The organism is Zwartia vadi, assembly GCF_030410375.1.
Taxonomy (GTDB): Bacteria; Pseudomonadota; Gammaproteobacteria; order Burkholderiales; family Burkholderiaceae_B; genus Zwartia; species Zwartia vadi.
The window spans coordinates 115343-215846 of record NZ_JAUHHE010000005.1 but is presented as its reverse complement, the minus strand read 5'-3'; the positions used below and the strand labels follow the sequence as shown (position 1 = coordinate 215846).

The following is a 100504-nucleotide window of genomic DNA, read 5'->3' as shown; positions in this document are numbered from 1 at the left end:
TGGCTAATCCAGGCAGTCCTAGGATAGAATCGATGTGGGACATCGGTATGATCTCCATTAAAAAATGTTTCTTCGCAAAAACAAGTTTAATGAATACCGTTGTCCCCCGTTAATGATGTAGAGCCAAGAGTCGTAAAGCGAATATGCTCTACGACTCTTTTTATATGAAAATACGGGTTGTATAAAAAGAGCGTTTTAAGATTGCGTGCACAAAAACCTTGCACAGCGGATAAATCACCATATTGACCGCACGATCTCGGCAACCGTCATCTCCCCCCTGAGAAAGGCTTAATCTTTCAAAACAAGCTCCTTGGCCTTGGCCACTAGGCCCACTCAACGCCCAGCGTGCAAGCAAAGATAGTAGGCAGTCTCCCTTGCCAACGAGCATAATGCAACGAGTGTGATGAAGGGATTGGTAGGTTTAAGAAAGTAGATTCTGCTACGTTTCATCATGAAGCTTGCCTTAAACATTCCCAGACTCTTTGGTAAAACCGCTTTTTCGTCCATTGGAATAGATATGAACTACAAATCAATTCTTAAGACACTACCTGTTGTTTCGCTATGTAGCCTTTCTAATTTGGCATTGGCAGAAATACAGATTTTGAAGGCTGCAACCATTATTACGATGGACGAGAAAAATCCACGTGCTGAGGCCATTGCCTTTGATACCGTGACAAAAAAGATTACAGCTATTGGGTCGCTTCAGAATGTACGTGCCAGTGCACCAAATGCAGAAGTACAGGATTTAGGCTCTACCGTACTCATGCCTGGTTTTATTGATCCACACAATCACCCGATTTTGTCGGGAATTACGACACAAGCACCTGCCTATTGGATTGCACCATACGTTGGCGCGAAAACCTGGGCAGATGTCCAAGCAACCATTAAAAAAGCGGACGCAGAAGCTCCAGCCGGCAGACCTTTGGTATTCAATGGCCTGGACAGATTGTTGCAAGAGGCTCCTTTGCCAACACGGGACGTGCTGGATAAGTTATCGCCAAGCGGTCGTGCAATTATCGTGATTGATAATTCTGGGCATGCGGTTTACTTCAATACTGCAGTTGTCAAAATTTTAGGCTGGAAAGATGACAAGCCGCCTGCCAACCCAGTGGGCGGCAGCTATGGTCGATTTCAAGACGGCACATCCAATGGCGTTGCCAATGAATCGGCAGCTTTGATGGCAGTGATTGGTCCGATCCTTCCCAAAGCAATCCCTCACATTTTGCTCTCCAGTGCGCGGTGGTATGCGTATATGGCCTCAATGGGCATCACCTCGACATCCGAGCATACTTACAACACTGGCATGTATAAAGGTTACGAGGCATTAGCATCCGTCCCGGACAGCCCAATAAGAATGCATGTCTATCACATGGCAATTGAGCCGGATGCAGGCGCGAAAGTAACCTGGCCTAATCCCAGCATGGTCCGTAAAAATGGCGTCAAATTGTGGGCGGATGGAAGCCCATGGCTGGGAACAGTTGCACAGAGTTTTGGCTATTTAGATAACGCCAGGACCAAACAGGCGAATATTCTCTTGGGACCACTGTTCGAAAAGGGCATGAATTACACGCGCGGGCAACTCGACCAATTGCTAGATCAATACGCTCCTATGGGCTATCAGATGTCGTTTCATTGCAATGGCGACGTTGGATTTGATGTAGTGCTCGACGCATATGAGAATGCTTTAAATAAATACAATCTCATTGGAACCGATCACCGCTGGCGTGTTGAGCATTTAGGAGCGGCACGAGCAGATCAATTTCAGCGTGCAGAACGTCTTGGTGTCACTGTTTCAATGGCGCCATTTCAGTACATCTACTGGGGAGATCTTTTAGACGGCACCATGTTTGAGTCTAAATACGGTGCTCAATGGCAGCGCGTTGGTGATGCGATGAAAATGAAAACACGCACCACATTTCATAACGATGGAACGGTATCTCCTCCAGATACTTTAAGAAACATTCAGCACATGGTGACGCGTACCACTTCTTCGGGCAAGGTTCATGGTGCCAATCAGGCTGTATCCCTCGATGAGGCGCTTAAAGCCTCTACTATCAATGGCGCATATCAACTGAAACGCGATAAAGAAATTGGTTCGCTTGAAGTGGGTAAGTATGCTGATTTGGTAGAGCTATCGGCCGACATTACTGCCGTGAATCCAAACGAGATTGTCGAGAAAGTAAAAGTCCAAGGGACATGGCTGGGTGGTAAGAAGATTGATATTGCGAAATTTATTGAACAAATTACTGCGATTGATCCCACAGAGCACAAGGACTTGGCAAACTCAGCTATAAAGAATTTTCATCGCCATTGATTGATGTTTGACGAAATCTAATACCACCTTCGTGAACTGCACCCCAAAAGTTGGACACCAATCCAACTCTTGGGGTATGTTTCATGGACGATTACAAAACGGATAGCTCATATCCGTCTCGTTTCGCTGAATACCAAAGATTACTGATCAACAATGAAACCGTCAAAATGCGGACGCATTGAAATAGGTTTCACGAGAGGAGGTCTGATTTTATCGGCGTCCGGCAAAATATTCATGCCCAGACCGGGACCATTTGGAATATCCACAAAACCGTCTTTTGGCAGGGGCACCTTGTCGACCACATTACTGCCCAGATGAATCGGCAGCGATTCAAAAGTTCCAGACTCGAACCCTGTCGCGTATTCTTGAATAGCAAAGTTTGGAATGGCCGCGGCAAGCTGTAGACACGCGGCTAAACCGATTGGTGACAATGGATTGTGTGGAACCACCTGCACTTGGTGTGCCTCTGCGATCGCAGCGACCTTTTTCGCGCCTGTAATACCGCCGCAGAGGCACAAATCGACTCGCGCATATTCGACGCCACCTCTGGCCATCAGCATTTGAAACTCATAAATGTTGGAGAAACGCTCGCCAGTCGCAATCGGAACATGAATTTTTTCTGCGACACGAGCCATCGCATCATTACTCTCAGGACGAATAGGATCCTCGATAAACATCGGATGTGTATGTTCAATCCCTCGTGCGAAAACAATGGCTTCGGCTGGTGTCAAGCGCCGATGGATCTCCAGCAGTAAATCAACACGATCGCCTACCACTTCGCGCATGCGCTCAGTGTTCTCGATTGCGTCCCGCATTTTCTTAATGTGCGTTTTGAAGTAGACCTTATCGTTCCCCTCGTCCAAGAAAGGATTGAGGTGGCCAAAGGCGGTAAAGCCGGCATTCATTTTTACCTCACACTCTACCAACATCTTTTCGATCGTGCTCTCGTAGATATGACCGTAAATACGCGCTTTAGTCCGCGCAGCCCCGCCTAGCAATTCATAGATCGGCACATTTAAAGCCTTTCCTTTGATATCCCAAAGTGCCATATCAATGGCAGATATCGCGGCATTTTCTGCTAAACCTTGAAAATAGCTGAAGCGATGCATCACATTCCAGTGATGCTCGATCGGATAGGGATCCTTACCCTCTAGGTACTCGGCAAATCTCTTAATGCACGCCCCAGCAGCTTCGATATGCCCCCAAGTGCCTGCCTCGCCAAAGCCAGTAATCCCCTCGTCCGTCTCAACCCGGACGAACATGAACTGACCCACATGCCAAGGAACGACTTTAACGATCTTCATATGGATCCTCTTAAATTTGACTGATTATTGATCTTGAACCATAAATTTATACTTTTTTCTCAACAACCAGTTGGATTTCAACCATAAACCCGTAGTGGAGCTCGGAAACAGGTACCACTGCGCGAGCAGGTTTGTGGTCGCCGAAAATGTCTGCATAGATCGCGTTGAACTCTGGCCAGTTGGACACACCCACAATGTATGCTGTGCACTGGACCACGTCATTGAGCGTATTGTTTGTAGCTTTTAAAATATTTGAACAGTGTTTGAATGAGGCGCGAACCTGACGCTCAAAACTATCGACCTCCCCTTCCGCAGGCTTTCCAGGCAACACTCCAGAAACAAAGATCAAGCCTCCTGACTCGACGGCATGACTATAGTGACCAGCAGGTGCGGGAGTGTGAGGTGAGAGGATCAATTTCATTCTTATTCCTTTTTTAAAATCTTGGTAGCTTAACGAGTCACAAAATAAACAATAGTGGCAATGACTGCAATCGCAGCCAAAACAATCCACTTTCCTTTAAACGCAGAAGGCGCCTCAGCACCTGAGGAATCCGGCTGACCACCACCATCGGCAAGTAGAGTCACACGTTCTTTAAATTTTTCAAAAAACATATCTGCCATGCGTTTAGCCACGCCATCAATTAAACGTGCGCCAACCTGAGCAAGACGACCGCCGACCTGTGCCTGAACAGAATATCTTAATCTAGTCTGCTGACCCATAACTTCAAGGCTCACAACAGCATGTCCTTTACCAGACCCGGCTACTCCACCCGAACCTTCAAAACTGATTTTGTATGACTCAGGCGCATTAATCTCTGACAGCAACAGCTTACCAGCGAACTTAGACCTGATCGGACCGACAGCCACCTGCATGACAACCTTATACTGATTGTCTCCAACTGAATCAAACGATTCACACCCTGGCACGCACTCCCTCAGCACGCTGGGATCATTCAGTGCTTTCCAAACGCTCTCACGAGGCAGGGCGATGACTTGCTCACCAATTAACTCCACTTTTTAACTCCCTTGCTTTAGCTGTTGAGCACTGCGGATACGTTGACCTGCCAAACGGACCGCTTGAATAATCTCCGGGTAGGCAGCGCATCGGCACAAATTTCCCGATAAATAGTTTTTGATCTCCGCCTCAGATGGATCAGGATTTAAAGAGAGCAATTCTTTGCTCATCAATATAAATCCTGGCGTACAAAAACCGCATTGAAATGCTCCACTCTCAAGAAAAGCCTGCTGCACGGGATCAAGCTGTCCATTAGCGTCGAGACTTTCTATCGTGACAACATCGCAGCCGTCCAACGCTGCAGCCAGGGTCAAACAACCACTGACTGTTTGTCCATCCACCACAATCGTGCAGCAACCACAAAGTCCCTGGGCACAGCTCTCACGGGCACCATATAAAAAGAAATCCGAACGTAGCAACTCCAATGCGCTCAAATGACTGTGAGTTGTGACGTGAACAGGTTTTCCATTTAACTTAAAACTGATTTGTATCGTCGCCATAATCATCACTTGTCTGATTGAAAGAAGTTGCCGTTGACGTTTTGATGGATCGCTCGACAAATCTGCTCATATTTCATCGGTAAGGTGGTGAGTCTGACTCCAACAGCATCTTCAATAGCCTCCGCAATGGCAGAAGCCACACCGAAGGCGCTACTTTCACCCACACCTTTTGCGCCATAGGGTCCGTTGTGCTGAACGGAGTCCACTGCATGCGAAGTCATCACCAATGGAGCATCGTGAATGCCAGGAATTTTGTATTCAGAAAATGAGGCATTTCTCAATTGACCGATTTCGTCAAATACCATTTCCTCATAGAGGACTGCACCAAGCTGCATGATTGCTGCACCTGTTAATTGCGAAGCAACAACCTTTGGATTGAGAGGTGTACCGCAATCCACCACGTTTTCCATATGCAGAATTTTGAATTTTCCAGTATCCACATCAACTTCTACTTCGACACCTGTGGCACCTATCATCCAGTTAGGCGTAATGTTGGTAGACTGTCCTGTCGATTTGTCAGGCGAGATGTAATCAGGCACAAACGACCCAACCCCGACAATATTACCGGCCTGCATCCCATATTTTTTCAACAGCAGCTGCCTTGGGCTGAGCGTTTGATCCGCGGATACACCTAGAGACTCAGCCAGAACACGCAATTTTTCTACGACTTCTTTGGTAGCGAGTCTGACCGCATGTCCCATATGAAAAGTCGATCTCGAACCTAAGGTCGCCATGTCATAGGGCGTCACATCCGTATCCGGATGAATCACTCTCACATCTTTTGGCTCCAACCCAAGCTCTTCGGCCGCGATCATCGCAAGCAGCGTATCAGAACCCTGACCCATATCCACGGTGCTTGAATAGACGAAACAGCTCCCATCCGCGGCCAAACTAACCACAGCCATTGAAGTCGTCGGTGCGACGAGAGCCTTAAAACCGATACTGATTCCTCGACCTCTCTTGAGTTTTTCCGTACCTCGGTTAAAGGGTTGATCCCATTTCATGCGTGCGGCTGTTTCATCGAGGACCTGAAGCAGGGCCGCATCTTTCATGATAGTGCCAGTGGGATGGGCAACGCCTTCTTTCAAAAGATTCATTCGGCGAAACTGCACAGGATCAATCTTTAATGTCCGAGCGATAATGTCGGCCTGACTCTCGTAGGCCCAAACAAGCTGAGGAATACCAAAGCCTCTGAACGCTCCTGCCGGCGGTAAATTTGTATAGACCTGATAAGAGTCGATCGCCACATTCTCGATGTCATATGGTCCCGAGGACGTAAAGCCCGATTTTTGGGAAACGCGTGGACCGATATCTGCATAAGCGCCTCCGTTCCACCAAACCTCACATTTTCGACCAAGAATACGACCTTCCTTTGAAACGGCTGTCTTGATATTGAATGACGTAGCGTGTTTTGTGATCGTATAGAACTGCTCTTCCATGCTGATGGCGACGCGCACAGGTCGCTTGACAATCAAGGTAAGCGCAGCCGCTAAGGCCTCAAGCTTGATGTAGAGTTTGGCTCCAAAGCCTCCACCCAAAAAGGCGGTCTTTACCCTGACCCGATTTTCTTGCCATCCTAACAATCGAGCGATTTCAATCCGCACAAACGAAGGACTTTGTGTCGCTGAATGTATTGTCAGACCCGTATCGGTCAACTCGCCAACTGAGACCATCGGCTCTAACGGCGTATGCATCAATTGCTGTGTTTTAAAAGTATGCTCAAAAACATGCTCAGCTTTTTCAAACGCCTGCTCAACATCTCCGCAACGTAATTGAAAATCAAGCGCGATATTTGTATTGCGTTTGCCAGCTATGTGCTTGAGATCAGGGAAGGTTCCTGCAGGCTTAAGCTGCTCATGGACAACCACTTCCGATCGCGCGGCTTCGATTTCATCAAAAACAGCAGGTAACTCCTCGTATTCCACCTCAATCAAATGCAATGCTTCCTCGGCGATATGAATATCTTCAGCAAGCACGACCGCCACAGGCTCTCCAACATAATGGACCTTTCCGATCGCCAAGATTGGTTGATCATGGAATGCGGGACCATAATAGGGATCAGGAATAATCTTGCATATATCCTCAGCAGTAATCACTGCATAAACGCCCGGCAATTGCACTGCAACCGATGTATCAATTGAGATGATCTTTGCATGCGCAACGCTACTGCGCAGAATTTTTACCTGCAACATATTCGGTAGCGTTAAATTATGAATATATTCAACACGACCAGTGACTTTTGACTGTCCCTCAAGTCGATCTGTTCCGTGTGTAACATGCTTAAGATTAGTATTCTTATGCTCAGTGGTCTGCATGATCGCTCCCCGCACCTTGAACATTCATGGCAGCATGAATGACACGCCCGACGTACACGCTAATGAGATGTTTTTTGTAAGACGAAGATCCGTGCGTATCATCTGCAATATCCAAGCTGTGAGCCGCCTCAATACCTGCTTGTGCGAGCAACTGATCGTTGATTTTTTTACCTTTCAACATTTCCTCCGCGTGACTTAGGCGAGTCGGGCGATCTGTCGCTGCACCGACAATCAGACGTATTTGACTGATTGTGTCCCCTTGAGCCTTCAGACTCACGCCGATACCAAGAGCCGGCCAATCATGCGTCACGCGAGTGGTGACCTTCATATATGCAGAAAGCTGTTCCCCCATAGGAGGAATGATTATTTCTGAGATCAGTTCGTCAGTTTTCAGCACAGTCTCGTAATAGCCCGTGCACAGAGTGTCTACAGCGATTTCACGCGACCCCCGCGAACTGGTCGCAATCAGCCTGGCGTTCAGGACGCTTAATACGGGAGGAAGATCCATGTGAGGATCGCCATGAGCCAGATTGCCACCAATCGTTGCAACGTTTCTAACGCGTGGATTCGATAACGCCCGAAACGCTCTAGTCAGGATAGGCCAACCTTTTGCAACAACGGCCGAATGTTCCAGTTCTGTCAATCGCGTCAATGAGCCAATGACTAATTCGCCTGCAGCATTGACCTTGATTTCACGTTGTTTACCTGCGATCCGATGCAAACTGATCAGTTTTGTTGGCCGCATCACGCCGGCTTTCATCATTAACATGATCGCCGTACCACCACCCACAGGACGAACATTCGGATCATCCGGATCTAGCAAACCGACAGCTTGCTCAAAAGTCTGTGCAACCACATATTCAAATGGAGCCATGACAATTCTTTCCTTTAACGCGAGGCTTGAATGAGGTTTTCGATCGCCGAACAAATGATTTCGGGATTTTCCAGCGGGGTGAGATGTCGCGAGGCGGGAATGATTGTCAGGATTGATCCTTTTATCCCTTGGTGTAGCAGCTCTGCCATGGCGACCGGGGCCGCATAGTCCTCCTCGCCAACGACAATCTGTGTCGGGATATGCAGGCCAGACATTCCTGAGCGTCCGTCGAAATTTCCCATTGCTAGACAAGTCGCCGCATAAGCGTTGATGTCATTTTCAAGGAAAATTTCAATACACTGATCAACGATTTCAGTATGTTCGTTTCGGAATTTTTCACTAAACCACCTGGTTTTTTGAAACTCAACCAAGCTTTTCAAGCCATAATTGACGGCTTTATCCGCTCTCTCAGCCCAATCTTTAGGAGCACTCGGACCATACCAGGCCGTCGTGTCTATCAAACACAGTCCCGATGTCACATCAGGGAAACTCGTCGCATATTGCAATGCAATACAGCCCCCCATTGAGGCGCCACATACAATTATTTTTTTAAAACCCAGGTGATCAGTCAGTCTCTTGAGATCTTGCGCAAAGAGCGCGATTGAATATGGGCCCTCCGGCTTTGAGGACTGACCATGCCCACGCACATCTACCGCGATGACACTCACGTGCCCGGCAATATTTGGAGCGACAAGTTTCCAGAAACGGTGATCCATTGCCAGAGAATGCACAAGCAACACACAAATTTCAGTACTTGTCCCGCGATCAAAACGCTGATACTTTAGGGATGTATCTTTATCCAGCTGAAAGTTACTTAGCAATGGCTCAGTCATATTTACTATATTAAAAATTTGATGGATGAAAGTCGGATGTAGTTGGATATGTTCCTACAAGCAGATACGTCCCGCAAACGACAATCTTTGAGCCTGCCATGAGTAAATTTCATTCGCCTGACCAACTGACTTTTTGTGAATGAATCATCGATGCCCAAGCACTTTCCGACGCTCAATGCACTACGCGCTTTTGAAGCAACAGCCAGACATTTGAGTTTCACTCGCGCTGCGCACGAACTTCATCTGACTCAAACAGCGATCAGTCATCAGATCAAAGAACTTGAGCGTCTGCTGGGCGTACAGCTTTTTGAACGTCGTCAAAATACGATTACGATGACATCCGTAGGGTCCGACTATTTGGAAACAATTCGTCCGGCACTGGGCTTGATTGCGCGAGCCTCCGACCGTGTCTCTAACAAGGGAGCTAATACCCTTCATATCAATTGTTTGACGGCCTTTGCCGTTCAATGCCTATTACCTGCCTTACCTGAATTCTGTAGTTCGTATCCCGATATCGACATCCGACTGACACCTGTCAACGCAGCTGAAAAAGCAGTGCATTACGATTTTGATATCGGCATTTGGTATGGGATTAACACCACGCCAGAGCTTGATGTCTTTGAACTATCCAATGACATTGTTTTTCCAGTCTGTAGCCCATCCTATCTTGGGAACAGCAATCTCAGCCAGCCTAGCGACCTAAGTGAACATACAATCCTCAGGTCCTTGTCGCCCTTGATAGAGGATGACTGGCCAAGTTGGCTTAAGCACGCCAGCCCACAGAAAATTCCCTTTAAAAAGGAAATCTGTTTCGACGGACTGCTACTATCCATTGAGGCGGCAATCCACGGACTCGGCGTTTGCCTCGGACGTGATCAACTCGTTCAAAAAGAACTTGATGCCGGCAGACTTGTTGAGCCGTTCAATATACGCTTGCCATTGGATACGGGATACCATATCTCCTGTCGCAAAGAAAAAACCGAGATCACTAAAGTTAAAATCTTCAGAGAGTGGCTTCAGTCCAAGTTCGGTCCGTCTTGCTGATCAATCAGAAACACGAACCGAGCTTCAGGTCTTTTTTATTGGACAGTAACTTTGGCTTTTTCTACGACTTCTTTATATTTTTGTGCGTCTGATTTAATGCGTGCCGTAAAGTCGGCGGAAGACATCCCGCCAATTGTCGCGCCATTTTCAGCGAATCTCTTTTGAACATCGGGCGACTGCAAAGTTTCAACGACGGCCTTTTGCAATGTGCTCAAGACATCGTTAGGTAATCCCTTGGGAGCAAATAGACCCACCCAATTTGATGCGTTGACATTGGGCAAACCGGACTGTTTGGTTGTCTGCCAGCTTGGATCATATTGAGACTGACTCGAGGTTGTTAAACCCAGTACCTTGACACGACCGGACTTCACATGCGGCATGACTGCCGGTATTGCAACCACACCCAAGGGCACCTCGCCACTTGCTACCGCAGCGACCGCTGGTGAACCGCCTTTGTATGGAATATGCACAACATTGACCCCGCCATCCACCCACAACCACTCACCCGCCAAATGATTCACGCTCCCGTTTCCTGGTGAGGAAAAAGAGAGCTTCCCGGGATTTTGTTTTGCGTACGCCAACACTTCCTTAACTGAGTTGTATGGAGTGTTGCTATTGGCGACGAGCAGCATAGGTGTATCGCTCACCATCGTGATGGGCGTAAAGTCACGCTCAAGCTCATAAGGAACATTTGTAAATAAAGCAGGGTTACCTGCAAACTCTCCTGTGTGCGCCATCAACAGTGTGTAGCCATCCGGAGCACTCTTAGCGGCCGCACTCACAGCGATAAAGCCGTTACCGCCCGGGCGATTTTCCACTACAAAGTTCCAGCCCAAGCGCTCAGTCATTTTTTGAGTCAACAAACGCGCAGTGATATCCACTACGCCTCCAGGTGCAAATGGCACAAGCACTCTGATAGGTTTATTTGGATAGGCTTGGGCTTGAGCTTGCGCGCCAGCGCTAATTCCTAGCATTGATACTGCGCTCAAAACGGTTGTCGCGCAAATCTTTTTAAGTGTCGAACGCTTTGATTGTCTGGTTCGAGCTGTAGCGAGTGTCATGTCTGGTCCCTTGATTTTTATATATATTCTCCTATGGTGCTTAGGTTAGAGACACATCGCAAGCGATAATTGTTCATACCCTCCTCAAGAATGCTCATACCAACCAGACAAAGCAAAACTAAGTATTTAACTCATTCGGCAGATAATTAACCAATAGCCTACCTTTTACAAAAGGATAACGGCTAGTCGGATACATCGAAAATATCTCGAATAAATTGAATCTGAATATCATGACTGAATTGATTCATTTTTTTAAGAACCATCAAAGATAAATCGAAAATTTTGAGAATAAATAGTCCTCAAATTTTAAAAATTTAGACTGTTTTAGAAAGTGCGATCACCATTTCGAAATGCCAAGATAATATTTAGCTGGCATCGTAAGCCTCGGACACCGGTTACTATCGCTAAGGATTATTTTTTAGCCCAAAACCATTGAAGTGAACGCTAAAAAACAAGAGAACGAAAAATTGACAGATGAAAATATAGATGTACGATCAAACGCGGGGTTCATTGACCCTCTGACTGGCCTGGCGAGTCGCACTGGGCTTGAAAGTTATCTTCAAAATTTCGACTTCAACAAGGAGGATACGCCTCTTTGCATATTGACCGTTGAGCTTTCACGTTTCGGAAACGTAAATGACAGCATGGGTGCCGAGCTTGGCAATAAGATCATTATCACAATCGCTAAACGTTTACAAAAAATATTTCCGAATGCCGGACTCATTGCTCGAACTCACGGTGATCACTTCTGCCTTGCATTAGAAGGCACTGTTGATATCGGTCAGCAAATCGAATTACTTAATAACTTTACACAACGGCCACTTGCCTTACGCGGTGAGATCATTGTGTTGAGTGTTCGCGTCGGCGTTGCAGTGTTAGGGGCTCTCGTAGAATCTCCTTCGTTATTAATGCATGCCTCAGAGATTGCCCTGCATAAAGCGAAGCGCGAACAATTAAAGACTTATTTTTATGAGCGTGAACTAGAAAGCGAAGCTAAAGCGTCGTACCGTCTTGAGAATGATTTAAGAATCTCACTGGTAAACAATCATGTTGAATTGCACAAGGCAATTAACAACAATGAGTTTCGTATCATGTATCAACCAATCGTCGATACTGCGACCAACAAAGTACATGCACTGGAAGCCCTCATTCGCTGGCATCATCCAAAACGCGGGCTAATCTCGCCAATGCAATTTATTCCGATGGCAGAGAAAATTCAACTCATGGATGTAATTGGCAGCTGGATTTTGAGACGCGCTTGTTTAGATGCCATGTCTTTTTCATTGAATGCAGACGGCAGTCAACCCGGCGTCAGTATTAATCTCAGTGGGGCTCAGTTTCTAGAGACTGGCATACTGCTTAACAGTGTCGCAATCGCCCTTCAAGAGTCAGGCATCACGCCTAGACAAGTGAAATTGGAGATTACCGAGTCTAGCTCGTTGAGTGCGGAAAAAATCGCGATTATCGAAAGCTTGCGCTCGTTAGGATGCATGATAGCGCTAGATGATTTTGGTACAGGTTACTCTTCACTTACCCAACTTAATGTACTACCACTTGACTACATCAAGCTTGATCAATCTTTCATTACAGAGATTGGAGGAGATGAAGAGTCGCACAATCTTAGAAGTCAACGTATGACCAAGGCAGTGCTCTCGATTGCCAGTGCTCTTGAATTAAAGCCAATCATCGAGGGAGTAGAAACTGAATTTCAGCGAGCATTTCTTGAACTAAACGGAGCAAATTTAATGCAGGGTTACTTGTTTGCAAAGCCCTTGGCACTTGAAGATGCGAATAAATTTATCACGCAATTTAGCAAGAAGATGTCTGAAGGAGATCACCGTGTCTGATCTGTATAACTTAGCTTACATCAGCAAAAATACAATTAAAGGTACACCAGATGAAACCTTGGAACAAATTCGTAAAATCTTGGCTTCCGCTCACCGAAACAATCCTGAAAAGAACGTGACAGGTGCGTTACTTTATTCAGGCGGATATTTTTGCCAAGTTATTGAAGGCGAAGAACATGTCCTCGAAGAATTATTTGAAACGATTCAAATGGATCCGCGTCACGGCGACATTACCGTTCTTCACTTCGAACCAATTGAGTCGCGTGGATTTAGCGAATGGGCAATGGCACTGGCTGGTATTGAGGAAAATATGCGTTTCGATATAAAAGGTGTGCGCACATCAAAGGACGAATTACAAATGAAAGAGACGGGTCGCGATCTAGTCTCCGTGCTTGAAAAAATGGTTGCGCAACATCAGTCAGTACTGAATTCATCCACTAAGTGACTCTGCTGTTTACTGAGTCATTACGCCCCTTCAGCCTTTTTAAGCGCTGCGGCAGGATCAGCAGAAAGATCCGCTTTCAGGAAACCGGGCGACTCAGGAAGAGCCATCGTCAGCTGATTGGCATCCATGACTTGCAGCTTGAGATTCTTTGCGCGAATGCCCAGGATATGTCCACCGTGTCTATGATCACTTGACAACAAATGTAAGTGATAGCCTGGAATATTGAATGTACGCGCGTAAGTCGGTGACCAAAAACCGAGCAAAGTACCTTGGATATTTTGAAGCTTGAATTCAGCTTGATGACTGGTCGCCGTCACAAGATCAGTGCCTGGTGCGGATTTACATGCCACACGATAGTGAATGTCGTCAAAGACACCGTCAACACGAATTGCAGTAAACAGATTATCTGAGCGTCGCAATTCATCTATATGTGTACAAAGTTCTTCCCAACTACTGACTGAGTCAATCACCTTTGTTCGGTCCGCCTCAAACGCAGCACTCACCCAAAAAGGCGCAGAAGCTGTGTCTGCAGGCTCGCTGACAGAACCATCTCCCAAGGCCTGAAACACGTGCCCATCCAGCATCATGCCTTCACCATCGAGCATATCAAAAGTTCCGAGACCGAAATCTCCGTGACTTTTAATCGTGCCGACGTTTACGCACCCTTGATATACGCCCTGAACCAATGCTGCAGAGGTGGATATTTGGTAGAGGGTGTGATGTTCGATATCCAGAGATTTAGAAAGCGCGTCTTGCACTAGATGATCAATTGTTTCACCTGTTGCAAGACATCGCTCTTGGATAGCCTGATAAAGAGATTCTGAGAGGTTGACGTTGATCGTCTGGCTACCAGGTATATTGGCTTTAGGCATATTGGCTGATTAACCTTGTGAAATTTAGTTCACAAAACTTTGAATGACATTCTGCATCAAACGTTGGTTTTGACTATAGTCGACTGGTACGTGAATCAGCACAGGAACATCTGATTGAAAAGCTTCCTCGAAAATCTTAGGTAAATCGTCGGCGGATTTGACGCTGTAACCTTTACAGCCAAAAGATTCCGCAAACTTGACAACATCGTAGTGCCCAAGCTGAATACCTGCCGTTTCTCCGTAGTGTGCCTGCTCTTGGAAGGCCACCATATCAAACGAGCCGCTATCCCAAATGACGTGCACAAATTTTGCGCCTATCCGAACCGCTGTGGCAAGCTCCGTTGCGGTAAAAAGGAATCCCCCATCACCGGATGTCGTGAGAATACGATCGCCTGGATAAAGCAAACTCAATGCAATACCCCAGGGTATCGAAACTCCCAGTGTCTGTTGACCATTACTGACTAACACTTGGCGTGAAAAATCCGCTGCACAGTAACGATTTGTCCAAATGTAATTAGAACCCACATCAAGCGCAACGTGCGTGTTAGGCGTCATTTGCTTTTGTAACTCGTGCACAAGTCTCAGCGGCTGAACAGGGAACTTGTTCATTGTCTGACCTTCAGCGAGCGTATCCTGGATTTCCTTGACGGCTGCGCGAGCAGCATTGACAAAACCAGGATCGAGATCGATTTTCACTCCATTTGCCAACGCATTGAGTGACTCGCCGATGTCACCTATGAGTTCTGTCACAGGCAAAAACGCGTTGTCCTGTTGTGCCGGAATAACATCCACACTGATAACGGGACGCTTGACGTTTGTATTCCAGATCGACGGATCGTATTCAATCGGATCGTAACCGATGGTGATTACAGCATCTGCTTGATCAAGCAATTTGTCGGCTGGTTGATTGCGAAACAAGCCGATGCGTCCGCCATAAGTGGCCCCGCTTGCCTTTGCGACCCAGGCTCCTGCGCCTTGGAAGGTCGAAACATACGGAATCTGAGCATGTTTGAAAAAATTGATTAGTCCGTCAGCCGTATCGGGATGTGAAGCTTGCATACCCAAAATCACGATAGGCCGCTTGCTTGCGTTAAGAATACTCAACGCCTCGGAGATGGTTGATTGTGCCGCCGCACCCATGGGCAATGGCTTACCCCAAGAGGCTTGGACATCTCCGGGATAGTCTGCAAGACCAACATCTTTAGGCAAGGACAAAAATACAGCCCCTGGTCGGCCACTTTCAGCCACTCTAATTGCATTGCCAAGTACTTCACCCACTTGATCCGCAGAGAGGATCTCCTGTGAAAGCTTGGTAGCTGCTTTCATCAGACTGGTCGCGTCGAGCGATTGATGGGTTTTCTTTAAGCGCTCACTGACGGGGACTTCCCCACCAATTGCGAGCACGGGGTCGCCTTCACTGGTTGCGGTAGCCAGTCCGGTTGTCAGGTTGGTCACGCCTGGTCCGGATGTAGCGATACAAACACCGACCTTACCCGTTAAACGGCCAAATGCTGCGGCCATAAAGGCGGCATTCTGTTCATGCTGACACAGAATAAGTTGGATGTTGGAGTGTTTAAGCGCAACAAAAAGACTGTCGATCTTAGCGCCTGGTATGCCAAAAACGTGTGTCACGCCATGGTTTTCAAGCATGGTAACAATAGCGTTTGAACAGTTTTTTGTGTTGTTTGGCTCGATCATCTTTACGTCCAGTTGTTGTAAGTTAAAAATTTAATCAATTGAGTATGCAAAATTATTGAAGCTTGCTACAGCCGTTGGCCAAAGGCTTACCGGCAATGCGATCCCTTACCCATTCAAGGTACATTGGTGCAGACACACCGGGTGTAGTGAAGTGCGTTTGCTCTCCTGGCAGCTGAATTCTTGTCACGTTCGCGCCTATCGCGCACATTTGCTTTTGATAAATTTCATGCATGACAGGAGGCACAGTGGTATCTTTTGCACCCCAGTAAATCACGACGGGTGCGACAGGCTTGACTGGCTTCACACTCCCCTCAACAAATGCCTGGATCCATGCCAAGGTGTTGCTTGCCTGGGGCTTCAATAAAGATTTGTAATTTGCTCCATAGGCATAGTTAAACGCATCCGCCATAACATGGACACATTTATTGCTGGACAATTGATCCGCTACCTTTGCACCTTCGTCTGTCAATATATCTGTCAATTTGAGATGAGGAAATGCCGCCTGAGTACCCCAGAGACCCATCATAAAATGCGTGAACAAAAATACGTTGGGTACATTCGCCTCCGTAAACTCCTTCATGAGTTTATCCGCACCAGCCTGATCGATTTTTGATTTTGGAAGCACCGCAGCGAGATCTTCAGGCGCCAAAGCAACAAATCCAAGATACTCTAGATTGTCGGCTGCAGTGCCTTGCTGGACCAAATATTCTGGCAAACTTGCTGCTGCAATCGCAGCTCCACCACCCTGAGACCAACCATATAGAATCGTCTTCTTACCCGCACCGAGTTCAGCCATTGAGCTGGCCGCTCTTACGGAATTGATGACATCTCTTCCATTGGTTCCCGCAACTGCATACTGATGTTTACCACCACCGCCGAGACCTTGATAGTCGGTCGCGACAACAACGTAACCCTCGTTAATAAACTCTTGACCATTTGGAATGCCAAAATCAGTCCATGAATTTCCGCTCATTAGAAAATACTGATTCAGCGGACGCGTTGGATCAATAATTTGGGAAGGACCGCAATTCTGAGCTGAGCCTGTTGTGCCATGTGCCCATGCCAAAATCGGTCTTCCCTCTTTGGGTACGGGTCCAACTGGGGCGATCACCAGCCCTGTTGCAATAGTCTTTCGCCCCGCCACATCAGAGGATACATACGCAATCTTCCAAGCTTTAGCACCTTTGAGCGAGGTTTTAATTTCCTCTTTATGAATGACTTGTCCCAATTTTCCCTCAGGAGTCATTTGCATGACCGACTCATAAAAAGGCGGGACAGGAGGTTGTGCCTGGCTTGCCGAAGCAAACATCGCAGAGCAACTGATTGTCAGCAAAAGCGAGTAAATAGAAGTTTTCATAGCAAACACCTGGATTTAAACGTGTTGATCTCACCATGATAGCGATCGACCGCAACTGATTACTCTTGATCATAACTTTAGTGTACGTGAGCAAGCGAATTTTTCACAAAATTCACATGGAGAAATCAGAGTAAAAATTCTGATCGATTGCCAATCCAAGCTAAACGATCAAGCCTGGGGTATTGAGCAATAGTTCTTTGATCGCCGCGTGGTAATTAACATACCCTGTGCACCTGCAAATGTGATCACCCATATTGTCCAAGATCACTTTATTCAATTCCGATCTTTTTGCAGGATTTCTTTTTAGCTGGTCAAGCATGAGTGTGATTCCCATCAAGAATCCCGGTGCGCAGTATCCACATTGAAAAGAAAAATGTTTCAGCAAGGCTTGCTGTTGAGGTGAAAGTGAACCCTCAGCGGCTAAGCCTTCGACTGTGAGGATGCTGTATCCCTGTAGCGCAACCGCAGGCATGATGCAAGCCTGCAACCTTTGCAGATTCGTTTGCCCCGGGGGACTCGCAGCAACCGTACAGGCCTTGCATATCCCGATTCCACAGGACACTTTTGTACCTGTCAGACCGAGTTTCTCATGCAAAAAATCAGCCAGACTGATTTCAGCGGGGGCCTCTGCGTCGACCTCATTCCCGTTTACTTTTAAATGAATCTTGATTTGCTTCATTTTATTAGCGCTTTTTTAATATCAGAGGGTCTGATAGGCAAGGCGTTAAAACGATGTGCAGTAGCATCTGCCACGGCATTAACGATCGCGGCAGGTATGGGATTGAACACAACCTCAGACATCCCTCTTGGCGCTTCATCTGGAGATGCTTCAAGAATATTAAATTTAGCGACTCCGACTGCACAATCATGCGCCTTGGGTAATGGGTAGAGATTGAGGTTCCAATCGCCCGAACCGGCGGACTGATGATCGCGTGACAGTTCTTCCAAAAGCGTTTGACCAATCCCCATCGCGAAAGCACCCTGCATTTGGCCCTCAACTATCTGCCTCTGGATAACAGGACCGCAATCAAGATAGCAATCAGCGTCCACAACTTGAACTTTTCCAGTCGACCGGCTGACCTCGACTGCGACGATTGATGCATAGGTAGACATCTGGTTCGCATCACCCTTTAGGCTCTGAAGTGGTGAATAACGGACTTGTTTACGCGGAATTGCATCATATGTTGCTGAGCCGCGTCGCACAGATAATGCATCAATCTTTGCCCGAAAAGATTTGTCAGACAAGTTAAATACTGCTTCAGCCCAGTACTCCCGATAGTAGGCATGCACAAGCGCACCGGTTACAAAACCTTTTTTGGAAGCTGTCTCGGCCAACTGCTCAAAAGCAATATGACGACCATCCTTGTAACGCAAGCCCTGTTCATCAAAGGAAAAGTTTTGACCATCCATTTGAAGATCAGCGTGATCAAGATTGAGCAACAAGCCTGCTGCAGGCAATAATCCAAATTCAACAATTATTTTGGCCGCCTCTAGCGCAGCATGTCTGAGATGATAGGCAGAAGTGCTGGCGGCAGTCGAGATCGCAATCGAAGGCGTCCAGTAAGGATTTGAAGATAAAAGCGCTTGATCTTGTTCGTTTTTAGCAGGAGTACTGAATATTTTTAATGCATCGAAATAGTGCGTCACGCCAATTTGCACCTCTGCCGCGGCGCGTCCAAACAAAGACGCCAAAGATAGTGAAAGTGTGGTGGCTGAGCCATTGCCCATATCAACGCCTGGCGTGTAGAGCTTGATCAATCCGTCAGGAGAGATCTCAACTCCCGCCAGGCAGCCATTTTCATTTTTACCGAAAGTCTTGAATGCAGCGGCAAATCCTGTCCCATAAAGAATATCGTCGTTCGATTTTTTACTTTTGAATATCGCTCGATCACGCCAAAGACTTGATTGCGCAGCGGCATTCAAGACCTTGTGAGCATGTGTGGGAATCGCTAAACGAACACCTGTTTGAGTCAGGCCGTTTCCAGGTATGCAGTTTTTGAGTCTAAGTTCGATAGGATCCATTCCAAGAGATTGCGCCGTCTCATCAATCAGACACTCAAGCGCAAAAGAAGACTGAAATGAACCAAAACCTCTCATGGAACCAGCAGGTATAGAGGTGGAGGCATGAGCAACTGCAGCAATAACTGATCTGGGGAAATGATAGCCACCTGCAGCGTTTCTTGCGCCTACACTTTGCACCGCGAAGCTGTAGTTGTTTTGCCCACCTCCATCTAGGCGCATGTCAGAACGAAGAAATTGAAATGTACCGCTTGAGTCCACAGCAATTTCAATGTCGGTTTTGGCGGCATGTCTTTTCAAACCACCCTGAAACTGTTCAGCGCGGCTTTGCACGATACGATGAGTGACATCAGGTTCGGCCATCGCCGCAATCGCTAGATGTAAAGGAAAGTCAGAGCTGTCCTTTCCACCAAATCCTCCCCCTAAAAAGCAACAATGAATGAAGATATTTTTAATTGGAGGTGTACGAGCCGAAGAGAAAAATGCATCGATCGCTACCGCATCCTCATGAGGAGACTGCGTACCGAGCACAAGAGAGAGGGTTTGAGTCTGGCTGTCGTACCATGAGAGACCGTTTTCAGGTTCCAAGAACATCGGATCAACGGATTGGGTCACGTACGTTGCACGCCGTCTCAGCCAATCAGCGCGTTGTGACTCCTGTTGAATTTTATTTTTATACTCAGCGGAGAGTGCAAGATATCTCTCTTGCGCAAACGAATGTCCTGAAGCGTCATCTTCAGGGGCATTTTTCATAAAGGAAAACTCGGGTTCCTGGCTTTTGCCCTGATAGAAAACAAACTCACTCGTTCCATAATCAGGACGCGACCCGACCGTCGCAGCCTCTCCATATCGAATGTATTGTTTTAAAGCGGGAATCTTTGATTTGACGGCTAAAAAATCATCAGCATCCTTGAAGGATAGCAATGCCAAAGGCTGTCCATAATATGAAGGACAGCTTCCAGTTACCGCATAGAACTCCGGACTTAAAAAGGGAGGCGCGCCTTTGCAACCCCATTTCAATAAATCATCGCCTGTCACTAGGCTACATTCAATATCATCTTGTCTCAACCGAATCAGATCGAGACCAGCGTAAATCTTATCTACATGCGGCGCACGAAGAATGACTCCTCGTCTTTCAGTCAACGGCCAGCCAGGCAAATCTTTTGCGCGAAAATCAACGGCGTAGATCTTTCCACCCGTTGCTTTAATGGGACCTTCATAAAGCTGCTTGCCAGCGAGATCCTGACGCGCTAAGGATGCTTGACCCAAAGAGGGTGCAGAAAAAGCATCTCGTGTACCTAAGTAACGAATGAATATCGCAGCCATACCTGCGCGATAGGAGGTCTTGAGGAATTGTCTTCTGTTTAGGACGATCAAGAGTGTTCACTCCTGGCACAAAATATATGATTAAATCCTAACAAAAATCATTAAACGAAAACCGACAAATAACGACAAACACGAATTACATAGATCTAGCGTCGCGCATCCCGTGCTGTCGGCTTTCTCAAAACGACACCCCTCAATCAAGCGACGGAGCATACCCAAATGTCTGATTCGGCTTTTCCGCTGTTTCGACCCAGACACTTTTGACTTGCGTATATTCCTCTAACGCTTCTACTCCACTTGATCGTCCGTGCCCGCTCGCCTCATAGCCTCCAAAAGGTGAGGCTACATTAATGACCTTATACATATTGATCCAAAAAGTACCGGCTTTGACTTGCTCAGAAACGCGAAAAGCCCGACCTATGTCCTGAGTCCATACCGCGCCGGCCAAACCAAAGTCACTATCGTTCGCAATCCTGATGGCGTCTTGTTCTGTATCGAAGGGGATTGCCACAACGACAGGTCCGAATATTTCAGTTCGCGCCACAGTCATCTCATTGGACACATTTTTTAAAACAGTCGGACGAACGTAAAAGCCTGATTGATCTCTATCAATCGAAGACTGCTCGCCAACGATTTGCGCACCTTCTCGTACGCCGGTATCAATCATATCCATGATGTGCTGATACTGTTTCGCATTTTGGATGGGACCGATTTCTGTCTCCGCCATGGTTGGTTCACCCACCAGTATCTTGCGCGCACCCTCTGCCACCATTTTGACAAACTTATCGTAGACACTGCGCTGGACCAAGAGTCTTGAACCCGCCACACAGCTTTGACCCGCACTACCAAAAATCGCAGCCTGTGCACCGATACAAGCACGTTCTAAATCAGCATCCTCAAAAACGATATTGGCCGACTTGCCGCCGAGTTCCAATACGCAGGGTATCCCCCGCACTGCCGCAGCTGCGGCGATTTTTCCACCTGTTGCTGGAGAACCCACAAAAACAACTTTCTTAACAGCTTTCTGACTCAAGGCCGCCTGACCAATCGTATGGCCATGTCCAACCAGAATATTGATGACACCCTTTGGTAAACCAGCCTGCTCAGCCAACTTGGCTATGGCGAGCGAGCTCAAGGGTGTTAACTCCGAGGGCTTGAGCAAGACGGCATTGCCCATACATATCGCAGGCGCCACCTGCCATCCACAAGTAAACATGGGCGCATTCCAAGGTGTAATCTGTAGAACAACACCATAGGGCTCCCGACGCGTGTAATTTAGGTGACCACTAGGGACAGGTATCACGTTGCCGTATAGCTTATCAGTCCAACCTCCGTAATACTCAAACATCTCTGCGACGCGAAGCGCCTCTCCACGGCAATCGCGAATCGGCTTACCTGCCGAGATGGCTTCGAGCTGAGCAAGCGGCTCGATATTTGCCCTAATCGTGCGACCGACCTCCTGCATGATCCTGCCTCGCTCGGCGTGACTCAGCTTGCCCCAGATCTGTTGCCCTGAAATTGCCTCAGTACAAGCAATGTTGGCGACCTGCTCTGTGGCGTCTCTATATGTCAAATACACATCACCTGTCGCAGGATTGACCAGACTGATTTCCTCGCCCTTGCCTTCAATAAGCTCGCCACCCAGATACGAACCAACAATACCTTGCGAAAAAAACACCTGATAGGCTTGAAGTAATAGTTTTGATTGCTGTGCATTCATCATTAATTTCTAGTTCCGAGTTCGACGATTCTGTTGAAATCCTCATCATCCGCGATGGATTCTGCGCTGTTGGCCCACAATTCAGCAACCTTTGCGGACATCGGTAAATCCAAGGCGAGCGCTGCGATTAAGTCTTGTGAAAGCCGTACATCTTTTCGCATGAGCTTCATGGTAAAGCCTGAGTCAAACTTGCCGTTCATGATCCAGGTTGGATAGTTATGCTCAGTGACAAAGCTACGTCCGGAACCCGCATTGATCCCTTGGAGTAACTGCTCGGTCGGCACCCCCGCCTTGGCAGCCATACGCGTGACCTCTCCAGCAATCAGCAAATGCGCTGCGGCAAAAAGATTATTCGCAATTTTTGCGACATGACCTGCACCAATGTCACCGACGTGCACGCGCTTAGCAGTCATGGCGGCGAGTACAGGTTCGGCGCGCGTAAGATCCTTTGCGTCACCTCCAATCACCATCGCCATCGTTCCCGTGATTGCGCCTTTGGGACCACCACTCACAGGTGCATCCAGCATCTGCATGCCTAAAGCATTCAACTTTTTAGCGAGACGTCTTGTCGTTTCGGGGTGCGAAGTCGAGGTGTCGACCACTAACAATCCAGGTTTTGCATGCGCCAAGATGCCGCCTGGGCCACAAACAACCTCTTCGACAATAGCGGCTGTCGGTAGAGATAAAAGCACGATATCGCAGTCGGCAATCACCTCGCCAATCGTTTCACGGACTGAGATCCCCTCTCTGGATATGGTCTCGCGGATGGAAAGGGAAACGTCTGTTCCCACTACTGCAAAACCTTTGCGCTTGAGGGTCAAGGCCATTCCCCTTCCCATATTTCCCAGGCCTATCAAGCCAATCTGCTTAAACATTCAAAAGTCTCCAACTCAAAATGACAGATCCACACATTCAGGTTTTGATCGCAGCTGCATCAAAAACATAATTATGTTGCATTTAAATACGGATCGTTAATACCGACAAATAACGACATTGATTACTTGATACTGATTAAAGCAGTATTCCGCGCACTACACTCGTAGTAACAAATGCACAGCCTAATGGATATAAGCAAGCGATGACAACACTATTAAAGAACTTAACCACTGCGACAATCACTCTGGCAATCCTGTCGCCGTTGATTGCAACCGCAAATCCTGGCGGAGGACTCAACCCATTTCAAGGGTTTTATGGTCAGCTCTCTACGGGTTATGAGTCCAACTCTTTCACTAATACCAATCTGCGCTACACAAACGTCACCCCTATTGAGTACATCAGCAGCGGTACCAATATAGCTTCAAATCAGACAGCTTCAGGGATGCCGCTCATCATCGGCTTGGGGTACAACTTTCCAATGAATGAAAAGTGGGTGCTAGGAATTGGCGCGGACTATTCATTTTTATCGCAATCGACGGGCAAATTTTCGGCTCGAAACCCTAGCTTTGCCCAGTCCACCCCTGCAGTCGGTCAACAATTAAAAGCATCCAATAGATTCAATATTTTCTTAACGGCTGGCTATGCTCTGACGCAGCAGGATCTGCTTTACGCGAAAGCGGGTTATTCGAATCAAAACATTCAATTCACTCGCCCGGCGCAAGACTCCTCGACAGGTCTGAGTTCAAATGCCAATCAAAGCGGCTATATTTTGGGACTGGGCTACCGCAAAAAGATCGAAGGTGGACTCTATGCCTATGGTGAAGCCAACTATATGAAATACTCGAGCGCCTCTCTCAATGGCTCGCTCTATACCCCGAGTGGAAGCGATCTTGTCACCACCAATATCACTCAAAACCCCTCTGCAAGCACCGTCACGGTCCTAATTGGAATAGGATATAGGTTCTAAAAACTTCAGATTCAAAACAGAACACTATGCGCTCTGACCTTGAGATTGCCCAAGCCGCCCACAAAACACCCATCCTCGAGCTTGCGACCACCAAGGCAGAGATACCAGAAGATGCTCTGGAACCCTTTGGACGTTACAAAGCAAAACTCTCCCTAGACTATATTCGCTCGCTACAAGATCGCCCCAATGGCAAATTGATTTTGGTGACGGCTATCTCTCCCACTCCTGCCGGAGAGGGCAAAACAACAACGACGGTAGGGCTAGGTGATGCACTGAATCATATCGGTAAACGCGCCATGATCTGCCTGCGTGAGCCCTCTCTTGGACCCGTTTTCGGCATGAAGGGCGGTGCCGCTGGCGGTGGTATGGCTCAGGTTGTGCCGATGGAAGACATCAATCTGCATTTCACAGGGGATTTCAACGCGATTGCTCTGGCAAACAATCTGCTTGCCGCTCTGATCGACAATCACATTCATCACGGCAACAAACTGCAGTTTGATGTGCGTCGCATTACCTGGAGGCGGGTAGTCGACCTCAATGATCGCGCGTTGAGACAAATCGTTGTGGGTCTGGGCGGAACCGCGAATGGCTTTCCACGCGAAGATCACTTTGATATTGTTGTCGCCTCGGAGGTGATGGCGATTTTCTGTCTGGTCAACAGTCTCCATGATTTAAAGGAGCGTCTTGGTGAAATCGTTATCGGTCACTCTCTTTCTGGCAAACCCATCCGGGCCCGCGACTTGCATGCACAAGGTGCGATGGCTGCGCTTCTCAAAGAAGCGCTCGCGCCCAATATCGTACAAACGCTTGAAAATAACCTTGCCTTGGTACACGGCGGTCCTTTTGCCAATATCGCACATGGTTGCAATTCGGTTCTCGCGACGTCCACGGCACTTAAACTTGCCGACTATGTCGTCACAGAAGCAGGCTTTGGAGCAGATCTGGGCGCAGAAAAATTTCTTGACATCAAATGTCGAAAAGCAGGCCTCGCGCCCTCGGCAGTTGTATTGGTCGCAACGATCCGCGCCCTGAAATATCATGGTGGCGTCGAGGTCAAAGATGTCGGCACTGAAAATCTCGATGCGTTAAGCGCAGGCCTAGTCAATCTCGAACGTCATATCCACAATATTCGACATAATTTTGGCCTACCTTGCGTGGTCGCGATCAATCATCGCACCGAAGATACGCCCGCTGAAATCGCTTTACTCACCTCGACCGCCTCCGCGCTTGGTGTCGAAGTGGTCTTGGCAGAACACTGGGCCAAAGGCGGATCCGGTGCGTCAGACTTGGCTCATGCAGTTGTGAAGCTTTGTGATCAACCCAACCATTTCAAATTCTTGTACGAGGACGATGCTTCATTATTGGAAAAAGTTGGCACCATCGCCATTAAAACTTATGGCGCTGACGGTATCTCCTGTGACGCGAAAGTCAGAGCGCAATTCGCCCAACTCGAAGCCGATGGCTACGGACACTTGCCAGTTTGTATCGCGAAAACGCAATACTCCTTTTCCTCGGATGCCAAACTACGCGGCGCGCCTAATGGTCACACGCTGGCAATCCGGGAGGTCCGTCTGGCCGCTGGCGCGGGTTTTGTGGTGGTGGTGTGCGGTGACATTATGACGATGCCTGGTCTGCCCGTTGTGCCTGCGGCAAACGGTATCGACATCAACGAAAACGGAGAGATCACTGGACTGTCCTAAGGGTAAAGACTGCCCGAAGAGCGTGCAAGCTCGCGATAAACGTTCGGCAAATTCACCCCCCTTTCGCGCAGCACCGAGGAACGGATCGCCACATCAAAATCATTTGGTTTTTCTACTGGTGGTGGCCGCTCCAGACCGTTCTCGAGCCATTTCAGTGACATTTCCATTGCCCTGCGTCCAAAAACGGAACCCGGCATGGCAATGGCAAGCCCGCCACCATAACGCACATAACTCAAACGCACACCAATCGACAATGGGGCGGCGTTCGCCTGAGTCCACGCCACAATATCTTTTTCCGGCACATACTCGCCCCCACTCTCTTTTTTCAACAGATCAGTGGTTAAAACAATCAGGATATCGGCTTGACTCGCAGGTCCTTTGATAAAGGCCTGCCAGGCTCCAAAGTCGTCCACCAAGGATACAGGTCCCAGAGTGTGTGGTCCCCAGTCAGCGGTCTGAATAATCTTCATCTCGCTTTGACCCGTCACATCATTGATACCAATCACAGAGATCCTCAAAGAGTCTTGAGGTTTGAGTACTTTCAATATCTCAAGTATTGCCGCAGTCGGCATGTCCTCCATCACTCCGGTCGCCCGAGTCGCAGGCGAATATCCATAAGATTCGGGCGACTGCAACATAGAGGTAAACACGATCGGTGGCCGAGTACCAGCAGGGAGTTTGCTCGTCACCAGGCTATTAGTCTCATCATCAACCGAAATTAAAATGTCAGGCTTTTCCCTTTCAATCGCACGGCGAGCGGAAGCAACGGCCACATGCATCTGTTGCTCGGAATATTCATTATTCATATCCATGTAGTGATAGCTCACCGCAACGGGACGCCTATTATTCACAAGGCCTTGTTTGATCCCGGTCTCGACTCGTATGGACCAGTCTGCAGTCGGATTCAGAGGAAACAGCACCATGATCCTCGGTCTGTTCGTCGTAGAAAGAAACACCCATACGAAAAAGGCGAACACGGTTACTGCAACAAGTAAACGCAAGTGAATCTTTTTCATATCAGCGACATCCATGACCAGAACGGAATCGCAGCCAAGACACACAACACACGAGCCAGATTCATGATCATGTTGTGACGCATGAACTGGGCGTGGTCATAGTCTGCCACGGAATCTGAACTCCAGATGATTAGATAAATTGAGTTTTGATAGCGGAAAAACCAAATATCACTAAAGATCGCAGTCATGAACACGCATATCCAAGGACTGTACCCTTGAGAGAGGGTGACGGGCATCAAAATCACAAAACTGAGCAACATTCCGGCCGCCACAGGAAACGCCAGTCGTAAAACCAGTGTTGTCGTCAGCGTAGCCAGCGTATACAAAATAAAACTGCCATCCACAAACGAGTAAAACTCACTCATCACCTTGGCGAGTTGCTGATCAAGACCAAGATGCGCCATCGTTCGCATCATGCTGTCCATGCTCAACATGAAAAAAATCATGGGCCAATCCATCGATTTTTGAAAATCGGTTTTACTAAAAGCGCCCACAATGAGAAGCAACAAAATCGTCAGGCCGGCGATACTGGGTGTATTGACATGATGTAAACCACTGGTCAACGAACCGACAAAGAAAAAGACAAATGCCAAGCATGCGACACGCTCTTTTTGCGTCATCTTTCCAAGCGTACTTAAATGCTCTGCAATAATTTGTTTGGATAAGGTCTGTGCGTGATCGGCGGGAAACATGACGCGCATGGAGATGATGTGCATGATCAATAAAAATATCATCGGCACACTCGCCGCAACGATCCAGAACACGCCTAAATACTGGTTTTGCAGATGAAGGGGCAACATGCTCAGCGCAGCGATACTGGCTGACTTACTGTTTGAAAGCGCGGTTGAAAACAACATCGCGCCGCCATAGGTCGCCGCCATCAGCGAGGTAATCGTCAAGCCCCGTTTGGCTAGTTTTAGCGCCTCGCTGATTTCTTTAAATAAAGGCAATATCAATGTCACGCGACTATTGCCTGAGGGTGAAACGAAAGAAAGCAATAGTCCGCAACACACAAGTATGTTTTGTTGCCAAAATAAACGGTCAGGTACTTTCAACAAAAGATAAAGAACAAATCGACGCCCAAGACCTGAAGTCGTAATGACGGAGGCCAGGGCAAACACGCCCATCAGCGTGAGAAGACTCGGAGAGGCAAGGCCCGAAAGCGCAACAGGCGGTGGAGCAAGCCCGAAGAACAACGACGCAAACATCCCAAGCATGGGCGGGATGTAATCATCCAGTAAATTAAACAGCCACATCAAAATGACCACGGATAGTATGGCCAGGAATAAGGCGGCTTGAACAGTCAATCCATAAAAAACCCCCGTGAAATAAAGCACGGGGGGAACGATCAAAAGCGAGGACCATCCAACAAGCTCTCGGACAGATGCTTTTTCAGTGAAGTCCAAACTGGGCATATATTCTTGTTTTTTTACAAAGAAACGAAAAATAGGCTCTGGTCGCCGACGGGATCGATTCTCATCATATACGACCACCCCAGATCTTTCCATGGGAAACTCACCTCAGTCCGGCTAAACTCAGTTGCTCATCACACTTGAAACAACTCCCCATGCTCAGCTCTGTCAAATACATTTTGTCGCGAATACTCCTAAGCAGTATTTTGGTGACTGGTCTAGCCGTTTCAGTCACGGGCTGCTCCACCGCTCCGCCGGAGGGCCTCACCTCGGTGACACCTTTCGAAGTCAACCGCTACTTGGGTAAATGGTATGAAATTGCCCGTCTGGATCACTCGTTTGAACGCGGTTTGACTGACGTGAGCGCGACCTATTCTTTAAATTCAGACGGTAGCCTGAAGGTCATCAATCGCGGCTTCAATGTCAAAAAGGACGAATGGAAATCGGCGACAGGACGTGCCTTATTTACAGGAAGTACGAGTCAGGGTTCACTCAAGGTTTCGTTTTTCGGACCTTTCTATGGCGGCTACCATGTTCTTGCTCTGGACCAGAAGGATTATCAATGGGCACTTGTGGCGGGCCCTGATCGGGACTATCTCTGGATTTTGGCGCGCGATAAAACCCTGTCTCCCGCGATTCGCGAACAACTTGTCGAACAAGCGAAAAAAATGGGTTTTGCCACTGACAAACTGATCTGGGTCTCCCACACCAGAGTGGATAACACACCATCAAGGTAATACATTCATATGGATAGTTTCAAAAACGAAGTACGCGACCATGTCGTGGCAACCTACGAAACAGTCCGGGAAGAACTACATAGCTGGTTGCAATTCGCTCGAGAGGCCTGGTTACTCATCTTATTACTTCTTGCCGCAATCGCCGCAGTCATCTGGTTTGCCAAGCCCGCACCACCGAAACACGTTTTAATGGGAACGGGAACAGCTGGGGGATCCTACGAGGAACTCGCAAAAAAATATGTCGAGTATTTCAAAAAAAATGGCGTCACGCTTGAGCTTGTCCCCACACAAGGAGCCGAAGAAAACATTCAGCGGCTCAGAGACAAGGATGACGGTCTTCAAGCCGCGTTTATTCAGGGCGGGTTGCTGAAAAGCCGAAAAGAAGCGAAGGGACTTTTGTCGCTAGGTAGTATCGATTACGAACCTCTTTGGATTTTTTACAGAGGCTCAGTATTCCGTGATGATGTGACGCTTCACTTGGATGTTTTGAATAGACCCATTGCAATTGGCGCCCCCGGTAGCGGCACCTATATGCACGCATTGCAATTGCTGCAGCTCGATCACCTCAAGCTCACTGACAATTTCAAAACGATCTCTAACGAAGAAGCCGTTGAGGCGTTTAAAAAAGGGACCGTTGACACAGTCGTCATGGTGGATGGCTTCGAATCGAAAAACGTTCAAGCGATGATCAATAATCCTGACGCGCGTGTCTCTGGATTTAAACGCTCACAAGCCTTGGCGCGCTTGCTACCCTCTTATCACGTACTGACTATTCCAGAGGGTTCACTCAATTTTGAGCGTAACGAACCCTCCAAAACAATAGAGACCATCTCGCCAACGACTAACCTCATCATCGACCCCAACATGCATCCGGCGATTCAATTACTTTTTTTGCAAGCGGCTGAAAAAATCAATGGCGGCCGCTCTTTTTTTACAAAGTACGGTGAGTTTCCTGCGTACAAAGAATCGATCATCGAGGAAAGTGATGTCGCAAAAAGTTTTTATAAAAACGGTTCACCTCGGTTGATGGAATACATGCCTTTTTGGCTCGCCGAGTTCTTTAATCGAATGATCATCTTATTATTGCCTCTGGTCGCGTTCGCATACCCCATCATCAAGTCGATGCCCGTCTACCGACTCAGCCGTGCACGCGCGCGTATCAACGAGGTGTATGGCGCGCTCAAGTTGTTTGAGCAAGAACTTGAAACAAGCTACGATCCCGCGCAGCACGGCGAGTATCTCAAAAAGATTGACGAGCTCGATAAACGCGCGCTCAAGCTTAAAGTGCCACGCAGCATTGTGAGCGACTATTACACTTTACGCACGACTATCGATTTTGTCCGTAACTTGATCGAACGATCCTTCAGCAAGAGAGAGGCCTAGAGCGACTTGCGAGACAAGCCTTTAGGCAAGGGAAATGAGACATTCTCGTGCAAACCGTCCATTGTTCTAACGGAAACTGCTCCAAGTTCTTTGAGTCGATGAATGACCTGCTGAACGAGGAGCTCAGGCGCTGAGGCCCCCGCCGTGATACCGATCCGTTGACGTCCTTCGAGCCAGGCGGGGTCAATCGACTCGGGGCCATCGATCAAGTACGAAGCAATCCCCATTCTCTCTGCCACTTCACGCAAACGATTGGAGTTCGAGCTGTTTGCGCTCCCCACCACTAACACCAAATCAGAGGCAGGCGCGAGTATTTTCACTGCGTCCTGGCGATTTTGCGTGGCATAACAAATATCGCTTTTCTTGGGCTCCTGAATATTGGGGAAACGCGCACGTAAAGCCTGAGCAACTTCTGCCGCATCATCCACCGATAATGTTGTTTGCGTCACGAAGGCCAGTTTTTCGGGGTCCGTGACCTGTAAAGACAGCACATCAGCCGTAGTTTCAACGAGATACATGCCGCCACTGGATTGTCCAAGAGTTCCCTCGACTTCCGGATGCCCCTTGTGTCCGATCATCACAATCTCGCACCCTGCCGCGCGCATCCGCTCAACCTCGACGTGAACCTTGGTCACTAAGGGACAGGTCGCATCAAACACTTGCAGGCCGCGTTTTTCTGCTTCGGTGCGCACAGCTTTGGAGACGCCGTGCGCGGAGAACACCACGATACCCCCTTCAGGCGCCTCGTCGAGTTCTTCGATGAATACGGCACCTTTACGTCGGAGATCTTCGACAACGAAGCGATTATGGACAATTTCATGGCGAACGTAGATGGGCGCACCATGCAACTCAAGCGCACGTTCAACGATATCGATCGCCCGATCCACCCCAGCGCAAAAACCGCGCGGTTGTGCCAAGAGGATTTCAGCACCATTGGTTTGCATCACAGCACTCCAAGCAAATCGACATCCACCCGCAAGGTCAAGCCGGCAAGTGGATGGTTGAAGTCAAACAAGGCCGAGTCCTCACCGTACTCTTTGAGCACTCCTGAGTAGCGCCCACCGTTCGGTGCAGTGAACTCCACCATATCTCCCGGCTCAAACGTCGCGTCTTCCCCGGCATGTTGAAGCAACATGGCACGGGACACCCGTTGAATCAAATCAGGATTTCGATCACCGTAGGCTTGAGCAGGCTCCAGCGTATAGCTGAAACAGTCGCCCTCGGGATGACCCAGCAAAGGGACCTCCATGCTTGGAGACCACTGGCCACTGCCCAGCTGTAGTGTCGCGGGCCGTCCATCAAAGGTATCGATAAAGGTTGAACCCGCAGCGGGACCGTCCTCGATCACGATCCGATAATGGAGAGTAAGGTATGAGTCCGCACGGACAACTGGAGGAGTATTGGGGGCCTGATCAGTCAAAATCTGTCACCGTAGAGGGCTTTGTTAAACACCTATTTTAGAACCTTCCCGATGACACTGCGCGAACACCTCTCCCCCGATCAACGACCCCGCGAAAGATTGCTGCAACATGGTGCCAATAGTTTGACGAATGCTGAGCTGCTGGCATTGATTTTAGGCACGGGCACACGCGGGTTAAATGCCCTGAAACTCGCGGAACAGCTACTTGTACGGTTTGGCGGACTGCGTCCGCTCCTCAGCGCTGATAGTGAAAACCTTAGAACTGTTGTGGGATTAGGTAATGCCCGCATTTGCCAACTTAACGCAATTCAAACGCTGGCCCGCCGTGCGATGGAAGAGGAGCTCAAACGGGAATGCTCACTCCAACACCCCACTCAAGTCAAAGCCTACTGCGCAAATCTGTTGGGTCATGCCTCAATCGAGCGATGCGTGGCTCTATTTCTAGATAACCAGCACCGCTTGATTAGCACCAAGGAAATATCGCAAGGCACACTCACTGAGGCAACGATTTATCCACGCGAGCTCGTCAAGGCAGGCCTCGCGCAACATGCCGCAGCGGTCATCCTCGCGCACAACCACCCTTCAGGTGTAGCAAAACCCAGCAGAGCCGACATCCTGCTCACCCAAAGACTCAGACAATCGCTCGCCGTCGTCGATATTGAACTACTTGACCACCTTGTGGTGGCCGGGCATCAAGTGATCTCCATCGCCGAGTTGGGGCACATGTGAGCAATCAAACTCTTTCGAAAATCGCCGCAATCCCCTGACCGCCACCAATACACATCGTCACCAGAGCGTATCTTCCACCCGTACGATGCAATTCGTAAATAGCTTTGGTCGTCACGATGGCACCAGTCGCGCCAATGGGATGACCCAGCGAGATACCGCTGCCATTGGGGTTGAGCTTTTTTGAATCCAGCTTGAGCTCTTTGGCAACCGCACAAGCTTGCGCGGCGAATGCTTCATTGGCCTCGATTACGTCCATTTGATCGATCGTCAGACCTGCACGCTTCATCACTGCCTGCGTAGCGGGGACAGGACCGATACCCATGATCTTGGGGTCAACACCCGCGTGTGCGTAGGCCACCAGACGTGCCAGTGGCTTAGCACCGCTGGACTTGACGGCTTCGCCGCTCATCATGAGTACCGCCGCGGCACCGTCGTTAATACCGGACGCATTACCAGCCGTGACAGTCCCGTTTTCTTTAACAAAGACAGCACGCAGGGAAGAGAGGCCTTCGAGTGACACATCACGGCGCGGGTGCTCATCCACTTTGAACTCAACCTCGCCTTTGCGTGTTTTGATGACAACCGGCACGATCTGCTCATTAAAGCGTCCTTCGTCCTGAGCCTGGGCTGCACGGCGATGGGACTCGACAGCCAGCGCATCCTGATCTGCGCGGGAAATACCAAACTGCTTGGCCACCGCTTCTGCAGTGATACCCATGTGCGTGCGATCAAATGGATCCGTCAGCGCCCCCACCATCATATCGATAACGGTCGAATCACCCATTCGCGCGCCAAAGCGCTGCGTCTGAGAAAGGTAACCGCCGCGGCTCATCGACTCCGCGCCACCACCGATCGCCATCTCGGTATCACCCAGCAAAATCGACTGGGCGCTTGAGACGATCGCCTGCAACCCCGAACCGCACAAGCGATTGACGTTAAAGGCGGCGCATGTCTGAGGCAGCCCTGCATTCAAGGCAACCACACGCGACAAATACATGTCCCGAGCTTCTGTGTGAACAACATGTCCAAATGCAAGATGTCCGACTTGTTTACCATCCACGCCAGAGCGCTCGATCACGGCTTTGACAACTGTCGTACCCAAGTCAATCGGCGCGACATCTTTGAGACCTCCTCCAAAATCACCCACGGCGGTTCTGGCAGCTCCAGTTATAAATACTTCACGCATCGCGCGCTCCTTAGACATTGAAAGAAAAATGGCATTGCATCCTGCGTATAAAAAAGTAATATCAGGACTATCTGCATTAGCATAACCTGCTTAGACACTCACGAGACACCTATGAGCATCCCCTATTCGATTCTCGACCTGTCCCCCATTCCACAAGGGTTTACAGCGGCTGACGCCCTGCACAACTCTCGCGATTTGGCCCAGCATGCTGAAAAATGGGGCTACACGCGCTATTGGCTCGCTGAACACCACAATATGACAGGCAACGCCAGTTCCGCGACCGCTGTGGTCATCGCCTACGTGGCGGGTGGCACCAACCATATCCGCGTTGGCTCTGGAGGGATCATGCTACCCAATCACGCACCCCTGGTGATCGCAGAGCAATTTGGCACGCTGGCCTCGTTATTTCCTGGCCGGATTGATCTCGGACTGGGCCGAGCGCCTGGCACTGACCAGATGACCGCACGCGCGTTACGAAGAGACCTCTTGGGCAATTCGGATCAATTTCCTCAGGATGTTCAAGAGCTGCAACACTACTTCGACGACTTACAACCTGGCCAAGCCGTCAAAGCCATTCCCGGGGCGGGACTTCACGTACCCATCTGGATTTTAGGTTCCAGTCTCTACGGCGCCCAACTCGCTGCTCATTTTGGTCTGCCTTATGCCTTTGCTTCGCATTTTGCGCCAGACTATTTGCTCGATGCGATGCGTGCCTACAAAGGATTATTTAAGCCCTCTGCTCAACAAGCCAAACCACACGCCATGGTTGGGGTCAACGTGATTGCCGCAGAAACTGACGAGGAGGCTAAATACCTCTTTACCACCCACCAGCAACACGCTACACGCATGCGCCGAAATACCCGCGGACAATTACCCCCCCCGATCGATGATATTGAAACTTTTTGGACGCCCCACGAAAAAATCTCAGTCAATGAGCAACTCGCCTGTTCGGTGGTCGGCAGCCCAGAAACAGTCCGAAAAGGACTTGAACGTCTCGTCCATCAAACAGGCGCGAACGAGCTGATGATCACGGGTCAAATTTTTGACCATCAAGCACGTCTACGCTCTTTTGAGATCGCAGCGCAGGCAGTCAAAGGGATCGAAGTATCGTCCGCAATGGCGGCTTAAGTCTCAGCGCTTTGCGTAAATATAATCGCGCCGCCAGGGATAGGCTTGATCGGCGGGCTCGTCTAACTCGTCTGTTCGACCGGTAGGAGAATGCTGGGCCAGAACTTGATGCAGCGCCACCCAACCGCTTTCAAAACCCTTGGCACATCCTGCAAGATACATACGATAAGCCCTGAGCGCGCGTGCACCTTGTTCACCAGTTAAGACCTTCGCCGCTTCATCAAGCCTGGCCTCAAGCGCATCGCTCCAGGCCCAAAGTGTCCGCGCATAGTGTGGTCTGAGATTTTCTATATCAAGCGCTTCGAGTCCGCCCGCGCTGAGCTCGCTGATCACATCGCCAATGTGCACCAGCTCACCGCCTGGGAAAATATATTTTTCAATGAAATCACCCATGCCGTTACCGAGCTGATCATTATGCAATCCACCGGCAGTGATGCCGTGGTTCAAAATCAACCCGCCTGGGCGCAAAAGCTGACTCAGCCGCTCAAAGTAAGTTTTGAGCTGCGCGCGACCTACGTGCTCAAACATCCCAACTGATGCGATCTTGTCAAAGGGCTGTGATTGATCCAGCTTGCGATAGTCCAACAATTTGACGCGCACGCGCGCCCCCAAGCCTTTTTCTTCAATCAAGCGCGAAACATGCGCATGCTGATTACGAGACAGGGTAATGCCCGTCGCATCCACGCCATAGTGCTCAGCCGCCCAAAGCAACAGTCCACCCCAGCCAGCACCCACATCGAGAAAACGCTCGCCAGACGAGAGTCGGAGCTTGCGGCAGATCAAGTCAAGCTTGGCCTCTTGCGCTTGGGCCAAACTCATCGATGGCGTTTCATAATAAGCACACGAATAAACCCGTCGCGGATCGAGCCACAAACCATAAAAGTCATCCGACAGGTCATAATGAAACTCAATATGACGGGCATCCCGTTCAATGGAATGCCGCCAAACGGACATCACCCTTGAAATAACCCCTGTGAGCCAGCCCATCCGTGCAGCCTCAAGTGGTGAGCCGGGCAAAATCGAAGCTGCTGCCGCCATGATGTCTCGCATCGATCCACGCACATCGCACACACCTTCCACGTAATCTTGTCCAATCAAACCGACCTGGCCAGAAGCCAAATGTGCAAGAGCCTTGTTCTGCTTGGCAACAAGAGTCACCGGCGCATCACTTGGGCCAAGCCGGGTGCCATCAGGCAAAACAAGCCCCAAGCCAATCGGCAAACTTTCCAACTTTTTTTCAATCGATGCGATCAAAGGATTCACGTTTTGGCCTCATGAGTCAATTGGACTTTTTCAATGTATCTGATTTTTCCTGAGTAGAAAATACTCTGTTTTACTTAATATTTAACTGTTGTAACGCGCGCCACGCTCGCAGTGTCAACCGCATCCACACGCAATAGGACGGCATGATAAAGTCAGTCCATCGGCTCCAAAAGTTTTTTCAAAGGCATTCACACAACATGCGCTCCAGACTCGCCGCCATGGGATTGCCCGGCTGGCTCATTTTGATGGGTGCCTTGACTGCAATCGGTCCGCTATCGATTGACATGTACTTGCCAGCCTTTCCTGATATTGCCAGCGGGCTCGGCGCTCAAAGCAGCGAGGTGGAACGCACACTCGCCGCCTATTTGCTCGGGATGGCGGGCGCCCAACTGATTTATGGTCCTCTGGCAGATCGTTTTGGACGCAAGCCCCCTTTATATGGTGCGCTCGTCATCTATATTCTGGCCTCCGCCGGCTGCGCGCTTGCTCCAACTGTTGAGTTTCTGACTATCAGCCGCATTTTTCAGGCGCTGGGCGGTGCCGCGGGCATGGTGATCCCGCGTGCGGTCGTGCGAGACCACTACAACACACAAGAGGCTGCGCGTGCCTTATCGATGCTGATGCTCATCATGGGCATCGCCCCCATCCTCGCACCTGTTTTGGGCGCTCAGGTTCTGGCATGGGTGGGCTGGCGCGGTATTTTTGTCACAATCACCCTCTGCGGGATCGCATTGCTTTGGACCTTGTCCAAAGTCATGATCGAGAGCCTGCCTCCGGAAAATCGCACCCCCCTGAGCTGGGGAAATATTTTCAGGACTTACGAGGGGCTGATCCTACACAGAAGGTTCATGGCTTTTGCTCTGTCGGGAGGGCTGGCCTCGGCAACCTTGTTTGGATACATCGTTGGCTCCCCCAGGCTCTTTATTCAACATTATGGCGTCAGCCCGCAAACATACGGCCTCTTATTCGGTTTGAACGCTATGTGCCTGATCGCCGGCTCCCAAGTCAGCGCCAGACTCTTAAAAAAGCACAGTCCGAACGCAATCCTCCCCTGGGCGCTTGGAGGCATGATGGTGGCCGGACTGTTCTCTCTCCTGGCGGCAGTCACTAGCCTGGCCACGCTGGCCTCGATCATGGGTAGTTTGATGGTTTTCATGTTTTGCTATGGCTTTGTGGGCCCCAATACCGCCGCCCTGGCGCTTTCGGACCAAGGCCGTCAGCTTGGCTCGGCCTCTGCCTTGATGGGAACCTTGTCTATTTCTTGTGGCGCCCTGGCAGGCCTACTGATTAGCCTGCTGCAAATCCCCGGCCCCCTCCCCCTGGCATTTGTCATGGCTGGTTGTGCCTCCATGTCTTGTCTCGCAGGGGCAATGGCTAGGCGCGCCAGCCCCGGCGTTTGATTAAATGCTTGATTTCGTATTAGAATGTCAGACTTGATGTGAAAATCTGAACAAACATAATAGGTGTAGCCATGGCACGTGTATGCCAAGTGACTGGAAAAAAGCCCATGGTGGGCAATAACGTTTCTCACGCTAACAACAAAACCAAGCGTCGTTTTCTGCCTAACCTGCAGTCACGTCGTTTTTGGGTTGAAAGCGAAAACCGTTGGGTGCGCCTGCGCGTGTCCACTAACGCCCTGCGTACGATCGACAAAAATGGCATTGATGCCGTTCTGGCTGACCTCCGCGCACGCGGCGAAGTCGCCTAACTCGACACACTCGCCCATAGGAGCCCAACATGGCAAAAGGTACACGCGAAAAGATTAAGCTCGAGTCCAGCGCTGGAACGGGTCATTTCTATACAACGACAAAGAACAAGCGCAACATGCCCGAGAAAATGCTGATCAAGAAATTTGATCCAGTTGCTCGCAAGCACGTTGACTACAAAGAAACAAAACTCAAGTAAAGTTTGTTCAAAATCTGTGAGTCACTCACAGGACATCATCATAGACAGCCTCGCCTAGCGAGGCTGTTTGTTTTTGAACGTCTACCTTGCAACGCTTCGCCCTCAGTACGACCTATAATGTCAGACTGATTCGGCGCCTCAGCGCCCCCACCTTTTTTGGCTGTCGCAATGCAGGAACGCTACTTACCCACTGTTGTTGAAAATCTTGCCCACGCTAACTGGGATGCCCGAGATGCTTATCGCGTCACCGAAGGCGCGCTTAACGCGCAGGGACAACCCAAACCAAAGTTTTATGCATGTTCAATGTTGCCCTACCCAAGTGGCAAATTACACATGGGCCATGTCCGCAACTACACCATCAATGACATGATGGCGCGGCAGCTCCGCATGCGCGGCTATAACGTGCTGATGCCAATGGGCTGGGATGCCTTCGGCATGCCCGCTGAAAATGCAGCGATCAAGTCCAAGGTACCGCCAGCCAAGTGGACCTATGACAACATCGCCTATATGAAAAAACAAATGAAGGCGATGGGTTTGGCGATCGACTGGTCGCGCGAAATGTGCGCCTGCGATCCATCCTATTACAAATGGAACCAATGGCTCTTTCTCAAGATGCTCGACAAGGGCATCGCCTACCGCAAGACACAGGTTGTAAATTGGGATCCGGTTGACAATACAGTACTTGCCAATGAACAAGTGGTCGACGGACGCGGCTGGCGCTCAGGCGCACTCGTTGAAAAGCGTGAAATCCCTGGCTACTACCTGCGCATCACTGACTATGCCAGTGAACTGCTCGAACAAGTCCAACAGGGTTTATCTGGCTGGCCCGACCGTGTGCGCGCCATGCAGGAAAACTGGATCGGCAAGAGCGAGGGTGTTCGTTTCGCTTTCCCCCACGACATCAAAGATGCTTCTGGTCAGCTGATTCAGGACGGCTTGATGTATGTGTTCACCACGCGTGCGGATACGGTGATGGGCGTGACTTTTTGTGCTGTCGCCCCCGAGCATCCTATCGCCCAGCATGCAGCACTGAATAATCCTGCCCTCGCAGCCTTTATTGAGCGATGCAAACAAGGCGGCACCACTGAAGCCGAAATGGCGACGCGCGAAAAAGAGGGTTTAGAGACTGGACTATTTGTTCGTCACCCACTGACTGATCAAGCCATTCCTGTCTGGGTGGGCAATTACGTGCTCATGAGTTACGGAGATGGCGCGGTCATGGGCGTCCCGGCTCACGATGAGCGCGACTTCGCTTTTGCTAATAAGTATGGCATTCCGATCAAACAAGTTGTTCAAGTCGGTGACAAACCCTTTGACGACAAGGTTTGGCAAGAATCCTACGCAGACAAACAATCTGGCCACCTGATCCACTCAGGCAAGTACGATGGCTTAAAATTTTCGCAAGCGATTGACGCCATTGCCGGCGAGCTTGAGGCGCGCGGGTTAGGTCAACGTCAAACAACTTGGCGTCTGCGTGACTGGGGCATCTCCCGCCAGCGATACTGGGGGACACCGATCCCCATCATCCACTGCGACGATTGCGGGGCCGTACCCGTACCCGAAAAAGACCTGCCAGTGGTGCTGCCAGAAGACCTCATCCCTGACGGTAGCGGTAACCCACTGGCCAAACATGCTGCATTTTTAAAGTGCGTATGTCCGAGTTGCGGTAAGGATGCGCGACGCGAAACCGACACCATGGATACGTTTGTGGATTCGTCGTGGTATTTCATGCGTTACACCTCGCCTGGCAATGATCAGGCCATGGTTGACGCGCGCAACGACTACTGGATGCCGATGGATCAATACATCGGCGGGATCGAACATGCAGTCATGCACTTGTTGTATGCGCGCTTCTGGACCCGCGTGATGCGTGACCTGGGTCTGGTCAAATTCGACGAGCCCTTTACCAAACTCTTGTGCCAAGGCATGGTGCTCAACCACATTTACTCGGCCAAAAATGAAAAAGGCGGCATTGAGTATTTTTGGCCTGAAGAAGTTGAAAACACTTACGATGCAAAAGGCGCGATCATTGGTGCGCGACTCAAAAGCGACGGACGCGAAATCACCTACGGTGGTGTCGGCACAATGTCCAAGTCTAAAAATAACGGCGTAGACCCTCAGTCACTCATCGATACCCAAGGCGCGGACACTGCCCGTTTATTCGTCATGTTCACAAGCCCGCCCGAGCAAACGCTTGAATGGTCCGACTCGGGTGTAGAGGGCTCAAACCGCTTTTTACGTCGACTCTGGGCCTTAGGCTTTCAAAAGAAAGAACTGATCGCGGCGGGTTTGCAGGCTGCAGTTTCTGACTGGGCGTCTGCGCCCAAAGAAGTCAAACAACTGCGCTTCGACATCCATGCTCTCCTCAAACAAGCAGATTACGACTACCAGCGTATTCAGTACAACACAGTCGTCTCCGCTTGCATGAAAATGCTCAACGCAATCGATGATGCCAACCTAGGAGACTCCAGTTTTGCTCAGGCTGCCACCGCTGAAACAATTGGCATACTGCTCAGAGTACTCTACCCTGTGGTGCCACACATCACCTGGCAGCTTTGGGCGGAGCTTGGCTATGCGAAGCCTTATGGTGACTTGCTCGATGCGCCTTGGCCTGCTGTGGACGAGTCAGCTCTCATCACTGATGAGGTTGAACTGGTTCTGCAAGTCAATGGAAAACTACGCGGCAACCTAAGCGTCGCGCGTGAAGCAACGCGTGAGCAAATCGAACAACTCGCCGTTGCGCACGATGCTGTGGTGCGTAACCTCGAAGGTCGCCCACCCAAGCGGGTCATCGTAGTACCTGGCAAACTTGTCAACGTAGTCGGCTAACGGGAAAAACTCGATGATTCAGTCCTCAGCGCGTTTCTTAGTGATGTGGCGTTTCTTGCTTTTGGGGTTGATCGGCTTGTCAATGGCAGGCTGTGGCTTCAAAATGCAAGGCGTCACGCCAATGCCCTTTGACTCGCTGGCGATTACGATCCCCCAAAACTCACAGTTTGGTGCAGATGTGCGTCGGGCAATCAGAGCCGCCTCGCCCAACACTGTGATCATTGAGCCGAGCGACAGCATCCCTGTCGCGCCTGGTGACAAGGCGCGCGTCAATCCGAACACGGTCCCGCAAGCCCGTCTGGAGCAGGTCTCCGAAGTCCGTAACTCCCGGATTGTTTCCTTGAATGCGCAAGGCAAACCAGAGGAATTCGAACTCACTCTGGTCTATACCTTCCGTCTGGTCAATGCAAAAAATCAGATCGTTTTGCCGGACACCACACTATCGGCGGCGCGTTCAATGCCTTTCGATGAGCGCGTCGTTCAGGCCAAAGAAGGCGAAGCCGTCACCCTCTATCGAGACATGCAAAAAAGCCTGGTCGCGCGCATGATGCGACGCCTGACCGCTCCGGATATCAAGCAACGCTGGGATGAGTTGAACTCGGCCTCTCCTGCTCAGCAAGGAAACATCGAACAAGCCATGCCTGTTCAGGCCCCCACTATTGTCCCTGCACCTTGGCAAAATCCTTCACTCACACCCCTGCCAGTACCGGTTAACCCCGGCGGTTAAGCAGAACACCCCGTGGATGCACAACGCCTGATCAATGAACTTAGCCGACCAGGCGCAAACCTGGCGGCTTTGTTCGTGATGACGGGCGACGATCCATTACTCACAATTGAGGCAACGGATGCTTTGCGTGGGATTGCCCGGGCAGCGGGCTTTGTTGAACGCAACGCTTTTGTCATGGATGCGCGAAGTGATTGGAGCGCACTTGGCATGGCAAGCCAAAGCGGCTCGTTGTTTGGCGACAAACAACTCGTCGAAATATCCCTGCCAACAGGAAAACCGGGTAAAACGGGTGCAGAAGCGCTTATCTCCCTAGCCAAACGCTGTGCCGGCCAGTCCGCAGACGATGTACTGACGATCATCTCGCTTCCAAGGCTGGATAAAGCCTCTCGGGAAAGCAAGTGGGCAAGCGCCTTGCAATCGTCCGGGAAATTTATCGACATCCCAAGCGTGGAGCGTGCGCAGCTACCTCGCTGGATTGCAGAACGACTGGCTCGCCAATCACAAGAAACCGATCCCGAAACACTTCAATGGCTCGCTGACAAAGTAGAGGGCAATCTTCTGGCCGCGCATCAGGAAATTCTCAAGCTCGGTCTGCTCTTTGAGCCCGGTAAACTTGCCGCGAAAGACATTGAGCAATCCGTCATGAACGTCGCACGCTATGACGTGTTTGGCTTGCGAGATGCCATGCTTGCCGGGGATGTACCGCGCATGATTCGGATCATGGATGGTCTAAAAGCCGAAGGCGAAGCGTTGCCGCTCGTTCTTTGGGCTGTGGGAGAAGAAATCAGAACGCTTGCAAGGATTGCGCAAGCCGTAGAAGCAGGACAGGACTTGTCCGGCGTGCTACGCTCACAGCGAGTCTTTGGTTCGCGTGAACCGCTTGTGCGCAAGGCCCTTGCCCGCGTATCGCCTCGAAGCTGGCCCGCTGCCGTTCAACATGCGCACGAAGTTGACCGACTGATCAAAGGACTCCACGTTTCCGGACGCTTGCAGGATCCCTGGGAAGAAATGAACCGCCTCGCGATGCGTATCGCTTTTAAACCGACTTAATTCTATGACTAGTATTTTTGATTCAATCCAGCAAATCGGACGACAAGCCCGTCAAGCGTCTCGCCAGATGATGCGGGCCAGCAGTGCGCAAAAAAATCACGCACTGCGGGCGATGGCCGATGCCCTATCAGATCAACGCTCCACCCTTCAAGCCGCGAATCATCTTGACCTCGAGGCCGCGCGACAACGCGCGCTCGAACCCGCGCTCCTTGATCGGCTCACGCTCTCTGATCGCAGCATCGACATCATGATCGAAGGCTTGCGACAGATCGCGGCAATGCCCGATCCAGTCGGCGAACTGACCGCTACTAAAATTCGGCCCAATGGCATGCAGGTCGCACAAATGCGAGTAGCGCTTGGTGTCATCGGGATCATCTACGAATCAAGACCCAATGTCACGATTGATGCCGCAGCACTGTGCCTAAAGTCGGGCAATGCCGCGATTTTGCGAGGAGGCAGCGAGGCGCTGCATTCCAATCTAGCACTTGGCAAAATTGTGAGCATCGGCCTGAAGGCTGCGGGTTTGCCTGAGTTGGCGGTTCAGGTGATCGAGACCTCTGATCGCGCAGCGGTCGGTGCGCTTATCGCCATGACTGAGTATGTCGATGTCATCATCCCTCGAGGAGGCAAAAGCCTGATTAAACGTCTCGCCGAAGAGGCCCGGGTCCCCATGATCAAGCACCTCGACGGTAATTGTCACGTGTATGTGGACGAATTTGCGGATCTGAAAAAAGCCTCCGACATCGCCTTCAACGCCAAGACCTATCGTTATGGGGTCTGTGGAGCAATGGAAACCCTACTCGTGCATCAAGCGATCGCTCAGGACTTTTTACCAGCCTTCGCGCACCGACTGGTTGCGCATGGCGTTGAGCTCAGAGGTTGTGCACGTACGCAGGCCCTCGTTCCTGAGGCATCAGCCGCAACAGACGAAGACTGGGCCACCGAGTATCTGGGACCGATTCTGGCCATTCGCATTGTGGACTCGATGCCAGAGGCAATCGAGCACATTGAACGCTGGGGCTCTGGCCATACCGAAGCAATCGTCACCACGCACATCGCACATGCCCAGCAGTTTCAACGCGAGGTGGACTCAAGCTCGGTCTACGTTAATCTCCCCACCTGCTTTGCAGATGGCTTTGAATACGGACTGGGTGCGGAAATCGGCATTTCCACCAATCGACTCCATGCGCGAGGTCCTGTCGGACTCGAAGGACTCACAACACTCAAATGGGTGTTGCAAGGTGATGGTCAGACTCGGGGATCAAACACATCATGCTAATGCTCTGGGTTAAAACGCTTCATATTGTTCTGATCGCCTCATGGTTTGCGGGCTTGTTCTATTTGCCGCGTATTTTTGTCAACATGGCGCAACAGTCTGATCCTGCCGTGCTGAGCGTTTTGGATGGAATGGCAAAACGCCTCTACCGCTTCATGACGATTCTTGCTGTTCCTGCGGTCCTGCTAGGTATCTGGCTTTATTTAGGTTTTGGTATTGGTTTAGGGCCTGGCAATGGCTGGATGCATGCCAAACTCGTCCTCGTCTTGGCCGCGCTGGGCTACCACTACAGTTGCGGCGTGTTGCTGCGCAAATTCGAACAGGGCGCCAATCGGCGCTCTCACGTTTTTTATCGCTGGTTCAACGAATTACCTGTGCTGATCCTGACTGCAACGACAGCTCTCGTCGTCATCAAGCCTTTTTAATGAGAATTCATGTCTGAACAGGATCCCACTCGTAAAACTCTCACTATCAAAAAGCGTGGTGACACACCTGATGAGAGTTCAAGCGAACGACCGCGCGTACGAATTGGCGCACGCGCCCGTCGGGTTGCGCAACAAAAAATCACCAAAGACAAGACCGCCCGCTCCAACACAATGTTGCGCAGCGGTCCAAACGAGTTCAGGGCACCGGGCGAACGCGCACGGCCCCTGACCGATCGCTCACCGCGCAGCGCAGCGCCCAAGGCTTTGCCACAAGTCCAAAGCAATCGCGCACAGCGCGAATCAAGTACCCTGCAATCGAGCACCGTGCAAGCTAGCTTGCCTGCCACGATTGTGAGTCCGACCACGGAAATCTTTCATATTTTTGCACCCTGCCCGGTCGGTCTTGAAGAGGCGCTGAGTGCGGAGCTCAGCGCGTTGGGTTATGAGCAGGTACAAGCCACCCGGGCGGGTTGTCATTTTGTAGCCGACTGGTGGGGCGTCCAACGAGCCAATCTTTACTCGCGTCTGGCCACGCGCATATTAGTGCGGGTCGGACAGGCGCCTGTTCAGCAAGAAGACGATATTCTCGAGCTCGCGCAGAGTATTGGCTGGGAACGCTGGTTTGGCGCAGAACATACCTTGCGCGTGGATACTTCAGCAGTCAAGAGTCCGATGCAGAGCTTGCAATACTGCAATTTGCGCGCCAAGGACGGCATTTGTGATAGGCTGCGTGACCTTGAAGGGGCTCGTCCCTCAATAGACACTGTACGCCCTGATGCGCGCGTACATTTATTTCTCTCCCAAGATACAGCCACGATGTATCTCGATACATCGGGTGAATCGCTCTTTAAGCGCGGCTGGCGTCTCGATAAGGGCGATGCGCCGCTCAGAGAAAATTTGGCAGCAGGCCTATTGGCGCTTTCCGGTTGGGATCCTCAGGCAGCCTTGCTTGATCCCTTTTGTGGCAGTGGCACGATTTTGATCGAAGCCGCCTGGATCGCGTTGGGAGTCCCCCCCGGCATCAATCGCCCCTTTGGTTTCGAACGACTCCGAGACCATGAATCGAGGCCCTGGGAAGATCTCAAAGAGGATGCCCGCAGCCGAATTCTTCCAGAGCTCGAGGCGCCTCTTGTCGGCATTGATGCGAATCCCGAGGCCATCGACGCTGCGCAACGCAACGCCGAACGAGCCTGTTTGACAGAGGAAACCATTCAGTTCGAGATCGGTGACGCACGCGATGCCGTGGCCCCGGCACCCAACGGCTGGATCCTGACCAATCCACCCTATGGGGAGAGGCTAGACGAAGAAGACTTGGAGTTTTGGCGGGAGTGGTCGGCCAACCTGAAACGTGAATTTGCCGGCTGGCAAGTCAACATCATTACTTCGGATCTTGATCTACCTAAACATCTTCGACTAAAGGCCAATCGTCGCACACCGATCTTTAATGGTGCGTTGGACTGCCGTCTTTTTAACTTTGAGTTAGTTGAAAGCAGCTATCGAAACGTTGCAACAACGCAACAAAAAACGTAATCAGGTATTTTTCCAGGGGTTTTAAGGGTTTTCCCTTAAAAACATTTGCTTAGTTTCGGGTTTTCCCTAATAATAGGGTTATCCCTAACAAACACTGGAAAACATCATGACTTACAACACAACGACTCGCCTGACAGACACTCTTGAGCGTGAATTACTCGCTAAAGCCATGGAAGATCAGTTCCGCTTTCGCCCACTGCGCGCTGTGAGCAAATTTGTTCACGGAGTTGCATCGTTTGCTGCCTCGGCCCGTGCAAGCGGCAAACTGAGCGATATGGTCTAAATTAGACCTGAGGGTGCGCGGGATCACCCTCAAAAGTGCGGGATAATATTGTTTATGAAACCCCGCACTGCTCGAACCAAACAACCGCAAGCCGAGGCGCAACAGACTGTGTTGCCTCATGCCCAAGCTTCTGCGGTTGCACCACCGCGACTCAGAAGATTCGCCTCGATGATGTATGAGGGGGTCTTACTGTTCGCAGTTGTCTTTTTAGCTGGGTATCTCTTTGATACGCTTACCCAAAGTCGACACGCGCTCATGCTGCGTGGCGGCCGTCAGGTTTGGTTGTTTATCGCGATTGGCGTCTATTTTCTGATCTGCTGGCGCCGCAGCGGCCAAACCCTCCCCATGAAGGCTTGGCATATCAAGGTATCCTCCGCTCAAGGCGGTCGCGCTGAAACGTGGCGCCTGCTGCTGCGTTACATCTATATGTGGGTGCTGCCCCTGCTCGGTGCGGTTCTAGTCTGGCTGGCCGCGTCAGTCTCTGGCTGGAATGCCATGCTGATGTTGATTGTTGCCACCCCTTTTTTGGTGTTTATCCCCACATGGTTCAGGGCAGATCAACAATTTCTGCACGATATCTTGGCTGGAACACGTTTAATGAACGTTCAACCCAACAAACAGCCTAGTAAAAACCCTTAGTTTCGTCTTCTCCCTGCACGCCGGTGTTGCGTCAAATGCTCCGGTAAGCCATGCTAGCGAGCATTGCATTGCTTACCCACCCTCTTAGGCATGTTGGACCAATACGCTTCACTGTGTGAATCATTTCACTGGCTAGTGCCAACCAATTTCAATATTGGTGACGAATGCTGTCATCGTTGGGCAAAAAGCTCAGCAGATGCGCGCCGTATCGCCTTATTTTTTGAGGACGCTTCGGGCCATCGAGATGTCTGGACCTATGAACGTCTCGGAGCGGCCACCAACCAATTCGCCAATGCACTCACACGCATGGGTGTCAAACCGGGCGATCGGGTGGCAATCATTCTTGCCCAAAGCCCTGAAGCTGTCGTGGCCCAATTAGCGGCCTTTAGTGTTGGGGCTGTGGCAATGCCGTTGGCAAGCAACCTGACGCCCAAAGCACTCGAGTTTCGTTTGCGGGACTCTGAAACACGGGTCGCTGTTGTCGGCGCAGAGGCCGCTGGCAATCTGGTTGGTATTTTGTCCCGCTGCTCTAAATTAACCCAGGTCATTGGAGTCGGCGTCGATGACGATCGTCTGCTGCCCTGGCGAAGTCTAATGACGCGTCAACCAGAGCAGTTCAAGCCTGTCTTGACGCGCGCTGAAGATCCCGCGCTTTTACTCTACAACAGCGATACAACGCATCCTGCGCGCGGCACATTGCTCCCTCATCGGGCTTTATTTGGTGCCTTGCCTGGTTTTGTTGCAGCTCAAAACTGGTTTCCACAAGGTGCGGAGGTTTTTTGGACGCCGTTGGACTGGGCACATTCGAGCGCTCTGCTGTGTGCTGTGCTACCCACGCTCTATTTTGGTCGTGCACTTGTTGGGCTGCGTGGTGCCACCACGCCGGGGCAAGGTCCTCAACTCCTCAATCGCTACCGTGTGACGCACGCCTTGATGCATAGCTCTGTGCTCAAACAGATCAAAATGATATCAACGTCCGAACCTGCGCCTCAGGACAAGCGGCTGCGTAGTATCGCGATCCTAGACGAGGGTCTCGATGAGTCCCTGGCCATCTGGTGTGAACGTCACTTCGGCGTGCGGCCCAATCATCTTTTTGGCACGACTGCAATGCCCGCCCTGATTGGCGATAGCCAGCAAAAATGGCCAGGTCGACACGGCAGTCTTGGCAAAGCATTCCCGGGCCATCGTTTAACCTTGCTCAACGAGAATGGCTCTCAAACGCGACTTGGCGAAACAGGTGAAATCGCCCTCAATCAGCTTGATCGGCACGGCTATCCGGATCCGGCTCTCCCGATCAAAATTTGGAAAGCCGATCCGACAGAGATCGCTCTCGACGCCGAGGGCTGGTGGCGCACGGGTGAACTTGCCTACATCGATGCAGACGGTTATCTATGGCATGCGGGGCGTAAAAACCAACTCCCAAATAAAAGGCCTCCACCACCCCCCGCCCCTGTCCAGATAAACACCACGCCGCCGACAGAGTAAACTTAAGCCATTCCTCAACGCTCTACTGGATGTTGAATAATATGGCGATTTATCAGCTCGGCGACCTGACCCCTCGCATTGATCCCACCGCGTTCATTTTTGACTCTGCAGACATCATCGGTGATGTCGCCATAGGCGCACACGCCAGTATCTGGGCGAATGTCAGCATTCGCGGGGATAACACCCTTATTGACATCGGACACCACAGCAATGTCCAGGAAGGCAGTGTGCTTCACTCTGATGAGGATGCACCGCTCACCATCGAAGAGTACGTCACGATCGGTCACCAGGCGATGTTACATGGCTGTACGATCGGAACAGGCTCACTCGTGGGGATGCAAGCCATCGTATTAAATCGCGCGCGCATTGGTCGCAACTGCCTGATTGGCGCTGGCGCCATCGTCCCTGAGGGTCGTGAGATTCCTGATGGTAGTCTGGTCATTGGTGTGGGAAAGATCGTGCGTACGCTGGGCGAAGAAGAAATCGCACAAATTCGTCACAACATCGAGCATTACGCCAAGCGCGGTCAAATGTATCGTCAACAACTCAAGCGTTTAGGCTGAGACTCCTTTATCGGCCCGTATGTCAGATCAACTCAAAAAATTCCTCTCTGAAGACCGCAGCGTTCGTATCGAATCTGTTCATATCCACCAAGCGTGGCAGTCGGCACAGTCCCACCATCATTACCCACCCTCCGTCGCGGCGTTATTAGGTGAGCTCGTGGCGGCCTCGACTTTGCTTGCCGCCACGCTGAAATTCGATGGCTCGCTATTGCTTCAGCTCCAGGGTGATGGCGCCATCGCCCTAATGGTGGTCGAGTGTCGCGCAGACATGAGTATCCGTGCCACAGTGAAAATGCGTGATCGGCCGCTGCCGATCCAGAGAGACCTGCAGTCGCTTCTTAACCCAGGCGGAACCGCTAAATTTATTGTCGTCCTGGATCCCCCGAAAAATACGCCTGGACGTCAAGCCTACCAAGGTATTGTTCCGCTTGAAGGCGACTCGATCGCTCAAGCACTCGAACAATACATGCTGCGCTCCGAGCAACTTGATACCCGCATTTGGCTCGCAGCCAATACCGAATATTGCACAGGTCTTTTGTTGCAACGCCTCCCTCTGCAGGGCGGCAATCAACATGCACAGGTATTGAGTGCCAATGAGTCTTGGCAACGGGCGCAACACTTGGCCCAAACCCTGACCACCAAAGAAATGCTTGAAGTGACACAAGACACTCTCTTGCATCGTCTTTTTTGGGAAGAAACACTGCTGACATTTGAATCCAAACCCGTTATTTGGCAGTGCTCATGTACGCGAGAGCGCGTCGCTGACATGCTGAAAATGCTGGGCCGCGCCGAAGTTGAAGACATCCTTACGACACAAGGCAAAATCGAGGTTGCCTGTGAGTTTTGTGGACAGCCTTATCTTTTTGACGAAGTTGATTCAGCAATGCTGTTTCAACCGCTTGCACCGGGTTCAGGCAAGTCAGTTCACTGACGACCGCGAGAGACGATTCGCAGCTATGGGCGTATCTCAATCGGGATGCATAGCTCATAGCCTACGCCCCAAACAGCTTTGAGAGCAGGTTCAGCCCCCTCCTGGGAAATCGTGGCGAGTTTCTTGCGCAGGCGACTCACCAGGCTCTCAAGGGCACGTTTGCCAATATCATCGGCATCGGGACGCTGACTGAGCATTTCACAAATCACTTCGGTTTCCAACAAGTGATGAGAAGCCTGAGTCAACCCGATTAATAAGGCTTTTTCGCTATTTGTCAGAAAAATCTTTTCTTGTGAATGTGGACTCGTCATCGAGCGGTCTTGCAAACTGATGATCCAACTGCCAGCAGACTGATTCATCAATCGCGAACGTCTGTACATGCTCATCAGCGCCGCGGTCAACTCTTCGGGGACGACCGGCTTCGTGAGGTAGATATCTGTACCTGCCTCATAGCCTTTCAGGCGGTCGGGTATGGCCGAACGGGCGGTCAGCATGATGATTCCCATGCTCGGGATACTGCTGCGCATGCGACGCGCGATCGAAATGCCATCCTCACCAGGCAAAGACAAATCAAGCACTAAGGCATCAATCGGCTCCGTGATCAGGAGATCATCGAGCGAACGGCCACTACTGACAGCAAAGATAAGAAACCCCTGTTGCTTGAGGTGATAGTGAATTTCTTTACGCAGCAAGGGGTCATCTTCGACGAGTGCTACGCGCATCGGCGCGAGGGTGAACAAGCTGACAGATTCCTCTGGCTGAGCGTTCACATTTGGTGCGGGAATGTGAGGGGCTTCTTGAGTCATTGCTTGAGCTCCACCGTAAAGTGCGCTTGACCATCCTTTTGTTCAAAGCGTATCGAACCACCGAGAATTTTGCATAAAGACTTCACAAGATACAAGCCTAATCCGGTACCCGATTTTTCATGCGCATAGGGACCTCTGTAATACCGGTTAAAAACGCTCTCAGGATCGGGAATATCTCTTCCCTGAACGGCATTGCTGACACGGACGATCAAGCGTGCAGGCTGCGCTTGCAGAGCGTCTTGAGCGGATAACTGGACAACGATTCGACTATCAGGATCAGAGTATTTAACTGCATTATCAAGCAAATTGGTCAAAATAATCGCAAAGAGATTGGGATCAGTCCGGAAGATCATGGATGAGGCGGGAACTAAGCAATCGATGCGCTTTGCTTCAGGCTGACTCGCTACGATCAACTCGACATTTTCTTTGACGTCGAAATCCTCGAACTTGGGTGTAAAACCCTTTTGATCGAGCTGATCAACCTGGACGCAACGCTCAATCACGGTATTCATATTGTTAATCGCCTGCACCATGCTGTCGATGCGATCGGCAGAATCCGCCGCTTGTTCACCCGACAACTTACTCAGACTGCGTCTTAACGAACCTGCAGCCATGCGCATGGTCGCCAGAGGATTTTTTAACTCATGCGTGAGCATGTCAATCAACATGCTGCGTTCTTTAATCTGCTCGGTCTCGACCAGGTTGCGTGCGCGCAAAAACTGCAGCTCCTGCATTTCCCGGTCGTAAATCACCCTTCGATGAGAGATGTCGCTCCCAACGATAATAGATAGTGCGACCGCAACAATCAATCCTCCCCAGTTTCCAGGCGCGGCAACGATGTCTGGCCGCACCCAGCCTAGAACAGGCAAAATATCCACCCACAACAATCCGCACATCACCGACGCACCCAAAGCAATCAGACGGCGATGCATCGGGGGCATGAGTGCGCACCAGGGAAGAGCCAACAAGAGCATGAACGGCAACAGGGTCACTAGTAAAAAGTTGAAATTCAACGCCAACAGCGTGACGCGATCAAGCTTGATTGCCAGCAACTCCAGCAGCAAAATACCTGCGGTAATTTTGACGTAATAGCCATACCATTTAGGAGGTCCGTAATTTTGCAACAGCTCTTTTGTTAAGAGTAAAGACATCAGCAATCTGAGGACATAAAGCGTGTTGAACATCAGATTGTCCATCCACACGTGTTTCTCAAAGTACAGAGCCGCCAACAACCCAGAAGAAGAAAGATTAAATAAAAGTGTCACGATCTGGGAGACTAAAAATACTCCCACTAGCTTGTGACGTGTTCTGAAGTACACGAGCATCGCCCAGATACAAATCGCAAAGATGACGCCGGACTCAAGTCCGAAAATCTGTTGCTGATCGACGATTAGTTTTGAAAGGGCCTCGGCCGACATCACGCGTGTTGTCAGGAACAGGCCATTAATGGTGTTGATACGTAGATAAAAGTAGTTATCGACACCGGCACGCGTCGTGATGGGAAAGCAATATAAATTATCAGCGCAAGCATGTTGGCTGGCCGGATACTGATCACCAGCAATACGACTGCTCCAGCTGCCATTGTGCTGTTCAAAAACTTGTATTTCGCCAATGTAGTGCGGACCGACACGCAGGATTACTTGCTCAGTACCCTGTGCAGGCGCCTCGACTAACAAACGAATCCAGCGAACCGTGGGAGAGAAACCGCGATTTAACACCAGCCCAAACGGCTGGTATTGTTGAGCAACGGCCTGGTCAATCGTCAGGACACCAGGAGCCGGCTCGATAAAGACCGCGCGCGCAAGGATCTGATCGTGTTGCGTCGCGTGCGCAGCGAAACCAATAACTGTCAGGAACAGCCACAGTAGCGTGCGCACGAAGCGCATGATTAGATTGCTTCTCGCGATAGAAATTCGACTGCGCTGCGTACGCCGCGATCTCCCACCTCAATACCCAAGGACTGCATGGCGGCCTCCACACCTGCAAGACAACCTAAAATCATGGCTGGATTGAGGTCGCCCAAGTGTCCGATACGAAATACGCGCCCCGCAAAAGGTCCCAGACCTCCAGCAATCATCACCTGAAAATTTTCACGCGCAGTTTTGCGAATGCTCTCAGGATCGATGCCAGGCTTGACCAAAATAGCCGTCACTGAATCAGAGCGTGCGTCAGGGACTTTGCACAGAAAATCAAGATTGCCTGCTTCAGACCAAGACTGCACCGCGGCACGAACCGCCCCAGCCAATGCGCGATGACGCGCATGGACTTGCGCCACACCCTCGCGCTCCAGTAACTCAAACGCGGCTTCCATGCCGAACAATAAATTTTGAGGTGCCGTGCCGCAAAAACGACTGTAGGAAGGTCCTTTGCGTCGACGCAGCCAGTCCCAGTAAAAGCGGGGAGCGGGATTTTTTTCGCACACTTTTATCGCACGGGAATCAGCCACACAAAAACCCACGCCAGGCGGCACCATCAAACCTTTTTGGGAGGCGCCAATAACGGCGTTTACACCCCATTTGTCCATCTCGAAAGGAATGGCTCCGAGAGATGCCACCACGTCCACAACGAACAGAGCAGGATGGCCCGTTGCATCAATAGCGCGACGCAAGGCCGGAATATCACTTGTGGTGCTGCTGGCCGTATCGGTATGCACAGTGAAGACTGCCACGATCTCATGGCGCGTGTCTTCTTTCAAGATTTGGGCGACGGCCTGAGCATCGATGGGATAACCTTCGTGAAAAGGCGTGCGTATCACAATGGCACCCATCGCCTCAGCCATGATGGCCCATGATTCAGAAAAGTGACCCGTTCCGGGGATCAAGACCTTTTGTCCGGGCGCGAGCAAATTGACGATCATCGCCTCCCAGGCACCATGGCCATTGGCCGCATAAAAAAACACCTCTGCAGCCTGGGTGTTCAGCAGCTTCTTTAGACCAACCTCGCAGGCATCGACGCAAGCATCCACACGCGGATCACCCATGTCCATCGGTTGTTTGGTCATCGCATCGAGCACCGCTTTGGGTACGTTGGATGGTCCGGGCGAGTGAAGTAAACGCACACCTGGGAAATAGGGAAACGCAGCTGCTGACGAGGTCATATCCGATCCTTGTGAAAGTGACACGATTTTAACCTGCCGCTATCAATAGGCGCTCATCCGTATCGACACGGCGTACCTTGGACGCCACACTTTGAACATACTTTGTGCCGATCACCACGCTATCGATGAGTCCCTCATGATGTCCACACCACACTCCCTCTACTCAATCACCCGCGCGCCAATGCGTCGGACTCATACGTTCAACCCCAATACGGAAGCGAAAAATCTGAAAGGCAATTTTCCGCATACACAAGGCGGGGCAACCATACTCGAAACCCTGCTCGCGCTTTTACCCATCATTCTGCTAGGTAGTCTGTGTATTGAGCTAGCGCGCGGCTATCAAGTCAGGCATCTGCTCACGTTAGCCTTGCATGAGGCCGGACGCGTGGCGGCCGTTCATCAAGCAGATCCGGGAATATGGCAGAAGGCTCTTGACCAGTCCCTTTCGCGATTATTTTTGCCTGCCGGACGCTTTCAGAATGCGCATATTCGGCGTGAACATGAACACGCACAATTCAAAATTAAATTTTCCTTACCTCTTTGGCAGGCCATCGAACTGCGCTCAACACCCGAAACCATTCATCTCCAACTCACCTACTTGTACAGGCCCGAGCAAGAATGGCTGCAAGGCATCTTGCGCACACTTAAGCGTCACTTTCCTCATCCCCAAAGCCAAGGCATTCAGCGCTTGGAACAACAATCACTGTCGAGACAAGCTTGGCGTCAAGGCTTTATTCCGATCGTCGTGGAGCATCGGGTGCTCAGGCATCGGAGCCTCGTATCGCCTTGAAGATGATGCCGTCAATGCGCAAGCAATGAGCATGAGCAAATGAGCAACGAGAGTCTGGCGTTTAGCGCGTTGTCGCGGCGGGCTTTGCAGGAGCAGGCTTTATTTGGGGCTTAGCGGTCGCAGCAGGTTTTGCTGTGGACTTGAGCTCTGGAGGTTTAACGCCTGGAGGCAAAACCTGCACAAAGACTTCGCCCTGTCGCATCATGCCCAACTCGCTGCGGGCACGTTCCTCGGAGGCCTCGGTACCCGAACGCAGGTCTTCGACCTCGGCGGCGAGTGCCATGTTACGCGCGGTGAGACCTTCATTGATCATGCGCTGATCCGCGACTTGCGATTGCATATCCCAAACGGAAAACCAGCCGCCCCGACCCATCCACAAGGGATACTGGATCAGACCGACTAGCGCAACCATGACAATCAGCAGCAGACGCATAGCACCTTGTTAATCCAGAACGGTCTGAGACCGTTCTGGAAAGTCAATTTAGCGCAGGTTATAAAACGCATCACGACCGGGGTAGGTCGCCACTTCGGCGAGCTCTTCCTCGATACGCAATAACTGATTGTACTTAGCCATACGATCCGAACGGGACAAAGAGCCGGTCTTGATTTGCATGGCATTCGTCGCAACCGCGATATCAGCAATGGTCGAATCCTCAGTCTCACCGGAGCGATGCGACACCACTGCGGTATAGCCAAAACGCTTCGCCATTTCAATCGCTGCGAACGTTTCAGTCAAGGTTCCGATCTGGTTAATTTTGATCAGGATTGAATTGGCGATGCCCTGATCGATCCCTTGCTTGAGAATTTTAGTGTTCGTCACAAACAAGTCATCACCGACGAGCTGAACCTTGCGGCCGAGTCTTTCTGTGAGGTGCTTCCAGCCAGCCCAGTCGTTTTCAGCCATGCCGTCTTCGATGGAGATAATGGGATATTTGTCGCACCAAGTCGCCAGCAAATCTGTCAAAGCTTCGGAAGAAAGTGAAACACCCCCCTCACCCTGCAACGTGTATTTACCATCGCGGTAAAACTCAGAGGCCGCACAGTCCAAACCCAACGCGATTTGCGTACCGGGCTCGTACCCTGCATTTTCAATGGCGCGCAAAATCAACTGAATGGCAGCTTCGTGGTTCGCTACGTTTGGCGCAAAGCCGCCTTCGTCGCCCACTGCAGTCGACATGCCCTGGTCATTGATGATTTTCTTGAGTGCGTGGAAAGTTTCAGCGCCCATACGCAAGGCTTCGCGAAAGCTCGACGCCCCGATCGGCAGAATCATCAGCTCTTGCATATCGAGCGTATTGTTTGCGTGCGCACCACCGTTGATCACGTTCATCATCGGTACGGGCATGCTCATCGGACCACTGCCACCAAAATAGCGATACAGCGACAAACCGGACTCGTCCGCCGCGGCGCGCGCAACCGCCATACTGGCAGCAAGGATTGCATTGGCGCCTAGGCGAGACTTTCCTTCGGTGCCATCGAGTTCGATCAGGGTACGATCGAGAAAAGTTTGCTCCTGAGCATCAAGTCCCATCAAGGCCTCGGAAATCTCTGTGTTGAGATTTTCAACTGCGCGCAAAACGCCTTTGCCCAGATAGCGGGATTTGTCACCATCACGCAACTCAATGGCCTCACGGCTACCTGTCGATGCGCCCGAAGGCACGGCGGCTCGGCCCATGGCGCCCGATTCAAGCAACACGTCGCATTCGACAGTAGGGTTACCACGCGAGTCGAGAATCTCACGACCAATGATGTCTACGATTGCACTCATTTCTGTCTTTCCTGAAAAATAAAAATTCCGTTAAACAAAACGTGACTCTAAAAAACCTTGTTGCTTGACCACATGATCAAGCGCCATTAAGGTCGTGAGTAATTCTTTCATCTGACCAAGCGGCACAGCATTAGGTCCGTCTGACAAGGCCTTGGCAGGATCCGGATGTGTTTCCATAAAAAGGCCTGAAATACCGGCAGCGACTGCAGCGCGGGCCAGCACAGGCACGAACTCGCGCTGTCCGCCCGAAGAAGTTCCCTGCCCTCCGGGCAACTGAACCGAATGTGTCGCGTCAAAAACCACTGGACACCCTGTTTCACGCATGATGGCAAGCGAGCGCATGTCAGAAACGAGGTTGTTATAACCAAACGACACGCCGCGCTCGCACACCATGATGTCCTCAGCGACGCCGGCTTGGCGCGCAGCATGACGCGCTTTGTTGACGACCTGTAGCATGTCGTGCGGGGCCAGAAACTGTCCCTTTTTGATGTTGACCGGCTTGCCGCTCGCTGCACAAGCCTCGATAAAATCCGTCTGGCGGCACAAAAACGCGGGCGTCTGCAACACATCCACAACCGTGGCAACAGCCTTGACCTGATCTTTGTCGTGGACATCGGTCAAGACATGCACGCCAAGCTCAGCGCGCACATCGGCCAGTATCTGAAGCCCTTCGTCCATCCCGGGACCGCGATAGGAAGTCCCCGAACTCCGGTTGGCCTTGTCGAACGAGCTTTTATAGATGAATGGTATGCCCAGCGCAGCAGTGATCTCGCGCAACTGGCCCGCTGTGTCAAAAGCCATTTGTCTGGATTCGATCACGCAAGGACCGGCAATCAAAAAAAACGGCTGATCCAGACCAATTTCGAATCCGCACAGCTTCATCATGTTCCCTTGCGCTGAGTCTGATGCGCCAACGCGGCGTTTATGTAGCTTGTAAACAAGGGATGCCCGTCACGCGGCGTCGAAGTGAACTCGGGATGGAACTGCACACCGACAAACCAGGGATGGTTCGGTATCTCCATGATTTCCGGCAGATTTTCAGTAGGCGTGCGTGCGCTGATGACCAGCCCTGCGCTTTCGAGGCGAGGCACGTAAATGTTGTTGACCTCGTAACGGTGACGATGACGCTCGTTCACTTCGGGCCCATAGATCTTGTGGGCAAGCGTGCCGGGCTTGACCGGGCATTTTTGCGAACCTTTACGCATCGTGCCGCCAAGATCGGATTGCGCATCGCGCTTTTCAGTCACGCCTTCGCGGTCCATCCACTCCGTGATCAAAGCGACCACAGGATGGGGGGACGCAGGATCGAACTCGGTACTGTTGGCATGGCCCAAGCCAGCCACATCGCGTGCAAATTCGATCACGGCCAGTTGCATGCCCAGACAAATCCCCAAATAAGGCACATTATTTTCGCGGGCATAGCGGATGGCAGCGATCTTACCTTCGGTACCACGCTTGCCAAAACCGCCGGGAACCAAAATGGCATCGAAAGGCTTAAGAACCTCCACGCCATTCTCTTCGATGCTCTCGGAATCGAGGTACTCGACCTTGACACGGGACTTTGTATGTATCCCCGCATGAATCAATGCCTCGGTCAGAGACTTGTAAGACTCCGTCAAGTCTACGTATTTGCCCACCATCGCAATACGAACCTCGCGCTCGGGATGTTCGAGACGATAGACCAGGTTGTCCCACATCGACAAATCAGCGGCGGGAGGATTCAGGTTCAAGACCTCGCAGATCAAATTGTCCAGTCCCTGCTTATGCAGCATGGAGGGGATTTTGTAGATCGAGTCCGCGTCCCAGACAGATATCACCGCATCGAGTGGCACATTCGAAAACAAAGAAATCTTGGCGCGCTCTTCATCAGGAATCGGGCGATCCGCGCGACACAGCAAGGCATGCGGGATGATGCCGATTTCGCGTAATTTCTGAACGGAGTGCTGGGTCGGCTTGGTTTTGAGCTCACCAGCCGAGGCGATAAAGGGAACCAGTGTGAGATGGATAAAGGCTGCATTATTGCGCCCAAGACGCAGACTCATCTGGCGGGCAGCCTCGAGAAAGGGCAAGGACTCGATGTCGCCTACGGTTCCACCGATTTCAACAATCGCCACATCCGTCGCACCATTCCAGGACTGTTCGGCCCCCCGCGCAATGAAATCCTGGATTTCATTGGTGATGTGCGGAATAACCTGGACAGTTTTGCCCAGATAATCACCACGACGCTCTTTGCGCAAAACAGATTCATAAATCTGTCCGGTTGTGAAGTTATTGACCTTGCGCATTTTCGAGGAAATGAATCTCTCGTAATGCCCGAGATCAAGGTCAGTTTCAGCGCCGTCTTCTGTAACGAAGACTTCGCCGTGCTGAAACGGGCTCATTGTGCCGGGATCAACGTTGATATAGGGGTCGAGTTTTAGCAGGGTCACCTGCAGGCCACGAGACTCGAGGATGGCGGCCAGAGACGCGGCGGCGATGCCCTTGCCTAGCGAGGACACCACACCACCGGTTACAAAGACAAATTTGGTCATGTGTTCGACGCCCCATGATAGGGCGTATGCGGGAAATTTGGATTATAGCCGCCTGTCCAACTTTTGCGGAAAACCCGTATAGATTTAGCTACAAAATTTTCCGCATTTCAGTCAATTCTGACATTTTCAAGCAAGTGGTTCGGTGCGATGCAGCAACCAAGCCAGGGCCGGGCCGGTCACCTTGGGCGCCAGTCGTCTACGCACCTCGGCATGGTAAGCATTGAGCCAGTCGAGTTCATCTGGACGCAATTGAGCCAGCTGAATGCAGCGGGTGTCGATCGGACAAAGCGTCAGCGTCTCAAACTCCAGAAACTCACCAAACTCGGATGTGCCGGCCGAAACGTTACAAACCAGATTTTCGATCCGAATACCCCAGCGACCTGGACGATATAGTCCAGGCTCATTGGAGGTGATCATTCCCGGTTGCATGGCTGTCTGCGGACCCGGTGCGGCTCGATAAGAGATGACTTGAGGACCTTCGTGCACATTCAGATAGTAGCCAACTCCGTGCCCGGTCCCGTGTCCGTACTCGACAAGTCGTTCCCATAACGGCGCGCGCGCGACAGCATCGAGCATAGGCGACAAGACGCCACGCGGAAACTTCAAGCGGGATAAAGCGATCATGGCGCGCAAAACTGCCGTGTAATCATCTTTCTGCGCAGCAGAAGGCTGACCGACAGGGACCACACGTGTGATGTCAGTCGTACCACCCACGTATTGACCACCCGAGTCTATCAACAGCAGGCCATCACCCTGAATCGCGGCAAAAGACTGTGGGGTGGCACGATAATGAGGCATTGCGCCGTTGGCGTTGAAAGCCGCGATCGTGCCAAAACTGCGCGACACAAAACCAGGCTGCAGACTTCGCTGGGCCATAAGTTGGTCGTCGATCATTAATTCATTGAGCGGCACGGTATCGCACCGCGCGATCGCATCCTCGAGCCAGGCAAAAAATGCACACAAGGCTGCCCCGTCATCTTCCATGACGCGTCGAACATGATTGAGTTCAAAAGCTGATTTTTGAGATTTAAAAAATGTACTCGGGTTGATCGCACGCACAAGCCGGCACGACACCTGATCCACTAACGCGCAGGTCGTTCTGGCAGGATCAAACAACAAACAAGCCTGAACATCCAGTTCAGCCAAGGCAAGACCAGCCTCTTGATAAGGTCTGACGGTTATGCCGTCCCGTGCCAGGATCTGAGCCAGCTCCGGATCGACCTTGCCTGGCTGGATAAACAACCAGACGCACTCAGGTCCAATCAGGACATGCGCCAGAAACACTGGATTGAAGCTGACGTCCGCGCCGCGCAGGTTCAGCAACCAGGCGATGTCATCGAGCGTCGAGATCAGGTGCCACTGCGCGCCTTTCTGGGACATTTCTGCGCGGACACGCGCTATTTTTTCCTGTCGTGATTCACCCGCAATGTCCACAGGCAAATCTCGGACTGGCGACATTGGCAGCGCTGGGCGATCAAGCCAGCATTGTCCGGGCAGATCAAGAGACAATTCCAGCTTGATGTCTCTGGGTGCGAGCTGCTCGAGCAACGCCTCGCGAGCAGCCAAACCCAACGCGCGGCCGTCAACGGCCACTACTCCACCTCGGGGCACCTGCTCGCCAAGCCATGCAGCATGGGCCGGATCCGTGGCCACGCCAATTTTCATCAATGACACACCTGAACCCGCCAACTCGGCCTCGGCTTGCACCCAATAACGGCTATCGACCCAAATCCCGGCGAAGTCCTGTGTCACGACTACCGTCCCGACTGACCCGGTAAATCCGGTCAGCCAATGCCTGATCTGCCAATAAGCCGGCAAATACTCTGAGAGATGCGGATCAGCCGAGGGAATGAGGCAGGCGTCAACATGGGCGTGACGCATAGCCTCACGCAGCGCGGAGAGCGCGGTTTTACTGTTTGATTGCGGATACATCGAGTTTGGCCGAAGTCTTTGACTGGATTTCATCAAGCGTCACACCGGGAGCGATCTCCAAAAGCTTCAAACCGCTCGGTGTGACTTCCATTACGCCTAAATCTGTGATGACCATGTCGATCACGCCCACACCCGTCAAAGGCAAGGTGCATTTGGGTAAAAGCTTCAAATCAGTCGTGCCGTCTTTCTTGTGCGCGACATGCTCCATCAACACAATCACGCGGCCCACACCGGCGACCAGATCCATCGCCCCGCCCATGCCCTTGACCATTTTTCCGGGGATCATCCAATTAGCAAGATCGCCCGTCTCGGAAACCTGCATGGCACCTAGAATAGCGAGGTTGATCTTACCGGCGCGAATCATCCCGAAAGAGTCGACAGAAGAAAAAATCGCCGAGCCGGGCAAGGTCGTCACAGTTTGCTTGCCGGCATTGATCAAATCAGGATCGACTTCGCTATCTAACGGATAAGGTCCGATTCCGAGCAAACCATTTTCTGACTGGAGCCAGACTTCCATGCCGTCGGGCACGTGGTTGGCGACCAAAGTTGGCAAGCCAATGCCCAGATTCACATAAAAACCATCTTTCAGTTCGCGTGCCGCACGCGCGGCCATTTCATCACGAGTCCATGCCATGTTTTTTCTCCTTAGTTCGCCGCGCGGACGGTGCGTTGCTCAATGCGCTTTTCGGGCGTTGCGTTGATCACAATGCGGTGCACATAGATACCGGGCAAATGAATATTTTCAGGGTCTAGCTCGCCGTTTTCGACCACGCGCTCAACCTCCACCACAGTCAACTTGCCGGCCATGGCGACAGGCGGATTAAAGTTACGAGCCGTTTTACTAAACATCAAGTTCCCGCTGCGATCAGCGACCTCGGCTTTAACCAAAGAGATTTCAGGCACCAATGCACGTTCCATGATGTACTGCTGACCATCAAACTCGCGCACTTCCTTGCCATCCGCGACAATGGTCCCCACGCCTGTCTTGGTAAAAAATGCGGGAATCCCCGATCCGCCAGCGCGCAAACGCTCCGCCAGAGTGCCCTGTGGCGTGAACTCAAGCTCGAGTTCACCGGAAAGGTACTGGCGTTCGAATTCTTTGTTTTCACCGACATAGGAAGCAATCATGCGGCGAACCTGGCGGGACTCAAGCAAAATGCCCAAGCCAAAACCATCCACGCCAGCGTTATTGCTGATGCAGGTCAGATTTTTGCTGCCGAGTTCCTTAACGGCCGCAATCAAGGCCTCCGGGATCCCGCACAATCCGAAACCACCCACACCAATGGTCTGGCCATCTTTTAAAATATCGGTCAGCGCGTCTTTCGCGCTCGGATACAGCTTGTTCATCAGAACGACTCCTGAAAGGTCACCTAAGATTTGATTATCGACGATTTATGCTGCTTGCCAATGCTTGCAAGACATCTTCCGGCCAGGGATGGGCGCGGTTTAATTCAAAATCCATCCACACCATAATCGATTTACCCTGCGCGCACAGCTCAAGACCCTCGGGATGGATCACCGACAAGTCCACTGAATGCTCCATGCTCGAGCGCCCAATTCGCTCGACCCGATGACTGACTCGAATCTGGGCGGGATAGGTAATGGGTTTTTTAAAATCGCAGGAGCAGTGCACAACGACCGGGCTATAACGGGCGCTTTGCCGCACCTTACCCTCGTAAAACATCCGGATGCGCCCTTCTTCCATATAGCGAAAATAATTGGCGTTATTCAGATGGTTCAAGGCATCCGCATCTGCCCAACGCATAGGCAAGTCAAAATCAAAAATATCGCCCACTTCAAGCATTCGGGCTGCGCCATCGGTCTGTGTCAACGCCTACTCCACAAAAAAAAGCGAAAGGGTCGGTTCATGCTTTTGCAAGCCTTGTATGCCCGAAATCTACCACGCGTGCAATACAATCCCCACAATCAAACATCATACTTGGAAGCAGGGAGACTCTTATGTCCGAACGTGAATCGATGGAATACGACGTTGTTGTCGTCGGTGGCGGTCCAGGCGGACTGGCAACGGCCATTCGCCTCAAGCAGCTCGCGGCAGAACGCAACCACGAGATTTCAGTTTGCGTGCTCGAGAAAGGCAGCGAAATTGGTGCGCACATCCTGTCTGGTGCGATCATGGATCCCAAGGCCCTCTCCGAGTTGCTGCCCGACTGGAAAGCCATGGGCGCTCCCCTTAACACCCCCGTGACGGAGGACGAGTTCCTATTCCTTTCTCCGACTGGATCCAAAAAAACTCCCAATTGGTTGCTTCCCGAGTGTTTTCAAAACCATGGTAACTACATCATTAGTTTAGGTAGTGTCGCCCGATGGATGGGTGAACAAGCCGAAGCACTAGGCGTTGAAATTTTTCCTGGCTTTGCCGCTGCCGAAGTGTTGTATGACGACAAAGGTGCCGTACGCGGTGTGGCAACCGGCGATATGGGTGTTGGTCGCGACGGTCAACCCACGGATCAATACCAGCCAGGCATGGAGCTTCATGCCAAATACACCATCTTCGCCGAAGGCGCGCGCGGACAACTCGGCCGTCAGTTGATTGAAAAATTCAAGCTCGACCAAGGTCGCGATCCGCAAAGCTACGGCATCGGCATCAAAGAGCTGTGGGAGGTCGAACCCTCGAAATCGCGGCCCGGACTTGTGGTGCACACAGCTGGCTGGCCACTCGATGCGGATACGTATGGAGGCTCATTCCTCTATCATCTCAAGGATAATTTGGTTGCAGTCGGCATGGTGGTGGGGTTGGACTATGCCAACCCTTGGATTTCACCTTTCGAAGAGTTCCAGCGCTATAAAACACACCCCGCCATCCGCGGCACCTTCGAGGGTGGCAAACGCATTGCGTATGGCGCACGTGCCATTACCGCGGGGGGCTTACTGTCTTTGCCCAAGCTGGTTTTCCCTGGCGGTGCGCTCGTAGGCTGCGAGGCAGGTTTCCTGAATGCCTCACGCATCAAAGGCAGCCATGCCGCGATCAAGTCCGGCATGATGGCTGCCGAAGCTGCGTTTGATGCGCTCGTCGCGCAGCGCAGTCACGATGAGCTGCCCGCCTACCCTGCCGCCTTCGAGCGCTCATGGCTCCATACTGAACTAAATAAAGCACGTAACTTCAAGCAGTGGTTCAAAAAAGGGCGCTCTGTCGGCACGCTCATGACAGGGATCGAACAATGGCTCCTCAAGGGGAACATGCCATGGACGATTCATCGCGATAAACCAGATCACGCCTGTCTCAAATCTGCGGCGGATTGCGTCAAGATCGACTATCCAAAGCCAGATGGCGTATTGACCTTTGACAGGTTGAGCTCAGTATTCATCTCGAATACCAACCACGAAGAAAACCAGCCTATCCACCTGACATTGAAGGATGCCTCTGTCCCCGTGTCCATCAACCTTGCAAAGTTTGGTGGACCCGAGGCGCGTTACTGTCCGGCTGGTGTCTACGAATACATCAAAGATGATCAGGGTGCGGATCGCCTGCAAATCAACGCGCAAAACTGCGTGCATTGCAAAACCTGCGACATCAAGGATCCCACTCAAAACATCGTCTGGGTCACCCCGCAAGGTGGCGAGGGACCTGTTTACACAGGCATGTAACTTCTCAGGCATACACCATCATGACAACACGTCCACAAGCAACTCCCACCACCCAGATCGATAACGCGCGCGTCATCGTCACGGAATGGCGCTTTGCGCCCGGCGCAGAAACAGGCTGGCACACACATGGTCACGATTATGTCGTGGTGCCCACCACCAATGGTCTGTTACACCTTGAAACACCCGATGGACTCAAGGAGTTTCCACTCGTGCTGGGCAAGTCCTACACACGAGGTGCCGGGGTCAACCATAACGTCATCAATGCAAGCGATCACGAAGTTGTATTTGTCGAGATCGAATTGCGCTAACTGTTTGTTCAGACCTTTACACTGGAGGCACGCACATGCTGGATCCACAAGCCAAGGCTCTGATTGATCTCGTTGTTGAAAAAGGGATCCCACCGGTTCACACGACCGAACCGGTTGAGGCGAGGATCTTTTATGCTGAACGACGTTTTTTCAGCCAGCCCGATCCGCCAGACGTCGCGCAAGCGCTAGATATTCAGGTACCTGGACCGGCGAGCATGCTCAAAGTCCGTCACTATCGACCACTAGGCGTCGCGCCATCGGAAACTTTACCAGCCTTGGTGTACTACCATGGCGGTGGTCATGTGATCGGGGATCTCGAGACGCATGATGTGCTGTGCAGAACACTCTCTAATCAGGCGCGCTGCGCAGTCTTTTCCGTAGACTACCGACTCGCCCCCGAACACATTTTTCCTGCCGCGGCAGACGACTGTATCGCCGCGACAAAATGGGTGCATGCGAATGCCTCCACACTCAAAATAGATGCCTCACGTATTGCTGTGGGAGGTGACAGCGCAGGCGGCCAGCTCGCCGCGGTGGTCGCTTTGGCTTTGAAACAAGACGGCGCGTTCAAGCCGGTCCTGCAACTTCTGATCTATCCCGTGACTGATGCCAGTTGCGAACGCGAGTCCATGCGTACCAACGGTCAGGGTTATTTGTTGACGCGAGACTCAATGGATTATTTCTACGGCCATTACATGCCCGAAGCATGGATGCGGCGGGACTGGCGAGCTTCACCGATGCTTGCGCCCGATCACTCGGACTTGCCCCCTGCATTGGTGATCACAGCAGGTTTTGATCCTTTGCATGACGAAGGCTATGCCTACGCAGACAAACTATCCCTTGCGGGTGTGCCGACGCAATACATTTGCTTTACGCGTCAGATCCATGGCTTTGTGCCACTGGGTCGTATCCTCGACGAAGCCAACACGGCCGTGAAGCTCTGCGCACAGGCGCTTCGCGACCGCTTCTGACCTGAATTTACTTTTTAAACGCGATCACTTCCTGGCGCTGTTCGCCAAGACCCTGGATGCCGAGGGTCATGACATCACCGGCTTTGAGGTAGCGTGGTTTGGGTTTAACGCCCATCCCCACACCGGGTGGCGTGCCGGTCGTGATGATATCGCCGGGCATCAGTGTCATGAACTCACTGACATAGCTCACAATCGTGGCCACATCAAAAATCATGGTCTTGGTGTTGCCAGTTTGAAAACGCTTGCCGTTCACATCCAGCCACATATCGAGATTTTGCGGATCTTTGATTTCGTCTGTTGTGACCAGCCAGGGGCCAACAGGACCAAAGGTATCGCAACCCTTGCCCTTGTCCCAGGTACCGCCTCGCTCAAGCTGGTATTCACGCTCGGAAACATCATTGACCAGGCAATATCCCGCCACATACTTGAGCGCATCTTTCTTGCTGACATAGCGCGCTTTTTTACCAATCACAAAAGCAAGCTCGACCTCCCAGTCTGATTTTTTGGAACCTTTGGGCAACATCACCTTGTCGTTCGGCCCAGACAAGCTGGTATCGGCCTTAAAGAAAATGATGGGCTCTTTCGGACAAGGCATGCCGGCTTCTGCGGCATGGTCCGAGTAGTTCAAACCAATGGCAAGAAATTTACCCACGTTGGCAAGTGGAACACCGAACCGAGGTTTACCTTTCACGAGAGGCAAGGTGCTCGTTTTGATTTTGGCGAGCTTGGCAAGTGCGGCTGAGGACAGCTGCTCGGTCGTGATGTCAGAAATCACACCAGACAAGTCACGCAACTTGCCTTCTTTGTCGATTAGGCCGGGCTTTTCTTTACCTTTCGCGCCGTAACGTACGAGTTTCATCACTTCTCCTTGGTTGAATTCACTCGCAATTTAACAGCTAACGCAAAACCAAATCAATCAATCAGATGTGATCAGAAATAACGGCCGCCTGCACCGATCACAACAGTCACTACGCCAAGCACCAGATTCGTCAACATCAGCATGCGGATTTGGCCCAAAGCCTGTGCGCCTGTCGGCCACTGCTTGTCTAAAACTGCGGCCTTGAGCTTTTTAAAAGGGACTGCGTAGATGTAGCCAAAAATCACTGTCATGACTACGCCAATGAACAACATCGCATGTACATGTCCGCCAAGCTTGGCTTGCGCACCCATCAGAGAGATGAGGGCAAAACCTGTCACAAATAAGACAAGGATGGAAACCTTGACCCAAATGAAAAATCTTTTAAAAATGCCACACAGTAAGGTGAGACGCTCAGGAGGTTGCAGGACATCCGCGGCAGTTGGACGCAACGCACTATGAGCGAAAAACATTCCGCCCACCCAGATTAAAGCAGCCAGCAAATGCAGCACAATCAGAATCGCGATTGACATGATGATCTCCAGTTAGGTGAGTCGCAGTCTACCCTTCATTTGTACACAGCAACAAAAAGGGCCTCTCTCGAGACCCTTTAAACCCACACGTCATGTGGCTATTACGTTGACGCTTACACTGGTTTGGAGAGCTGATCCAGGATCGCTGGATTTTCCAGAGTGGAGACGTCCTGAGTGACTTTCTCACCCTTGGCCACAACGCGCAACAAACGACGCATGATTTTGCCTGAACGTGTTTTAGGCAAGTTGTCACCAAAACGAATTTCTTTTGGTTTGGCGATAGGACCGATTTCCTTGGCGACCCAGTTGCGCAGTTCTTTGCCAATCGCAACCGCCTCGTCACCCTCGGGTCGGACGCTCTTGAGCACGACAAACGCGACCACCGCTTCACCAGTCGTATCGTCGGGTCTTCCCACGACTGCCGCTTCAGCCACCATCGGATGCGCGACCAGCGCGGACTCAACCTCCATCGTGCCCAACCGGTGACCGGATACGTTCAGCACATCGTCGATCCGTCCCATGATCCAGAAACAACCATCCTTGTCACACTGGGCACCATCGCCTGCCAAGTAATAGCCGCCGAGCTCGGGAGGAAAATAGCTCTTTACAAAACGATCGGGATCCCCCCAGATATTTCTGATCATCGAGGGCCAAGGACGTTTGATCACCAGGAAACCACCATGACCCGCTTCAACATCACCTCCGACCTCGTCAACAATCGCAGCAGTGATACCAGGCAAACGCGTGGTGCACGAGCCCGGCTTGAGTGTGGTTGCACCCGGCAAAGGCGTGATCATGTGCCCGCCTGTTTCGGTCTGCCACCACGTATCGACAATCGGACAACGTCCACCGCCGACATTGTTGTGGTACCACATCCAAGCCTCAGGATTAATGGGCTCGCCAACTGAACCCAACAAACGCAGACTGGTTAGATCGTAGGACTTGGGATGATGGGGTTCGCTCGCCTCGGAGGCCTTGATCAGCGAACGAATCGCTGTGGGTGCCGTATAAAAAATCGTCGCTTTGTGGTCCTGAATCATTTTCCAGAAACGTCCAGCATCCGGGTAGGTGGGCACACCCTCGAAAACAATCTGTGTCATCCCTGCGGCCAAAGGACCGTAAGCGATATAAGTATGACCCGTGACCCAGCCAACATCGGCCGTGCACCAGAAAATGTCGTTGGCTTTTGCATCGAATACCCACTTCATGGTCATTTTTGCCCACAGCAAATAACCACCAGAAGAGTGCTGCACACCTTTAGGCTTGCCGGTCGAACCAGAGGTATAGAGAATGAACAGCGGATGCTCCGCATTGACAGGAACGGCTGGGCATTCTTTTGCCTGGTTGGCAGACAGCTCATGCATCCAGATGTCACGCTTGGCGTCCCAGGCAATCTTGCCACCTGTACGCTTGTACACCACCGTATGGCGCACCGCTTCGCAACCACCCATGGCGAGTGCTTCATCCACCGCGGGCTTGAGTGGAATGGCTTTGCCACCGCGCATTTGTTCGTCAGCAGTAATCACCAGACTGGCGCCCACATCGGTGATGCGTTCATGCAAACTCTTGGAGGAAAATCCACCAAACACAACGGAGTGCGTGATACCGAGACGGGCACAGGCCTGCATGGCCACGACAGCTTCGACCGACATCGGCAGGTAAATAATCGAACGATCACCCTCCTTGTATCCAAGCGACTTCAAACCATTGGCGAACTGGCACACCCGTTCATAAAGCTGCTGATAGGTGACCTTGTTCACCTCGCCGCTATCGGACTCAAAAATAATCGCGACTTTGTTGGCGTTGCCATTTTTCAGATTGGCATCCAGACAATTGGCCGAGACGTTGAGTTCGCCATCGCCAAACCATTCGTAAAACGGTGCGCGCGACTCATCCAGCACTTTGGTGAACGGTTTGGTCCAGTGCAGCTCTTGTTTGGCTAGTCGCCCCCAAAAACCTTCCGGATCACGGTCAGATTCCTCCAACAAAGCCTGGTAGCCGGCCGCCTGAGAAACATTGGCCTGTTTGGCGAATTCCGCTGGTGGCGGAAATACGCGCGTTTCGATCATCACCGATTGAATCGAATTAGACATGGGATTAAGTCTCCTCTTTCATCCGTCAGGAAGTGGGTTTTTGTTTAAATCTTCAGCGCTGCGATGCCAGCCGCGGCAACCTGGGCATCCTCATGAGACTGAACGCCGGAGACGCCAACAGCACCGATGGTCACGCCATCCACAAGGATAGGTAAACCACCTTCAAGCATGCCTTGCAACAATGGAGCGGACAGGAAAGACATGCGTCCCTTGTTGATCACATCCTCGTAAATCTTGGATTCCCGCGCACCCATAGCCGCTGTATGAGCTTTAGCCGGAGCGATGTAAGCCGAGATTGTGTTGGCGCCATCCAGACGCTGCATACCGAGCATGTGGCCGCCATCATCGACGACAGCAATTGTGACCGCCCACTTGTTTTGACGGGCGTGGGCTTTGGCAGCATCGAGAATCAGGGAAACATCGGTATCAGTCAATACAACTTTGGTTTTCATATAGAGTCCTTAATTTGTTCAAGTGCGCTTGGGTCTTCGATTGTGGTGAGATCGCCGGGATCACGCCCTTCGCATACTGCCACAATAGCCCGGCGCAGCACTTTACCAGACCGGGTTTTAGGCAAGGCTGTGACAAAACGCACGCGGGCCGGGCGGGCGACCGGGCCGAGCTGTTCATCCACCAGTTTCATGATATCGCCCTCGAGCTTCATCAGGGCGCCCGTATCGGCAAACAGTGACGGATCACGCAACACGGCAAAACCCACCGCAACCTGGCCCTTCAGGGCATCGGCGATCCCGACCACGGCCGATTCAGCCACTGCGGGATGACTATTAATCGACTCTTCAATCTCGCGCGTACCCAAGCGATGACCGGCCACATTGATCACATCATCCGTGCGGCCTAGAATGAACCAATACCCATCCTTGTCGACTCGCCCCCAATCGAAAGTCGAATAGACCTTGCGACCTGGAATGGAAGAAAAATACGTATCGACAAAACGCGCGTCATCACCCCAAATGGTTGTCATCGCACCGGGAGGTAAAGGTGGAACAATCGCTACCACGCCTTTTTCCTCAGGACCCAGGTCCTCGCCAGTTTACTCATCCAGTACCCGGACATCAAAACCGTAGACTGGAAATGATGGGCTACCGAATTTAGTCTCGACATGCTCGATCCCGGGTTGTGCCGCCAAGATCGGCCAGCCAGTCTCGGTCTGCCAATAATTGTCGATAATCGGCTTGCCAAGCCCGTCCGCAATCCACTGAGCGGTCGGCTCATCAAGCGGCTCACCCGCCATATATAAAGCACGCAGGCTGGAAAGATCATATTTTTTGAGTAAGCCAGGGTCCTGCTTTTTCAACACCCGAATAGCTGTTGGCGCAGAAAACATCGTATTGACCTGAAAGCGCTCCACCAGACTCCAGAGAATGCCGCCATCGGGACGCACTGGCGTCCCCTCGTAGAGAATGGTCGTTTGGCCGGCGATCAAGGGGCCATAAACAATATAAGAGTGTCCCACCACCCAGCCAATATCGCTTGTACATAAATAGGTGTCGCCGGGTTTGCCGTTAAAAATACGCTGCATCGAAGAGGCCAGAGCCACGGCATAGCCTCCGGTGTCGCGCTGGACGCCCTTGGGCTTACCCGTCGTCCCCGACGTATACAACACGTAGCTGGGATCCGAAGACTCCAGCCAAGTCACGGGAACCTCAACACCAGCAAACTCCTTGCGCAGACTGTCGTAGTCCAGGTCTCGCCCTGGAACGGGCTCAAAGGGGAACAAGCCACGATTAACGACGATGACCTTTTCCGGAGGGCGCGTCGACAAGGCAATCGCTTTATCCATCAAGGGTTTATAGGGCGTCACTTTGCCTGCCCGCGAGCCGGCATCCGCGCAAATAATCACTTTTGGTGCGGCATCGTCGATTCGCTGCGCAAGATTGACCGAAGCAAAACCTCCGAAAACAACCGAATGAATCGCGCCAAGCCGCGCGCAGGCAAGCATGGCAAAGACTGCGGCCGGGACCATTGGCATGTAAATCAGGACGCGATCGCCCTGACCCACCCCCTGAGCAGCCAGCATTGCGGCCACGGCGTTGACTTCCTGGTAGATTTGACGACGGGTGTAAATTTCCTCTTGTTCGACTTCGGTCGACACCCAGATCAGAGCCGGCTTATCGGCCTGGGTCTGCAGCCAGCGATCGACCGCGTTGAAACACAAATTGGTCTTCCCCCCCACAAACCACTTTGCAAACGGGGGATTGGAAAAGTCCAGAACCTGATTAAAGGGTCTTTCCCAATGGACAAGTTGCGCCTCTTTAGACCAGAATGCGTCCCTGTCATTCAGGGACTGATGATGGGTGCTTTTAACCGCCTTCATGGCTGTCTCCGACTGCTTTTTTGGAATTTTTACGCTTTTTGTACTAACATTGTTACAGGTCAAGCTTTCACGAGCCTTTCCGTTTTGGTATTTTTCGTGTGTTTGACTGATAAATTTTTCGCCGTTTCGCAGGTTACAATGCCTGCTCTAAGTGATTGAGTGCCCTAGAACGATGACGTTTCAAACAACCGTAACCTCAACAATTTCGATCGCCACGCAAATGCTGCAAAGCACGCGCATGGTATTCGTGTGTTTGGGAGCGGCTGTTCTGGTGGGATGTGCGGGTCAAGATGGCTCGGGCGGCAAGCGAGCTGGTTACGACTGGCGTAACGCTGCGGATCCGATTGGCGCTTTTGCAGCCGGCCCAAGGTATGTTGCGGGTCTCGGACTGATCGATCACCCTCTGGCCAATCAGGCTCTCAATCAGCTCGGCATTAATTACCGTTGGGGTGGTAAATCCCCCGATACTGGTTTCGACTGTAGCGGTCTGGTAGTCTACTCGGCACAGAGATCGCTTGGCCTAAAACTCCCCCCCCGCGCCGATGACATCGCCAAGTTTGGCGACAAGGTCAACAAAAAAGACTTGCAGGTGGGTGATCTGGTGTTCTTCAACACACTGGGCACGCGCTACTCCCATGTTGGCGTCTACCTTGGTCAAAACAAATTTGTCCACGCACCAACACGTGGCAGTGTTGTGCGCGTCGAAGACATGACGCTTCGCTATTGGACGGCCCGTTACACGGGCGCCCGACGTCTAGATCCTACGCTGATCGCATCGCGCTAAGTCTGCGCAATCACACAATCCACATTGCTCCAGTGCCTGCTGCATCGCGCAGACAGAGCGTCTGCAGGCTACGACCCTGACTCCTGACTTTTGTGCGGCATTCCTGAATGTCTTCATGACGTTATGACCCAAAAAATCGGTCAAGAGAATCACGATCTGAGTCCCGCTGGGTAGAGCAAGTGTCTTTTTTTGATGGGCCGGGTCACGACCGCTAATGTGATGGGTGATCGAAATATTGTGACCACGCAAAAGATCGGGGATGTTTCCAAGGCGATCCGCGCCCACCACCACCGCGCTGAGAGCAGGACTGAGGGCCGGACTCAGTGCAGGGCTGCCGAGCGCAGAGCCTTTGGAAGATTTAAACGCGGAACCGTCGGAAAAAGAAAAACTGAGTGTTGACATGTCGTCTGCTCCTAAAAATAGTAACAGACTAAATGATAATGATTCTTATTTAAATAGCAAGCGTAATAATACTCATTCGTGTTTATTTTCGATTAACTGACGCACGCTTTCAGCGTCCAACTCTGGGTTAAGCATGGAAATAAAGGTGTAGACGTAATCCCGCAAAAAAACGCCAGATTTCAGTGCAACCTTAGTGGTTTGCTGACCGAACAGGTGACCGGCAGGCAGACTGACAAGATGGCCGTCGCGAGCAGGTTCATAGGCCATCCCCGCAATAATGCCAATACCCAGTCCCACATCCGTATAGGTTTTGATCACGTCGGCATCAATCGCCTCGAGCACAACGTCCGGACGAATGCTCTGCGCCTCAAAGGCTCGATCAATCGACAGTCGTCCGGAAAAAGCCTTGTCATACGTGACGATCGGGTAACTTGCCAGATGTTCGAGTGTGAGTTCAAAACCCTTTTTTTGGGCAAGCTCAGCCAAAGGATGATCGGGCTTAACGACGACCGAGTGCTCCCAGACATAGCAAGGCATCGTTTCAAGCCCGGGAGTGAGTGCCAAAGACTCAGTCGCCACCGCCAAATCCGCCTGGCCACTCAATACCATTTGCGCAAGCTGTGGAGGACTGCCCTCTGCCAGAGACAGATGCACCTTGGGAAAATGTTTTCTAAAAGTGGGGATTACCTTGGGCAAAACATAGCGGGCCTGGGTGTGCGTGCATGCAATGATCAGACTGCCTTCGTCACGTCTGGCGAACTCATCACTGACTTTTTTGAGATTGTCGATTTCCTGCATGATGCGCTCGACGACTTGTGCCACGGCTCGACCAGGCTTGGTGAGCCCTTTGATACGTTTGCCATGGCGCTCAAAAATTTGCACCCCGAGCTCATCCTCGAATTCGAGAATAGCTTTGGACACCCCGGGCTGTGAGGTGAAGAGGCTACGGGCAGCCTCGGTGAGGTTGAAATCCCGGCGAATGGTTTCACGAACAAAGCGGAACTGCTGCAAATTCATGTTGAATCTCCTATCAACACGATTATAAGTAATATAGAAAATAATCTAAATAACTTATTAGAATAAACTATGACTCAGAATTGATTATGCAGGCTGTTCAACTCTACCCGCATAGCCTAAACATGCGAGATAATCGATCCACACTTTTAATCACTTCTCTACGCACTCGAACAGGCAGGATCCATGGAATTCCACACAGTCGTCACCGTTTCTCCCCACCAGATTAAAACCGCAGCACTCGCCGTCGGCGTGTTTACCGATGGCGTGTTGAGCACCACAGCCGACATCGTCGATCGCGCGAGCCAGGGTGCGGTCCGTGCCGTAGTCAAAAGTGAGTTCCAGGGCCGCCCAGGAACAACGCTCGTTCTTCGAGATCTCACCGGCGTGACTGCAGCACGCGTCGTACTGGTTGGCTTAGGTAAGCAAGCTGACTACAACGCCCGCGCGCAGGCAAGCGCCGAGCGAGCCTTTGCCAATCTCTGCGTGCAATCGCGCTTGACTGAAGCCACTTCAAGTTTGTCGGGCATTGCCTATGAACAAAGCACTCCTCGAGATCGCGCGCGTATCGCTGCTTCCTCGGTTGGCGAAGCAACCTATCATTACGACCTGAGCTTTGGAAAACCTGATCCGGAAGCGCGTCCGAAACTGAAAAAAATCTCTTTGCTTGTGGCCAAAGCCGATCAAAGCGCAGCAAATCAAGGTCTCAAAGAGGGTGCCGCCCTCGCGCAGGGCATGTCGCTTGCACGTACGCTGGGCAACATGCCCGGCAACTTGTGCACGCCGACCTACCTGGGTGATACCGCTAAAAAATTGGCTCGCACATTCAAAAGTATCAAGGTTAGCGTGCTAGACCGCAAGCAAATCGAAGCGCTTGGCATGGGTTCCTTTTTATCTGTATCAAAAGGCTCAGCCGAACCTCCACGCTTTATCGTGATGCACTACAAGGGTAAAGATGCCGCCAAGAAATCCGCAAAAGACCCCAAAGGTAAAGGACCAATCGTTCTGGTCGGCAAAGGCATTACCTTCGATACAGGCGGAATCTCCATCAAACCCGCTGGCACGATGGACGAAATGAAATTCGACATGTGCGGTGCGGCAAGCGTTCTCGGAACCTTCCGCGCCATCGCCGAGATTGAATGGGCAGGTGAAGTGGTTGGTTTGATTCCCACGTGCGAAAACATGCCAAGCGGTACGGCAAACAAGCCTGGCGATGTAGTCACCAGCATGTCCGGCCAGACCATCGAAATTCTTAATACTGACGCTGAAGGTCGTCTAATCTTGTGCGATGCCCTCACCTATGCCGAACGTTTCAAGCCCTCGGCTGTGATCGATATCGCTACGCTGACAGGCGCATGCGTCGTGGCGCTGGGCGCTGTGAATTCCGGTCTGTTTTCAACCGATGATGCCTTGGCTGAGGCGCTCCTCGCCGCAGGCAAACAAGCGCTCGATCCTGCTTGGCGTATGCCGCTGGACGATGCCTATCAAGAACAGTTAAAGTCAAACTTTGCGGATATGGCCAACATTGGTGGTCAACCAGCGGGGGCCGTCACGGCAGCGTGTTTCTTATCACGCTTTGCCAAGGCTTACTCTTGGGCGCACCTCGACATCGCTGGAACAGCCTGGCGCACAGGCAAGGAAAAAGGCTCGACTGCACGCCCCGTTCCGCTGCTGGTGCAGTATCTGCTCAACCAAGCTTAAGCGTATCAAATGGCCCGTATTAACTTTGCGTTCGGCGCCACCCATCGCCTGACCCAAGCCTGCCAGACAACTCTCAAACAGTATCTGGCAGGTCAAAAGCTGATTGTCTATTGCAGCGATACCGCGCGCTTGAAGCAGTTCGATCAAAAACTCTGGGCCGTTGACGAGGCGGCCTTTGTCCCCCACGTTTGGGTCGATGATCCTCTTGCCTCCCGCACACCGGTTATCCTGGTTGACAAAGATTTAGCGCAAGCTCTCGAAGGCATCGCTCCTGAGACGTGGCTACTCAATCTCGACGACCAATGCCCACCGACTTTCGGAGCCCTGCAAAGGGTGCTGGAAATCGTCTCGGAGGAACCCGAGGACAAAGAAGCTGCGCGCCAGCGATGGCGCACCTACCAGACTGCCGGCCATGACCTGAAATCTTACTCACTTCAGTCTCCGGGAGCTTCTCAACATTAATGTTGTAAAAATTGTAGGAATTCTAGCCTTTCAGGGAACTGTAAGGTATGCTTTCAGTCATAGACTCAGGACTGGCTCAATTTAGCCTGGGTCCAATCAAGAGAAAGGAGATGTAAATGAATGATCCGCGTCCCACACTATCACGCAGCCCCTATCAGACAGGTGCAGCAGAGGTCGTGCGCAACCGGGTTTTGCGCAACACCTACTGGCTGTTGGCGCTTTCGCTAATTCCTACCGTCCTCGGCGCTGCCGTTGGCATGTACAGTGGTCTGAATCAAGTTATGGCGGCAAGCCCTGGCATTACCGCGATTGTCTTTCTCGCTGGCGCTTTCGGCTTGATGTTCGCTGTTGAGAAAAATAAAGACAACTCGCTTGGAGTAGGTTTACTGCTTCTCTTCACCTTCTTTATGGGCTTGATGCTCTCGCGCATGCTGGGTTTCGTCCTGGGTATGAGCAACGGCACCTCGCTGGTGATGTTGGCGTTTGGCGGCACGGCAATTGTGTTCGGCACGATGGCAACGCTCGCCTCCTCCATCAAGCGTGATTTGTCGGGCTTGAGCAAGTTCATGTTCATTGGCGTGATCGTATTGCTGGTCGCAAGCTTGGCGAACATCTTCTTGCAGATTCCTGCACTGATGCTGACTGTCTCGGTGCTGGCGATTGTGGTGTTCTCCGCCTTCATGTTGATCGACCTGCAGCGTGTCGTCAACGGTGGCGAGACCAACTACGTCTCTGCCACGCTGGCAATTTACCTGGACGTCTACAACGTCTTCGCGAATCTGCTCGCCATCCTTGGAATTTTTGGCGGCAGCCGCGAATAAATCTTCACTGAGGGCTTCCTAGTCTTCAGTGAAAGTCCACGTAATGTGTTAGAAAGGTCCACTTAGGTGGACCTTTTTTTTATTTTGGAATGATTGCGATGACTCAAACTGTCCTGACTGAAACAAAGAATGGGGTGCTCACCCTGACAATCAACCGACCCGAGCGACGCAACGCACTCGATGTCGCAACCTACCTGGGTCTGGCTGAGCAAGTCTGGGCGGCAGGCACAAACAAGGAAGTGCGGGCAATTGTTCTGACAGGTGCGAACAACTATTTCACCGCTGGAAATGATCTGAAAGACTTTCAGGCCCCACGTCCGGACGGCGATAGCGCAGGGATCAAATTTCTGCGTAGCCTGACAGACTGTGATTTACCCATCATTGCGGCCATTGAAGGCAGCGCGATCGGGATTGGTGTAACCCTGCTGCAGCATTGTGATTTCATCTATGCGGCAGACAATGCGACCTTTAAAATCCCCTTTGTGCCGCTCGGTCTATGCCCCGAAGGCGCCTCCAGCATGCTGATGGCGCAAATCGTCGGTATCCGTCGAGCAACGGACTGGCTATTGAGCGGTCGGGCTTTTACAGCCCAAGAGGCGCGGGACGCCCGATTCATTACTGACATCTGTCCGGCCGGTCAAACGCTTCAGACGGCCATCAATCAAGCAAACGCGCTCGCTTCGCTCCCACCTGAAGCCCTCCAAACCTCCAAGCGTATGCTCAAGCACAGTCTGCGCCCCAAAATCCATTCTGCGTTCGACTATGAGTGGGCGCACTTTAACGAGCGTTTAAAGTCCGCGGAAGCGCAAGCGGCCTTTGCGGCAATTTTGAATAAGAAAAAGTGAGCCAAAAGCTTTGCGTTTGCGGGGCTCACCCGTGTGTCAGACCGATGTTTGGTCCGGGCATGCCCGGACTTCCCTGCGCCCGTCTTGATCTCATCGCACAACGCCCAAACTCGCCCCTTCGGGTCTCAGACAGGGGCGTTGTTGATGCGATGATCTCTGCGATGGGCTTGGCTGCACAGACGGTCTGACACACGGGTGAGCCCCGCAAACGCAAAGCAGGTTTAGGCACTCAAGATCACTTGACGTTGTTGTTACCGCGTGCAAAGCTGTTTTACTTCTTAGGAGAAACTTATGTTGACCGTTAAAACCGACGATGGTGTGGATTTAGTTTATGAAACCCATGGTTCTGGTACCCCAATCGTATTTGTCCATGAATTTGCAGGACACAAAGAAAGCTGGGAACCTCAGGTCCGTCACTTTTCGCGTCAATATCAAGTAATTACTTACAACGCTCGCGGCTATCCTCCCTCTTCTGTGCCACCTGACGTGTCATCCTACTCACAAAATCGTGCCGTTGCCGATATTATTGCTGTGATGGACCATTTGAAAATAGACAAGGCGCACATTGTCGGTTTGTCGATGGGCGGCTTTGCCACGCTACATTTTGGTTTGCAGCATCCGGATCGAGCCTTGTCCCTGTGCGTGGCGGGTTGCGGCTACGGAGCCGAACTTGATCAACAAGAGCAGTTTAAAAAAGAAGCCGAAGCCAGCGCAGAAATGCTTTTGACTCAAGGTATGAAAGCCTTTGTTGACAAGTATGCCCACGGTCCAACGCGCTTGTCTTTCGAACGCGCCGATCCACATGGCTTTGCAGAGTTTAAACAGCAATTCTATGGGCACTCCGCACTTGGCTCTGCAAACACGCAACTCGGTGTACAACGCGAGCGTCCTTCTCTCTACAACTTAAAAGACAAGCTTGCCAAGCTGACTGTGCCAACCCTGATTTTGAATGGCGATGAGGATTGGCCTTGCCTCAAACCAGGCCTGATGCTCAAAGAAACCATTCCCTCTGCAGCGCTAGCTATTTTGCCAAACTGCGGCCATACGATGAATATCGAAATGCCAAACGAGTTCAATCACATCCTAGGAAATTTTTTATCGCACGCGGCAAGCGGTCGCTGGCCCATGCGTGACCCCCGCGCCATGGTCGCTTCGATCACGGGCATTAAGGATTAAATCTGGAAAACACGATGACCGATATAGCCAACATTCTGCGTGATCTAGAGGCGCTCGACACGAACACGGTGTCTGACGCGCTGGACTTCATGGGGCTGCCAGGCGCGACCTTTGGTTTGAGGCCCTTATGGGACTGCCCGAAAATCGTTGGACGCGCCGCAACGATTTTGCTTGGCCCCAAACAAGGTACCGCACCAACGGTCCACTTGATTACACCTGTGATCACAAGTATTACCACCGATGACAAAATACTTGTCATCGCGGGAGGACCGGAGGGTATTTCTTGTTGGGGCGATATTTTGGCCAACGCATCCAAGATGAAAGGCATTCGAGGCTCAGTCATTGATGGTGTCAGTCGGGATATCGAAGGTAGCGAATCGATTGGTTATCCTGTTTATGGTCGGGGTGTGACGATGATCAGCGCGCGCAACCGCATCGTTCAAATCGACTCGGGTAATCCTGTGCAAATGGCTGGTGTGACTGTGCGGGAAAATGACTATGTCATCGCAGATCGCTGCGGAACTGTTTTTATCCCTGCTGAAAAAATCGAAGAAGTCATCGCCTTGGGGCAGCGCATCGCCGCACGTCAGGACGGGATGGTGCAAGCCGTGCGTGCAGGGCAATCAGTGGAAGAAGTCATGCACGACAAAAAGTTTGAAGCTATTCGACATAGCTAGTCTGCCAAACCTCCACATGGCCTGTCTGCCGAACCGCCTTAAGGTCTGAGCCTTAAGGCGGGTTTGATTATGCTGTGAGACCGATGGTCATACCGCCGCATACATACAACAACTGTCCGGTCAAAAAGCCAGCTTTGCGATCGAGAAACATTCGGACCACATGCGCGATTTCCTCGGGCTCGCCAAAGCGACCCACAGGAATAGATGCTGCGATCTTTTTGGTTTGAGGTAAATCCGGCGGATTACTCGCCAAAAATAATTCAGTCGCAATGGGACCTGGCGCAATCGCGTTGACAGTAATACCGTCGGCCGCGGTTTCCAGCGCCCACGTGCGGGTCATCCCAGCCAAGCCTGCTTTGGTCCCGCCGTAAACCGTACGGCCAGCCTTTCCAAGTGCGGCACGGCTACCGATATTGACGATGCGACCAAATTGATTAGCGCGCATCGCAGGTAGGACAGCTTGCGTCATGATCAAGGGCGCAATCATGTTGAGTGACATCATGTCCTCGATCTGTTCGAGTGTGATGTCCTCGATCTTGCCGACATGAATCATCCCCGCATTATTGACGAGGTTCAGGATATCTTTTTTTGCGGCCCAGTCAAAGGCAGCTTCGCGGGCGCGTTTTGGATCACCCAAGTCGACGGATTCGAATATCTCGCCGGGCAACAACTGTGCAGGTGCAGTGCGACTGAAGTTGATGACCTCATAGCCATCTTCGATCAGAGACTGCACCACAGCGCGGCCGATTCCCCGGCTACCGCCGGTTACGAGTGCTGTGGTGCCTGTCATCTTATTGTGCCTTGATGTCACGTTCTTTGATCAGCTTGCCCCACTTGGCTCGCTCCGCAGCTTCGAACTTCGCAAGATCTGCACCAAACAAGTTGCCTGGCACAGCAGCCAAACGCTCATAAGCCTTGATGACCTGCTCGGACTTCAAGCCAACGCGCGCTGCCTCGATCAGTTTGTCCATCACAGGCTGTGGCGTGCCCTTGGGTGCATAAATCGCAAACCAAGCTGTCACATCGAAGCCCTTGACACCACCTTCAGAAAAGCTTGGCAGATTTGGCATCATTGGGGTGCGTTCAAGCGAGGTCACTGCAATCCCGCGAACGCGCGAGCCGTCCTTGATTTGCGCAATCGATCCCGACAAGTTGTCAAACAGCAGATCAATCTGACCACCGATCAGCGCAGGCATCGAGGCCGACACGCCTTTGAAGGGAACATGCAACAACTCGACACCCGCCATTGCTTCAAAATACGCGCCGGTCAAATGTGGCGAAGATCCAATACCAGGTGTGCCATAGCTCAGTTTTTTGTCCTTGGGCGCAGCACGTGCAGCGACCAGAACATCACTGAGAGTTTTCCAGGGTGAGTTGGAGGACACCACGAGGACGTTCGGCGTGGTGGACACAAGCGCGATCGGCACCAAGTCAGTCGCAGGATCAAATTGCATCTGGCTGTACAAGAACTGGTTGATCGCTTGCGTGCCAATCGTACCAAGGCCGATCGTGTAACCGTCGGGCTTACTACGTGCGACCTGCGTCAAGCCAACGTTACCCGCGGCACCCGGCTTGTTTTCAACAATTACTGGCTGCTTGAGCGTGGTCTCCATAGCCTGTGCAATCGAGCGGCCGAACGTGTCCGCAGCACCCGCAGTTGGGTAAGGCACAATCAGGGTGACTGGACGCGTCGGAAAGTTTTGAGCCTGGGCAACGCCAAAGGTGGCGGCACCCAAGGTCAAAGCGGCCGCAATGGCGCGAATAACAAAACGGGTAGACTTCATAAGGACTTGCTCCTATTGATATACGCCTTCGATGAGGCATTTTTCAAGTATGAAAATTTCAATTAAAAGTACGTAAATTAGTACTATAGTAAGTGTTTTACTCATCAACTATAGCAGCTCAATGCTGATCACAGCACAAAGTCCACTTGAGGCATCCAATGTATTTTTCTGAACGCATAGCCGCACTGGCCAAGAGCCACGGCCAACATCCCGCACTCATCGATCAGGATGTTCCAACCAGCTTTGCACAACTCCACGCGCAATCGCTCCAGCTAGCCGGCAACCTTGCAAAACTTGGCATTGGTTCGAATGACCGAGTCGCGGTCTGGCTGCCTAATTGTCTCGCTTGGCTGCAGGCCTTTTTAGCGTGTGCGCATTTGGGTGCGACGGTTTTGGCGGTCAATACGCGCTTTCGCAGCCAGGAAGTCGCGGACATTGTGGGTCGAGGTAAAGCAGACTGGCTCATCATGTGGCCAGACTTTAAAGGGATCGCCTTTGCGGATATTCTGGCGGACGTCCCACAGGAAGTATTGTCCAGATTACGCGCCATCATCACCCTCGGCGATACACAAGGCGCAGCAACCCGGGCGATTGCAGCACGCAGCGCTACCGTGATTGGCTATCAGACCCTGCTCGAGACTCCCTGCACGCCCCCTCCTGCCTTTGGCAATGCGGGCGTACTCTGCTTTACCACCTCAGGGACCACTTCCCTGCCAAAGTTTGTCCTGCATGATCAAGCCACCCTGATCAAACATGGTGAAGTGATGCAACAAGCCTATGGCTATAACGCAAACAGCCGTATCCTTGCCAGTGCCCCGTTTTGCGGCGCCTTTGGTTTTGCAACCTTAACCGGCGGTCTCGTGACGGGATGTACGACAGTGAGCGAGCCCGTATCGGATACGCAAAGCACCTTGGCTCAAATCCGCAAACACCGCGTCACACATACTTATGCTAATAACGAATCGATTTTGAAACTATTCGAGTCCGCCCAGTCACCTGCGGATTTTGAGAGCTGCGAGCTATTTGGCTTTGCAAGCTTTTCGCCTGCCATCAATAGTTTGCTCGAACAAGCCGAGCGCAATCATGTTGAATTGACCGGACTCTATGGCTCAAGTGAATTACAAGCGCTTGTCGCCGCGCAACCCACAAAAGCCAGCGATGGTGATCTCAGTGTTCGCTATCTCTCTGGGGGACGTTTGATTCATCCCGAGGCACGTGTCAGGACCTCCGATCCAGAAACCGGCATGACTCTTAAACAAGGCGAATCCGGCGAAATCGAAATTTACAGTCCGAGTCGCATGGTGGGTTACCTCGATCAACCAGAGGCCACAGCCAAAGCGATCACTGCGGACGGCTATTTCAAAACTGGTGATTTGGGCTATGCCATCAGTGATCGGCAATTTGTGTTTCAAACCCGAATGGGCGATTCCATGCGGCTCTCCGGTTTTTTAGTTAATCCAGCCGAGATCGAGCAAGCAGTCGAAAAACTCCAGGGTGTTAAAGCCTGCCAGGTCGTAGGTGGCACGCTCGGGACCAAAATCTTGCCAGTGGCCTTTGTCATATTGCAAGAAGGCGCCAAGGCCGATCCAGAAGGCTGGACGCAAGCATGCAAGCGCCTGATGGCGGGCTATAAAGTGCCTGTTCGCTTCGAAGTTGTCAGTGTCTTTCCCTCAGTTGAAAGCGCCAATGCGGTCAAAATTCAAAAGAATAAACTGCGTGATATGGCGGATGCTTTGTTGGCCGCACATTCATGAAACCGGCCTCCGGCCTCCTCTATGCGAGAAGTCCACAGCCCTTGTATTTACAAGTGGCCGCGATCGTGCGGCGCAATATCGAGCGCGGGGTCTGGCCACGCGGGCATCAAGTCCCGGCGCTCGAAACACTGGTTGATACGCTTGGCGTATCACGTGCCACCATCAGACAAGCTTTGGGGCTGCTAGAGCGCGAGGGACTGATTCATCGTTCAAGAGGATCGGGCACCTTCGTCAATAAAAGCATACCTGAAACGCATAAGCTCGCTCTCCCCAAAACCTGGGCCGATACCGTCGCGCTGTCCCAGGAACTTGGTACCACGACCTTAATGGAGTCAAACGCAGACGTCCCGCTCCCGCTACTCGGGATGGAGTGTCCTTACGATACAAGCGGGCGTTTTCAATATTTACGTCGCATCCACACCACGGCCTCTGGTCCTTTTTGCTATACGGAAATGTACCTTGAGCGTGAAATTTACCGGCAGCATCCAGCCCGATACCGGCACTCCACTGTCGCACCGATTCTTGATGCGTTGCATGGCGACAAACTCACCCATGCCCGGCAGCTGCTCACTATTATCGAGGCCGGCGCCGACTCGGCCGAGGCGCTGCAGCTTCCGCTCTCTGCTCCGGTCGCCGAGCTACGTCGCTTTGCCTGCATCGGTGAAAAAGTGATTTATTTTGCGCGTCTTGAAATTCCGACACGCTACGTACAAATGAAATTTGACCTTTTAGGAAATATTGAGAATGTTCAATCCTGATTCGCTGAAACTACCTTTTTTCGACGACAGCCATCGCGCACTCTATGCGCAGGTCAGGGAATGGTCCGCTCAGACACTGACGAATCGCGTGCATGCAGGCAGCGTTGATGCGCACTGCGTCCGGCTCACTCAACAAATGGGCGATGCCGGATGGTTGCGCTTCTGTGTCCCCGCTGAATACGGCGGTGCGCTCAAAGATCTGGACTCGCGCAGTCTGTGTTTAATGCGCCAGGCACTCGGTTACTACGATGGACTGGCTGACTTTGCGTTTGTGATGCAGGGTTTGGGAAGCGGTCCGATTTCTCTCTTTGGCTCGGAAGCACTCAAGCAAAAATACCTGCCGCATGTCGCCTCCGGAAAGATGCTAGCTGCATTCGCCTTATCTGAGCCTGATGCCGGATCCGATGTCGCCGCCATGCGCACTCGTGCAACCCGCAGCAAAGATGGTTACAGACTCAATGGTGTCAAAACATGGATTTCAAACGCGGACATTGCTGATTTTTATACTGTCTTTGCACGCGTGGAAAACGATGAGGCAGAGGGCGTTACAGCGTTTGTCGTCGATGCCAAGACACCGGGTTTGAAAGTAACGGAGCGCTTTGATGTGTGCGCCCCTCATCCTATCGGCACGCTGACGTTTACAGACTGTGATATTCCTGCCAGCCAGCGTATTGGAGAACCCGGGAAAGGCTTCAAAGTCGCCATGCAAAACCTCGACGTGTTCCGCGCCTCTGTCGGTGCGGCGGCGTTGGGATTTGCTGAAGCGGCACTCGACATGGGGATCGAGCGTGCCACCTCGCGTCCCATGTTTGGCGCCACGCTTGCAGACCTGCAAATCACGCAAGCCGCGATCGGCGATATGAGTACTGAAATCGATGCAGCGACTTTACTCATCTATCGCGCCGCATGGGAACGCGATGTGCTCAAACAACGCACAACGAAATCCGCAGCCATGGCCAAGATGTTTGCGACCGAATCCGCACAGCGCATCATCGATCGCTGTGTTCAACTTCATGGCGGACTAGGCGTCAAGGTCGGTCATCCAATGGAAATGTTGTATCGTGAGATCAGAGCATTGCGCATTTACGAAGGTGCAACCGAAGTGCAACAGGTTGTGATCGCGCGCGAAACAATGAAAAATAAAACTGGAGGGTTATAAAAAAATGAACGGTTCAGAAGCGATGGTTAACACCCTGCTCGCAGGGGAGGTCAATGTATGTTTTGCCAATCCAGGCACCTCGGAGATGCATTTTGTCTCAGCGCTGGATCGCGCCCCCGGTATGCGATGCGTGTTGGGTTTATTCGAGGGCGTCGCAACTGGCGCGGCAGATGGCTACTACCGGATGGCGGAAAAACCTGCCGCCACGCTCTTGCACTTGGGGCCGGGTTTGGGCAATGCGCTGGCAAATATCCATAACGCCAAACGTGCCTACTCCGGCATGGTCAACATTGTTGGCCAGCACGCCTGGGATCACATTCACAATAATGCCCCGCTGAACTCTGATGTCGAGGCGGTGGCGCGCCCCATGTCCAACTGGGTCAAGACCACCATGTCTGCCACCGCGGCACCTCTGGACACCGCAGAGGCGATCTCTCAGGCGCGTAGTACGCCCGGTCGTATCGCCACGCTGGTGCTGCCCGCTAATTGTGCCTGGGAACACTCAGATCCCGGTCACTACTCGACTGCGCCCGCGCAAACCGCTGCCGCACCACTCAAAGAAACCATCGAAGCGCTGGCACGCCTCTTGTCAGACCGTCAAACGGCTGCCGCCACCACGCTCTTGCTGGGTGGTCGCGCCTTGCGCGCGCGGGAAGCCACCCTGGCTGGCAAAATCGCAGCGCATACAGGATGCAAACTGGCCTCCGAGCCACGTAATCCACGTATGGAGCGCGGCCGGGGCCGCGTCAATATCACGCCCCTGCCCTTCCCGGTCGATGGCGCAGTCGCCATGCTGAAAGACACCAAGCACTTGGTTTTGGTGGGAAGTGCGCCTCCTGTGGCGTTTTTTGCTTATCCCAACAAGCCTCGCATGATTAAGCAGCCTGATTGTGAGGTGCATACACTTGCTACGTTGACACACGACATTGAAGCCAGTTTGCAAGCACTCGTCGATGCGCTGGGTGCGCAAAATACTGCGCCAGCGCAGCTCAGCACTGGACCAATCATCACAGACCTGCCAACCGGCGCTCCCGTCGCTGAACACATTGGCACCGTGATTGCCGCACTCCTTCCTGAAAATGCCATCATGGTCGACGAAGCTGTCACGACGGGTCGTCAATTCGCAAAGGTGACACCGCAGGCAGCGCCGCATGACTGTATCGATATTACCGGCGGTGCAATTGGCTGGGGCATGTCAGCCGCTGTGGGTGCCGCTGTCGCCTGCCCGGAACGCAAGGTCTTTGCCTTTTTGGGTGATGGCAGCGCGATGTATACCGTTCAAGGCCTGTGGTCGATGGCACGCGAAAACCTTGATGTGACCGTCGTCATTTTCGCAAATCGTTCCTACAAAATCCTGCGCGGTGAACTCGCCAACATGGGAGGTCCGGAAGCGGGTGACAACGCTCGCCGCATGCTCGATCTGGATCAGCCTTTCCTGGACTGGGTCTCGATCGCGCGCGGTCACGGTGTCCCCGGCGTGCAAGTCACGACCCTTGAAGGGTTTGCCGAGGCCATGCGGATTGCCGCCAAGGAAAAAGGCCCCCGCCTGATCGAACTGGTGATGTAAACCGAGAACAACCCTCTAGGCACCTCAGGAGCCCACACATGAAATGCTATTGCGTCATGAATTTCAAAGAACCGCTTGGTTTGATGGAAATACCAACTCCTGCTCCAACGGGCACACAAGTGTTGGTCGAGGTGCGGGCGGCCGGTGTCTGTCACAGCGATATCCACTTTTGGGAAGGCAGCTACGACCTTGGCAATGGCCGCAGCTTGTTGCTAAAAGATCGCGGCATCAAGTTGCCAATGACAATGGGACATGAAACTGCCGGGACTGTTGTAGCAATGGGACCTGAGGCGACAGGCATTGAGAAAGGACGCAACTATCTGGTTTATCCCTGGATTGGTTGCCGCCAATGCCCTGCCTGTCTGGAGGGGCTGGAAAACCACTGCTCGAGCCCGCAATATCTGGGGCTGCAGCGCCCCGGGGGCTATGCAGATCACCTACTAGTCCCCCATCCGCGCTATCTCATCGATATTGGCGATATGGATCCTGCCCTCATCGCTCCCTACGCATGCTCGGGGCTGACAACGTATAGTGCCCTCAACAAAGTCGGTGCCAATGTCTTTCAGAAACACCCCGTCGTCATTATGGGTGCAGGAGGTCTCGGACTGATGTGTCTGGCGCTGGTCAAAGCCTTGAAAGGTGTCGGTGCGATCGTGGTGGACATCGATCCCGCAAAACGACAAGCCGCGCTCGAAGCAGGCGCGCTGGCAGTTGTGGATGGTGCGGCACCGGATGCCGCGCAACAAATCATTCAGGCCAATGGCGGCAAAATGGTTCAAGCGATGATTGATCTTGTTGGCGCCCCATCCACGACCTCTTTGGGATTCGATATTTTGATCAAAGGTGGCAAGCTCGTCATCGTGGGTCTGTTCGGTGGTGGTGCTTCATGGCCGATTGCATTTATACCGATGAAGGCCTTGCAGATCATCGGCAGCTATACCGGCTCGCTCGATGAGCTCAGAGAGCTGCTTGACCTGATCAAAGAAAATAAAATCACACCCATCCCTGTTCATACACACCCGCTGGCAGATGCAGACAAAGTGTTGACTGCATTGCGCGAAGGTAAAGTCACAGGCCGAGCAGTGTTGACGGCATAGCCTGTCAGCAGTCCCTCAGCTCGCTGACTTGGCTGGCTGAAAACGCTGCAGGGCAACCAAGACTTGGCGGGTGGTCAGCGGACGGCCCGCCAAATGCTCGGACAAACGCTCCCGCAATAATGCCCGCAAGGACGGCTCACTCTGCGCATCATCAAAATCAGGCTCTTCGGCATCCAGCCCATAGCCAGTTTCTTTGAGCAAAATCCACTCGAAACGTCTCAAGGCTCCTGCAGCGGGTTGACCAGCCGCTAACCGTTGCAAAGCAATCACATAGGCATCGAACAAGCCCGGGTGGGGATCCTCGCGCGGCAACAAACGAAATAACAATTCGTTCATATACCAACAGGACATCATGGCGGATCCTGGCAAAGCATGGACACCCGCACACTCAGCGCGCGTCATGGTTTTGATTTCACCTGAGCCTGTCCATGACAGCAAAAGCGGCTGAAAAACGGATAAAGCAGGTCGCAATACGGAGTGCGGCCGTTTAGCGCCTTTAGCGACCATGCTGACCCAGCCATGATCTCTTGAAAAGGCTTGAACAATCAGAGAGGTTTCTCTCCAGGCTGTGGCATGCAACACATAGCCTGGCGTTTCAAGGACACGAAGAACGCGTCTACTCATATCCCAAGTCGCGAAGGCTGCTTTCTTTTTCAGCCCAACCCTTGCGCACCTTGATATAGACCTCAAGGTGGACAGGTTTATCCATGAGCTTTGCCATATCCTGGCGCGCCTCGGATGCAATCCGTTTCATGTGCCCACCCCCTGCGCCCAATAAAATCGGCCGATGGCTGTCACGTTCAACGATCACACAGGCGTTGATATGCGCACCTTTAGCGGTTTCTTCCCATTGCTCAATGACAACCGTACAACCGTAGGGCAACTCGTCACCGACCAGGCGAAAGATTTTCTCGCGAATCAACTCTGCTGCAATAAAACGCATCGGCCGGTCAGTCAGTGTGTCGGCATCAAAAAATGGTTCGTTTTCCGGTAAACGCTTGGCAACTTCGTCGAGCAACTGATCAAGCTGATGGCGCTTAGTCGAGCTGACTGGCACTACCGCGTCGAACTTGAACTGAGCGGCGATCTTTGCGACAAAGGGATAGAGTTCATCACGATTTTTAAGCTGATCGATTTTACTGATCACAAGAATCGTACGCTCCGGATGATGCAACAAAGATAAAAGCTTTTCATCGCCGGGTGACCACTTGCCTGCTTCGACCACAAACAACACCACGTCCACGTCCGCAAGGGTCTGTGTGACCACGCGGTTCATCATTTTGTTCATCGCGCCGCCATGGCGTGTCTGAAAGCCTGGCGTGTCGACAAAGACAAACTGCTCATGCTCGCGCGTGAGGACGCCTTGGATACGATGACGTGTAGTTTGCGCTTTGCGCGAGACGATTGAAATCTTGCTGCCAATCAGCGCATTTGTCAGTGTCGATTTACCGACATTCGGACGTCCCACGACTGCGATAAAACCGCAACGGTAAGGGGTATCTTTGGCCGTACTGGAATGATTTGTGTCTGTATGTTCTGTCATTTAAGTTCCTGAGCGACCGCAACCGGCAGCGTGAGTTGTGCCGTTTTGCGCGCCCGGGTAGAACGCTTTTTAACTGGGGTGGGACTCGCAGTCTCGGCAGCCTCGAGTGCGAGCTTGGCAGCCGACTGCTCGGCAGCGCGACGGCTCGACCCTGGCGCAGTGACCTTGATCTCTAGCGAGGGGATCGCACACTCGACTTCGAATTGCTGGCTGTGCGCCGCACCATGCGTGGCAACGACACTGTATAAGGGCAAGGCGAGTTTGCGACTCTGGAGAAACTCTTGCAACAGAGTTTTGGCATCCTTGCCAAGAGTCAAGGGATCGACGCTTGCCAAAATCGGCTTGTACAAACGTTCAATCAACTCTTGGGCTGCAACAAAACCGCCATCGAGATAGACAGCGGCTAATATGGCCTCGAACGTATCCGCCAAGATGGAAGGACGCCTGAAGCCACCACTTTTGAGTTCGCCTTCGCCCAGCCTGAGAAACTTTGACAGATCGAGCTTTTGCGCGATGTCGGCCAGCGAAGCCTGTTTAACCAGATTGGCGCGAACGCGAGACAAGTCTCCTTCGTCGAGCGTGCCGTAGTGATTAAAAAGCAAAGCGGCCACCGCCATGTTCAACACCGAGTCACCCAGAAACTCCAGACGCTCGTTGTGACGCGCGCCATGGCTGCGATGCGTCAGAGCCTGCTCAAGCAGAGCAGGTTTGACGAACTTATATCCTAGCGAAGTCTCAAGGGCGGCCAAAGGCATGAAGCGGGTAACATCAAACGGGTGACAAGGATCTGAGTGATTTAATGGAAAGGACCGATTCGACCTAGGTTCCCAAAATTCATCCAGATAAAGAAAGCTTTACCAACGATATTCGCCTCGGGCACAAAACCCCAAAATCTACTGTCCAGGCTGTTATCGCGATTGTCACCCATCATAAAGTAAACACCCGCCGGCACGGTGCAGCGCATGCCATTTCTAAGATATTCACACTTTTCACGATGCGGAAAGCTCGAAGTCGGCCCTAAATCCTGCCATCTTCGCTCATCTAGCAATATCTGGTGAGGCTTCTCTCCGAGATACTCCGTGAACTGTGCTGTATATGCCACACGATCCGGCTCAAAATACTCGCCATCCCGCTTGCGTGGAACCTCTTTGCCGTTGATATAGAGACGTTTATCGAGATAAGCAACCTCATCGCCAGGCAGACCAATCACTCGCTTGATGTAATCGACTGAAGGATCAACAGGATAGCGAAACACCATGACGTCACCACGCGCAGGCTCGCCGATTGGAATCACCTTCTCGTTGAGCACAGGCAAACGCAAGCCATAAGAAAACTTGTTCACCAAAATCAGATCACCGGATTGAAGCGTAGGCAACATCGAACCCGAAGGAATGCGAAACGGTTCGACAATGAAAGAACGCAGCACGAAAACAAACAAGATGACTGGAAAAAAACTTGCGCCATACTCCACCCACCAGGGTTGCTTACCGAGCTCGGCGCGGATCTGCTCTTCTCTGCTGCGCTTTTCATCGTCTGGCAGCGCGGCCCAACTGGGTCGAGCCAACTCGATCGCCTGCATCATCCGCGCATGACGTTTTTGCCTGAGGGCAAACTTGTCCAGGGCCCAGATCACGCCAGTCACCACTAGAGCGATAAAAAGAATCAGTGCAAAGTTCCAGCTCATCAATTCAACCTTGCGAAAAAATTATTTGTCATCAACTTGCAAAATCGCAAGGAAAGCTTCCTGGGGAATTTCGACGCTACCGACTTGTTTCATGCGCTTTTTACCGGCCTTCTGCTTTTCAAGCAGTTTTTTCTTGCGGCTGATGTCACCGCCGTAGCACTTGGCGAGCACGTTTTTACGCAGCGCCTTGACGTTTTCACGCGCAATGATTTCGGCTCCGATCGCGGCCTGAATGGCCACATCGTACATCTGACGTGGGATCAACTCGCGCATGCGTGAAACCACCTCGCGCGCTCGATAGCGTGCATTGGAGCGATGACAAATTGTCGACAACGCGTCAACCTTGTCACTGTTGATCAACAAATCAACCTTGACCACATCGGCTGCCCGATACTCTTTAAACTCGTAATCCATCGAGGCATAACCACGCGAGACAGATTTGAGCTTGTCAAAGAAGTCGAGCACGATCTCGGCAAGCGGGATTTCATAATGCAGATGCACCTGACGGCCGTGGTAGGTCATATCGAGCTGCACGCCACGCTTGTTGTTACACAAGGTCATCACCGTGCCCACATATTCTTGAGGCATGAACAATGTCACGGTCACGATCGGCTCGCGCACCTCGAGATACTTGCCAACCTCGGGCATTCTTGAAGGACTTTCAATATGGATGACCGAGTTATCACGCAACACCACCTCGTACACCACGGACGGTGCCGTCGTGATGATGTCCATATCGAACTCGCGTTCGAGTCGCTCCTGGACAATTTCCATATGCAGGAGTCCAAGAAAGCCGCAACGGAAACCAAACCCGAGGGCTTGCGAGACTTCGGGCTCGTACATCAGCGCGGAGTCATTAAGCTTGAGTTTTTCAAGCGAGTCACGCAACTGATCGTATTCGCTGCTTTCGACCGGATAGAGTCCGGCAAACACCTGTGGCTTCACCTCTTTGAACCCTGGCAGCGGCGCGTCTGCGGGTTTGGCCAGCAGGGTAATCGTGTCACCCACCTTGGCATCCGCAAGCTCCTTGATACCCGCGATGACGAAACCCACTTCACCAGCAGAAAGAAATTTGCGCGGCTCTGACTTTGGGGTAAAAACACCAACCTGCTCGCACAAATGCACGGCGCCCGTTGCCATGAAAGAAATTTTATCTTTGGGCTTGAGCACGCCATTTTTAACGCGAATCAGCATGACAACGCCAACATAGTTGTCAAACCAAGAATCGATAATCAATGCCTGCAAAGGCGCGTCAGGATCACCCTGCGGTGCAGGAATGCGCGCCACAACAGCCTCGAGAATGTCATCAATCCCCATGCCTGTCTTGGCGCTGGCCAGAATAGCGTCAGTGGCATCAATGCCAATGACCTCTTCGACCTCGGCACGCGCGCTATCTGGATCGGCCTGTGGCAAATCCATTTTGTTCAAAACGGGAACAACCTCGACACCGAGCTCAATGGCGGTATAACAATTGGCCACCGTTTGAGCCTCCACACCTTGCGAGGCATCCACAACGAGCAAAGCACCCTCGCAGGCTGACAAGGACCGACTCACCTCGTAAGAGAAGTCGACGTGCCCAGGGGTATCAATCAAATTCAGGTTGTAAATCTTGCCATCCTGCGCTTTGTAATGCAGCGCAGCAGTCTGGGCCTTGATGGTGATGCCGCGCTCACGCTCGATATCCATGGAGTCGAGCACCTGGGCGGACATTTCACGATCCGCCAAGCCTCCGCAACGCTGGATCAGTCGATCCGCTAATGTGGATTTGCCATGGTCGATGTGGGCAATGATGGAGAAATTGCGAATATGCTGCATAACACCTGAAAAGTAAGCGAGCTAGCAAGCAAAAGGGGCGCCCTGCGCCCCTTTTGCGGCAAACCCCTATTCTAGCCGTTCTTGCACTTATTTGGCGGGTGTCACTGCAACCCAACGGGTTTGATCACCCGTACGCACCATCAGACCGACTGGACGGGACTTGTCCAGACCCGAGATGAGCTTGGCGAACTGCTCAGGGCTCGTGACATCGCTATCATTGACAGCCAGGATAATGTCACCCTCAGCGATTCCCGCAGTCGAGGCAGGTGCCTCAACCGAGGTGACCTGCACACCACCCTTTATACGCAGCTTTTTCTGAGCGTCCGCACTCACTGGCACAACCGACATACCCAGCACGACTGTTTGTGCCTCGGCGGGTTTTTCCTTAGGAGCAGGCGCCTCAGCTGTTTTCTCTGGTTTGAGTTCGGCCACTGTGACCCTCAGCTTGACAGTCTTGCCTTTGCGCCAGACTTCAACAGGCGCAACAGCACCCGGTTTGGTTTGACCAACCAGTCGTGGCAAATCAGACATGCGGGAGATCGTTTTGCCGTCAAACTTCAAAATGACATCACCGGGCATAATGCCACCTTTTTCAGCTGGACCGTCTGGCTCCACGCCACTGACCAGTGCACCCTCTGCCTTGGGCAAACCAATGGCCTGCGCCACATCCTTGCTGACCTCGGCGATCTGTACACCGATACGTCCACGCGTGACTCGACCAGAGGACTTGAGCTGATCTACGACCTGCATGGCTTCTTCAATCGGGATCGCCAAAGAGATACCCATGAATCCACCGCTTCGGGACACAATCTGTGCATTAATACCAACAACCTGACCGTCGAGATTCAGTAACGGACCACCGGAGTTTCCGGGGTTGACCGCGACATCCGTCTGGATGAAAGGCAGGTAGTCACCTGTTTCACGACCAAGCGCACTGATGATGCCGGAGGTCACCGTTGACTCCAGACCAAAGGGGGAGCCGATTGCCAGGACCCATTGACCTTTCTTTAAATTCTTGGCGTTACCAATTGGCAGGGTAGCCATATCCTTGGCATCGATTTTGAGCAACGCCACATCGGTGCGCTGATCACTCCCGATCACAGTCGCCTTGAATTCGCGCCCATCTGTCAAGGTGACAAAAATATCTGTCGCACCCGCGATGACGTGATGATTTGTCAACAAATGACCATCGGCCGAGATAAAGAAGCCCGATCCCACACCTCGAGGAACGGAACGCTCTTCTGGTTCAGCACGTCGGCCACGCTGGCCTTGCTGAGGACCTTGACGTCCGCCTGGTGGCACAAAGTCAGGGCCGAAAAAATGTCTGAACAACTCGTAAGGATCCTGTCCGGGCACACCACCTGAACCACCCCCCGAGCCTCCACGCGAGGAGACCTTTGCAGTGGTGCGAATATTGACCACAGCGGGTTCAGCTTTTTCAACAATCGCTGTAAAGTCTGGCAAACCCGTGCCGCGTGCTTGAACAGGCGCAAGCTGCAAGCTGCCCAGAACCAAGGCCATGGCCATCATTAAAGTTGTCATCATGCGACGCATGCGATCAACAGGCTGATACAGATATGAATGAGACTGATCTTGCATCATGAACTCCGATTTAAACCTTCCGACTCAGTGCTCGCCACGTATTAGCGTGCGGACACTGGCGGAACGTATTGAATTGACTGAGCCAACTGTTCAAGAGTTTCGGCCGGCACTTCACCCAGAACAGTCAACCAGAAGTTTGCTACTTTGATCCCGAAGATATTCACTGAGCCACTACGCGCAGCGCCTTGGGGTTCATACTCAGACCGTTCTGGCAAATAAGGTTCAATAAAAATTGAAATCGTTGCAAGACCGTCTGACAAAACAAGTTGATTGACTCGTTTATTGTTAGAAAAAATTCTTTCAACTTGAGAGGTGGCAACATAGCCTGCAGGCGCAGGGATACGCCATCCTTGCGCAAAGACGTCGACAGTAGAGTGCTGAGCGCGCACTTTGCGCCAATCAGTTGTCACCCAGCTTGGCGCAAGCATGGATTCCGTGATGTCTGCGCCAATCGTGACTTGCGTAAAGGCAACTTGTTCAATAACCACACCATCATGTCCTACCATCTGCGCCTTAAGCAACAAATTGGTGTCAAGATCCGCGCACAAGCGATAGCCATAACGATGCGTATCGCGCGGCGTAATCTCGATCCCGCGACAAGGCCGCCCGGCAATACGCAGAAGATCCGGCGCAAAACGCACGCTGTAATTTTTCTCTAACGATTGTGCATTGTTCAACAACAAGCCAGGAAACCGATCACCACGCTGACGTTCCAGCAACACGAGTTTGCGATCCGGCATCAAAGCCTGTACTTCATCGTTAAAGCGCAAGTACTCACGCGGCGCGCCATCGAGCACCTCGATACGCTCCTTTTCATTTTTTCCGTCAAACAAATGCGTGATTCGCGACGACTCGAACCGCTCGCCTTGCTGAAAAGCGAACACCCCGACGTAGTTCAGGGTGCGGGCAGCATGCTGGATTTGTCGAACGATGTCATTGAGCTTGGACTGATCAGTCAAGGCTTGCGCGAGTGGCGCAGCAGTTGCTTGCTGAACGGAACTCGTCGCTGGAGATGGCTGACTGAGCGCACTTGCGCTCACCAACATAAGCGTCAGAGCACAACCAAACTTGCGCGACATTACCGCATGGCTCCAAATGACACTTGTCGAACGTTCGCGGGACCGGAGATGTCGCGGTGCGTACTCACATAATCACGGATATCAGGTGTGTTGAAAGCCACTTCAGTAGGACGAACCACCTGAGAAGTCGAGGCCTCTGCAACTTGCCCGGCAGGCTCTGAGTATTCAGGAAGCAAAAAGGGCTTGGCGACCCAGATCACCGAGGCGACGGCGGCAGCCATCGCGATGCCGGGCAAAAAATTACGGGACCAAAAATGTGAACCGTTTGCAACTGAACGTACCGGGGAGGTGTTTGTGTTTGAATCGGGCTTGGGAGCAGCGATGATCGCTGGCTCCTGTTCCAGCGCACGAGAGATACGACTCTGCAAGGAATGCGTGGTCGGCATGGCTAGGGCTGGGGTTCTTAACGTGTCGCCAATCAAATGATAGAGCTCCCAAGTCGCCTTGCCCTCAGCAGACCTCAAGTGCTCGGGCATGTCAGTTTCCGCATCACCATCCATCCAAGCTGAAATCGCATGATGGGCCTGTTGGGTTGACTGATTCATGTTTGCTATCTCGTTAGACTGTTTCATCGTTGAACTCCTTACCAACGCCGATCGCCGGTATCACCGACCAATGGACGCAGACGTGTTGCGATGGCTTCGCGAGCCCGAAATATTCGAGAACGTACCGTGCCAATCGGACAATTCATGCTTTCTGCAATGTCCTCGTAACTCATTCCATCAATTTCACGCATCACAATCGCATTTCGTAATTCTTCGGGCAAATCATTAATGGCTTTATTAACCGTATCGGCAATTTGCCGGCTCGCCATCTCCGATTCCGGATTGCTACTGTCTGTTAGGTTGTCAGTTGCGTCAAAAGTTTCACCTTCTTCGTTTTCTTGTGCAGAAGGCGTACTTGGACGTCGATTATTTTGAGCCAGCCAGTTGCGGGCGGTATTGATGGCAATACGATAAAGCCAAGTATAAAAGGCACTTTCGCCTCGAAATTGAGGCAATGCGCGATAGGCTTTAATAAAGGCTTCCTGAGCCACATCTTCAATTTCACCAGGGTCGCGGATCATCCGCGACAGTAAGCGCATGATTTTTCTCTGATATTTCAAGACCAACAGGTCAAAAGCCTGTTTGTCCCCGCGTTGTACGCGCGCCACTAACTCAGCGTCTACGTCGCGCTCACTCAAGCTACATCCCCTTTAGAACGATATCCGGCGGCATCGAGCTGGCGAGCGCTCTGAAGCGCAAGCTCTCGAAACATCGCCGAACTCAAGCACTGTCTCCAGACCACCATAATCAGGGTCTGTGAAGTGTTATGGGGGTATTTGTGTAATTTCAAACCCAGGCTCAGTCCAAAAATATGATGCCAACGCTTTTTGACAACAACCTCTATGCTATCAGTCAGACCGGTTTTTTCCGAAAATAAAGCAAGTTGCCATGGCCTGTCTGGCCAAATAACCAACACTCTGCCCTCAAGTGTTTTTTGACGCCGTCGAGACACGGAATGCACCAATATGGTGCCTGCCGCAAGAAGGCCAGACTGCCATAGATCTGCGCCCAGTTCAAGGGCAGAGAAAACAAGTGCGCAGCAGGCTATGCCAAGCAACACGCAATGAAGGCCCACTACCCAGCTAGGCTGAGTAAGCGGGACAAGGCAATCGGGTGAGGGGTGCTCTGACGTCAAATACGGCGCACGGCCATTGAGCCGTTCGTACCACCAAAACCAAAGGAGTTCGAGAGAGCGACATCGATTTTCATTTCACGTGCAGTGTTCGCACAGTAATCCAGATCGCACTCAGGGTCCTGGTTAAAAATATTGATGGTTGGGGGTGAAATCTGATGATGCACGGCAAGGGTGGCAAAAACCGCCTCAATACCGCCAGCTGCACCGAGCAAATGACCGGTCATCGACTTGGTGGAGTTCACCACCAGCTTTTTGGCATGGTCACCGAAAGCCAGTTTGAGCGCCTCGGTTTCGTTTTTGTCACCAAGAGGTGTTGATGTACCGTGGGCATTCACATACTGGACTTGATCGGGGTTGATCCCGCCGTTACGAAGGGCGTTGACGATCCCGCGGCGAGGGCCGTCGCGATCAGGCGCCGTAATATGATGGGCGTCCGAGCTCATGCCATAGCCAGCAAACTCGCCATAAATACGCGCGCCGCGTTTTTTAGCGTGCTCGTACTCTTCGAGAATCAATACACCTGCGCCTTCTCCGAGGACAAAGCCGTCACGGTCGCGGTCCCATGGACGCGAGGCCGTAGTGGGATCATCGTTACGCTGGGACAAGGCACGCATAGCGGCGAAACCACCAATACCCAACGGGGAAACAGTTGACTCTGCGCCGCCTGCCATCATGACGTCGGCATCACCGTATTCAATCATGCGCGCCGCATCGCCAATCGAATGCAAGCCCGTTGTACAAGCCGATACCACAGCATAAGAAGGGCCCTTAAAGCCCAACATGATGGAGAGCTGGCCTGAAATCAGGTTAATGAGGGAGGCGGGGACGAAAAAAGGAGAAATACGTCTGGGTCCACGCTCGAGATACTCGGTCTGAGTCTCCTCGATACGCTGCAAGCCGCCTATGCCGGAGCCCACGATCACACCCACACGCTCAGCATTGGCCTCGGTGACTTCCAAACCGGAGTCTTTCCAGGCCTGAATACCCGCCGCGATGCCGTAATGGATAAAAGTATCCATCGTCCGCGCCTCTTTGACGGGAATCAGTTGGGTGATGTCAAAACCTTTAACTTCGCCGGCAATGTGGGCATTGAACGCACTGGGATCAAAGCGTGTGATCCGTCCGATACCTGACCGACCGTTAACGATATTGTCCCAGGCCGTGGCAATATCGTTACCCACCGGGCTCACAATACCAAGACCTGTAATGACGACACGTCGCTTCACGGAGCACTCCTCAAATATGATAATGGCGGCCAAGCAACCTGACGCAAGGAAACCGGAACCTGAAGCTCCATCCTAGCATTGCAGATTATCCTAACCGCCTGAACCTTGAGCGCACAATCCTTGTGGGATGTGCTCGGTATACAGACAAAGCCCGTATACCGAAAAAATTACTTGGAATTGGAAGTGATGTAGTCCACGGCCTGTTGTACGGTCGTGATCTTCTCTGCTTCTTCATCAGGAATTTCGGTTTCGAACTCGTCTTCGAGTGCCATGACCAACTCAACCATGTCGAGCGAATCGGCACCGAGGTCGTCAAGAAAGGAAGATGCGTTCTTGATCTCGGCTTCGTTTACGCCAAGTTGTTCAGCGACGATCTTTTTGACGCGCTGTTCGATGCTTTCCATGCATATCTCCAAAGGGGAAAAGTCCGGCGAATTATAGCCAACCGGAAGAAAAAAAACCTATTACATGTACATGCCGCCATTGACGTGCAATGTCGTGCCTGTGATGTAGCCTGCTTGAGGTGACGCTAAAAACGCCACCGCGTGCGCGATATCGCTGGCCGAACCCAGTCGTCCAAGCGGAATTTGGCCCAAGAGCGCCGAAGTCTGATTTTCATCCAATGCGCTCGTCATGTCAGTCTCAATAAAACCGGGCGCAACACAATTTACCGTGACGCCTCTGCTACCCAACTCGCGTGCCAGCGCGCGGCTCATTCCTGCGACACCCGCCTTGGCTGCTGCGTAATTTGCCTGTCCGGGATTACCACTAGAGCCGACCACCGACGTGATATTGATAATACGCCCCCAACGGGCCTTCATCATGTTGCGCATGACGCCACGGGATAAACGAAATACTGCGCTGAGATTGGTTTGCAACACGGCATCCCAGTCTTCGTCTTTCATCCGCATGGTCAGATTGTCACGGGTGATGCCCGCATTGTTGACCAGAATGTGGGGTCCGCCCGCGTCTTTACCAAGCTCGTCCAGCAAGGCTTCACAGCCTGCCGCATCTGTCACGTTGAGCACGACACCTCGACCACCAAGGGCCGCGAGCATGTCCGTGATCCCCAAGGCTCCAGCTTCTGTGGTTGCAGTTCCAATGACCTTAACGCCTCGAGCAGCCAGCTCAAGCGCAATGGCTCGGCCGATTCCACGCGAGGCGCCCGTTACGAGTGCGACTTTATCTTTGAGATCCATGACAGGTTCCTTGAGCTGAGCGTTAAGCGGCTGCCAGCGCGTCGAGCGCGGCTTGCATGGACTCTGGGTCGGTGACGGAAAGAGCCACCAAATCCGGGTCAATACGTTTGACCATGCCTGTCAACACCTTGCCGGGGCCGCACTCCACCACATGGGTGATGCCCTGGCCGCGCATGGCTTGAATAATTTCGACCCAACGGACCGCGTGCCAAGCCTGACGCACTAAAGCATCACGAATCGCATCCGGCGCCTGTTCAATTGCCACATCCACGTTGTTGATCACTGGAACCTGCGGGGTGCGAACCTCTATCCCTGCAAGCGCACCTTGGAGCACTTCTGCAGCGGGTTTCAGCAAGCTTGAGTGAAACGGTGCGGAGACTGGCAAAAGCATCGCGCGTTTTGCTCCGGCAGCCTTGGCCGCCTGAATCGCGCGTTGCACGGCATCGGCATGACCAGCGATCACAACCTGAGACGGGGCATTGAAATTGACGGCTTCTACAACCTGACCTTGAGCGGCCTCGGCGCAGGCCGCACGCACTGCATCGTCCTCAAGACCTAGTACGGCAGCCATGGCACCCGTACCAACTGGCACAGCAGCTTGCATGGCATCTGCACGCACCCGAACAATCCGGACAGCATCGGCCAGCGACAAGGCGCCTGCAGCGGTCAACGCAGCATATTCACCCAAACTATGTCCAGCCATCAAGGATGCCTGGGGCCCACCTGCGGCACGCCAGGCTTCGAACATGGCGACCCCAGCTGTCAACATCGCCGGCTGAGTATTGGTCGTCAAGCTTAACTGCTCTGCAGGTCCCTGCGCCATCAGCGCACCGAGATCCTCACCCAAGGCTGCAGAGGCTTCGGCGATCACCTGCATGGCTGCGGGATGGCCTGACCAAGCATCCATCATGCCAACAGACTGTGAGCCTTGACCGGGAAATACGAATGCAAATTTCATGTTGTCGCTGTCAGAAAAATTAGTCGAACATTCAAAATAGAACCTTACACCATGCGCAATCAATACGAATCGTCACATGCCTGTGTG

At 52.0% G+C, this 100504-nt stretch carries 95 protein-coding genes and 1 pseudogene; 41 read left to right on the top strand and 55 right to left on the bottom strand.

The window, feature by feature from the left end:
- Positions 1–451: 451 nt before the first annotated feature.
- Entirely contained in the window at positions 452–2314 is a 1863-nt protein-coding gene (locus QWY27_RS06365) for an amidohydrolase (RefSeq protein ID WP_290195842.1), read from the top strand.
- 140 nt (positions 2315–2454) lie between these two features.
- Here the strand turns inward: QWY27_RS06365 and QWY27_RS06360 are convergent, their stop codons facing one another.
- The 7 genes from QWY27_RS06360 to QWY27_RS06330 are packed head-to-tail and all read right to left on the bottom strand — an operon-like array spanning position 2455 to position 9155.
- Positions 2455–3618: a mandelate racemase/muconate lactonizing enzyme family protein gene (locus QWY27_RS06360; protein ID WP_290195841.1), complete on the bottom strand. Its 1164-nt coding sequence runs from the start codon at positions 3616–3618 to the stop codon at positions 2455–2457.
- Positions 3619–3664: 46 nt separating this feature from the next.
- Entirely contained in the window at positions 3665–4039 is a 375-nt protein-coding gene (locus QWY27_RS06355) for a RidA family protein (RefSeq protein ID WP_290195839.1), read from the bottom strand.
- A gap of 29 nt (positions 4040–4068) precedes the next feature.
- Positions 4069–4632 carry an SRPBCC family protein gene (locus QWY27_RS06350; RefSeq protein WP_290195838.1) on the bottom strand — a complete coding sequence of 188 codons (564 nt, stop codon included), beginning with the start codon at positions 4630–4632 and terminating at the stop codon, positions 4069–4071.
- A 3-nt stretch (positions 4633–4635) separates the two neighbouring features.
- Positions 4636–5133 carry a (2Fe-2S)-binding protein gene (locus QWY27_RS06345; RefSeq protein ID WP_290195836.1) on the bottom strand — a complete coding sequence of 166 codons (498 nt, stop codon included), beginning with the start codon at positions 5131–5133 and terminating at the stop codon, positions 4636–4638.
- A gap of 5 nt (positions 5134–5138) precedes the next feature.
- Complete coding sequence (locus QWY27_RS06340; protein ID WP_290195834.1) at positions 5139–7448, bottom strand: xanthine dehydrogenase family protein molybdopterin-binding subunit; 2310 nt, start codon at positions 7446–7448, stop codon at positions 5139–5141.
- Entirely contained in the window at positions 7435–8322 is an 888-nt protein-coding gene (locus QWY27_RS06335) for an FAD binding domain-containing protein (RefSeq protein ID WP_290195832.1), read from the bottom strand. Before QWY27_RS06335 ends, QWY27_RS06340 begins: the two co-directional genes overlap by 14 nt.
- Positions 8323–8336: 14 nt before the next feature.
- On the bottom strand, positions 8337–9155 hold the full coding sequence (locus QWY27_RS06330) for an alpha/beta fold hydrolase (RefSeq protein ID WP_290195830.1): 819 nt from the start codon (positions 9153–9155) through the stop codon (positions 8337–8339).
- A 150-nt stretch (positions 9156–9305) separates the two neighbouring features.
- Between QWY27_RS06330 and gcvA the strand changes: the two genes are divergently transcribed.
- On the top strand, positions 9306–10199 hold the full coding sequence (gene gcvA, locus QWY27_RS06325; protein WP_290195828.1) for a transcriptional regulator GcvA: 894 nt from the start codon (positions 9306–9308) through the stop codon (positions 10197–10199).
- Between the two features lie 35 nt (positions 10200–10234).
- On the opposite strand, the gene QWY27_RS06320 is transcribed toward gcvA, so the two are convergent.
- Positions 10235–11260: a Bug family tripartite tricarboxylate transporter substrate binding protein gene (locus QWY27_RS06320; RefSeq protein ID WP_290195827.1), complete on the bottom strand. Its 1026-nt coding sequence runs from the start codon at positions 11258–11260 to the stop codon at positions 10235–10237.
- Positions 11261–11697: 437 nt separating this feature from the next.
- Here QWY27_RS06320 and QWY27_RS06315 point away from each other — a divergent pair, with 437 nt between their 5' ends.
- Both QWY27_RS06315 and QWY27_RS06310 read left to right on the top strand, forming a co-directional pair.
- Positions 11698–13107 (top strand): putative bifunctional diguanylate cyclase/phosphodiesterase, encoded by a 1410-nt coding sequence (locus QWY27_RS06315; RefSeq protein WP_290195825.1) that lies wholly within the window; start codon positions 11698–11700, stop codon positions 13105–13107.
- On the top strand, positions 13100–13552 hold the full coding sequence (locus tag QWY27_RS06310; RefSeq protein ID WP_290195823.1) for a BLUF domain-containing protein: 453 nt from the start codon (positions 13100–13102) through the stop codon (positions 13550–13552). The genes QWY27_RS06315 and QWY27_RS06310 overlap by 8 nt, the downstream gene beginning before the upstream one ends.
- 20 nt (positions 13553–13572) lie before the next feature.
- Here the strand turns inward: QWY27_RS06310 and budA are convergent, their stop codons facing one another.
- The 7 genes from budA to QWY27_RS06275 form a co-directional block, all read right to left on the bottom strand.
- Complete coding sequence (budA, locus tag QWY27_RS06305; RefSeq protein ID WP_290195822.1) at positions 13573–14424, bottom strand: acetolactate decarboxylase; 852 nt, start codon at positions 14422–14424, stop codon at positions 13573–13575.
- Positions 14425–14448: 24 nt separating this feature from the next.
- Positions 14449–16122 carry an acetolactate synthase AlsS gene (gene alsS, locus QWY27_RS06300; RefSeq protein WP_290195820.1) on the bottom strand — a complete coding sequence of 558 codons (1674 nt, stop codon included), beginning with the start codon at positions 16120–16122 and terminating at the stop codon, positions 14449–14451.
- A 52-nt stretch (positions 16123–16174) separates the two neighbouring features.
- Positions 16175–17479 (bottom strand): alpha/beta fold hydrolase, encoded by a 1305-nt coding sequence (locus QWY27_RS06295; protein WP_290195818.1) that lies wholly within the window; start codon positions 17477–17479, stop codon positions 16175–16177.
- A gap of 160 nt (positions 17480–17639) precedes the next feature.
- A complete protein-coding gene (locus tag QWY27_RS06290; RefSeq protein WP_290195817.1) occupies positions 17640–18158 on the bottom strand; it encodes a (2Fe-2S)-binding protein in 519 nt (172 codons plus the stop codon).
- Positions 18155–20875, bottom strand: a complete 2721-nt coding sequence (locus QWY27_RS06285; RefSeq protein WP_290195814.1) for a xanthine dehydrogenase family protein molybdopterin-binding subunit — start codon at positions 20873–20875, stop codon at positions 18155–18157. The genes QWY27_RS06290 and QWY27_RS06285 overlap by 4 nt, the downstream gene beginning before the upstream one ends.
- A gap of 142 nt (positions 20876–21017) precedes the next feature.
- Positions 21018–22544: an aldehyde dehydrogenase family protein gene (locus tag QWY27_RS06280; protein WP_290195873.1), complete on the bottom strand. Its 1527-nt coding sequence runs from the start codon at positions 22542–22544 to the stop codon at positions 21018–21020.
- A 2-nt stretch (positions 22545–22546) separates the two neighbouring features.
- Positions 22547–23419 (bottom strand): NAD(P)-dependent oxidoreductase, encoded by an 873-nt coding sequence (locus QWY27_RS06275; RefSeq protein ID WP_290195812.1) that lies wholly within the window; start codon positions 23417–23419, stop codon positions 22547–22549.
- Between the two features lie 203 nt (positions 23420–23622).
- Between QWY27_RS06275 and QWY27_RS06270 the strand changes: the two genes are divergently transcribed.
- Together QWY27_RS06270 and QWY27_RS06265 are read left to right on the top strand one after the other, a co-directional pair.
- Positions 23623–24387, top strand: a complete 765-nt coding sequence (locus tag QWY27_RS06270; RefSeq protein WP_290195810.1) for an outer membrane protein — start codon at positions 23623–23625, stop codon at positions 24385–24387.
- Between the two features lie 26 nt (positions 24388–24413).
- Positions 24414–26087, top strand: coding sequence for a formate--tetrahydrofolate ligase (locus tag QWY27_RS06265; protein ID WP_290195808.1), 1674 nt, complete (start codon positions 24414–24416; stop codon positions 26085–26087).
- On the opposite strand, the gene QWY27_RS06260 is transcribed toward QWY27_RS06265, so the two are convergent.
- Together QWY27_RS06260 and QWY27_RS06255 are read right to left on the bottom strand one after the other, a co-directional pair.
- Positions 26084–27103: a hypothetical protein gene (locus QWY27_RS06260; RefSeq protein ID WP_290195806.1), complete on the bottom strand. Its 1020-nt coding sequence runs from the start codon at positions 27101–27103 to the stop codon at positions 26084–26086. The two genes, QWY27_RS06265 and QWY27_RS06260, sit on opposite strands and share 4 nt — an antisense overlap.
- Entirely contained in the window at positions 27100–28518 is a 1419-nt protein-coding gene (locus tag QWY27_RS06255) for an SLC13 family permease (RefSeq protein WP_290195805.1), read from the bottom strand. The genes QWY27_RS06260 and QWY27_RS06255 overlap by 4 nt, the downstream gene beginning before the upstream one ends.
- 152 nt (positions 28519–28670) lie before the next feature.
- Here QWY27_RS06255 and QWY27_RS06250 point away from each other — a divergent pair, with 152 nt between their 5' ends.
- Together QWY27_RS06250 and QWY27_RS06245 are read left to right on the top strand one after the other, a co-directional pair.
- Entirely contained in the window at positions 28671–29252 is a 582-nt protein-coding gene (locus tag QWY27_RS06250) for a lipocalin family protein (protein ID WP_290195803.1), read from the top strand.
- A 9-nt stretch (positions 29253–29261) separates the two neighbouring features.
- Positions 29262–30635: a TAXI family TRAP transporter solute-binding subunit gene (locus QWY27_RS06245; protein WP_290195801.1), complete on the top strand. Its 1374-nt coding sequence runs from the start codon at positions 29262–29264 to the stop codon at positions 30633–30635.
- Here the strand turns inward: QWY27_RS06245 and ispH are convergent.
- Together ispH and QWY27_RS06235 are read right to left on the bottom strand one after the other, a co-directional pair.
- Positions 30632–31579: a 4-hydroxy-3-methylbut-2-enyl diphosphate reductase gene (ispH, locus tag QWY27_RS06240; RefSeq protein ID WP_290195799.1), complete on the bottom strand. Its 948-nt coding sequence runs from the start codon at positions 31577–31579 to the stop codon at positions 30632–30634. The two genes, QWY27_RS06245 and ispH, sit on opposite strands and share 4 nt — an antisense overlap.
- On the bottom strand, positions 31579–32055 hold the full coding sequence (locus tag QWY27_RS06235; protein ID WP_290195798.1) for an FKBP-type peptidyl-prolyl cis-trans isomerase: 477 nt from the start codon (positions 32053–32055) through the stop codon (positions 31579–31581). The genes ispH and QWY27_RS06235 overlap by 1 nt, the downstream gene beginning before the upstream one ends.
- A gap of 51 nt (positions 32056–32106) precedes the next feature.
- Between QWY27_RS06235 and radC the strand changes: the two genes are divergently transcribed.
- Positions 32107–32784, top strand: a complete 678-nt coding sequence (radC, locus tag QWY27_RS06230; protein ID WP_290195796.1) for a RadC family protein — start codon at positions 32107–32109, stop codon at positions 32782–32784.
- A gap of 4 nt (positions 32785–32788) precedes the next feature.
- Here the strand turns inward: radC and QWY27_RS06225 are convergent, their stop codons facing one another.
- Positions 32789–33970, bottom strand: a complete 1182-nt coding sequence (locus QWY27_RS06225; RefSeq protein WP_290195794.1) for an acetyl-CoA C-acyltransferase family protein — start codon at positions 33968–33970, stop codon at positions 32789–32791.
- Between the two features lie 111 nt (positions 33971–34081).
- On the opposite strand from QWY27_RS06225, the gene QWY27_RS06220 reads away from it, so the two are divergent.
- A complete protein-coding gene (locus QWY27_RS06220; protein ID WP_290195793.1) occupies positions 34082–35098 on the top strand; it encodes an LLM class flavin-dependent oxidoreductase in 1017 nt (338 codons plus the stop codon).
- A 3-nt stretch (positions 35099–35101) separates the two neighbouring features.
- Here QWY27_RS06220 and QWY27_RS06215 read toward each other — a convergent pair whose 3' ends face one another.
- A complete protein-coding gene (locus QWY27_RS06215; protein ID WP_290195790.1) occupies positions 35102–36361 on the bottom strand; it encodes a class I SAM-dependent methyltransferase in 1260 nt (419 codons plus the stop codon).
- 197 nt (positions 36362–36558) lie between these two features.
- Between QWY27_RS06215 and QWY27_RS06210 the strand changes: the two genes are divergently transcribed.
- The 14 genes from QWY27_RS06210 to hslO all read left to right on the top strand — a co-directional run bounded on the left by QWY27_RS06210 (position 36559) and on the right by hslO (position 50004).
- Entirely contained in the window at positions 36559–37761 is a 1203-nt protein-coding gene (locus QWY27_RS06210; protein WP_290195788.1) for a multidrug effflux MFS transporter, read from the top strand.
- 71 nt (positions 37762–37832) lie between these two features.
- The gene (gene rpmB / locus QWY27_RS06205; protein WP_028815924.1) at positions 37833–38069 is read left to right on the top strand and encodes a 50S ribosomal protein L28; all 237 of its coding nucleotides are present in this window, start codon (positions 37833–37835) and stop codon (positions 38067–38069) included.
- A 29-nt stretch (positions 38070–38098) separates the two neighbouring features.
- Positions 38099–38266, top strand: a complete 168-nt coding sequence (rpmG, locus tag QWY27_RS06200) for a 50S ribosomal protein L33 (RefSeq protein ID WP_028815923.1) — start codon at positions 38099–38101, stop codon at positions 38264–38266.
- A 168-nt stretch (positions 38267–38434) separates the two neighbouring features.
- Positions 38435–41095 (top strand): leucine--tRNA ligase, encoded by a 2661-nt coding sequence (gene leuS, locus QWY27_RS06195; RefSeq protein ID WP_290195779.1) that lies wholly within the window; start codon positions 38435–38437, stop codon positions 41093–41095.
- Positions 41096–41108: 13 nt separating this feature from the next.
- Positions 41109–41822, top strand: coding sequence for an LPS-assembly lipoprotein LptE (locus tag QWY27_RS06190; protein WP_290195777.1), 714 nt, complete (start codon positions 41109–41111; stop codon positions 41820–41822).
- 12 nt (positions 41823–41834) lie between these two features.
- Positions 41835–42872 carry a DNA polymerase III subunit delta gene (holA, locus tag QWY27_RS06185; protein WP_290195775.1) on the top strand — a complete coding sequence of 346 codons (1038 nt, stop codon included), beginning with the start codon at positions 41835–41837 and terminating at the stop codon, positions 42870–42872.
- 4 nt (positions 42873–42876) lie between these two features.
- Positions 42877–44151, top strand: a complete 1275-nt coding sequence (locus QWY27_RS06180) for a glutamate-5-semialdehyde dehydrogenase (protein ID WP_290195772.1) — start codon at positions 42877–42879, stop codon at positions 44149–44151.
- On the top strand, positions 44151–44573 hold the full coding sequence (locus tag QWY27_RS06175) for a CopD family protein (protein WP_290195871.1): 423 nt from the start codon (positions 44151–44153) through the stop codon (positions 44571–44573). Before QWY27_RS06180 ends, QWY27_RS06175 begins: the two co-directional genes overlap by 1 nt.
- A gap of 9 nt (positions 44574–44582) precedes the next feature.
- Positions 44583–46103, top strand: a complete 1521-nt coding sequence (locus QWY27_RS06170) for a THUMP domain-containing class I SAM-dependent RNA methyltransferase (RefSeq protein ID WP_290195771.1) — start codon at positions 44583–44585, stop codon at positions 46101–46103.
- A gap of 106 nt (positions 46104–46209) precedes the next feature.
- Positions 46210–46386 (top strand): hypothetical protein, encoded by a 177-nt coding sequence (locus tag QWY27_RS06165; RefSeq protein WP_290195769.1) that lies wholly within the window; start codon positions 46210–46212, stop codon positions 46384–46386.
- Positions 46387–46440: 54 nt separating this feature from the next.
- Complete coding sequence (locus QWY27_RS06160) at positions 46441–47025, top strand: RDD family protein (protein ID WP_290195767.1); 585 nt, start codon at positions 46441–46443, stop codon at positions 47023–47025.
- Positions 47026–47160: 135 nt separating this feature from the next.
- A complete protein-coding gene (locus QWY27_RS06155) occupies positions 47161–48510 on the top strand; it encodes an AMP-binding protein (RefSeq protein WP_290195765.1) in 1350 nt (449 codons plus the stop codon).
- 41 nt (positions 48511–48551) lie between these two features.
- The gene (locus tag QWY27_RS06150; RefSeq protein WP_290195763.1) at positions 48552–49073 is read left to right on the top strand and encodes a gamma carbonic anhydrase family protein; all 522 of its coding nucleotides are present in this window, start codon (positions 48552–48554) and stop codon (positions 49071–49073) included.
- 19 nt (positions 49074–49092) lie between these two features.
- Positions 49093–50004 carry an Hsp33 family molecular chaperone HslO gene (hslO, locus tag QWY27_RS06145; protein WP_290195761.1) on the top strand — a complete coding sequence of 304 codons (912 nt, stop codon included), beginning with the start codon at positions 49093–49095 and terminating at the stop codon, positions 50002–50004.
- Between the two features lie 23 nt (positions 50005–50027).
- On the opposite strand, the gene QWY27_RS06140 is transcribed toward hslO, so the two are convergent.
- Genes QWY27_RS06140 through QWY27_RS06130 form a run of 3 tightly spaced genes read right to left on the bottom strand, consistent with a single transcriptional unit; the run spans position 50028 to position 53907 of the window.
- Positions 50028–50810: a response regulator transcription factor gene (locus QWY27_RS06140; protein WP_290195759.1), complete on the bottom strand. Its 783-nt coding sequence runs from the start codon at positions 50808–50810 to the stop codon at positions 50028–50030.
- The gene (locus QWY27_RS06135; RefSeq protein ID WP_290195757.1) at positions 50807–52696 is read right to left on the bottom strand and encodes a sensor histidine kinase; all 1890 of its coding nucleotides are present in this window, start codon (positions 52694–52696) and stop codon (positions 50807–50809) included. The genes QWY27_RS06140 and QWY27_RS06135 overlap by 4 nt, the downstream gene beginning before the upstream one ends.
- 2 nt (positions 52697–52698) lie before the next feature.
- Complete coding sequence (locus tag QWY27_RS06130) at positions 52699–53907, bottom strand: pyridoxal-phosphate-dependent aminotransferase family protein (protein ID WP_290195755.1); 1209 nt, start codon at positions 53905–53907, stop codon at positions 52699–52701.
- 136 nt (positions 53908–54043) lie between these two features.
- Here QWY27_RS06130 and QWY27_RS06125 point away from each other — a divergent pair, with 136 nt between their 5' ends.
- Positions 54044–54697, top strand: a complete 654-nt coding sequence (locus QWY27_RS06125) for a hypothetical protein (protein ID WP_290195754.1) — start codon at positions 54044–54046, stop codon at positions 54695–54697.
- A gap of 61 nt (positions 54698–54758) precedes the next feature.
- On the opposite strand, the gene ftsB is transcribed toward QWY27_RS06125, so the two are convergent.
- From ftsB to QWY27_RS06085, 8 genes are all read right to left on the bottom strand, one after another.
- The gene (ftsB, locus tag QWY27_RS06120; RefSeq protein ID WP_290195752.1) at positions 54759–55130 is read right to left on the bottom strand and encodes a cell division protein FtsB; all 372 of its coding nucleotides are present in this window, start codon (positions 55128–55130) and stop codon (positions 54759–54761) included.
- Between the two features lie 48 nt (positions 55131–55178).
- The gene (gene eno, locus QWY27_RS06115; RefSeq protein WP_290195750.1) at positions 55179–56465 is read right to left on the bottom strand and encodes a phosphopyruvate hydratase; all 1287 of its coding nucleotides are present in this window, start codon (positions 56463–56465) and stop codon (positions 55179–55181) included.
- A gap of 30 nt (positions 56466–56495) precedes the next feature.
- Complete coding sequence (kdsA, locus tag QWY27_RS06110; RefSeq protein WP_290195870.1) at positions 56496–57347, bottom strand: 3-deoxy-8-phosphooctulonate synthase; 852 nt, start codon at positions 57345–57347, stop codon at positions 56496–56498.
- Positions 57347–58996, bottom strand: coding sequence for a CTP synthase (pyrG, locus tag QWY27_RS06105; protein ID WP_290195748.1), 1650 nt, complete (start codon positions 58994–58996; stop codon positions 57347–57349). The genes kdsA and pyrG overlap by 1 nt, the downstream gene beginning before the upstream one ends.
- A gap of 126 nt (positions 58997–59122) precedes the next feature.
- Positions 59123–60928: an aminopeptidase P family protein gene (locus QWY27_RS06100; protein WP_290195868.1), complete on the bottom strand. Its 1806-nt coding sequence runs from the start codon at positions 60926–60928 to the stop codon at positions 59123–59125.
- Positions 60906–61562, bottom strand: coding sequence for a CoA transferase subunit B (locus tag QWY27_RS06095; protein ID WP_290195746.1), 657 nt, complete (start codon positions 61560–61562; stop codon positions 60906–60908). Before QWY27_RS06095 ends, QWY27_RS06100 begins: the two co-directional genes overlap by 23 nt.
- 11 nt (positions 61563–61573) lie before the next feature.
- A complete protein-coding gene (locus QWY27_RS06090; protein ID WP_290195744.1) occupies positions 61574–62275 on the bottom strand; it encodes a CoA transferase subunit A in 702 nt (233 codons plus the stop codon).
- Between the two features lie 34 nt (positions 62276–62309).
- Positions 62310–62759 (bottom strand): acyl-CoA thioesterase, encoded by a 450-nt coding sequence (locus tag QWY27_RS06085; protein WP_290195743.1) that lies wholly within the window; start codon positions 62757–62759, stop codon positions 62310–62312.
- Between the two features lie 128 nt (positions 62760–62887).
- Here QWY27_RS06085 and QWY27_RS06080 point away from each other — a divergent pair, with 128 nt between their 5' ends.
- From QWY27_RS06080 to lipP1, 3 genes are read left to right on the top strand one after another with little or no spacing between them, the layout of a single operon-like run.
- Positions 62888–64534: an electron transfer flavoprotein-ubiquinone oxidoreductase gene (locus QWY27_RS06080; RefSeq protein WP_290195741.1), complete on the top strand. Its 1647-nt coding sequence runs from the start codon at positions 62888–62890 to the stop codon at positions 64532–64534.
- Positions 64535–64554: 20 nt separating this feature from the next.
- Positions 64555–64842: a cupin domain-containing protein gene (locus QWY27_RS06075; protein ID WP_290195739.1), complete on the top strand. Its 288-nt coding sequence runs from the start codon at positions 64555–64557 to the stop codon at positions 64840–64842.
- A 35-nt stretch (positions 64843–64877) separates the two neighbouring features.
- Positions 64878–65813, top strand: a complete 936-nt coding sequence (gene lipP1 / locus QWY27_RS06070) for a LipP1 family hormone-sensitive lipase (RefSeq protein ID WP_290195737.1) — start codon at positions 64878–64880, stop codon at positions 65811–65813.
- 7 nt (positions 65814–65820) lie between these two features.
- Here the strand turns inward: lipP1 and QWY27_RS06065 are convergent, their stop codons facing one another.
- From QWY27_RS06065 to QWY27_RS06045, 5 genes and pseudogenes are all read right to left on the bottom strand, one after another.
- Positions 65821–66672 carry a fumarylacetoacetate hydrolase family protein gene (locus QWY27_RS06065; RefSeq protein WP_290195735.1) on the bottom strand — a complete coding sequence of 284 codons (852 nt, stop codon included), beginning with the start codon at positions 66670–66672 and terminating at the stop codon, positions 65821–65823.
- A 71-nt stretch (positions 66673–66743) separates the two neighbouring features.
- Positions 66744–67202 carry a CopD family protein gene (locus QWY27_RS06060; RefSeq protein WP_290195733.1) on the bottom strand — a complete coding sequence of 153 codons (459 nt, stop codon included), beginning with the start codon at positions 67200–67202 and terminating at the stop codon, positions 66744–66746.
- A gap of 113 nt (positions 67203–67315) precedes the next feature.
- Entirely contained in the window at positions 67316–69295 is a 1980-nt protein-coding gene (gene acs / locus QWY27_RS06055; protein ID WP_290195731.1) for an acetate--CoA ligase, read from the bottom strand.
- A 44-nt stretch (positions 69296–69339) separates the two neighbouring features.
- Positions 69340–69747: a GlcG/HbpS family heme-binding protein gene (locus QWY27_RS06050; RefSeq protein ID WP_290195729.1), complete on the bottom strand. Its 408-nt coding sequence runs from the start codon at positions 69745–69747 to the stop codon at positions 69340–69342.
- Positions 69744–71630 (bottom strand): annotated as a pseudogene (locus QWY27_RS06045) (propionate--CoA ligase). Before QWY27_RS06045 ends, QWY27_RS06050 begins: the two are co-directional and overlap by 4 nt.
- A 172-nt stretch (positions 71631–71802) precedes the next feature.
- Here QWY27_RS06045 and QWY27_RS06040 point away from each other — a divergent pair.
- On the top strand, positions 71803–72414 hold the full coding sequence (locus QWY27_RS06040) for a C40 family peptidase (protein ID WP_290195727.1): 612 nt from the start codon (positions 71803–71805) through the stop codon (positions 72412–72414).
- Here QWY27_RS06040 and QWY27_RS06035 read toward each other — a convergent pair.
- Together QWY27_RS06035 and QWY27_RS06030 are read right to left on the bottom strand one after the other, a co-directional pair.
- Positions 72385–72738 carry a DUF2325 domain-containing protein gene (locus QWY27_RS06035; protein ID WP_290195866.1) on the bottom strand — a complete coding sequence of 118 codons (354 nt, stop codon included), beginning with the start codon at positions 72736–72738 and terminating at the stop codon, positions 72385–72387. The genes QWY27_RS06040 and QWY27_RS06035 overlap by 30 nt on opposite strands.
- A 150-nt stretch (positions 72739–72888) precedes the next feature.
- Positions 72889–73833, bottom strand: a complete 945-nt coding sequence (locus QWY27_RS06030) for a CysB family HTH-type transcriptional regulator (RefSeq protein ID WP_290195725.1) — start codon at positions 73831–73833, stop codon at positions 72889–72891.
- A gap of 183 nt (positions 73834–74016) precedes the next feature.
- Between QWY27_RS06030 and QWY27_RS06025 the strand changes: the two genes are divergently transcribed.
- From QWY27_RS06025 to QWY27_RS05995, 7 genes are all read left to right on the top strand, one after another.
- The gene (locus QWY27_RS06025; protein ID WP_290195723.1) at positions 74017–75531 is read left to right on the top strand and encodes a leucyl aminopeptidase; all 1515 of its coding nucleotides are present in this window, start codon (positions 74017–74019) and stop codon (positions 75529–75531) included.
- Positions 75532–75540: 9 nt separating this feature from the next.
- On the top strand, positions 75541–75993 hold the full coding sequence (locus QWY27_RS06020; RefSeq protein WP_290195721.1) for a DNA polymerase III subunit chi: 453 nt from the start codon (positions 75541–75543) through the stop codon (positions 75991–75993).
- A 116-nt stretch (positions 75994–76109) separates the two neighbouring features.
- A complete protein-coding gene (locus tag QWY27_RS06015; RefSeq protein ID WP_290195719.1) occupies positions 76110–76814 on the top strand; it encodes a Bax inhibitor-1/YccA family protein in 705 nt (234 codons plus the stop codon).
- A gap of 98 nt (positions 76815–76912) precedes the next feature.
- Positions 76913–77659 (top strand): enoyl-CoA hydratase/isomerase family protein, encoded by a 747-nt coding sequence (locus QWY27_RS06010; protein ID WP_290195717.1) that lies wholly within the window; start codon positions 76913–76915, stop codon positions 77657–77659.
- A complete protein-coding gene (locus QWY27_RS06005) occupies positions 77656–77847 on the top strand; it encodes a hypothetical protein (RefSeq protein WP_290195716.1) in 192 nt (63 codons plus the stop codon). The genes QWY27_RS06010 and QWY27_RS06005 overlap by 4 nt, the downstream gene beginning before the upstream one ends.
- 103 nt (positions 77848–77950) lie before the next feature.
- Entirely contained in the window at positions 77951–78835 is an 885-nt protein-coding gene (locus QWY27_RS06000) for an alpha/beta fold hydrolase (RefSeq protein ID WP_290195714.1), read from the top strand.
- 14 nt (positions 78836–78849) lie between these two features.
- Entirely contained in the window at positions 78850–79512 is a 663-nt protein-coding gene (locus QWY27_RS05995; protein ID WP_290195711.1) for an RraA family protein, read from the top strand.
- Positions 79513–79579: 67 nt separating this feature from the next.
- Here QWY27_RS05995 and QWY27_RS05990 read toward each other — a convergent pair whose 3' ends face one another.
- The gene (locus QWY27_RS05990; protein WP_290195709.1) at positions 79580–80302 is read right to left on the bottom strand and encodes an SDR family NAD(P)-dependent oxidoreductase; all 723 of its coding nucleotides are present in this window, start codon (positions 80300–80302) and stop codon (positions 79580–79582) included.
- A gap of 1 nt (position 80303) precedes the next feature.
- Positions 80304–81296 (bottom strand): Bug family tripartite tricarboxylate transporter substrate binding protein, encoded by a 993-nt coding sequence (locus QWY27_RS05985; protein WP_290195708.1) that lies wholly within the window; start codon positions 81294–81296, stop codon positions 80304–80306.
- A gap of 158 nt (positions 81297–81454) precedes the next feature.
- On the opposite strand from QWY27_RS05985, the gene QWY27_RS05980 reads away from it, so the two are divergent.
- From QWY27_RS05980 to QWY27_RS05960, 5 genes are read left to right on the top strand one after another with little or no spacing between them, the layout of a single operon-like run.
- Complete coding sequence (locus QWY27_RS05980) at positions 81455–83050, top strand: AMP-binding protein (protein ID WP_290195706.1); 1596 nt, start codon at positions 81455–81457, stop codon at positions 83048–83050.
- Positions 83047–83808 carry a GntR family transcriptional regulator gene (locus tag QWY27_RS05975; protein ID WP_290195704.1) on the top strand — a complete coding sequence of 254 codons (762 nt, stop codon included), beginning with the start codon at positions 83047–83049 and terminating at the stop codon, positions 83806–83808. The genes QWY27_RS05980 and QWY27_RS05975 overlap by 4 nt, the downstream gene beginning before the upstream one ends.
- Entirely contained in the window at positions 83795–84967 is a 1173-nt protein-coding gene (locus QWY27_RS05970; RefSeq protein ID WP_290195702.1) for an acyl-CoA dehydrogenase family protein, read from the top strand. The genes QWY27_RS05975 and QWY27_RS05970 overlap by 14 nt, the downstream gene beginning before the upstream one ends.
- Before the next feature lie 4 nt (positions 84968–84971).
- A complete protein-coding gene (locus tag QWY27_RS05965) occupies positions 84972–86534 on the top strand; it encodes an acetolactate synthase large subunit (RefSeq protein ID WP_290195700.1) in 1563 nt (520 codons plus the stop codon).
- 38 nt (positions 86535–86572) lie between these two features.
- Positions 86573–87631, top strand: coding sequence for an alcohol dehydrogenase (locus tag QWY27_RS05960; protein WP_290195698.1), 1059 nt, complete (start codon positions 86573–86575; stop codon positions 87629–87631).
- Between the two features lie 15 nt (positions 87632–87646).
- Here QWY27_RS05960 and recO read toward each other — a convergent pair whose 3' ends face one another.
- From recO to fabD, 14 genes are all read right to left on the bottom strand, one after another.
- On the bottom strand, positions 87647–88255 hold the full coding sequence (gene recO / locus QWY27_RS05955; RefSeq protein WP_290195696.1) for a DNA repair protein RecO: 609 nt from the start codon (positions 88253–88255) through the stop codon (positions 87647–87649).
- The gene (era, locus tag QWY27_RS05950; protein WP_290195694.1) at positions 88248–89174 is read right to left on the bottom strand and encodes a GTPase Era; all 927 of its coding nucleotides are present in this window, start codon (positions 89172–89174) and stop codon (positions 88248–88250) included. Before era ends, recO begins: the two co-directional genes overlap by 8 nt.
- Entirely contained in the window at positions 89171–89929 is a 759-nt protein-coding gene (rnc, locus tag QWY27_RS05945) for a ribonuclease III (RefSeq protein WP_290195692.1), read from the bottom strand. Before rnc ends, era begins: the two co-directional genes overlap by 4 nt.
- 41 nt (positions 89930–89970) lie before the next feature.
- Positions 89971–90858, bottom strand: a complete 888-nt coding sequence (gene lepB / locus QWY27_RS05940; RefSeq protein ID WP_290195674.1) for a signal peptidase I — start codon at positions 90856–90858, stop codon at positions 89971–89973.
- Between the two features lie 21 nt (positions 90859–90879).
- Positions 90880–92673 carry a translation elongation factor 4 gene (lepA, locus tag QWY27_RS05935; protein WP_290195673.1) on the bottom strand — a complete coding sequence of 598 codons (1794 nt, stop codon included), beginning with the start codon at positions 92671–92673 and terminating at the stop codon, positions 90880–90882.
- 87 nt (positions 92674–92760) lie between these two features.
- A complete protein-coding gene (locus QWY27_RS05930) occupies positions 92761–94227 on the bottom strand; it encodes a Do family serine endopeptidase (protein ID WP_435433451.1) in 1467 nt (488 codons plus the stop codon).
- 89 nt (positions 94228–94316) lie between these two features.
- Positions 94317–95354 (bottom strand): MucB/RseB C-terminal domain-containing protein, encoded by a 1038-nt coding sequence (locus QWY27_RS05925; protein WP_290195671.1) that lies wholly within the window; start codon positions 95352–95354, stop codon positions 94317–94319.
- Positions 95354–95926 (bottom strand): sigma-E factor negative regulatory protein, encoded by a 573-nt coding sequence (locus QWY27_RS05920; RefSeq protein ID WP_290195669.1) that lies wholly within the window; start codon positions 95924–95926, stop codon positions 95354–95356. Before QWY27_RS05920 ends, QWY27_RS05925 begins: the two co-directional genes overlap by 1 nt.
- Before the next feature lie 11 nt (positions 95927–95937).
- Positions 95938–96537, bottom strand: coding sequence for an RNA polymerase sigma factor RpoE (gene rpoE / locus QWY27_RS05915; RefSeq protein ID WP_290195667.1), 600 nt, complete (start codon positions 96535–96537; stop codon positions 95938–95940).
- Entirely contained in the window at positions 96534–96851 is a 318-nt protein-coding gene (locus QWY27_RS05910) for a hypothetical protein (protein WP_290195665.1), read from the bottom strand. Before QWY27_RS05910 ends, rpoE begins: the two co-directional genes overlap by 4 nt.
- 179 nt (positions 96852–97030) lie before the next feature.
- Positions 97031–98260, bottom strand: coding sequence for a beta-ketoacyl-ACP synthase II (fabF, locus tag QWY27_RS05905; RefSeq protein ID WP_290195663.1), 1230 nt, complete (start codon positions 98258–98260; stop codon positions 97031–97033).
- A 167-nt stretch (positions 98261–98427) separates the two neighbouring features.
- Positions 98428–98664, bottom strand: coding sequence for an acyl carrier protein (acpP, locus tag QWY27_RS05900; protein ID WP_259661820.1), 237 nt, complete (start codon positions 98662–98664; stop codon positions 98428–98430).
- A gap of 60 nt (positions 98665–98724) precedes the next feature.
- A complete protein-coding gene (gene fabG / locus QWY27_RS05895) occupies positions 98725–99459 on the bottom strand; it encodes a 3-oxoacyl-ACP reductase FabG (protein ID WP_290195655.1) in 735 nt (244 codons plus the stop codon).
- 22 nt (positions 99460–99481) lie between these two features.
- Positions 99482–100417 (bottom strand): ACP S-malonyltransferase, encoded by a 936-nt coding sequence (fabD, locus tag QWY27_RS05890; protein WP_290195653.1) that lies wholly within the window; start codon positions 100415–100417, stop codon positions 99482–99484.
- Positions 100418–100504 lie beyond the last annotated feature (87 nt).

What these genes read in the sequence shown, in the direction of transcription:
- QWY27_RS06020 (WP_290195721.1), top strand. Translation starts at nt 75,541, where the DNA reads ATGGCCCGTATTAACTTTGCGTTCGGCGCCACCCATCGCCTGACCCAA.
- hslO (WP_290195761.1), top strand. Translation starts at nt 49,093, where the DNA reads ATGTCAGATCAACTCAAAAAATTCCTCTCTGAAGACCGCAGCGTTCGT.
- fabG (WP_290195655.1), bottom strand. Translation starts at nt 99,459, where the DNA reads ATGGATCTCAAAGATAAAGTCGCACTCGTAACGGGCGCCTCGCGTGGA.
- QWY27_RS06015 (WP_290195719.1), top strand. Translation starts at nt 76,110, where the DNA reads ATGAATGATCCGCGTCCCACACTATCACGCAGCCCCTATCAGACAGGT.
- QWY27_RS05925 (WP_290195671.1), bottom strand. Translation starts at nt 95,354, where the DNA reads ATGTCGCGCAAGTTTGGTTGTGCTCTGACGCTTATGTTGGTGAGCGCA.
- QWY27_RS05930 (WP_435433451.1), bottom strand. Translation starts at nt 94,227, where the DNA reads ATGCGTCGCATGATGACAACTTTAATGATGGCCATGGCCTTGGTTCTG.
- QWY27_RS06090 (WP_290195744.1), bottom strand. Translation starts at nt 62,275, where the DNA reads ATGAACAAGCTGTATCCGAGCGCGAAAGACGCGCTGACCGATATTTTA.
- QWY27_RS06280 (WP_290195873.1), bottom strand. Translation starts at nt 22,544, where the DNA reads ATGAATGCACAGCAATCAAAACTATTACTTCAAGCCTATCAGGTGTTT.
- ftsB (WP_290195752.1), bottom strand. Translation starts at nt 55,130, where the DNA reads ATGCGTCTGCTGCTGATTGTCATGGTTGCGCTAGTCGGTCTGATCCAG.
- lepB (WP_290195674.1), bottom strand. Translation starts at nt 90,858, where the DNA reads ATGAGCTGGAACTTTGCACTGATTCTTTTTATCGCTCTAGTGGTGACT.
- QWY27_RS06260 (WP_290195806.1), bottom strand. Translation starts at nt 27,103, where the DNA reads ATGAAAAAGATTCACTTGCGTTTACTTGTTGCAGTAACCGTGTTCGCC.
- QWY27_RS05995 (WP_290195711.1), top strand. Translation starts at nt 78,850, where the DNA reads ATGACCGATATAGCCAACATTCTGCGTGATCTAGAGGCGCTCGACACG.
- lepA (WP_290195673.1), bottom strand. Translation starts at nt 92,673, where the DNA reads ATGCAGCATATTCGCAATTTCTCCATCATTGCCCACATCGACCATGGC.
- QWY27_RS05920 (WP_290195669.1), bottom strand. Translation starts at nt 95,926, where the DNA reads ATGAAACAGTCTAACGAGATAGCAAACATGAATCAGTCAACCCAACAG.
- QWY27_RS06175 (WP_290195871.1), top strand. Translation starts at nt 44,151, where the DNA reads ATGCTCTGGGTTAAAACGCTTCATATTGTTCTGATCGCCTCATGGTTT.
- gcvA (WP_290195828.1), top strand. Translation starts at nt 9,306, where the DNA reads ATGCCCAAGCACTTTCCGACGCTCAATGCACTACGCGCTTTTGAAGCA.
- QWY27_RS06335 (WP_290195832.1), bottom strand. Translation starts at nt 8,322, where the DNA reads ATGGCTCCATTTGAATATGTGGTTGCACAGACTTTTGAGCAAGCTGTC.
- QWY27_RS06100 (WP_290195868.1), bottom strand. Translation starts at nt 60,928, where the DNA reads ATGTATCCGCAATCAAACAGTAAAACCGCGCTCTCCGCGCTGCGTGAG.
- lipP1 (WP_290195737.1), top strand. Translation starts at nt 64,878, where the DNA reads ATGCTGGATCCACAAGCCAAGGCTCTGATTGATCTCGTTGTTGAAAAA.
- fabD (WP_290195653.1), bottom strand. Translation starts at nt 100,417, where the DNA reads ATGAAATTTGCATTCGTATTTCCCGGTCAAGGCTCACAGTCTGTTGGC.
- QWY27_RS06170 (WP_290195771.1), top strand. Translation starts at nt 44,583, where the DNA reads ATGTCTGAACAGGATCCCACTCGTAAAACTCTCACTATCAAAAAGCGT.
- QWY27_RS06250 (WP_290195803.1), top strand. Translation starts at nt 28,671, where the DNA reads ATGCTCAGCTCTGTCAAATACATTTTGTCGCGAATACTCCTAAGCAGT.
- QWY27_RS06225 (WP_290195794.1), bottom strand. Translation starts at nt 33,970, where the DNA reads ATGCGTGAAGTATTTATAACTGGAGCTGCCAGAACCGCCGTGGGTGAT.
- QWY27_RS06295 (WP_290195818.1), bottom strand. Translation starts at nt 17,479, where the DNA reads ATGAAAACTTCTATTTACTCGCTTTTGCTGACAATCAGTTGCTCTGCG.
- QWY27_RS05970 (WP_290195702.1), top strand. Translation starts at nt 83,795, where the DNA reads ATGTTCAATCCTGATTCGCTGAAACTACCTTTTTTCGACGACAGCCAT.
- QWY27_RS06340 (WP_290195834.1), bottom strand. Translation starts at nt 7,448, where the DNA reads ATGCAGACCACTGAGCATAAGAATACTAATCTTAAGCATGTTACACAC.
- QWY27_RS06265 (WP_290195808.1), top strand. Translation starts at nt 24,414, where the DNA reads ATGCGCTCTGACCTTGAGATTGCCCAAGCCGCCCACAAAACACCCATC.
- QWY27_RS06270 (WP_290195810.1), top strand. Translation starts at nt 23,623, where the DNA reads ATGACAACACTATTAAAGAACTTAACCACTGCGACAATCACTCTGGCA.
- QWY27_RS05975 (WP_290195704.1), top strand. Translation starts at nt 83,047, where the DNA reads ATGAAACCGGCCTCCGGCCTCCTCTATGCGAGAAGTCCACAGCCCTTG.
- QWY27_RS06330 (WP_290195830.1), bottom strand. Translation starts at nt 9,155, where the DNA reads ATGACTGAGCCATTGCTAAGTAACTTTCAGCTGGATAAAGATACATCC.
- eno (WP_290195750.1), bottom strand. Translation starts at nt 56,465, where the DNA reads ATGAGTGCAATCGTAGACATCATTGGTCGTGAGATTCTCGACTCGCGT.
- rpmB (WP_028815924.1), top strand. Translation starts at nt 37,833, where the DNA reads ATGGCACGTGTATGCCAAGTGACTGGAAAAAAGCCCATGGTGGGCAAT.
- radC (WP_290195796.1), top strand. Translation starts at nt 32,107, where the DNA reads ATGACACTGCGCGAACACCTCTCCCCCGATCAACGACCCCGCGAAAGA.
- QWY27_RS06000 (WP_290195714.1), top strand. Translation starts at nt 77,951, where the DNA reads ATGTTGACCGTTAAAACCGACGATGGTGTGGATTTAGTTTATGAAACC.
- QWY27_RS06245 (WP_290195801.1), top strand. Translation starts at nt 29,262, where the DNA reads ATGGATAGTTTCAAAAACGAAGTACGCGACCATGTCGTGGCAACCTAC.
- acs (WP_290195731.1), bottom strand. Translation starts at nt 69,295, where the DNA reads ATGTCTAATTCGATTCAATCGGTGATGATCGAAACGCGCGTATTTCCG.
- acpP (WP_259661820.1), bottom strand. Translation starts at nt 98,664, where the DNA reads ATGGAAAGCATCGAACAGCGCGTCAAAAAGATCGTCGCTGAACAACTT.
- QWY27_RS06165 (WP_290195769.1), top strand. Translation starts at nt 46,210, where the DNA reads ATGACTTACAACACAACGACTCGCCTGACAGACACTCTTGAGCGTGAA.
- QWY27_RS06150 (WP_290195763.1), top strand. Translation starts at nt 48,552, where the DNA reads ATGGCGATTTATCAGCTCGGCGACCTGACCCCTCGCATTGATCCCACC.
- QWY27_RS06320 (WP_290195827.1), bottom strand. Translation starts at nt 11,260, where the DNA reads ATGACACTCGCTACAGCTCGAACCAGACAATCAAAGCGTTCGACACTT.
- alsS (WP_290195820.1), bottom strand. Translation starts at nt 16,122, where the DNA reads ATGATCGAGCCAAACAACACAAAAAACTGTTCAAACGCTATTGTTACC.
- QWY27_RS06275 (WP_290195812.1), bottom strand. Translation starts at nt 23,419, where the DNA reads ATGTTTAAGCAGATTGGCTTGATAGGCCTGGGAAATATGGGAAGGGGA.
- QWY27_RS06290 (WP_290195817.1), bottom strand. Translation starts at nt 18,158, where the DNA reads ATGAAGCAAATCAAGATTCATTTAAAAGTAAACGGGAATGAGGTCGAC.
- QWY27_RS06080 (WP_290195741.1), top strand. Translation starts at nt 62,888, where the DNA reads ATGTCCGAACGTGAATCGATGGAATACGACGTTGTTGTCGTCGGTGGC.
- QWY27_RS05980 (WP_290195706.1), top strand. Translation starts at nt 81,455, where the DNA reads ATGTATTTTTCTGAACGCATAGCCGCACTGGCCAAGAGCCACGGCCAA.
- leuS (WP_290195779.1), top strand. Translation starts at nt 38,435, where the DNA reads ATGCAGGAACGCTACTTACCCACTGTTGTTGAAAATCTTGCCCACGCT.
- rpmG (WP_028815923.1), top strand. Translation starts at nt 38,099, where the DNA reads ATGGCAAAAGGTACACGCGAAAAGATTAAGCTCGAGTCCAGCGCTGGA.
- QWY27_RS05990 (WP_290195709.1), bottom strand. Translation starts at nt 80,302, where the DNA reads ATGACAGGCACCACAGCACTCGTAACCGGCGGTAGCCGGGGAATCGGC.
- era (WP_290195694.1), bottom strand. Translation starts at nt 89,174, where the DNA reads ATGACAGAACATACAGACACAAATCATTCCAGTACGGCCAAAGATACC.
- QWY27_RS06190 (WP_290195777.1), top strand. Translation starts at nt 41,109, where the DNA reads ATGATTCAGTCCTCAGCGCGTTTCTTAGTGATGTGGCGTTTCTTGCTT.
- QWY27_RS06050 (WP_290195729.1), bottom strand. Translation starts at nt 69,747, where the DNA reads ATGAAAACCAAAGTTGTATTGACTGATACCGATGTTTCCCTGATTCTC.
- QWY27_RS05960 (WP_290195698.1), top strand. Translation starts at nt 86,573, where the DNA reads ATGAAATGCTATTGCGTCATGAATTTCAAAGAACCGCTTGGTTTGATG.
- QWY27_RS06010 (WP_290195717.1), top strand. Translation starts at nt 76,913, where the DNA reads ATGACTCAAACTGTCCTGACTGAAACAAAGAATGGGGTGCTCACCCTG.
- QWY27_RS05965 (WP_290195700.1), top strand. Translation starts at nt 84,972, where the DNA reads ATGAACGGTTCAGAAGCGATGGTTAACACCCTGCTCGCAGGGGAGGTC.
- QWY27_RS06160 (WP_290195767.1), top strand. Translation starts at nt 46,441, where the DNA reads ATGAAACCCCGCACTGCTCGAACCAAACAACCGCAAGCCGAGGCGCAA.
- QWY27_RS06030 (WP_290195725.1), bottom strand. Translation starts at nt 73,833, where the DNA reads ATGAATTTGCAGCAGTTCCGCTTTGTTCGTGAAACCATTCGCCGGGAT.
- QWY27_RS06040 (WP_290195727.1), top strand. Translation starts at nt 71,803, where the DNA reads ATGACGTTTCAAACAACCGTAACCTCAACAATTTCGATCGCCACGCAA.
- QWY27_RS06140 (WP_290195759.1), bottom strand. Translation starts at nt 50,810, where the DNA reads ATGACTCAAGAAGCCCCTCACATTCCCGCACCAAATGTGAACGCTCAG.
- QWY27_RS06095 (WP_290195746.1), bottom strand. Translation starts at nt 61,562, where the DNA reads ATGGCATGGACTCGTGATGAAATGGCCGCGCGTGCGGCACGCGAACTG.
- QWY27_RS06135 (WP_290195757.1), bottom strand. Translation starts at nt 52,696, where the DNA reads ATGCGCTTCGTGCGCACGCTACTGTGGCTGTTCCTGACAGTTATTGGT.
- QWY27_RS06355 (WP_290195839.1), bottom strand. Translation starts at nt 4,039, where the DNA reads ATGAAATTGATCCTCTCACCTCACACTCCCGCACCTGCTGGTCACTAT.
- QWY27_RS06210 (WP_290195788.1), top strand. Translation starts at nt 36,559, where the DNA reads ATGCGCTCCAGACTCGCCGCCATGGGATTGCCCGGCTGGCTCATTTTG.
- QWY27_RS06360 (WP_290195841.1), bottom strand. Translation starts at nt 3,618, where the DNA reads ATGAAGATCGTTAAAGTCGTTCCTTGGCATGTGGGTCAGTTCATGTTC.
- recO (WP_290195696.1), bottom strand. Translation starts at nt 88,255, where the DNA reads ATGAGTAGACGCGTTCTTCGTGTCCTTGAAACGCCAGGCTATGTGTTG.
- QWY27_RS06180 (WP_290195772.1), top strand. Translation starts at nt 42,877, where the DNA reads ATGACTAGTATTTTTGATTCAATCCAGCAAATCGGACGACAAGCCCGT.
- QWY27_RS06125 (WP_290195754.1), top strand. Translation starts at nt 54,044, where the DNA reads ATGATGTCCACACCACACTCCCTCTACTCAATCACCCGCGCGCCAATG.
- budA (WP_290195822.1), bottom strand. Translation starts at nt 14,424, where the DNA reads ATGCCTAAAGCCAATATACCTGGTAGCCAGACGATCAACGTCAACCTC.
- ispH (WP_290195799.1), bottom strand. Translation starts at nt 31,579, where the DNA reads ATGCAAACCAATGGTGCTGAAATCCTCTTGGCACAACCGCGCGGTTTT.
- QWY27_RS06065 (WP_290195735.1), bottom strand. Translation starts at nt 66,672, where the DNA reads ATGAAACTCGTACGTTACGGCGCGAAAGGTAAAGAAAAGCCCGGCCTA.
- pyrG (WP_290195748.1), bottom strand. Translation starts at nt 58,996, where the DNA reads ATGACCAAATTTGTCTTTGTAACCGGTGGTGTGGTGTCCTCGCTAGGC.
- QWY27_RS06025 (WP_290195723.1), top strand. Translation starts at nt 74,017, where the DNA reads ATGGAATTCCACACAGTCGTCACCGTTTCTCCCCACCAGATTAAAACC.
- rnc (WP_290195692.1), bottom strand. Translation starts at nt 89,929, where the DNA reads ATGCCTTTGGCCGCCCTTGAGACTTCGCTAGGATATAAGTTCGTCAAA.
- QWY27_RS05985 (WP_290195708.1), bottom strand. Translation starts at nt 81,296, where the DNA reads ATGAAGTCTACCCGTTTTGTTATTCGCGCCATTGCGGCCGCTTTGACC.
- QWY27_RS06345 (WP_290195836.1), bottom strand. Translation starts at nt 5,133, where the DNA reads ATGGCGACGATACAAATCAGTTTTAAGTTAAATGGAAAACCTGTTCAC.
- QWY27_RS06060 (WP_290195733.1), bottom strand. Translation starts at nt 67,202, where the DNA reads ATGTCAATCGCGATTCTGATTGTGCTGCATTTGCTGGCTGCTTTAATC.
- QWY27_RS06220 (WP_290195793.1), top strand. Translation starts at nt 34,082, where the DNA reads ATGAGCATCCCCTATTCGATTCTCGACCTGTCCCCCATTCCACAAGGG.
- QWY27_RS06365 (WP_290195842.1), top strand. Translation starts at nt 452, where the DNA reads ATGAAGCTTGCCTTAAACATTCCCAGACTCTTTGGTAAAACCGCTTTT.
- kdsA (WP_290195870.1), bottom strand. Translation starts at nt 57,347, where the DNA reads ATGAAGCTGTGCGGATTCGAAATTGGTCTGGATCAGCCGTTTTTTTTG.
- QWY27_RS06075 (WP_290195739.1), top strand. Translation starts at nt 64,555, where the DNA reads ATGACAACACGTCCACAAGCAACTCCCACCACCCAGATCGATAACGCG.
- QWY27_RS06130 (WP_290195755.1), bottom strand. Translation starts at nt 53,907, where the DNA reads ATGACCTCGTCAGCAGCTGCGTTTCCCTATTTCCCAGGTGTGCGTTTA.
- QWY27_RS06255 (WP_290195805.1), bottom strand. Translation starts at nt 28,518, where the DNA reads ATGCCCAGTTTGGACTTCACTGAAAAAGCATCTGTCCGAGAGCTTGTT.